The sequence below is a fragment of the Novosphingobium sp. BL-S-34 genome, assembly GCF_056857015.1.
On record NZ_CM166473.1, the window covers coordinates 1819222 to 1934564 of the forward strand.

86 protein-coding genes (2 of these 86 only partly in view) are annotated in these 115343 nt (G+C 67.4%); 41 read left to right on the top strand and 45 right to left on the bottom strand.

Annotated elements, in window-relative coordinates; translation table 11 throughout:
- The 4 genes from pyrC to AC1VV3_RS21835 all read right to left on the bottom strand — a co-directional run.
- Window positions 1-750: the 5' portion of a dihydroorotase gene (pyrC, locus tag AC1VV3_RS21820; protein ID WP_482962476.1), read on the bottom strand. It extends 288 nt beyond the left edge of the window; 750 of the gene's 1038 nt are visible here — the first part of the coding sequence; the start codon lies at window positions 748-750; the stop codon falls past the left edge of the window.
- Between the two features lie 112 nt (window positions 751-862).
- Window positions 863-1291 carry a nuclear transport factor 2 family protein gene (locus tag AC1VV3_RS21825; RefSeq protein WP_134093394.1) on the bottom strand — a complete coding sequence of 143 codons (429 nt, stop codon included), beginning with the start codon at window positions 1289-1291 and terminating at the stop codon, window positions 863-865.
- 76 nt (window positions 1292-1367) lie between these two features.
- A complete protein-coding gene (locus AC1VV3_RS21830; protein ID WP_132267585.1) occupies window positions 1368-1718 on the bottom strand; it encodes a Rieske (2Fe-2S) protein in 351 nt (116 codons plus the stop codon).
- Window positions 1719-1722: 4 nt separating this feature from the next.
- Window positions 1723-2730 carry an NADP-dependent oxidoreductase gene (locus AC1VV3_RS21835; RefSeq protein WP_482962477.1) on the bottom strand — a complete coding sequence of 336 codons (1008 nt, stop codon included), beginning with the start codon at window positions 2728-2730 and terminating at the stop codon, window positions 1723-1725.
- Window positions 2731-2849: 119 nt separating this feature from the next.
- On the opposite strand from AC1VV3_RS21835, the gene AC1VV3_RS21840 reads away from it, so the two are divergent.
- Together AC1VV3_RS21840 and AC1VV3_RS21845 are read left to right on the top strand one after the other, a co-directional pair.
- The gene (locus tag AC1VV3_RS21840) at window positions 2850-3260 is read left to right on the top strand and encodes a nuclear transport factor 2 family protein (protein ID WP_482962478.1); all 411 of its coding nucleotides are present in this window, start codon (window positions 2850-2852) and stop codon (window positions 3258-3260) included.
- Window positions 3261-3557: 297 nt separating this feature from the next.
- Window positions 3558-3869 carry a hypothetical protein gene (locus tag AC1VV3_RS21845; RefSeq protein ID WP_442045351.1) on the top strand — a complete coding sequence of 104 codons (312 nt, stop codon included), beginning with the start codon at window positions 3558-3560 and terminating at the stop codon, window positions 3867-3869.
- Window positions 3870-3921: 52 nt separating this feature from the next.
- Here the strand turns inward: AC1VV3_RS21845 and AC1VV3_RS21850 are convergent, their stop codons facing one another.
- Window positions 3922-4650, bottom strand: a complete 729-nt coding sequence (locus AC1VV3_RS21850) for a murein L,D-transpeptidase catalytic domain family protein (protein WP_132267589.1) — start codon at window positions 4648-4650, stop codon at window positions 3922-3924.
- Window positions 4651-4847: 197 nt separating this feature from the next.
- Here AC1VV3_RS21850 and AC1VV3_RS21855 point away from each other — a divergent pair, with 197 nt between their 5' ends.
- Together AC1VV3_RS21855 and AC1VV3_RS21860 are read left to right on the top strand one after the other, a co-directional pair.
- The gene (locus AC1VV3_RS21855) at window positions 4848-5216 is read left to right on the top strand and encodes a hypothetical protein (RefSeq protein WP_482962479.1); all 369 of its coding nucleotides are present in this window, start codon (window positions 4848-4850) and stop codon (window positions 5214-5216) included.
- Between the two features lie 153 nt (window positions 5217-5369).
- A complete protein-coding gene (locus AC1VV3_RS21860; protein ID WP_482962480.1) occupies window positions 5370-6749 on the top strand; it encodes a tetratricopeptide repeat protein in 1380 nt (459 codons plus the stop codon).
- Window positions 6750-7100: 351 nt separating this feature from the next.
- Here the strand turns inward: AC1VV3_RS21860 and AC1VV3_RS21865 are convergent, their stop codons facing one another.
- Window positions 7101-7508, bottom strand: a complete 408-nt coding sequence (locus tag AC1VV3_RS21865) for a MerC domain-containing protein (RefSeq protein ID WP_166675182.1) — start codon at window positions 7506-7508, stop codon at window positions 7101-7103.
- Between the two features lie 105 nt (window positions 7509-7613).
- Here AC1VV3_RS21865 and AC1VV3_RS21870 point away from each other — a divergent pair, with 105 nt between their 5' ends.
- The 3 genes from AC1VV3_RS21870 to AC1VV3_RS21880 all read left to right on the top strand — a co-directional run bounded on the left by AC1VV3_RS21870 (window position 7614) and on the right by AC1VV3_RS21880 (window position 11092).
- Window positions 7614-8207 carry a DUF1826 domain-containing protein gene (locus AC1VV3_RS21870; RefSeq protein WP_482962481.1) on the top strand — a complete coding sequence of 198 codons (594 nt, stop codon included), beginning with the start codon at window positions 7614-7616 and terminating at the stop codon, window positions 8205-8207.
- Between the two features lie 112 nt (window positions 8208-8319).
- The gene (locus AC1VV3_RS21875; protein WP_132267597.1) at window positions 8320-8835 is read left to right on the top strand and encodes a CHAP domain-containing protein; all 516 of its coding nucleotides are present in this window, start codon (window positions 8320-8322) and stop codon (window positions 8833-8835) included.
- A gap of 130 nt (window positions 8836-8965) precedes the next feature.
- The gene (locus tag AC1VV3_RS21880) at window positions 8966-11092 is read left to right on the top strand and encodes a TonB-dependent receptor domain-containing protein (RefSeq protein WP_482962482.1); all 2127 of its coding nucleotides are present in this window, start codon (window positions 8966-8968) and stop codon (window positions 11090-11092) included.
- A gap of 198 nt (window positions 11093-11290) precedes the next feature.
- Here AC1VV3_RS21880 and AC1VV3_RS21885 read toward each other — a convergent pair whose 3' ends face one another.
- On the bottom strand, window positions 11291-14464 hold the full coding sequence (locus tag AC1VV3_RS21885) for a TonB-dependent receptor (protein ID WP_482962483.1): 3174 nt from the start codon (window positions 14462-14464) through the stop codon (window positions 11291-11293).
- Window positions 14465-14618: 154 nt separating this feature from the next.
- Here AC1VV3_RS21885 and AC1VV3_RS21890 point away from each other — a divergent pair, with 154 nt between their 5' ends.
- From AC1VV3_RS21890 to AC1VV3_RS21900, 3 genes are all read left to right on the top strand, one after another.
- Entirely contained in the window at window positions 14619-16532 is a 1914-nt protein-coding gene (locus AC1VV3_RS21890) for a rhamnogalacturonan lyase (RefSeq protein ID WP_482962484.1), read from the top strand.
- A gap of 271 nt (window positions 16533-16803) precedes the next feature.
- Complete coding sequence (locus AC1VV3_RS21895; RefSeq protein ID WP_482962485.1) at window positions 16804-19578, top strand: exo-rhamnogalacturonan lyase family protein; 2775 nt, start codon at window positions 16804-16806, stop codon at window positions 19576-19578.
- Window positions 19575-20270 (top strand): DUF6250 domain-containing protein, encoded by a 696-nt coding sequence (locus AC1VV3_RS21900; RefSeq protein ID WP_482962486.1) that lies wholly within the window; start codon window positions 19575-19577, stop codon window positions 20268-20270. The genes AC1VV3_RS21895 and AC1VV3_RS21900 overlap by 4 nt, the downstream gene beginning before the upstream one ends.
- 176 nt (window positions 20271-20446) lie before the next feature.
- Here the strand turns inward: AC1VV3_RS21900 and AC1VV3_RS21905 are convergent, their stop codons facing one another.
- A complete protein-coding gene (locus AC1VV3_RS21905; protein ID WP_482962487.1) occupies window positions 20447-21439 on the bottom strand; it encodes an alpha/beta hydrolase in 993 nt (330 codons plus the stop codon).
- A gap of 83 nt (window positions 21440-21522) precedes the next feature.
- On the opposite strand from AC1VV3_RS21905, the gene AC1VV3_RS21910 reads away from it, so the two are divergent.
- Window positions 21523-22515, top strand: coding sequence for a family 43 glycosylhydrolase (locus AC1VV3_RS21910; protein WP_482962488.1), 993 nt, complete (start codon window positions 21523-21525; stop codon window positions 22513-22515).
- Window positions 22512-23468 (top strand): glycoside hydrolase family 43 protein, encoded by a 957-nt coding sequence (locus AC1VV3_RS21915; RefSeq protein ID WP_482962489.1) that lies wholly within the window; start codon window positions 22512-22514, stop codon window positions 23466-23468. Before AC1VV3_RS21910 ends, AC1VV3_RS21915 begins: the two co-directional genes overlap by 4 nt.
- Before the next feature lie 74 nt (window positions 23469-23542).
- Here AC1VV3_RS21915 and AC1VV3_RS21920 read toward each other — a convergent pair whose 3' ends face one another.
- On the bottom strand, window positions 23543-26545 hold the full coding sequence (locus tag AC1VV3_RS21920; RefSeq protein ID WP_482962490.1) for a TonB-dependent receptor: 3003 nt from the start codon (window positions 26543-26545) through the stop codon (window positions 23543-23545).
- Between the two features lie 274 nt (window positions 26546-26819).
- Between AC1VV3_RS21920 and AC1VV3_RS21925 the strand changes: the two genes are divergently transcribed.
- The 8 genes from AC1VV3_RS21925 to AC1VV3_RS21960 all read left to right on the top strand — a co-directional run bounded on the left by AC1VV3_RS21925 (window position 26820) and on the right by AC1VV3_RS21960 (window position 40458).
- The gene (locus AC1VV3_RS21925) at window positions 26820-28052 is read left to right on the top strand and encodes a rhamnogalacturonan acetylesterase (RefSeq protein WP_482962491.1); all 1233 of its coding nucleotides are present in this window, start codon (window positions 26820-26822) and stop codon (window positions 28050-28052) included.
- Between the two features lie 139 nt (window positions 28053-28191).
- A complete protein-coding gene (locus tag AC1VV3_RS21930; protein ID WP_132267612.1) occupies window positions 28192-28485 on the top strand; it encodes an L-rhamnose mutarotase in 294 nt (97 codons plus the stop codon).
- 4 nt (window positions 28486-28489) lie between these two features.
- Window positions 28490-31504: a glycoside hydrolase family 35 protein gene (locus AC1VV3_RS21935; protein ID WP_482962492.1), complete on the top strand. Its 3015-nt coding sequence runs from the start codon at window positions 28490-28492 to the stop codon at window positions 31502-31504.
- The gene (locus AC1VV3_RS21940) at window positions 31501-32721 is read left to right on the top strand and encodes a glycosyl hydrolase 53 family protein (RefSeq protein WP_482962493.1); all 1221 of its coding nucleotides are present in this window, start codon (window positions 31501-31503) and stop codon (window positions 32719-32721) included. Before AC1VV3_RS21935 ends, AC1VV3_RS21940 begins: the two co-directional genes overlap by 4 nt.
- A gap of 44 nt (window positions 32722-32765) precedes the next feature.
- On the top strand, window positions 32766-33881 hold the full coding sequence (bglB, locus tag AC1VV3_RS21945) for a beta-galactosidase BglB (protein WP_134093377.1): 1116 nt from the start codon (window positions 32766-32768) through the stop codon (window positions 33879-33881).
- 2 nt (window positions 33882-33883) lie between these two features.
- Window positions 33884-36376, top strand: coding sequence for a glycosyl hydrolase 115 family protein (locus AC1VV3_RS21950; protein WP_482962494.1), 2493 nt, complete (start codon window positions 33884-33886; stop codon window positions 36374-36376).
- Between the two features lie 52 nt (window positions 36377-36428).
- The gene (locus tag AC1VV3_RS21955) at window positions 36429-38003 is read left to right on the top strand and encodes an MFS transporter (RefSeq protein WP_482962495.1); all 1575 of its coding nucleotides are present in this window, start codon (window positions 36429-36431) and stop codon (window positions 38001-38003) included.
- Window positions 37990-40458, top strand: a complete 2469-nt coding sequence (locus tag AC1VV3_RS21960; protein ID WP_482962496.1) for a beta-galactosidase — start codon at window positions 37990-37992, stop codon at window positions 40456-40458. Before AC1VV3_RS21955 ends, AC1VV3_RS21960 begins: the two co-directional genes overlap by 14 nt.
- Window positions 40459-40474: 16 nt before the next feature.
- Here the strand turns inward: AC1VV3_RS21960 and AC1VV3_RS21965 are convergent, their stop codons facing one another.
- From AC1VV3_RS21965 to AC1VV3_RS21985, 5 genes are all read right to left on the bottom strand, one after another.
- Entirely contained in the window at window positions 40475-41257 is a 783-nt protein-coding gene (locus AC1VV3_RS21965; protein ID WP_132267623.1) for an IclR family transcriptional regulator, read from the bottom strand.
- Window positions 41258-41496: 239 nt separating this feature from the next.
- On the bottom strand, window positions 41497-42771 hold the full coding sequence (locus tag AC1VV3_RS21970) for an MFS transporter (protein ID WP_132267624.1): 1275 nt from the start codon (window positions 42769-42771) through the stop codon (window positions 41497-41499).
- A 170-nt stretch (window positions 42772-42941) separates the two neighbouring features.
- Complete coding sequence (locus tag AC1VV3_RS21975) at window positions 42942-43616, bottom strand: CDP-alcohol phosphatidyltransferase family protein (protein WP_243654319.1); 675 nt, start codon at window positions 43614-43616, stop codon at window positions 42942-42944.
- A gap of 280 nt (window positions 43617-43896) precedes the next feature.
- Entirely contained in the window at window positions 43897-44685 is a 789-nt protein-coding gene (locus AC1VV3_RS21980) for a sulfite exporter TauE/SafE family protein (RefSeq protein WP_132267626.1), read from the bottom strand.
- Complete coding sequence (locus AC1VV3_RS21985) at window positions 44682-46058, bottom strand: ATP-grasp domain-containing protein (RefSeq protein ID WP_132267628.1); 1377 nt, start codon at window positions 46056-46058, stop codon at window positions 44682-44684. Before AC1VV3_RS21985 ends, AC1VV3_RS21980 begins: the two co-directional genes overlap by 4 nt.
- Before the next feature lie 342 nt (window positions 46059-46400).
- Here AC1VV3_RS21985 and AC1VV3_RS21990 point away from each other — a divergent pair, with 342 nt between their 5' ends.
- Window positions 46401-48461, top strand: a complete 2061-nt coding sequence (locus AC1VV3_RS21990) for a carbon starvation CstA family protein (protein WP_132267630.1) — start codon at window positions 46401-46403, stop codon at window positions 48459-48461.
- Window positions 48458-48643, top strand: coding sequence for a YbdD/YjiX family protein (locus tag AC1VV3_RS21995; RefSeq protein WP_132267631.1), 186 nt, complete (start codon window positions 48458-48460; stop codon window positions 48641-48643). Before AC1VV3_RS21990 ends, AC1VV3_RS21995 begins: the two co-directional genes overlap by 4 nt.
- Window positions 48644-48670: 27 nt before the next feature.
- On the opposite strand, the gene AC1VV3_RS22000 is transcribed toward AC1VV3_RS21995, so the two are convergent.
- Together AC1VV3_RS22000 and AC1VV3_RS22005 are read right to left on the bottom strand one after the other, a co-directional pair.
- Window positions 48671-48880 (bottom strand): hypothetical protein, encoded by a 210-nt coding sequence (locus tag AC1VV3_RS22000; protein WP_132267633.1) that lies wholly within the window; start codon window positions 48878-48880, stop codon window positions 48671-48673.
- Window positions 48881-48934: 54 nt separating this feature from the next.
- A complete protein-coding gene (locus AC1VV3_RS22005; RefSeq protein WP_314467349.1) occupies window positions 48935-49843 on the bottom strand; it encodes a LysR substrate-binding domain-containing protein in 909 nt (302 codons plus the stop codon).
- Between the two features lie 105 nt (window positions 49844-49948).
- Here AC1VV3_RS22005 and AC1VV3_RS22010 point away from each other — a divergent pair, with 105 nt between their 5' ends.
- The 3 genes from AC1VV3_RS22010 to AC1VV3_RS22020 all read left to right on the top strand — a co-directional run bounded on the left by AC1VV3_RS22010 (window position 49949) and on the right by AC1VV3_RS22020 (window position 53638).
- Window positions 49949-51220 carry an MFS transporter gene (locus tag AC1VV3_RS22010; protein ID WP_132267636.1) on the top strand — a complete coding sequence of 424 codons (1272 nt, stop codon included), beginning with the start codon at window positions 49949-49951 and terminating at the stop codon, window positions 51218-51220.
- A 137-nt stretch (window positions 51221-51357) separates the two neighbouring features.
- Window positions 51358-52419: a glycoside hydrolase family 43 protein gene (locus AC1VV3_RS22015; protein WP_482962497.1), complete on the top strand. Its 1062-nt coding sequence runs from the start codon at window positions 51358-51360 to the stop codon at window positions 52417-52419.
- A gap of 292 nt (window positions 52420-52711) precedes the next feature.
- On the top strand, window positions 52712-53638 hold the full coding sequence (locus AC1VV3_RS22020; RefSeq protein ID WP_482962498.1) for a polysaccharide deacetylase family protein: 927 nt from the start codon (window positions 52712-52714) through the stop codon (window positions 53636-53638).
- Window positions 53639-53688: 50 nt separating this feature from the next.
- On the opposite strand, the gene AC1VV3_RS22025 is transcribed toward AC1VV3_RS22020, so the two are convergent.
- From AC1VV3_RS22025 to AC1VV3_RS22060, 8 genes are all read right to left on the bottom strand, one after another.
- Complete coding sequence (locus AC1VV3_RS22025) at window positions 53689-54894, bottom strand: SGNH/GDSL hydrolase family protein (protein ID WP_482963175.1); 1206 nt, start codon at window positions 54892-54894, stop codon at window positions 53689-53691.
- A 179-nt stretch (window positions 54895-55073) separates the two neighbouring features.
- A complete protein-coding gene (locus AC1VV3_RS22030) occupies window positions 55074-57989 on the bottom strand; it encodes a TonB-dependent receptor (RefSeq protein ID WP_482962499.1) in 2916 nt (971 codons plus the stop codon).
- A 134-nt stretch (window positions 57990-58123) separates the two neighbouring features.
- Window positions 58124-59803 carry a GH35 family beta-galactosidase gene (locus tag AC1VV3_RS22035; RefSeq protein WP_482962500.1) on the bottom strand — a complete coding sequence of 560 codons (1680 nt, stop codon included), beginning with the start codon at window positions 59801-59803 and terminating at the stop codon, window positions 58124-58126.
- Window positions 59800-61260, bottom strand: coding sequence for a mannitol dehydrogenase family protein (locus AC1VV3_RS22040; RefSeq protein ID WP_482962501.1), 1461 nt, complete (start codon window positions 61258-61260; stop codon window positions 59800-59802). The genes AC1VV3_RS22035 and AC1VV3_RS22040 overlap by 4 nt, the downstream gene beginning before the upstream one ends.
- Entirely contained in the window at window positions 61257-62669 is a 1413-nt protein-coding gene (gene uxaC, locus AC1VV3_RS22045) for a glucuronate isomerase (RefSeq protein WP_482962502.1), read from the bottom strand. The genes AC1VV3_RS22040 and uxaC overlap by 4 nt, the downstream gene beginning before the upstream one ends.
- On the bottom strand, window positions 62666-63967 hold the full coding sequence (locus AC1VV3_RS22050) for an MFS transporter (RefSeq protein ID WP_482962503.1): 1302 nt from the start codon (window positions 63965-63967) through the stop codon (window positions 62666-62668). Before AC1VV3_RS22050 ends, uxaC begins: the two co-directional genes overlap by 4 nt.
- A gap of 14 nt (window positions 63968-63981) precedes the next feature.
- Window positions 63982-65193, bottom strand: coding sequence for a D-mannonate dehydratase ManD (gene manD / locus AC1VV3_RS22055; RefSeq protein WP_132267648.1), 1212 nt, complete (start codon window positions 65191-65193; stop codon window positions 63982-63984).
- 11 nt (window positions 65194-65204) lie between these two features.
- A complete protein-coding gene (locus AC1VV3_RS22060) occupies window positions 65205-67601 on the bottom strand; it encodes a glycoside hydrolase family 3 N-terminal domain-containing protein (protein ID WP_482962505.1) in 2397 nt (798 codons plus the stop codon).
- Between the two features lie 245 nt (window positions 67602-67846).
- Here AC1VV3_RS22060 and AC1VV3_RS22065 point away from each other — a divergent pair, with 245 nt between their 5' ends.
- Window positions 67847-69949, top strand: coding sequence for an alpha-glucuronidase family glycosyl hydrolase (locus tag AC1VV3_RS22065; RefSeq protein WP_482962506.1), 2103 nt, complete (start codon window positions 67847-67849; stop codon window positions 69947-69949).
- 121 nt (window positions 69950-70070) lie between these two features.
- Entirely contained in the window at window positions 70071-71141 is a 1071-nt protein-coding gene (locus AC1VV3_RS22070) for a LacI family DNA-binding transcriptional regulator (RefSeq protein WP_482962507.1), read from the top strand.
- Between the two features lie 287 nt (window positions 71142-71428).
- On the opposite strand, the gene AC1VV3_RS22075 is transcribed toward AC1VV3_RS22070, so the two are convergent.
- From AC1VV3_RS22075 to AC1VV3_RS22090, 4 genes are read right to left on the bottom strand one after another with little or no spacing between them, the layout of a single operon-like run.
- A complete protein-coding gene (locus AC1VV3_RS22075; protein ID WP_279388331.1) occupies window positions 71429-72892 on the bottom strand; it encodes a sugar porter family MFS transporter in 1464 nt (487 codons plus the stop codon).
- A 51-nt stretch (window positions 72893-72943) separates the two neighbouring features.
- Entirely contained in the window at window positions 72944-73822 is an 879-nt protein-coding gene (locus AC1VV3_RS22080) for an SMP-30/gluconolactonase/LRE family protein (RefSeq protein WP_482962508.1), read from the bottom strand.
- Window positions 73806-74558, bottom strand: coding sequence for a D-xylose 1-dehydrogenase (gene xylB / locus AC1VV3_RS22085; protein WP_132267658.1), 753 nt, complete (start codon window positions 74556-74558; stop codon window positions 73806-73808). The genes AC1VV3_RS22080 and xylB overlap by 17 nt, the downstream gene beginning before the upstream one ends.
- 11 nt (window positions 74559-74569) lie before the next feature.
- Window positions 74570-75688 carry a fumarylacetoacetate hydrolase family protein gene (locus AC1VV3_RS22090; RefSeq protein ID WP_482962509.1) on the bottom strand — a complete coding sequence of 373 codons (1119 nt, stop codon included), beginning with the start codon at window positions 75686-75688 and terminating at the stop codon, window positions 74570-74572.
- A gap of 215 nt (window positions 75689-75903) precedes the next feature.
- On the opposite strand from AC1VV3_RS22090, the gene AC1VV3_RS22095 reads away from it, so the two are divergent.
- The 3 genes from AC1VV3_RS22095 (at window position 75904) to AC1VV3_RS22105 (ending at window position 78801) form a co-directional block, all read left to right on the top strand.
- Window positions 75904-77013 carry a DUF3182 family protein gene (locus AC1VV3_RS22095; RefSeq protein ID WP_482962510.1) on the top strand — a complete coding sequence of 370 codons (1110 nt, stop codon included), beginning with the start codon at window positions 75904-75906 and terminating at the stop codon, window positions 77011-77013.
- Between the two features lie 52 nt (window positions 77014-77065).
- Window positions 77066-77806 (top strand): alpha/beta hydrolase family protein, encoded by a 741-nt coding sequence (locus tag AC1VV3_RS22100; RefSeq protein WP_134093355.1) that lies wholly within the window; start codon window positions 77066-77068, stop codon window positions 77804-77806.
- A gap of 143 nt (window positions 77807-77949) precedes the next feature.
- Window positions 77950-78801 (top strand): SDR family oxidoreductase, encoded by an 852-nt coding sequence (locus tag AC1VV3_RS22105; protein WP_482962511.1) that lies wholly within the window; start codon window positions 77950-77952, stop codon window positions 78799-78801.
- A 58-nt stretch (window positions 78802-78859) separates the two neighbouring features.
- Here the strand turns inward: AC1VV3_RS22105 and treY are convergent, their stop codons facing one another.
- From treY to AC1VV3_RS22130, 5 genes are all read right to left on the bottom strand, one after another.
- Entirely contained in the window at window positions 78860-81031 is a 2172-nt protein-coding gene (treY, locus tag AC1VV3_RS22110; RefSeq protein WP_482962512.1) for a malto-oligosyltrehalose synthase, read from the bottom strand.
- Window positions 81028-82773, bottom strand: coding sequence for a malto-oligosyltrehalose trehalohydrolase (gene treZ, locus AC1VV3_RS22115; protein WP_482962513.1), 1746 nt, complete (start codon window positions 82771-82773; stop codon window positions 81028-81030). The genes treY and treZ overlap by 4 nt, the downstream gene beginning before the upstream one ends.
- Window positions 82774-82778: 5 nt before the next feature.
- Window positions 82779-84902 carry a glycogen debranching protein GlgX gene (glgX, locus tag AC1VV3_RS22120; RefSeq protein WP_482962514.1) on the bottom strand — a complete coding sequence of 708 codons (2124 nt, stop codon included), beginning with the start codon at window positions 84900-84902 and terminating at the stop codon, window positions 82779-82781.
- Window positions 84903-84913: 11 nt separating this feature from the next.
- Window positions 84914-86143: a sugar phosphate nucleotidyltransferase gene (locus AC1VV3_RS22125; protein WP_134093350.1), complete on the bottom strand. Its 1230-nt coding sequence runs from the start codon at window positions 86141-86143 to the stop codon at window positions 84914-84916.
- Window positions 86144-86229: 86 nt separating this feature from the next.
- Window positions 86230-87372, bottom strand: a complete 1143-nt coding sequence (locus tag AC1VV3_RS22130; RefSeq protein WP_482962515.1) for a glycoside hydrolase family 130 protein — start codon at window positions 87370-87372, stop codon at window positions 86230-86232.
- Between the two features lie 352 nt (window positions 87373-87724).
- On the opposite strand from AC1VV3_RS22130, the gene AC1VV3_RS22135 reads away from it, so the two are divergent.
- Complete coding sequence (locus AC1VV3_RS22135; protein ID WP_132267674.1) at window positions 87725-88939, top strand: mechanosensitive ion channel family protein; 1215 nt, start codon at window positions 87725-87727, stop codon at window positions 88937-88939.
- A 76-nt stretch (window positions 88940-89015) separates the two neighbouring features.
- Here the strand turns inward: AC1VV3_RS22135 and AC1VV3_RS22140 are convergent, their stop codons facing one another.
- Together AC1VV3_RS22140 and AC1VV3_RS22145 are read right to left on the bottom strand one after the other, a co-directional pair.
- Entirely contained in the window at window positions 89016-90050 is a 1035-nt protein-coding gene (locus AC1VV3_RS22140; RefSeq protein WP_132267676.1) for a class 1 fructose-bisphosphatase, read from the bottom strand.
- A 391-nt stretch (window positions 90051-90441) separates the two neighbouring features.
- The gene (locus AC1VV3_RS22145; protein WP_134093348.1) at window positions 90442-90942 is read right to left on the bottom strand and encodes a MarR family winged helix-turn-helix transcriptional regulator; all 501 of its coding nucleotides are present in this window, start codon (window positions 90940-90942) and stop codon (window positions 90442-90444) included.
- A gap of 111 nt (window positions 90943-91053) precedes the next feature.
- Here AC1VV3_RS22145 and AC1VV3_RS22150 point away from each other — a divergent pair, with 111 nt between their 5' ends.
- Genes AC1VV3_RS22150 through AC1VV3_RS22160 form a run of 3 tightly spaced genes read left to right on the top strand, consistent with a single transcriptional unit; the run spans window position 91054 to window position 95293 of the window.
- Entirely contained in the window at window positions 91054-92250 is a 1197-nt protein-coding gene (locus AC1VV3_RS22150) for an HlyD family secretion protein (protein WP_482962516.1), read from the top strand.
- Window positions 92247-93821, top strand: coding sequence for an MDR family MFS transporter (locus AC1VV3_RS22155; RefSeq protein ID WP_132267681.1), 1575 nt, complete (start codon window positions 92247-92249; stop codon window positions 93819-93821). Before AC1VV3_RS22150 ends, AC1VV3_RS22155 begins: the two co-directional genes overlap by 4 nt.
- A gap of 8 nt (window positions 93822-93829) precedes the next feature.
- Window positions 93830-95293: an efflux transporter outer membrane subunit gene (locus AC1VV3_RS22160; protein WP_482962517.1), complete on the top strand. Its 1464-nt coding sequence runs from the start codon at window positions 93830-93832 to the stop codon at window positions 95291-95293.
- 115 nt (window positions 95294-95408) lie between these two features.
- Here AC1VV3_RS22160 and AC1VV3_RS22165 read toward each other — a convergent pair whose 3' ends face one another.
- The 7 genes from AC1VV3_RS22165 to AC1VV3_RS22195 all read right to left on the bottom strand — a co-directional run bounded on the left by AC1VV3_RS22165 (window position 95409) and on the right by AC1VV3_RS22195 (window position 102443).
- On the bottom strand, window positions 95409-96713 hold the full coding sequence (locus tag AC1VV3_RS22165; RefSeq protein WP_482962518.1) for a methyl-accepting chemotaxis protein: 1305 nt from the start codon (window positions 96711-96713) through the stop codon (window positions 95409-95411).
- 254 nt (window positions 96714-96967) lie between these two features.
- The gene (locus AC1VV3_RS22170; RefSeq protein ID WP_482962519.1) at window positions 96968-97942 is read right to left on the bottom strand and encodes a fumarylacetoacetate hydrolase family protein; all 975 of its coding nucleotides are present in this window, start codon (window positions 97940-97942) and stop codon (window positions 96968-96970) included.
- A 2-nt stretch (window positions 97943-97944) separates the two neighbouring features.
- Window positions 97945-98736 (bottom strand): cyclase family protein, encoded by a 792-nt coding sequence (locus AC1VV3_RS22175; protein ID WP_482962520.1) that lies wholly within the window; start codon window positions 98734-98736, stop codon window positions 97945-97947.
- The gene (locus tag AC1VV3_RS22180; protein ID WP_482962521.1) at window positions 98733-99890 is read right to left on the bottom strand and encodes an alpha/beta hydrolase family protein; all 1158 of its coding nucleotides are present in this window, start codon (window positions 99888-99890) and stop codon (window positions 98733-98735) included. The genes AC1VV3_RS22175 and AC1VV3_RS22180 overlap by 4 nt, the downstream gene beginning before the upstream one ends.
- A gap of 15 nt (window positions 99891-99905) precedes the next feature.
- Window positions 99906-100355 (bottom strand): nuclear transport factor 2 family protein, encoded by a 450-nt coding sequence (locus AC1VV3_RS22185; protein WP_482962522.1) that lies wholly within the window; start codon window positions 100353-100355, stop codon window positions 99906-99908.
- Window positions 100355-101257: a VOC family protein gene (locus AC1VV3_RS22190; RefSeq protein WP_482962523.1), complete on the bottom strand. Its 903-nt coding sequence runs from the start codon at window positions 101255-101257 to the stop codon at window positions 100355-100357. Before AC1VV3_RS22190 ends, AC1VV3_RS22185 begins: the two co-directional genes overlap by 1 nt.
- 25 nt (window positions 101258-101282) lie before the next feature.
- Window positions 101283-102443: an FAD-dependent oxidoreductase gene (locus tag AC1VV3_RS22195; RefSeq protein ID WP_482962524.1), complete on the bottom strand. Its 1161-nt coding sequence runs from the start codon at window positions 102441-102443 to the stop codon at window positions 101283-101285.
- Between the two features lie 337 nt (window positions 102444-102780).
- On the opposite strand from AC1VV3_RS22195, the gene AC1VV3_RS22200 reads away from it, so the two are divergent.
- From AC1VV3_RS22200 to AC1VV3_RS22215, 4 genes are all read left to right on the top strand, one after another.
- A complete protein-coding gene (locus AC1VV3_RS22200; protein WP_132267697.1) occupies window positions 102781-104136 on the top strand; it encodes an amino acid permease in 1356 nt (451 codons plus the stop codon).
- Window positions 104137-104210: 74 nt separating this feature from the next.
- The gene (locus tag AC1VV3_RS22205; RefSeq protein ID WP_132267699.1) at window positions 104211-105128 is read left to right on the top strand and encodes a LysR family transcriptional regulator; all 918 of its coding nucleotides are present in this window, start codon (window positions 104211-104213) and stop codon (window positions 105126-105128) included.
- 174 nt (window positions 105129-105302) lie between these two features.
- A complete protein-coding gene (locus tag AC1VV3_RS22210; protein WP_132267701.1) occupies window positions 105303-106652 on the top strand; it encodes an MFS transporter in 1350 nt (449 codons plus the stop codon).
- An 87-nt stretch (window positions 106653-106739) separates the two neighbouring features.
- On the top strand, window positions 106740-107651 hold the full coding sequence (locus AC1VV3_RS22215) for a shikimate dehydrogenase (protein WP_482962525.1): 912 nt from the start codon (window positions 106740-106742) through the stop codon (window positions 107649-107651).
- A 111-nt stretch (window positions 107652-107762) separates the two neighbouring features.
- Here the strand turns inward: AC1VV3_RS22215 and AC1VV3_RS22220 are convergent, their stop codons facing one another.
- Both AC1VV3_RS22220 and AC1VV3_RS22225 read right to left on the bottom strand, forming a co-directional pair.
- Window positions 107763-109661: a bifunctional sugar phosphate isomerase/epimerase/4-hydroxyphenylpyruvate dioxygenase family protein gene (locus AC1VV3_RS22220; protein WP_482963176.1), complete on the bottom strand. Its 1899-nt coding sequence runs from the start codon at window positions 109659-109661 to the stop codon at window positions 107763-107765.
- Between the two features lie 163 nt (window positions 109662-109824).
- On the bottom strand, window positions 109825-110232 hold the full coding sequence (locus AC1VV3_RS22225) for a low affinity iron permease family protein (protein WP_132267706.1): 408 nt from the start codon (window positions 110230-110232) through the stop codon (window positions 109825-109827).
- A gap of 185 nt (window positions 110233-110417) precedes the next feature.
- Between AC1VV3_RS22225 and AC1VV3_RS22230 the strand changes: the two genes are divergently transcribed.
- Together AC1VV3_RS22230 and AC1VV3_RS22235 are read left to right on the top strand one after the other, a co-directional pair.
- A complete protein-coding gene (locus tag AC1VV3_RS22230) occupies window positions 110418-112235 on the top strand; it encodes a diguanylate cyclase (protein ID WP_132267708.1) in 1818 nt (605 codons plus the stop codon).
- 116 nt (window positions 112236-112351) lie between these two features.
- Complete coding sequence (locus AC1VV3_RS22235; RefSeq protein WP_482962526.1) at window positions 112352-113653, top strand: NAD(P)/FAD-dependent oxidoreductase; 1302 nt, start codon at window positions 112352-112354, stop codon at window positions 113651-113653.
- A gap of 14 nt (window positions 113654-113667) precedes the next feature.
- Here AC1VV3_RS22235 and AC1VV3_RS22240 read toward each other — a convergent pair whose 3' ends face one another.
- Window positions 113668-114687 (bottom strand): pyridoxamine 5'-phosphate oxidase family protein, encoded by a 1020-nt coding sequence (locus tag AC1VV3_RS22240; protein ID WP_482962527.1) that lies wholly within the window; start codon window positions 114685-114687, stop codon window positions 113668-113670.
- 114 nt (window positions 114688-114801) lie between these two features.
- Between AC1VV3_RS22240 and AC1VV3_RS22245 the strand changes: the two genes are divergently transcribed.
- Window positions 114802-115343, top strand: partial view of a class I SAM-dependent methyltransferase gene (locus tag AC1VV3_RS22245; RefSeq protein ID WP_482962528.1) — the 5' portion only. The gene runs 352 nt beyond the window's last position; 542 of the gene's 894 nt are visible here — the first part of the coding sequence; it begins with the start codon at window positions 114802-114804; the stop codon falls past the right edge of the window.

The following is a 115343-nucleotide window of genomic DNA, read 5'->3' on the forward strand; positions in this document are numbered from 1 at the left end:
CGCGCTGTCAGTGCCCAGGAAGAACTTGGGCGAACCCGAGACCGCCGCCTTGCGCACCGCCAGCCGGTGCCGTTCGCGCTTGGCCACGGGCAGGCAATAGGCATGGGGGCGAATGCCGCCGTCGAAGATGGCGTTGCGGTTGATGATGAGGTGCTGCGGCGTGATCGTCGCGCCGATCTGCGGCCCGCTGCCGGCCACGAACTCGGCCGCCTCGGCCGTGGTGATGTGTTCCAGCACGATCTTCAGCGCCGGGAAGTCGCGCACCAGCGGCGTCAGAACGCGCTCGATGAACACGGCCTCGCGGTCGAAGATGTCGATATCGCGGTCCGTCACTTCGCCATGGATCAGCAGCGGCATGCCGATCCGCTGCATGGTTTCCAGCAGGCCGGTGAGCTTGCGGATATCGGTGACGCCGTGAGCGGAATTGGTGGTGGCATGGGCGGGGTAGAGCTTGCAGGCGGCGAACACGCCCTGCTCGTAGCCGCGGGCGATTTCGGCCGGATCGGCGTCATCGGTGAGATAGCAGACCATCAGCGGCGTGAAGTCCGCACCGGCGGGCAGCGCATCCAGGATACGCCCGCGATAGGCCTCTGCCGCGGCGACGGTGATGACCGGCGGCGTGAGGTTGGGCATCACGATGGCGCGTGCGAACTGGCGCGCGGTATAGCCGACGACGGCTTCCAGCATCTCGCCATCGCGGAGATGCACATGCCAGTCGTCGGGGCGGCGGATCGTTATCTGCGAGGTCATGCCTGCGCTCTACGCGCTTGGATGCGCGGCGTCGATTCCGGATTTGGCGCAATCCGCAGCCGGGGCCGACGCCAGTATCGGCCCAAGGATCGTCATGGCAGCCCTGCCGTCCTCAGCAGCCCTTCGGCCCATGCTGGCGGTGGACATTGCGGAAAGAGCGGCTGCTGAACAGCCAGCGCCCGTCCACTTTCACGCAGCGGTCCTCGTAGACGCCGCGGTCGCGCTTGGTCACGCCGTCGTGGTCATAGACTTCCGCCGTGTAGCTGCGCATCGTCGCGCTGTCGCCGGAGACTTCGATGGAGCCGGGCCAGGCCTGGAACAGGATGCCGGGATAGGCCTTCATCGCCTCGGTCCACATGGCGACGATGGCCGGGCGGCCCCGCGTCGTGCCCAGTTCGGGATAGTCCGGCAGCGACCATTCGGCATCCTCGGCCCAGGTCGCGCCCCAGTCCTCCGCATCGCGGCGCGTCACCGCATCGGCATAAGTCTCCAGCAGCTCCCGAATGGCGAGGCGGTCCTCGAACGGTCCGGTGTAGGGCATCGTCGTCTCCTGTTCTGGTTCTCGCAAATCGGTCCGCCCATGCCTGCCGGGCACATCGTGGCGGCACCGGCGCTTTTCAGGTTTCCACCGGGCGCTCGTCTGGGCCGGGCGGGGTATCGGGCACGGCCACCGCGATCATGCCGTCCGCGATCCGCAGCTCGAACCTTCGCAAGTCCGCATAGGCACCGCCGATGCAGCGGCCGGTCGCCGCCTCGAACCGCGCGCCGTGCAGTGGGCACATGATCGCGCCGCGCCGCACTTTCCCGCCGGAGAGCAGCGCCGCCTGGTGGGTGCAGCGATCGTTGACGGCATTGAAGCCTTCCTCGGTGCGCAGCACCAGCACGCTCCACCCGGCCACGCGCGCCGCCAGCTTGCCTTCTTCGGGGAAATCGGCCTCGGCAAGCAGGGGATGCCAGGTTTCGCTCATGGTCTCAGATCCGGACAAGAGTCTTTCCTATGGTGCGGCCCGACATCAGGTCGATGAAGGCCTGGGGGAGCGTCTCGAACCCGTCGCGCACATTGGCGAGCGGCTTCAGCTTGCCTTCCGCCACCCAGGCGTCCAGCTCGGCCTGCGCCTGCCCCAGCACCTGCGGGTAGTCGTAAGTGATGAAGCCCTGCATGCGGATGCGGTTGACGACGAGCTGCCAGAGCGTGCGCACACCGTGGGGATGGTCGGCATCGTTGTATTGGCCGACCATGCCGCAGACGGCGACGCGGCCATGAAGACGCATCAGCGGCAGAACCGCCTCCAGCACTTCGCCGCCGACATTGTCGAAATAGACGTCCACGCCCTCGGGCGCGGCCCTGGCGATTTCGGCGGCGATGTCCGGAGTGGCGCGATAGTCGATGGCGGCGTCGAAGCCGAGGTCGCGGATCACTTGCGCCTTCTCGGGCGAACCGACGATGCCGATCACCTTGCAGCCCCGCGCCCGGGCGATCTGGCCGACGGTGGACCCGGTCGCGCCCGCGGCGGCGCTGACCACCACGGTTTCGCCCGGCTTCGCCTCGCCCACGGCGAACAGGCCGACCCACGCCGTCAGCCCCACCGGGCCGAGCGCGCCCATGTAGTGATGCAGTTCGGTATCGGTCTGCCGGTTGACCTTTTCCAACCCCCAGGCCTCGCCGGAAAGAACGTAGTGGTCAGACCAGCTCGCGAAAGCGCGCACGAAAGTGCCCACCGGATAGTCCGCGTGCCGGGATGCCACGACCTCGCCCAGCGACATGCCCTTGATCGGTGCGCCCAGCGCCACCGGCTCGACGTAGCTGGGCCGGTCGTCAAGGAAGCCCCGGATCGCGGGATCGACCGAGCCCACCCGCATCGCCACCAGGAACTCGCCCGGTCCGGGCGGTGCCAATTCGGTTTCCGTAAGGCGGAAATCCTCCCCCACGGGCACGCCTTGCGGCCGCCTCGCCAGGACTATCTGTCTGACCTTTCCCATCCGCGCAGCTTAGACGCCGCCCGGCCGCGGGGACTGCTAGTCGAAACGCTAGGTTCGGGAAATTCCGGCCTTTGTCACAGTCCCGGCCACAAGCAGAGCGCGGGAAGAGGAGCATTGCCATGACCATGAGTCCCGAACAGATTATCGATTTCGTCGACCGCCTCTATGCCGCCACCGGCGCGGGCGACTGGGACACGGCATCGGCCATGCTCACCGAGGATTTCGTGGCTCACGAGGCGGACAGCCTGCCGATGGCCGGCGAATATCGTGGCCGCAACGGGTTGCGCGAACTCTACGCCAAAGTCATGGGCCTGTGCGACGTGGTCGCGCTTGACCGGATCGAAACCACGGCCGGCAAGGACTATGCGGTGACGATCCTGTCGCTGCGCTTCGCCGATCCCGCCCTGCCGCCCGCCGAGATCTGCGAGCGTTTCCGCTTTCGCGACGGAAAGTGCTGCGAGATCAAGCCGTTCTACTACGACGCCGCTCCCTTCGTGGCAGCCAGTCGCGCCAAGACGGCCCAGGCCTGAGAAGCAGGCCGGGATGCCCTCCGGGTCGCACCGGGGCTCCGGCGACAACAGCGCCAACGATTGCGGCACACGATTGCGGCAAAGATGCCACAGCGGGGTGCGCCGCAGCGAAAATCTCGTCTGAATTCAGCGCGAAAACACCCCGACTCGGCCGATGAAACCAGGGCGAGAAGCGTCAGGAACGGCGGAAAACCGTCCCCTACTCCAAAAGAAATGCACAGAAAGGTTCGCCGGAACGTTCTTTATCGGCGCTGAAATGTTATGCTCGCACTGGCAGCAATCAGCATGGGACCACGAATGCCGAAGGACGCAACGGTTTACTCGATCGATTCCACGAACCCCCGGACCGGCTCGTCCAGACCGTCATTGAACGAACAGCTTTCCGCCATCCTGGGTGACCTGCGCGAGCGGATTGCCGAGGCGGACGACGTGACGCTGGAATTCAAGGGCAAGCTCCACGTCCATCTCGACGTCAAGCGGGGTGAGGATCTGCCGCTGGTGGAAGCCAAGCTGGCCGATCTGGGTGCGGGCATGTTCTCGCAGATCAGCCGGGGATCGACGCCCAATCATCCCTTCTCGCACCGGGTGAGCGCGCTGGTGACGATCTGAAGCTGCCGCGCCGCCGGGATTTCTCGGCGGCCGCAAGGCAGCGGCGAGCCGGTCAGGCCATCTTGGCCGCGTAGATCATCCGGCCCTCGCCGAGGTGGTCGAAGGCGCGGCCCAGGAGGCTGTCCCCCACCGCGAGGCAGCCCTGGCTGCGGCCGAGCTTGCCATGGGCCCCGATCATGTTCGGCTCCGCATACCAGGCCCCGTGGATGACGATCGCCCGTTCCAGCGCGTTGCTGTTGGTATCGTCCAGGCCGACAAGCCGCTGCGAACGGCCGTGGCCGCCGTAGTAATAGTCGGCGGTGAGATAGGCGCCTTCGCTGCTGGCGTTGGAGCCGGGACGGTTCGAGAACCGCTGCAACCAGCCGGTATGGCCGGGATCGGAACCGCTGCCGTGGGCCACGGGCAGCGACGTGATCTTGCGATTGTCCAGGTCCACCAGATGGAAGCGCGGCTGCGAGGACGAGGCCGAGAAATCCACCACGCCGATCCGGTCGCGCTTCACGCGCCGATCGTGGCGGTCCAGCGCCTTCATCGCCGCATCGAACAGCTCGGCGCGGATACCCTCGGGCTGGAACGGCGCGGGCACCGGCGGCAAGGCTGCCGGGGACACCGGCGCGATCGAGCCCGCGTTCGGCCCGGTCTTGGACCCAACGTTGGGGAGGACAAGCGAAGCACCACGCCCCCGCTCCGGCAATGCGGACGAGATGGCGCGGGCTGCAGAGGACGATGTCGCTGCGAACGCGGTGGCTGCAACGATCAGATTGCGACGGCTGAACTTCATATCCTCGGTGCCATATAGCGATTCCGTCGACAAAGTCTTGGCCAGATTCGTCTCCTTCGCCACAAGCTCTTGTCCCCGCATCGAAAGACGTGAAAGGTTCATACACCATGACGACAGGCCGATCCGCTAGACTTTCGAGTGAGGACTACCGCCTGGCGGTCGCTTCGATAATCCGTAACCTCCAGAAGAACGGGGATTTGTCCGACGCCCAGCTGGCTACCCGACTGGGCTGCTCCACCGGGACGATCCGCAATGCGCGCGGCCGGGCGACGAGCCTCGATCCGCTGATTCTCGCGCGAATCGAACAGGAGTTCGGACCGGGCGCGATCGACCCCTTCCTGGCTCTTGGCAAAGTGCGCGCCGTGCCGCTGGCCGATGCCACCCTGCCGATGGACCCCGTCCTCGCCATCGTCGAAGCCCTGCACCGAATCGTCGAGGTCCAGTCCGTGGACAGCGAAGGCGGCTCGCGGATCACCGTGGCGGAGCTGCGTAAGATCATCGAGGAACTGCGCCACGGCCGCACGGCGCTCGACGCGCTGATTGCTCGCGCCGAGGCGATACGCTGACGGCAACCGTCCGGAAATGGGACGCGGCGGGACCCGCGTGCCCGGAAAGCCGCCATTCCGCCCTGCCTGCCCGATTCGCCTCGCTTGCGTGCCGGCTTGAGCGCCTCGCCCTGAGTAGCTAGGCTGGCGCCAGGCACAGGGTCGCGAAACTGCATGACTTCAGACGAACGCCGGTTGGATGGCTGGAAAGCGATAGCGGCCTATTTCGGCAGGGACCGCACCACGGTCGCGCGGTGGGCGCGCGAACGGGGACTGCCGATCCACCAGCTTCCCGGCGGCAAGCAGAAAACCGTCTTCGCCTATCGGCACGAACTGGCGGAATGGGAAAGCCGCAATCCCGGCGTGGAAGAAGGCGCTGCCGGACCTGCCGCCGAAGCCGCGCCATCCCCGCCCGCATCGACATCCCTACCCCTGCCGCCCCTGCCTCTCGCCGCGCCCATTCCGGCCCGCAAGCGCTGGTCCTGGCCCATGGCGCTGGCTATTGCGCTGCCGCTTCTGCTGGCGGCGGGACTGCTGGCCTGGCCGAAAAACCGGCATGAGCAGCTTCCCCGCGATCCGGCGGCCGCGCGCGATTTCATCGCTGCGCGGGACGCCTGGGCCCATCGCCGCCCCAAGGACCTGGAGGCGGCGATCCAGCTCTACGGCGCGGTGATCGCGCGCGAGCCGGACTATGCCCCCGCGCGCGCCGGACTGGCCGAAACCTGGCTGATCTACCGTGAATATGGCGATGTCAGCGACGCGGAAGCCTTCGGCAAGGCCAGGATCGCCGCGGCCAAGGCACTCGAACTCGATTCGGGCCTCGCCAGCGCACACCGCGCCGAGGGGTTCATCGACTACTGGTGGGACAACGACCCCGCCGCCGCGCTCAAGGCCTTCGCCGACGCCCTGCATGATGACGACAACGACGGGCTGACGTACTTCTGGCTGGCCAACATCCTTTCCGACCTTGGAGAGAGCGACCGGGCGGAGCGCTATTACCAGCGCGCCGTGGCGCTCCTGCCCGGATCCCAGCCGATCGCGGTGGAGCACGCCTGGGCCGGATGGCAGGCCGGCCATGATGCGCAGGCGCTGGCCGCTCTGCTCGATCTCAAGCGCACCTATCCGCAGGACGCCACGGTCAGCAGCTGCCTATCGTGGATCTATCTTGGCCAGGGCGACATCCACGGCTTCGCAAGGGAATTCGCGGACTTCGCCCGCCTGCGCCACGATCCCGCCACCGAACGACTCTCCGCCCGGATGACCCGCGCCGTCGCCGACGATCCCGCCCATGCCCACCGCCTGATGATTGCCGATGCCCTTTCCGAAATCGCGCAGGGCGGGCGGCGCATTCGCCAGACACCGGCCTTCTACGCCGCGTCGATGAAAGACCGTGAGCAACTGGTGGAATTGATGCACGAGGCCGTCATGCTGGGCGAGCACTGGTACTCGCGCCCGGTCACCCGCCGGATCGAAGCAGGGTGGAAGGACGACCGCGAGGTCATGGACCTGCTGAAGCAACTGGTGCCGCCAGTGCCCAGGCAGGCCCTTCCCTGAGAGGAAAATCGGGTCAGGCGGCGTGCCTTGAAAGGCCGGGTTTTCGATCTGTGTTCATGCGCACGTTCGGCAGGGATGCCATGCCCCTATCTTTCTGACTTTCTGATGCAATTCAGCGCTCTTCCGCAATTTGCAGCAATTTGCATCATCATAGAATCACGCGTTTCGTTGTATGACGTGTGCATGGGCGCCGGGGGCGGCAACTTCCAACGAAGTTGCGGGGATCGGGGGATCTGACCGGCCGGCGCTTGCAGAAAGCGACCCATAAACTGGCCCCGTCGGGTGTAGGACCCGCGGGGCCTACTTTTTGCGTCCAGAGCCTGCTTTTCACACCTGCAGGTTGCGCGGCGATCAGACCACCCGTTTGCGCCAGTTCCAGCCATGGCCCGCGACCAGCAGCAGGCTGCCGATCACCGTCAGCGCCGTCTCACCCAGAAGGGCATGGTCGCTGTTCAGGATCGCCAGCACGAGACAGGCGATCCCGCCCACGCCCAGGATCGCCGGCCCAGCAGCGCCGTGCCGGCGATAGCCCAGCAGGAAAGCTGCCAGCGCCGCCGGGGCCACCAGCCCCAGCGCGGCAATATGGAACAGTTCGGACTGGAAGAACGCGCCCAGCAGCCCCGGCAGCAGGAACAGCAAGAGCGGCAGCGCCAGGCAGTGGATCATGCAGAGCGTCGAGGCCGAGATCGCCGTCGATTCCACAATGTCCGCCAGGAGCCGCCCCCGGACATGGTCCCGGCTTTCGCAACGCTCGCTCATCGAATTCGGCTCCTGCTTGATCAAGTTATGATACAACATTACATTCTGGCTGTTATTTGGCGATGCGATCTCCGTTGAAAAGGGCCTGCCGTGAAAAAAACTGCCATGAAGAAAGAACGGGAGCGCCCGGACGCATCCACGGCCCTGTCCGTGGGACCGGACGCCGAGGCGCTTCACGACATCGCGTGCGGCGACGTGGACCTGGCAATCTGGACCCGCGCGCTGGACACCTCCCTGGCGCAAGAGGTGGAGACGCTCGATCTCGACCACGCCGACGACCTGCTGCTGACGTGCCTTGCAGACCAGGCCGCGGCGGCGCTCGCCCCGCGCCTGATTGAAAGCGGCCATGCGCCCTGCCCGGCCCTGCTGGCCGATGTGGCGCTGCTGGCCCGCCTCCACGCCGGGGTTGCCGGAAAGCCGGGGGTGACGATCCGCCTCGAAGTGGTCGAGACCGACGCCTGCCGCAAGTTCCACGCCGACTATGTCACGCTCCGCACGATCACCACTTATCGCGGGATCGGCACGCAGTGGAAACGCGTGGACCATGAACGCATCCATGCGCTGAAAGCGGGAGAAGTGGGCGTGTTCAAAGGCAGGCTGCTGCGCGAACAACCGTCCATCCTGCACCGGTCACCGCCCATCGCAGACTCCGGTGAAACCCGCCTGGTGCTGGTTATCGATTCGAACCCGAGCCGCTAAGCGCTGCTCCACCGATTCGGTTCCCCGCAGAGCGACGAACGGTGCGCCCCGTGCGATCATCTCGCCGGGGCCGGACTACCTTCCAAAATCAGAGACGTTATAACGTCCCCTCATGAAGAAGGTCTCCCTGGTCGCTGCCGCCCTCCTTTCCCTTGCCGCTCAAGCCTTTGCCAGCCCGGCTCTGGCGCAGCACCTGCAATGCGTGCCTTATGCCCGCGCGCAGTCGGGGATCGGCATCCATGGCAATGCGGCCACCTGGTGGGAACAGGCCCAGGGCAGCTACAAGCGCGGCCACTTGCCGCAGACCGGCTCCGTCCTCGTGTTCAAGTCCACTTCGGCCATGCCTTATGGCCATGTCGCGATGATCCGCGAAGTCGTGGACGCCCGCCATGTCCTGCTCGATCATGCCAACTGGTCCGGCCCCGGCGTGATCGAACACAGCGCGCTGGCCGAGGACGTTTCCGAGGCGGGCGACTGGAGCAACGTGCGCGTCTGGTACGGCCCCAGCCACGCCCTCGGTTCGCGTGAGAACCCCACCTTCGGCTTCATCTATGGCAGCAGCGGCACCGGCTCCGCCACCGAACTCGCCACGGCCAGGGATGACGACGAGGCCAGCAGCGCCGGCTGAGTTCCGCGAACCGGCGTCACTGCAAGATGTCTCATTTGTAACATATTGATAACACGCTCGATCGCGTATTGAGTAATGTTATTACATCACATTAGACGAAGCCTCCTAGCCGATCCCAGGGGGTTTTTTCTTGTCCGTTCGCATTCTGCACCGATCCGCCGTCTCGCTTCTTGCGCTGGTTCCCGCCGCCGCCCTTGCCGAGGAAGCGGCGCCTTCCGCCCCGCGTGAGATCCTGGTCACTTCCGCGCCGCTGCAGGAAAGCGCCGACGAAACCGCGACACCGGTGATCACGCTGACCGGCGACGAACTCGCCCACCGCCGCCAGGGCACGCTGGGCGAGACGCTGGCGGGCCAGCCCGGCATCCACTTCGACAACTTCGGCGGCGGCGCCAGCCGTCCGGTCATCCGCGGGCAGACCTCGCCGCGCGTGCAGGTCCTGTCGGACAGCACCAATGTGCAGGACGCTTCGGGCATCTCGGCCGACCACGCCATTACCGGCGAGCCGCTGCTCCTGCGCGGCATCGAAGTGCTGCGCGGCCCATCGGCCCTGCTTTACGGCGGCGGCGCGATCGGCGGGGCCGTGAATCTGCTGGATACCAAGATCCCCACCGAAGTGCCGGTGGGCGGCTTCACCGGCTCTGCCGAAGCGCGGCTGGGTACGGGCGATGACGAGCGCTCGGCCGTCGGCGGCGTGACCGTGGGAACCGGCTCGCTGGCCCTGCGCGTCGAAGGCGCTCACCGCGAGACCGACGACTACCGGGTGCCGCGCACCTTCGGCGAAAGCCGCGTGCCCGGATCCTGGAGCGAAAGCTCCACGTTCACGGCGGGCGGCGCCTGGATCGGTCCCGACGGCTATCTCGGCGCCAGCTATACGCGCGTGCGCAGCGAATACGGCTTGCCGGGCCACAGCCACGAATACGAAGGCTGCCACACCCACGGCATCAGCCTCCACTGCGGGTCGCACGATCATTCGGAAGAGGGGCATGACGAAGAGGGCCATGACCACGACGACGGCCACGATCATGACCACGAGGACGAAAGCATCTTCGTCAAGCTGCGCAGCGAGCGCTTCGACATTCGCAGCGACTATCGCGATCCGCTGCCCGGTTTCGAACGCGTCCGCGTCCGCATGGCCCACACGACCTACCGCCATGACGAGATCGAGCACGACGAGATCGCCACGACTTATCGCAACAAGGCCTTCGACCTCCGCTTCGAACTGACTCACAAGCCGCTGGCGGGCTTCCGCGGCGTCTTCGGCGTCCAGCACGCGGACAGCACTTTCAGCGGCATCCACGCCGTGACCGAGAACGACGTCAAGACCTATACCCCGTTCGACATCGACAACACCGCACTGTTCCTGCACGAAAGCCGCGACTTCGGCCCGGTCCGCATCGAGGCCGCCCTGCGCCAGGAATGGCAGCGCATCCGCCCGCAGACCGCGCTGTCCGCCTTCATGCCGGCCACTGCGCACGATCCCTTCTCGGTTTCGGCATCGGCGCTCTGGAAAGTGACGGAGGGCTACTCGCTGGCGCTGTCGCTCGCCCGCTCGCAGCGCGCGCCGAACGTGCAGGAGCTTTATGCCTTCGGTCCGCACTTCGCGTCGAACACTTACGAGATCGGCATGGTCACCGGCCGCACCTTCAACGGCATGGCCTCCACCGAAAACCGGCTGGAAACGGGCAAGTCGATCAACCTGACTTTCCGCAAGACCAGCGGCGCCACCACCTTCACCCTGGGCGCCTACCATCAGAAGGTGGACAACTACATCTACGGCCAGACCCTCGACCAGTATGAGGACTTCCGCCTGATCCACTATGTCGCGGCCGATGCCACCTTCACCGGGGTCGACGGCGAAGTGCGGCACCAGGTCATGCCCGAGGTGGGCGTGGCCGTGTTCGGCGACTATGTTCGCGCCAAGCTGACGGACGATCGCGGCAACCTGCCGCGCATCCCGCCCGGCCGCCTCGGCACGCGGGTGGACGCCGCGACCGGGCCTTTCACCGCCAATGCCGAATACTACCGCACGTTCAAGCAGGACCGCATCGCCGACTTCGAGACCGAAAGCCCCGGCTACGACATGCTGAACCTCACCCTTGCCTACAAGCTGGACCTTGGTGCCGGGCGCTGGGCCGAAGTCTTCGCGCGGGGCAGCAACCTCACGAATTCCTTCGCGCTCAACCATGCTTCCTTCGTGAAGGACGCCTCGCCCTTGCGCGGACGCAACGTGGTGTTCGGCCTGCGCACCGGGTTCTAGAAGATCACCGCTCCAGGGGCCTTTGGCTGGTCGCAAACGCGAAGACCCGGGCAGATGCGGCTGGAGGGCGCTGCATCTGCCCGGGTCCGTTTCCTGCCGCGCCGTTCGCCGGGTCCCGTGGCGAGCGGCACGGCAGGATGAAGGGGAGAGTTCCCGCTCTCCCCTGCAATCGGGCCTGGAACCGGGCCTGCAACCGGTTCAGAGCTTGGCCTGCATACCCACGAAGATACGCTGGCCGGGGTAGTACAGCTCCACCGGCATGTCCTTGTTGATATAGGTCTTCGAATATTCCTTGGTGATGTTCTGCATCTCGAAGAAGACGTCGAAGTGATACTTCGGGAAGCGCAGCGTGATCTTGCCGTCGAGGTAGCCTTCGCCCTTGCGGTAGATCGGGTTGTTGCCGTTATTGGCATCCAGCGCGTTATCCAGCCACTTCGAGCGATAGTTGTAGCTCATGCGGAAGTTGAGCCAGTCCTTGTCGTAGAAGAAGCTCGCATTGTAGGTGTAGGACGAAAGGCCCGGATATTCCTTGAGCGGCTCGTTGGTCGCGGCATTGGTCAGGTTGGTGCGAATGGCGCGGGCATAAGTGAAGTTGCCCGAGGCGCCGAAGCCGTCCAGCGGCTTGGGCAGGAAAGTGAACACCGTCTGCGCGCTCGCCTCGATACCGTCGAGCAGGGCGCCCTGGCCGTTGACCGGCTGGCGAACCGTGTACGTGATGCCGTCCTGGAACAGGTCCACCCCGTTGCGCACGGTGTTGCCGATCACGAAGCTCGATTCGTACTTCTTGTAGTAGCCCAGGCTCAGCATCGTATCCGCATTGGGATACCAGGCCAGGTTCAGTTCCCACTGGTCCGCGCGGTAGGGCTTCAGTTCCGGGTTGCCGGCCGTGCAGATGTCGTCGGTGCCGGAGATGGTCTGGTCGTCCACGCAGTTGATGTTCGGCACCAGATCGAGCGGCCTCGGCCGGGCCAGGTTCTTGGCATAGTTGGCGCGCAGGTAGAGGTTGGGCTGGAGTTCGAGGTTGGCGTTGAACGCCGGCAGGAAATCGGTGTAGCTGTTGGACAGCGACAACTGCTGCGCGGCGATGACCACGGTTTCGGTGCCGCCGGTCGCGTTGAAGCGCGTCACCCGGCTGATATTGGTGCCAAGCCCCTTGTCCTCGGTATGGGTGAAGCGCAGGCCGGCATTGCCGGTGAGCCGCATGCCCAGGATCTCGGTATCGACATCCATCATCGCATAGCCCGAGAACACCTTCTCGGTGATCTGGGCGCTCGGGATCTGCGGATAGCCGTCAGCGAAGCGCACGAGGTCGTGATCGAAGCCGGAGAGATCGTAGATCTGCGACAGCACGTCGGAATTGAAATTGGGGAAGGCCAGGCGGCTGGGAATGCCCGAAGGCGCGTTCTTGAGGCCGGTGTAGAGCGGCGCGCCGCCCGTCACCCCGCCAATCGACGAGATCAGCGAGCCGTACTGCGCCGGCGTGATGAAATAAGTGTTGCCGTTGCGCGCTACGGCCGGATTGTTCTGGATCGTCGTGGTGTAGGACACGTTGGCGCTTGACTGGTAGGTCATGGTGGCCGGATCGATCAGGATCGAGCCGCCGCCCAGGTAGTTCAGGAACTTCTGCCGACGCGCCTGGGCACCGAATTCGAACTTGCTGATGATCGGGTGATCGATCTCCCAGTCCAGGTCCAGCTTCAACTGGTCTTCGGTGTTGTTATATTCGGCAGGACGGTATTGCACGGTCGGGCCGTAGACCGGAAGCACCTGGCCATTGGCGCCCGTGCGCGTGAAGTCCGAATAGACGCCCGGATCGGAAGGGTCGAAGTTCGACGGGAACTGGAAGACCGGGATACCCTGCGCGTTGTTGCGGTCGATCACGATGCCCGACACGCTCGTGCCCAGCGAGATCAGGTTCGTCTGGGAATCGGTATGCGCCTTGGCGTGCGACCCCATGAAGTCGATGTGAACCCGGTCGAAGTCCCAGCGGAAACCGCCCGAGAAGTACTTCGAGTCCTGATCGTAGGAGAAATCGCGGCGCTGCACACCGATGATGTTCGCGGCGCCGTTCCAGTTCGGGGCCGCTGCCGTGCCCAGATTCACGGCGTTGAGCGCCGTGGTCACGCCGGTGACGACATGGTTCTCGTTCACCGTCGAGCTGCCCAGCGCCACCTGCTGGCGCGAAGTGCCGCCACCCGCGCCTGCGGCCAGCTGCGGATCGAGATTGAAGCGCTGGATCGCGCCCAGATCGACCGAATAGTTGACGTCCTGCAGGTTCTGGTTGCGCTTGTTGACCTGCACGTTGGCATAAGCGCGGAAGTTGGGCGCCACCTGGTATTGCAGCGTCAGGTCACCCGAGATGCGCTTGTCGTTGCGCACGAGGTGGCGGTAGCGCGGCACTTTGGGCGCCCAGTCGAAAAACTGCGTCTCGCAGGCCAGGCGGTTCGCGGTGGCCTTGGCGGTCGTGGAGCCACCCACGCCGGCGCAGCTTTCGTAAGTGTTGTAGGCATCGTAGAGCGGATCGGCGACGGTCTTTTCGGTCGAATGATCGAAGTCGGCGATACGGCCCCAGTTCGTGTTGCTGATGTAGTCCTGGCGCGTGTTCACGTCGCTGTAGGTACCGTTGAACAGGATACCCAGGCCGTCGATCAGGAACTTCGGCGTTCCGGCAAAGAACGACACGCGCGGACGCCAGGTCTCGGTGGTGTCGAGGTGCTGGCCCGATACGGTTGCCGAAAGGATCGGCTTCAGCAGATCGAGCGGCTTGCGCGTTTCCACGCGCACCGTGCCGCCGATGCCGCCTTCGGTCAGGTCCACGGCATAGCCCTTGTAGACGTCGATCGACTTGACCAGTTCCGTCGCCAGTTCGCGGAAGTCGCCGGAGCGCTCACCGAGGGCGCTGACCTGGCTGACGCCGTTGATTTCCACGCGGTTGAGGTCAGGCTCGACGCCGCGGATGGAAACTTTCACGCCCTCGCCGAAGTCGCGGCTGAGCTGGACGCCGGTAATGCGGGCCAGCGAGTCGCCGATGTTCTTGTCCGGGAAACTGGCGATGTCGTCGGCAACGATCGAGTCGACGACGGTATTCGCCTGCTTCTTGCGGTTGATGGCCGATTGCAGCGAGGCGCGGGTACCGACGACGACGATGTCGTTGGCAGTCGTAATGACTTTTTCGGCAGTCTTGTCGTCGATCCGTCGCGGCGCGTCCTGCGCCGCTTCCGGAGCCGGCGTTTCGGAATTAGTCTGAGCATATGCAGGGAAGGAAACCGCCAGAGATCCGGCGAGAGCCAGGCCCGATACCCCTCTAAAGGCATGGCGACCGAGCTTCGTTGCTTGCGAATTCCTCGTATTTCCACCGGTATGCTTGCGCATATCCTATCCCCTCTTTTAGCCCTGTCGATCTTGTTTCGACGCTTTTGCATCGTTCGATCGAATCAGTTTCTAGACGGACACTTATTGAACCGATATGTGGGATGCAATGCTATAATTTGGACCAGAGTGGTTCCATAACCGGAGGATGTTGCAAATGGCGGCCCAAATCCGCGCGCTGGCCCTGATCCTGGGCCTCGTTTCATCCACTCCCGCTTTCGCCGCGACTCCGCCCTCACGACCGGCCGCGGAGCGGCTCGGCCGCGGGGCCGTGGCACTGCCGGCCAGGGACGGCGGAATCCTCGTGACCTGGCGGTTTCTGGCGGACGATCCGCAGAATGCGCGCTTCCGCGTGCTGCGCGGCGGCAAGCCGGTGCACGTCACCCGGACGGGCGAGGCGACGGCCTTCGTCGACACATCGGGAACCACCGAAAGCAGCTATGCGGTGGAACGCATCGGCGACCGCGCCGGTCCGCAGCGTGCCATGATGTGGGACAAGGGCTATCTCCCGATCCCGCTCTCCCCACCCGCGGACGGCGTGACGCCCGCCGGGGAGGCCTATTCCTACACGGCCAACGATGCCAGCCTGGGCGATCTCGACGGAGACGGGCAGTACGAGATCGTGCTGAAGTGGGATCCGAGCAACAGCCACGACAATGCCCATACCGGCTATACCGGCAACGTCTTCCTCGATGCCTACCGCCTCGACGGCACTCGGCTCTGGCGCATCGACCTTGGCCGCAACGTCCGCGCCGGGGCGCACTACACGCAGTTCCTGGTCTTCGACTTCGATGGCGACGGCCGCGCCGAAGTGGCGCTGAAGACGGGCGACGGCACGGTCGACGGCACCGGCAAGGTCATCGGCGATGCGAATGCCGACTGGCGCAGCAGCGGCGGGGAAGTGCCGCAGCAGGATCGCACCGGCGCGAACGTGCTGGCGGACGGCACCAAGGTGGCGCCGATGCAGGGCCGCATCGTCAAGGGGCCGGAATACCTCACCGTGTTCGAAGGGCTGACCGGCAAGGCGCTGGCCACCGCGCCTTACGATCCGCCGCGCTATCCCGGCGGCAATCCCACGCCCGAGCAGCTCGCCGCGGCCTGGGGTGACGGCTATGCCAATCGCTCCGATCGCTTCCTGGCCGGGGTCGCCTATCTCGACGGGCATATGCCCAGCATGGTCTTCGGCCGCGGCTACTACGCGCGCACCGCGCTGGCCGCCTGGGACTGGCGCGGCGGCAAACTGACGCAGCGCTGGCTGTTCGACAGCTCCGCCACCGGCAACGAGGACTATGCCGGGCGCGGCAACCACCAGCTTTCCGTCGCGGATGTCGATGGCGACGGGCGCGACGAGGTGATCTACGGCTCCATGGCGGTGGACGACGACGGCAAGGGACTCTGGACCAAGCCGCTGTTCCACGGCGACACCATGCACGTCAGCGACCTCGATCCGGCGCGGCCGGGCCTCGAAAAGTTCGGCGTGTTCGAGGACATTCGCCGCAACGGCGGGCTGGGCTCGGCGCTGCTCGATGCGCGCACGGGCGAAGTGCTCTGGACCACGCCTGCCGAGCAGGACACCGGCCGCGGTGTTGCCGCCGATATCGACCCGCGCCACTACGGCGCCGAGTTCTGGGGCTCCAATTCCGATCGCCTCTACGATACCAAGGGCCAGCCGATCGGGGCCCGCCCGCGCCAGATGAACTTCGCGATCTGGTGGGACGGAGACCTCCTGCGCGAACTGCTGGACGGCACCACGATCTCCAAATGGAACTGGGAGCAGGGCACGTCCGACACGCTGCTTGCCCCCGAGGGGCTTGCCTCCAACAACGGCACCAAGGCCAATCCCGCGCTCCAGGCCGATCTCATCGGTGACTGGCGCGAGGAAGTGATCTGGCGCCGCGCCGACAACCGCGAACTGCGCATCTACACCACGCCTTTCGCCACGCCGCACCGCTTCGTCACGCTGATGCAGGACCCGGTCTACCGCCTGGGCGTCGCCTGGCAGAACACCGCTTACAACCAGCCGCCGCATACCGGGTTCTATCTGGGCGCGGGGCCGAAGGGCGAGCGATAGGGAGAGGCGGATAGCGGCATTCTTCGGCCGCCCGCTGCTGACTTTCCCCTTCGTCATTGCGAGCGTAGCGAAGCAATCCAGGGCAGTTCTGCGCGGCTCTGAATTGCCGCGTCGGCTTCGCCTCCTCGCGGGTGACTAAGGGGTGGGGGAAGACAGGCGGGAGGGCCGAGCAAGCACAAATACCGCCGCACCCTGTTGACGATTCGATCCACATAATGAAATATCATCCCACATAAGGCGCTTGCAAAGCGCCACATCCAAGGGAGAGACGATGAGCAAGCTGGTCTGGAGCCGCCGTGAGATGCTGGCCCAAAGCCTGGCCACTACCGCGGTCGCCGGTTCGATGGCACTGATGGCGGGCCGCGCGGATGCGGCCGCGACGGGGCCGGTGGAGCCGCTCGGCTCTGGCATCGCGCCGGGTGACGACGTGGTCTGGCTCGACGGCGGTGCTCCCCCCGCCCACGAAGGTCAATCGTGGGGTCAGCCCTGGCCGCGCGGCACGCGGTTCGACAAGCGCGGTTATGTACTCGAAGGCGCGGGCGGCACGCGTGAAGCGGTGCAGACCTGGCCGATGGCCTGGTGGCCGGACGGCTCGATCAAGTGGACCGGCCATGCGACCGGGGCGAACGGTGGGCGCGCCAATAGCCTGCGCGTGGTCGCCGGCAGCGCCAAGCCCGCGCAGACCCTCTCCGTACGCGAGGCTGCCGATGCCATTACCGTCACCGTCGGCCAGACCGTCTGGACCCTGGGCCGCTCGGGCGAGGCGCTGATTCGCTCCGCGCGCGTCGGCAATGCCGAAGTGCTGCAATCGGTGCGCCTGCTCGCCAGCGCACAGGACCGGGCCGACGACGAGGACGGCGCGCCCAATCTCGCCCGCTGGACCGGCACGATCGAAAGCGCCACGGTCGAACAGAGCGGCCCGATCCGCGCCGTCGTCAAGCTCGACGGCCGCCATCGCGGAACCGAAGGCGACTGGATGCCTTTCTCGGTCCGCCTCTATTTCCACGCCGGGTCGGACAGCGTGCGGCTGGTCCATTCGATGATCTTCGACGGCGATCCCGCCAAGCGCTTCCTTCGCGGCCTGGGCCTCGAAGGCGCGGTGCCGATGCGCGACAAGCTGCACGACCGCCACGTCCGCTTCGCGGGCGAGAATGGCGGCCTCTGGGGCGAGGCCGTGCGCCCGCTGACGGGCCTGCGCCGCGATCCCGGCAAGGCCTTCCGCGACGCGCAAGTCGCGGGCGCGGCCACGCCCCCGCTCGACCAGATGGGCGCGGCAGTGCGCCAGAACCTGGAATATATCCCCGCCTGGGGCGACTTCCGCTTGCGCCAGCCCAATGCGGACGGTTTCTCGATCGTCAAGCGCACCAAGCCGGGCTTCGGCTGGATCGACGTCGATACCGCCGGCCGCGCGCCGGGCCTGGGCTATATCGGCGGTCCGTCGGGCGGCATCGCTTTCGGCATGCACGACTTCTGGCAGCGCTGCCCGGTCGGCCTGGACGTGTCCGACGCGGCCAGCGACACCGCGCGCTTCACGGTCTGGTATCACGCCCCCGATGCCCCGGCGATGGACCTGCGCTTCTATCACGACGTCATGGGCATGGAGAGCTACGAGGCGCAGAATCTGGGCCTCGACGTCACTTACGAGGACTACGAGCCGGGCTGGGGCGATGCCTCGGGGATCGCCCGCACCACCGAGTTTCGCATCTGGGCCCTGCCCGCCACGCCCCCGCGCGAGCGGCTGGCCGCGATGGGCACGGGACTGGCCACGCCGCCGCGCATGGTCGCCAATGTCGCGCGGGTCCATGCGGCCGGGCTGTTCGGCCCGTGGAGCCCGATCGCCTCGGGCGGCCCCTTGCGCGGCAAGATCGAGACGCGCGCCAAGCAGGAACTCGATTTCTACATCGGGCAGGTCGACCAGCGCCGCTGGTACGGGTTCTGGAACTACGGCGATGTCATGCACAGCTATGACAACGACCGGCACGTCTGGCGCTACGACATCGGCGGTTTCGCGTGGGACAACAGCGAACTCTCCACTGACTTGTGGCTCTGGTACGGCTTCCTGCGCAGCGGCCGGGCCGACGTGTTCCGCCTGGCCGAGGCGATGACGCGCCATACCGGCGAAGTGGACGTCTACCACTCCGGCCGGTTCAAGGGCCTCGGCACCCGCCATGGCGTCCAACACTGGGCGGACAGTTCGAAGCAGCAGCGCATTTCCAACGCCGCCTATCGCCGCTTCTACTACTACCTCACCACCGACGAACGCTGCGGAGACCTGATGCGCGCGCTGGTGGGCAGCGACTATGCGCTGAAGACGGTCGATATCGGCCGCAAGGTCATGCACCGCGCCGACGCCAGCAAGCCGCCTGCCGGAACCGGCGCGGTAGTGGCCGAACAGCCGCTGCCCGACGGCCAGATCTTCATGCAGTTCGGCACCGTCTGGGGATCGATGCTGGGCGCCTGGCTGACCGAATGGGAACGCACGCGCGACACCCGCTGGCGCGACCGGATCGTTGCGGGCATGCGCTCCATCGCCGCCCTGCCCAAGGGCTGGCTAGCGGGCGGCGCGGCTTTCGACCTTGCCTCCGGGCGCTTCGTGGGGCCGGGTAACGAGGTGAACATGAGCCACCTCAACGGTGTGTTCGGCGTGTTCGAGATCACCGCCGAACTGCTCGAACTGATCGACGAACCGGGTTTCCGCAAAGTCTGGCTGGACTACTGCGAACTCCACAACGCGCCCGAGGCGGAGTTCCGCGCCCGCACCGGCGCATCGGGCAAGGGCCGTGCGCTGACGCAGGCCCACTCGCGCTACACCGCCTATGCGGGGGTGCAGCTGCGCAAGCCGGACCTCATCAAGCGCGCCTGGGGCGAATTCTTCGGCGCGGGCGACCGCGAAGGCCGCGACCAGACGCGCGGCGCGCATAAGGTGACAGGCGCCGCCGTGCTCAAGCCGGTGGACGAGATCGCGGAAGTCTCCACCAACGATGCCGCGCAGTGGGGCATCGCCGCCACCGTGAACCTGACGTTGATCGGGGACGTGCTGGAATGAAGCGCTTCGCCGCCGCCTTGCTGCTCATGCTGCTTTCGGCGGCGGCGAACCCGCCGACGGACGACTTTCGCCATGGCCTCTCGCACTGGCGGGTCGAGGCCGAAGCGCCTTCGCGCGTTAGCGCCCAGGACGGCGTCCTGGACATCGACGCGCCGAAGGGCATTTCGCTCTGGTGGACCGCCGAACTGACCGGCCCCATTGCCGTCGAATACGAGGTCATGGCTGTTTCGGAAGGCGGGCCGAACGATGCGGTGAGCGACGTCAACGCCTTCTGGATGGCTAGCGACCCCGCCGCTCCGGATGGATCGCCGCTCGCCCATCCGCGCAGCGGGGCTTTCGCGGAATACGATACGCTGAAGACTTACTACGTGGGCATCGGCGGCAACCGCAACACCACCACCCGGATGCGGCGCTATGTGGGCGAACCGGGCAACCGCCCGCTCCTGCCCGGGCACGACCGCTCGGATCCCGCGGCCATGCTGACACCGAACCGCTGGACGCCCATGCGCGTCGCCGCTGAAGGCGGACGGATCACGGTGGATTTCGGCGGCAAGCGGCTCTTCGCCATGGACGACCCCGCGCCTTACGCCCGAGGCTGGTTCGCCTTGCGCACGACCAAGAGCCACCTGCGCATCCGCAATTTCCGGATCGTGCCCCTGGGCGCGCAGAAACGCAGCGGCGCCGCCCCGTGATGGCCGCCCCCACCGAGAGTGCATCCCACCCGCGCTTTCGAAGGTTGAGCTGCACGCGAACGCGCTGCGCATTTGTGCTTTTGTGCAAAGCGAACCCGCGCCGTTCCGCAACATCATCCCGTCGTCCCCGCGCATGCGCAGGGACGACGGAGCGCTTCAGAAGCAGCCGAAAAGCCTCACGCCCCTTCGGAGGGAATCCGCAGGCCATGCCGCGCAGCAAAGCGGGCGAACCGGGTGAGCCACAATCCCGCGCGGCCGTCCGGTTCGAACAGCGGCGCGCCGTGACCGCCCTTCTCGATCACGTAAAGCTCGCTGGGAATCTTCGCCGCCCGGCACCCCTCGAACATCGCCAGGCTGTTGCCGCAATCGACCACCGTATCGTCCGCCGCATGGCCAAGCAGGATCGGCGGCGTGGTCGCAGGAACCTCGACGTTGACCGAGTAGCGCCGGGACAGCGCCTCGCTGGGGTTCGCGCCCAACAGCTCGCTGCGCGATTGCGCATGGGCGAGCGGCGGTACCATGCTGACCACGGGGAAGAACATCCCCGCCACCAGCGGCCGCGCGTCCAGCGCATCGGCGGCGTCGACCGGATCGTAGACTTTCGCGGCAAACCGCGTGGCGATGCTGCCGCACAAGTGTCCACCTGCCGAGAAGCCGATGGTCGCCACATTGGCAGGATCGACGCCCCACTTCGCGGCACGGGCGCGGATCACCCGCATGGCGCGCTGGGCGTCCTGCAAGGGCGTGTCCGGGCCGCCGGTCCAGCCGTCGTGCGGCAGGCGGTAGAGCAGTTCGAAGGCCGTCACGCCCTGGCTGGCGAACCAGCGCGAGGTGGCGGAGGGCCTGGTGCCCATCGCCACGCGCGCATAGCCGCCGCCGGGGAATGTCAGCACCGCCGCGCCGGTGGGCTTGGCGGCGGGGCAGACCGTCAGCATCGGCGTGGCGACATGCGGCCAGGCGAAATCGTCCGGGTTGCCCTTGTTGGTGCGCAGCACGCGCTCCTCCTTCACGCCGCCCGAAGGCAGCCCCGGCGGCGAGCCCGGCCAGATCGGAAACCGCTCGAAAGCAGGCGTATTCTCGCCGCTTTGCGCCAAGGCGCGGCCGGACAACAAGGGCGCAGCAGCCAGCGCGCTCAGCGAACCCAGGAATTTACGGCGATCACTCGACATATTGCACTCTCCCCGAAAGGTCATTCTATGCATCGGAACATGTTGAAAATCATTCGGACTTTGTCGCAGCGGGAGCCATCGGTATGATCGGCGCCTCGCTTCTCCTGCTCGCCGCCGCGACGGCTTCGGCCCCCGACGTGGCGCCCAAGCCGCTGTTCCGCGACCCGGTGCATGACGGCGCCGCCGATCCCAGCACGGTCTACGATCCGGCCGCCCGCGAATGGGTGATGTTCTATACGAACCGCCGCGCCGACCTGCCGATGGAGGACGAGAAGGACGTGCGCTGGGTCCACGGCACGGCGATCGGCACGGCGCGCTCGAGGGACGGCGTGCACTGGCGCTACGGCGGCACGGCGGCGATCCCGGAAAGCTGCACCGGCGCGACACTCTGGGCGCCCGATATCGAGCGCTTCAACGGCCAGTGGCACATGTGGCTGACGGTGGTGCCCGGCATCTACCGCGACTGGAACGCGCCGCGCTTCATCGTCCACCTCACCAGCAAGGACCTGAAGTCGTGGACCTGCGGTGACAAGCTCGATCTCGGTTCCGACCGGGTGATCGATGCCAGCGTCGTCGCGCTGCCGAAGGGCGGCTACCGCCTGTTCTTCAACGACGAGCGCATGGGCAAGGCGATCCGCACGGCGGACAGCACCGACCTCACGCACTGGACGTTGAAGGACCGCCTGACCACCACGCCCGGCGAAGGCCCCAAGGCCTTCCGCTGGAAGGGTCGCTGGTGGCTGATTTCGGATGCGTGGAAGGGCCTGCTGGTCATGCGCAGCGATGACGGTGACCATTGGACCACCCAGCCCGGCCATATCCTGGCCACGCCCGGACAAGCGCCGACCGACCGCGCCAAGGGGCAGCACCCCGACGTGATCGTCTCCGGCGACCGGGCCTATATCGTCTACTTCGTGCATCAGAGCGGCGAGGACGAGGCCAAGGCCAACCCCGACTGGCACCGCCGCAGCGTGCTCCAGATCGCGGAACTGAAGGAGAAGGACGGCGTGATCTCCGTGGACCGCGACAGCCCCGCCCATGTTCGGCTTACCGCGCCAAAGGAGGCACGGCGATGATCGACCGCCGCAGCCTTTGCCTCGGCGCCACGGCTCTCGCGGGCTGCGCCACCACCCGCATCGCGCCCGCGGAACCGGAAGGCCCGCTGCTCTTCGCCTATTTCAGCGCGGGTAAGGGCGAGGCAGACGGGTTGAAACTGGCCGTCAGCGAGGATGGCTTCGCCTTCCGCACGCTCGGCGGCGGCAGGCCGTTCCTGGTGCCGCAAGTGGGCGAGAAGAAGCTGCTGCGCGACCCCTTCCTGTGGCGCGGCGAGGGGGTGGACGCCCCGTGGCACTGCGTCTGGACCACCGCCTGGGAAGGCGTGACCATCGGCCATGCCACCACGCGCGACTTCGTGAACTGGACGCTCCAGCGCGCGATCCCGGTCATGGCCTCGGTGCCGGGCACCCGCAATTGCTGGGCGCCGGAAGCGATCTTCGATCCCGCCACGCGGCGCACGGTCATCTTTTGGTCCAGCACCGTGACCGGCCGCTTCGCCGAGACGGCCGGAACCTCGGAAGGCGGCTACAACCACCGCCTCTGGTACACGACCACCACCGATTTCGAGAGCTTCGCCCCGCCGCAAGTCCTCTACAATCCCGGCTTCAGCGTGATCGACGGCACGTTCGCCCCGGCCCCGGACGGCGGGCTCTGGCTGGTCGTGAAGGACGAGACGGTCGAACCTCCGCGCAAGTGGCTGCGCGCGGCCTCCGCGCGGAGCCCGATCGGCCCGTTCGCATCGCTGGGCGAACCGTTCACCGCCTCCTGGGTGGAAGGCCCGATGACCGCGCGGATCGGCGAGGACCTGGTCTGCTATTACGACGTCTATCGCGACGGCCGCTGGGGCGCGAAGTCCACGCGCGACATGGCGACCTGGCAGGACGTGAGCGACCGTCTGGCGATGCCGCAAGGCGCGCGGCACGGCTCGCTGGTGCGGATCGACCGAAAAATGCTGGGGGCGCTGGAGGCCTGAAAAAGCGGCTCCCGGATGGAGGATCCGGGAGCCGATAGTTCCGGCGTGGGAGGGCCCCGCCGTATTCTTCAAGATCAGAACTTCACGTTGACGCCTGCCGAGATCGTGCGACCCACGCGGGTCTGGAACAGCGTGTCCTGGCGCTGGCTGTCGGTGTAGAGGCTGTTCTGCTCGTCGGTGAGGTTGGTGCCCTCGACGATCAGCTTGATCGCATCCGAGATGTTGTACGAGGCCGAGGCATCGACATAGGTGGTCGCGCGGTTGCCCACCAGGTCGCTGCCGGGCGAGGCGGGGATGCCGCGGATGAACGGTCCGCGATAATTGATCGTGCCGCGGATCGAGAACTTGTCGTTCTCCCAGAACAGCGTGCCTGAAGCCGTGTCCTTGGACAGGCCGACCAGATCGTCCTTCACGGTAACGGTGCAGACGCCGCCCGAGCTGGAGAGGCAGTAATTGATCTTCGACATGACGTGCGTGTAGTTCGCCAGCACGCCGAAGTGGCTGATGAAGCCCGACGCGAAGTTGAACGGGATCTGCGCGTTCAGCTCGATCCCCTTGAGCGGGCCGCCCGGCGTATTGGTAGGCGTGGCGATGTTGAACAGCTCGTCCGGGGTGGTGTTGCTGCCGGTCAGCAGTTCGTTCGGCAGGCCCAGCGAGCTGAACGGAACCAGCGCGTTCACGCTCTGCACGTAAGTCTTGATGTCCTTGTAGAAGAACGCTGCCGACAGCAGCGAGCCGGGACGGAAGTACCATTCCACCGCCGCATCGAACGTGTTGGCGCGGATCGGTTCGAGCAGGGGATTGCCCAGCGACCCCGAGCGCGTGGTCGCATTGATAGCCACGGTCGGCACCAGCTGCGTAAGCGCCGGGCGCGAGAGGACCTTGGCGGCGGAAAGGCGCACGAGCAGGTTCTGCACCGGCTCGATCACGAGGTTGGCGGAAGGCAGCCAGTCGTCATAGCTGCGCGCAACGGCGCGGTACTGGCCGCTGAGGCCGGTGGGCGAAGTGGGGTCGGACAAGTTGATGAAGCCCGAGGAACGCTGCCAGGTATGGATGTAGCGCAGGCCCACATCGCCGCGCAGGCCGAAGCCCACCGCATCGCTGAAGTCGAACGTGCCCATCATGAAGGCGCTGCTCTGTTCTTCCTTCACGCCCGGATTGGTCTCGCCGCAGCCGGTGCAGGTGCGGGCGTCGAAGAGGTTGTAGGTATCGGCCAGCTTCTGCCAGTCCAGGCTGGCCCAGCTCGACGGTGCGCCGTGGCCCCAGAGGCTGTCCACGCCGGTGATCTGCGTCGTCAGGTCAGCCAGTGAGGTCCCGGCCGGCAAGGCCTGAACCAGCGTATCGGCGGTGTAATAAGTGGTGAAGCGCTGCTGGAACTCGCTGGAGCGGAACTGGCCGCCGAAGTGCAGCTTGAACGCATCGGAGAACTCGTAATGCGCGTTGACTTCGCCCAGCGTACCCTTGGTGGTGTTGCTGGCCGGCTTGCCCTGGAGGCTGAAGCCGCCGGTGACGACGCCGGCGCCCGGCGTCGGGCCGTAGAGGAAGTTGGACGGATCGGACACGTCGAAACCGAAGCCCAGCACGGGCGTCTGCCCGCCGCCGGTATAGTCGATCGCGAAGTTGTCGGTATCCAGCGCATCCATGAAGTACTGCATGCGGACCTTGTCTTTCCACACGGACTCGTTGAGGCCGAACTTGGCGTCAACGGTCAACCGGTCGTTGAACCGGTGCATGAAATTGAGGTTCGCCTGCTTGAACGTGGTCGAATACTTCGAGTGCAGCCCTTCCGAGCGCACGTCCACGCCGTCCAGCAGGGCATATTCCACCGAGCCGAGGTCGGAAAGCTGCACGTCCTTCAGCGACATCATCGGATAGCCCTGGTTCGATGCCGAGCGGCCGAACGAAATCGCCTCGATGTAGTTGTCGTCACGGGTCACGTTGAAGCGTGAGTAGAGCAGGTCCAGCGAGATGTCGGTATCGTCGTCGGGCTTGTACTGCAGGGTCAGCGTGCCGCCGATGCGTTCCTGCGTCTGCTCGGAATTCAGGTAGCGCGGGATGCGCGGGAAGAAGGCGCCGCTACCGGGGGTGTTCGGCATGTCGTCTCGGCGGGCGTCGTAGACGGTCTGGTAGGCCGCAGCGTCGCTGGTGCGCGGGTTGCCGGTGGAGCAATTGGTGGCGCTGGCGCCGGACGCGGCGCTGTTGCCGGGGTTCTGCGGGGTGAAGCCGAGCGGCGAGCAGAACATGCCGTTCTGGTTGGCCGAAAGGATGTCCACCGCCGAATAGCCCACTTCGCGCGTGTGGCGCTTCTGATAGGCGAGCGAGCCGAGCACGCCGAAGCCGCTGTCTCCGAACTGCTTGGACACGAGCACCGACGCGCGCGGATCAACTTTCTTCGACAGTTCGTTCCAGACGCCGCGTCCCGTGGCGGAGAGCACGAAGTCCTTCGCCTGGTCCATCGGCTTGGGCGCGCTGAGGTCCACCGTGGCGCCCAGCGAGCCTTCCTCGACATCCGCCGAGGGCGTCTTGCGCACGGTCAGCGCCGAGAAGATTTCGGTCGGGAAAACGTTGAAGTCGAAGCTGCGGCCATTGTTGCCGGCCCCGTAGATGTCCGAGCCGCCGGTCTGCGCGGCGGCTTCCATGCCGTTGATGCGCACGCGGGTGAAGTCGGCGCCGAGGCCGCGGACCGAGATGTTCTTGCCTTCGCCGCCGTCACCGCGCTGAAGCGCCACGCCGGGGATGCGCTGCATCGATTCCGCCAGGTTGGAATCGGGGAACTTGCCCAGATCCTCGGCCTTGATGGTGTCGATCGCCGCCGTTTCCATGCGCTTGTCGGCCAGGGCCGCGTTCAGCGAGGCCCGGAAGCCGGTGACGATGATCTCGGAAGGGCTGGGCGTGTTGCCGGCGGCGGCCGACTGGGCGCCGGTCGCTGCGGCGCTCTGCGCGTCGTCCTGCACGGCGGCATCGGATGCGCCGTCCTGCGCGGCGGCCATGTGCGGCGCGGCGAAGAGGAAGGCGGCCACCAGGGCCGGAGCCGAGGCGCGGCTGCGCATGACGGATTTCGAGAAAGCCCTTCTCATTTCCTCACTCCCAAATCTTGTTCTTGCTTCGAACATTGCCCACTATGTGGGATTGAGTTACACAATATATGACATTTTCGCTCAGTTCCAGTCAAAATCGCTTCCCACCGGTTCCTCATCCGTAATTCCACGCATGGAAGCACCGCTTCGTCGTGAGTGAAGTGACCGGGAGTGATTGACTCTGATCGTTCCCGATATATGCCCTTGCGAACCGTCATGTGGGATAACGCGCCGGAACGAATCTGGCCAGAGACCAAAGAGAGGATCATCCGAAATGTCCCTGAGTTCGGCTCTCGCCCTGGCCCTGGCCGCCGGCACTTCCGCCCCGCCGCCCGCGATCGACATCGACCTGGCCGGCAAGACCCCCGCGCAGATGCCCGACTACCGCCCGGGCCAGGCCGAAGTCGGCCGGAGCGGCATCGAACGCCGCGATGCTTCGGGCGGGTTCCTCTATTCGGTGGCGCTGCCCCAGGGCACTTACCGCGTGACGCTGACCCTGGGAGACCGGCGCAGCGCGGGGCTCACCACGGTGAAGGCCGAAAGCCGCCGCCTGTTCCTGCGCGACGTCGCCACCCGGCGCGGACAGACGGTGACGCGCAGCTTCCTGGTCGACGTGCGCGACGCCCGCCTGCCCGCCCAGCCCGCAGGCGCGCCGCGCTTCGGCCAGTCCGTGCTGCTGGACGAGCGCGACCTTGCCAGCTTCAGCTGGGACGACAAGCTGACGTTCGAATTCCTCGGCCAGCCGCGCGTCTCCGCCATCCATATCGAGCCCGCCGACGCCCCGCGCCTGTTCCTGGCCGGCGATTCGACCGTGGCTGACCAGTATACCGAGCCTTTCACCAGTTGGGGCCAGATGCTGCCCGCGATGCTGGACGATCGCATTGCCGTGGCCAACCACGCCAAGTCCGGCGCGACGCTGAAATCCTTCATCGCCCAGCTCCGCTTTTCCAAGGTGCTCACGCAGGTCCGCAAGGGCGACTGGCTGTTCATCCAGTTCGGCCACAACGACCAGAAGGCCGAATGGCCGATGACCTACCTCGATCCCGAGCTGACTTATCCCGCCTACTTGCGCAGCTATATCGCCGAGGCCCGCCGGCGCGGCGTCCATCCGGTGCTGGTCACTTCGCCCGAGCGCCGCAATTTCGACGAGGCGGGAAAGATCAAGGACACGCTGGGCGCCTATGCCGCCGCCGTGCGCAAGGTGGCGGCCGAGGAGAACGTGCCGCTGATCGACCTCAACCGCGACAGCATCGCCATCATGCAGGCCCTGGGGCCAGAAGTATCGCCCCGCGCCTTTGCCGAGAACGGCAAGGACAGGACTCATAACGACAACTACGGCGCCTGGCTGTTCGCCGCGGCCATCGCCCGTCAGGTGCGCGAAAAAATCCCCGAACTGGCGTCCCACGTCCTGCTGAAGGACTTCGATCCCGCCCATCCGCCGCTGCCCGAGGATCTGCCGATCGCACCCAGCATCGCGCAGGAGGAAAACAAGCCGGAGGGAAGCTGACCCGGCATTCGCCGCCAGAATGGCAATTGACGGACGCCTGTGGACGAGTTACCAAATATCGGTATTGGTATCCACATAATGGAACTGATGGGAGAGTGATGTGCCGGATACTGGGACGGGGTCGATCCACGCTTTCAGGATGCAGTTGAAGCCCGGCACGGTCGAGGAATATCGCCGCCGTCACGACGCGATCTGGCCAGAACTCTCCGCCCTGCTGACCGAGGCCGGCATCCGCGACTATTCGATCTTCCTCGACGAGGATAGCCTGTCGCTCTTCGCCGTCCTGCGCGTGACGCCGGACAACAGCCGCGAAACCCTGCCCGACCATCCGGTGATGCGCCGCTGGTGGGACTACATGGCGCCGCTGATGGAAGTGGAACCGGGCAACCGTCCGGTCGAATGGCCGCTCCCCCTGCTGTTCCACATGGATTGAGCTCATGAAGCGCGCGTTCCTCACCGCTCTGCTGCTTACGGCCCTGCCGCTTCCTGCATTTGCGCAAGAGGCGAAGCCCACGGCCGATCTTTCCGCGCCGGTCCAGACGTTCGGCCGCGTCTCCTTCGATGCGCGCTCGCTGATGATCGACGGCAAGCGCCAGGTGATCTGGTCGGGCGAATTCCATCCCTTCCGCCTGCCCAGCCCGGACCTCTGGCGCGACGTGCTGCAGAAGATGAAGGCCAGCGGGTTCAACACCGTCGCGCTCTATTTCGACTGGGGCTACCACTCGCCGAAACAGGGCGTCTACGACTTCAGCGGCATCCGCGATCTCGACCGGCTGCTGACCATGGCGGAGGAGGAAGGCCTGCTGGTCATGACCCGCGCCGGGCCTTACGTGAACGCGGAAGTGTCGCGCGGCGGATTTCCGGGCTGGCTGGTCAACCAGAAGGGCCGCGCCCGCACCGACGATCCCGAATACATGGCCGCCGCCGATGAATGGCTGACGCAGATCAACGCCATCATCGCGCGCCACCAGATCAACGGCGACGGCAAGGGCCACAAGGGCTCCGTCATCCTCCACCAGATCGAGAACGAACTGGCGCTGACCACCCCGGCCCAGCGCCGCTACATGGATCATATCTACGCCAAGGCCCGCGCCGACGGCATCACCGTGCCGATCTTCCACAACGACCAGGGCCGCAACGGCTACTGGGTGCCGGAAGGTTCTTCCGTCGACAAAGTCGTCCACGGCCCCAACGACATGTACGCCTTCGACGGCTATCCCGGCGGCACTTGCACCGTGGAAGGCAAGCCGACCCGCAGCGTGGCCGCGCCGGACTGGGGCTTCTACGGAACCGGCGGCGCGAAAGGCGGCGCTTCCGCTTCACCGAAGACGCCCGGCTTCCTGGCGGAATTCGGCGGCGGCTGGTTCGATTACTGGGGCTCCAACGGCAGCTACGAGTGCAACGCGGTCCAGCGCGGCAAGCGGTTCCAGCGGGTGTTCTACGGCACCAACCTGGCCAACGGCATCGGCATCCAGAGCTTCTACATGGTCTATGGCGGCACCAGCTGGGGCTGGCTGCCCGCCCCGGTGGTGTTCACCAGCTACGACTACGGCGCGGCCATTTCCGAAGCGCGAGAGCTTCGCGAAAAGGCGCTGGAGATGAAGCAGCTGGGCGGTCTGATCGCCTCCGTACCCGACCTTGCGGGCATGATCCCGGCGGGCACGCCCGAGATCTCCTCACCCAACATCCAGGTCTATCACAACAAGAGCCCGGAAACCGACGCGCGCTTCCTGATGGTGACGCACAAGCCGTCGAACGGCCAGACCGACGACAGCTTCACCGTGACCGCCGCGCTGCCCGATGGCCGCTATACCTTCCCGATGCGGCTCAACGGCTTCGACGCCAAGTGGCTGGTCGCGGGCGTCAGTCTGGGCGGGCAGCGGCTGGTCTATTCGACCTCCGAACTGCAATCGGCGTCCAAGGCCGGAAACGCCGACCTGCTGCTGCTCTACGGCCGCGCGGGCGAGGCTGGCGAGACCGTGCTGCGCTATGCCTCGGCCCCGAAAGTCGAGGTTGTGGAAGGCGCCGCGGCCACCGCTTTCGATGCCGCAAAGGGCGACCTTAAAGTCACTTACACCCACACCGGCCGCACTGTCCTGCGGGTGACCGGCGGCGGACGCGGCGACCTTGTGCTGATCCTTGCCGACGAGGCTGAAGGCAGTCGCTATACCCGCGCCGACACCGCGAGCGGTCCCGTTCTGGTGCGCGGTCCGCAGCTCGTCCGTCACGCTTCGCTGAGGTCCGGCGCACTCACGCTGACCGGCGACACCGACGCAGCGGGTGCCATCGAAATCTGGGCGCCCGGTGCGCTGCGCTCGCTCTCGTGGAACGGCGCGCGTATCGCCGCCAAGCCTTCCGCCATCGGCAGCCTTGCCTCCACCGCCCCCCTGCCCGGCCCCGCGCCGGTAGTGCTTCCCGCGCTCACCGGCTGGCGCATGGCCAAGGGCTCGCCCGAGGCCGATCCGCAGTTCGACGACAGCGCATGGCAAGCGGTCGGCGGCAACCGTCCCAACGCCAGCATAACCCAGCGCCCCGACGGCCAGCCGAACCTCGCCATGGACGCCTATGGCTTCCATGAAGGCGACGTCTGGTATCGCGGCCGCTTCGAGGGCAATCCCGGCGCGAAAACCGTCTCGCTGTTCTACGGCGCGGGCGGATCGGGCCTCGTGCAGGCATGGCTCGACGGCAAGTTCATCGGCCAGGCCGAGACCCCCAGCGGCCTCCCCCGCCCGATCACCACCGGCACCGTCACGCTGGACCTTCCGCCCGAAGCGCAAGCGGACGGCGGCCACGTCCTCTCGGTCATGGTGCGCAACAACGGCCATAACTGGGACCTCGACGCCGACGACTTCCACAAGGAAGCGCGCGGGCTGATTTCCGCCTCGATCTCGCAGCCCGGCGGGCGCAGCTTTGCCGTGCCGATCGCGTGGAAGATCCAGGGCAAGCGCGGCGGCGAGGATCTGGCCGATCCCGTGCGCGGCCCTGCCAACAACGGCGGCCTCTATGGCGAGCGCATGGGCTGGCACCTGCCTGCCTTCGACGACCGCCAGTGGACCGCCGCCCAGGTCCCCGCGAGTAGCGCCACACCCGGCACGACATGGCTGCGCACCGCCTTCGACCTTGCCGTGCCCAAGGGACAGGACGCCACGATCGGGCTTGCCTTCGGAGACCCCGAAAGCCCGCGCTCGGCCGCGAAATACCGCGTGCTGATCTTCGTCAACGGCTGGAACATGGGTCAGTTCATCGCCCATGTCGGCCCGCAGCGCGTGTTCCCGATCCCCGAGGGAATCCTCAACCACCACGGCACCAACCACGTCGCCCTCGCCGTTACCAGCGACGGTGCGCCCGGCGATGCGCTGGAGGCGGTCAAGCTCGTCACCCTCCGCAACGTTCGCGGCGGCGTGCCGGTGCAGATGGTCCCCGCGCCGACGCGCCCGGATCAGTTGAAATGACCGGCGCCGCACTCACTCGCCGCCAGCTGGGCGTTGCAGGCGCAGGCGCGCTCTGCCTTGCCGCCCTGCCGGGCGCGGTGCGTGCTGCGCCCAAAAAAGGCGCGCGCCCGTGGCCCTACCTGATCGGCGCGGACGTCTCCTGGATTCCCGAGGACGAAGCCGCAGGCGCCACCTATTACGAGGACGGCCAGCAAAAGGACGTGCTCGCGATCTTCCGCGATGCCGGGTTCAACGCGATCAAGCTGCGCCTCTTCGTCGATCCCGCAAAGGGCTATTCGAAAGACAAGCCCGGCGGCCCGTGGTGCGACCTGCCGCGCACCATTGCGTTCGCGCAGCGGATCAAGGCGGCGGGTCTTCACCTCTCGCTGACCCTCCACTATTCCGACACCTGGGCCGACCCGCAACATCAGGACAAGCCCGCTGCATGGGCCGACTTGCCCTTCCCCAAGCTGGTAGACGCCGTCCACCGCCATACCGACGAGACATTCGCGGCGATGAAAGCGGCTGGCGTCGCGCCCGATCTGGCGATCCTCGGCAACGAAACGACCTTCGGCATGCTCTGGCCCGACGGCCGCGTGCCTCTGACCATTCCCACCGGCAACCCGGTGACCGACCAAGTGCACATGAACGTGCCCGGCGCGGGCGGCTACGACAAGTTCGCGCTGCTGCTCAAGGCCGGGATCGCCGCCACCCGCGCTCAGCTTCCCGGAACGCCGATCGCGCTGCATAACCACCTTGGCCGCCACTGGCCGATCGTCCAGCACTGGACCGACAGCCTGATCGCGCGCGGCGTCGATTTCGATGCGCTGGGCTTCTCCTGCTACCAGCAGGCAGCGCAAGGCGACTGGGAGCGGACTTTCACCGAATTCGGCCGCCGCTATCCGGACAAGGGCTTCTTCGCGATCGAGTATTCGTCGCGCAAGCGCTACCTGAACGACCTGGTCCATGCCCATCCGAACGGCTGGGGCAGCTTCATCTGGGAACCGACCCGCCATCAGGAAGCGATCTTCCAGAAGGACGGCAAGAACGCCGGCGAAGGCCCGCGCCCCGACTTGCTCTCGCAAGGCCTGAACGCGGCGGAAGCGCCCGGCGCCACGCCCGCATTGGCATCCGACATGCCGAAACAACCCGAAAACCATGGCGGCCGGTACGACACCGATCCCGCCTTCCTGCAACTCTACCGCTGGATGGCGCGCGATTACGGAGTCCTGAAATGACCCATCTCGCCCCCCGCCGCAGCATCGCCCACAGGAGAACTTGAGTGGCCGCCCTAACCCATGACATCCCCCGCCAGCAGGTCACCGCGGCGATCGACCTGCTCATGCACAACCTCGTCAACATCAAGGACGAAACCGGCGAATTCCTGCTCCGCCTCGAAGACGGCCGGGTGATCGACACCAAGGGCTGGGCCGGCTGGGAATGGACCCACGGCGTCGGCCTGTTCGGCATGTGGCGCTATTTCGAGCAGACCGGCGACGAGAAGGCGCTGGAGATCATCCGCCAGTGGTTCGAGGACCGCTTCGCGGAAGGCACGCCCACCAAGAACATCAACACGGTGGCCCCCTTCATCACGCTGGCCTACCTCTACGAACTGGACGGCGATCCCAGCTACATCCCCTATCTCGATACCTGGGCCGAATGGCTGATGGCGCCCGACGGCCTGCCCAAGACCGAGGAAGGCGGCTTCCAGCACATCGTGTACAACGACGAGAACCCCGGCGAACTCTGGGACGACACGCTGATGATGAGCGTGCTGCCGCTGGCCAAGATCGGCCTGCTGCTGGACCGCCCGCAGTATATCGAAGAAGCCAAGCGCCAGTTCCTGGTCCATATCAAGTATCTGGCCGACAAGAAGACCGGCCTGTGGTTCCACGGCTGGGACTTCACCGGCCGCCACAACTTCGCCGAAGCGCTCTGGGCGCGCGGCAACTGCTGGGTGACGATCGCGATCCCGGAGATCATCGAACTGCTCGATCTCGAACCGGGCGATGCCTTTCGCATGTTCCTGATCGACACGCTGGCCGCACAGGTCCGCACGCTTGCCGCCACGCAGGACGCGGAAACCGGCCTGTGGCACACGCTGATCGACGATCCCACCAGCTACCTTGAGGCCTCGGCCACGGCAGGCTTCGCCTATGGCATCCTGAAGGCGGTGCGCAAGGGCTACCTGCCGCGCGAATACGAGGCGGTGGGCATCAAGGCGGTGCGCGGCGTGCTCGCCAATATCGACGATGCCGGAGAGCTTCAGCAAGTCAGCTTCGGCACCGCGATGGGCGACACGCTGCAGTTCTACAAGGACATCGCGCTCACCTCGATGCCCTATGGCCAGAGCCTTGCCATCTGCGCACTGGCCGAGTTCCTGCGGACCTACATCTGACGATGCGCGGGGCGGCCTTTCTTGCGGTGGCGGCGGGGCTGGCCCTCGCCCATCCGGCGCAGGCGGCCGCTCCGGAGTTCGTGCATTTCACGCCCGCGCGCGGCGACTTCGCGCTGGCGCAGGACGGACATGTCGCCCAAGTCGTGACCTCGGCCGGGGACCACGAACTGGTCCGCATCGCCGCTGAGGATTTGCGCGGAGACCTGGCCACCGTGACCGGCGCGAACGCCGCTTCGGACGTGCAGGTCTGGATCGGCACGCTGGGGCGCAATCCCGCGATCGACCGGCTTGTGGCGGCGGGCCGGGTCGATGCCGCGAAGCTGCGCGGGGCCTGGGAAAGCTTCCTGATCGTGCCGGTTTCCAACCCCGCACCCGGCGTGAAGCAGGCATTGGTGATCGTGGGCAGCGACCGGCGCGGCACCGCCTACGGCGCCTACGAGATCTCCCGCGCGATCGGCGTCTCGCCCTGGCACTGGTGGGCGGATGTGCCACCCCAGCATCACGGCAGCCTCTACGTCTCCGCCAAGGCCCGGCGCTTCGGCCCGCCTTCGGTGCAGTATCGCGGCATCTTCATCAATGACGAGGACTGGGGCCTCGTTCCCTGGGCCGAGGGCGCCGAACCCGATGAACCCGCTCCCGGCCCGAAGACATATGCCAAAGTCTTCGACCTGCTGCTGCGGCTACGGGCCAACACGCTCTGGCCCGCCATGCACAAGGCCAGCCGCGCCTTCAACGCCGATCCCGCCAATGCCGCCCTGGCCGAGCGCTACGGCGTGATCATGGGCACCAGTCATGCCGAACCGATGCTGCGCAACAACGTGGGCGAATGGACCGGCAAGGCGGAAGACTTCAACTACCTGACGAACCGCGATGCCATGCGCGACTACTGGCGCGCGCGGGTGAAGAGCAACGCCGCCGACGAGACGATCTGGACCCTTGGCCTGCGCGGCATCCATGACAGCGGCATGATCGGCCCCACGACGGACCCGGAGCGCCGCGCGGTGCTGGAGCAGGTCTTCACCGACCAGCGCGAACTCCTGCGCGAGGCGGGGATTTCCGGCGCCCCGCAAGTCTTCACGCCCTACAAGGAAGTCCTCGACATCTACCGGGCCGGGCTGAAAGTGCCGGACGATGTCACCCTGATGTGGACGGACGACAACTTCGGCTACATCCGCCATCTCCCCGATGCCGCCGAGCGGGCGCGGAGCGGCGGCAACGGCGTCTACTACCACCTCTCCTACCTCGGCGCGCCGCTCTCCTATCTCTGGCTCTCGACCACGCCGCCTGCGCTGATCCGCGAGGAAATGGGACGCGCGTGGGACAACGGCGCGCGCAAGATGTGGATCGTCAATGTCGGGGACATCAAGCCAGCCGAACTGGGCGTCGACTACTTCCTCAGCCTTGCATGGGACATCGAGAGGACAAGAACCCAGCCTGTCGAGACATGGATGGGACATTGGCTCGCAGACATCCTCGGAACCGGACAGGGACGCGGCGCGGAAGCGGGCACGGACCCGCAGGCCGCCGCCGTCATGAGTGACTACTACCGCCTCAACTTCGCGCGCCGGCCCGAGCATCTGCAATGGTATCTGCCGGGGCAGAAACCCCATGCCAGCCCGCTGACCACGGCCGAGGCCGACGCCCGGCTCGCCGGTTTCGCGGCGATGGAGCAGCGCCTTGCCGCCCTGCGCCGGCAGGTCCCGGCCGAGCGCGCCGATGCCTTCTTCGAACTTGTGGACTACCCGGTATCGGCATCCGCCGCCGCCAACCGCCGCTTCTTCGCCGCCGAGGCCCACGACGCGCTGCGTGATACCGCCCCCGCCGAAAGCTGGCGCCGCGCCCGCATCGCCGCCGAGGCCGACGCGGCGCTGACGGCCCTGACGCGCCGCTACAACCGCGACACCGCGGGCGGCAAATGGCGCGGGATCATGAATGTCGAGCCCGCGGATGGGCAGTGGCGCAGCTTTCGGCAGACCCCGCCGGTTGTGCCCGCGTTCGCTGCCTTGCCGGATATCGCAGCCCCGGCGCCGGAGCCGGAGCCGGAGCCGCGATCCGCGCTTCCCCTGCTCCGGCCCGAACAGTTCACGCGCCGCCCCTCCCCGAACGGCTCAGCCTGGCGGCTGGTGGAAGGCCTCGGCCGGTACGGTGCGTTGCTCGGCGCCGGTGCGGCGTCCGCCTCCGCGCAGGCCGCGATCACCCTGCCGGCGGGTCGCTGGCAGGCCGTGGTCGATCTGCTGCCTGCCTATCCCTCCGACAATGGCGAGGCGCTGCGCCTGACCATCCGCATCGACGGCAAGCCGCAGGTCCTCGAAATCCCGCGCCGCACCGGTGACCGCGACTGGGCCGATGCCGTGCTCGACAACCGCATTTCCCTGCCGCTTTCCGCTCTTCTGGAAGCCGGCCAGCACAAGGTAACGATTGAATCCGGCGATCCCGCCGTGATGATCGAAGCCGTTCGCTTCATGCCTGCTGACAAGTCCATTACTCCGACATAATAACAGACCCAATCGTTCCGCCCACGAAGGCGGGCCAGACAAGAACAATACGGTGAAGGATCCTGTAGTGCCCCAAAGCCAGTCCGTGGCCGCGCGTCCGGTGCGCCTGAGAAACTACCTTGCCTATGGCTCCAACGACGTGCTCGGGGCCGGGTCGATGGCGGTGATCTCGGGCTGGGTGCTGATCTTCTACACCCAGTTCTGCGGGCTTTCGGCCGGTCAGGCGGCGACGATCTTCGCGGTGGCGCGGGTGCTGGACGCCTTCGCCTCGCCGATGATCGGCTATATTTCCGACCACTTCGGCACGACCGCGCTGGGCCGCCGGTTCGGGCGGCGGCGCTTCTTCATCCTGGCCGCCATTCCCCTGCTGCCCAGTTTCGCGCTGATGTGGCTGCCGGGGCAGAGCTTCTGGTACTACCTCGTCAGCTACGTGCTGTTCGAACTGGTCTATGCGATGGAGATCATCCCGTTCGAGACGCTCGCCGCCGAGATGTCGAGCGACTATCGCACCAAGGCCAAGTTCGCGGGCTTCCGCATCCTGTTCGGCCAGGCCGCGGCGATCCTGGCGGGCTTCCTGCCGCTCTGGCTGATCGAGGCGCTGGGCCGCGACAGCGCGGACACCTTCTTCTACATGGGCCTGATCTTCGCCGCGCTGTTCATGGTGACGGCGGCCATGCTCTACCTGTTCAGCTGGGAGCGTCACGGGCCCGGAGGCGTGCCGCTGCCCCCCGAGCAACGCAATTCCGCCGGCCCGCTGGAGGCGCTGAAGGCGCTTTACCGCAACTTGTTCTCGACCATGCGGATCCGCGCCTTCCGCCTGCACTTGGGCATGTACCTGGGCGGCTATATCAGCCAGGACGTGTTCAACGCGGCCTTCACGTTCTTCGTGATCTTCGCGCTGGCGGGGACCACGGCGGTCGCCTCCGGGCTGCTGGGCACGATGTACATCGTGCAGTTCGTGGCCGTCATCATCGCCATCAACATGGCCCTGCGCGCCTCGCCCAGCCGTGCCTACCAGATCGCCGCCGCCAGCTTCGCGGCGGGCGCCCTGACGCTGATCGGGCTCTGGTCCATGGGCATCACGGCCACCAGCGCCATGATCTGGCTGCCCATCGCGCTGGCAGGCCTGGGCCGCGGCGCGCTCAACTACATTCCCTGGGCGACCTACAACTACATGGCCGACGTGGACGAGATCGTCACCGGCCGCCGCCGCGAGGGCGCTTTCGCGGGCGTCATGACCTTCGTGCGCAAGGCCACGCAGGCGGCGGCCGTAGCCGGCGTGGGCTTCGTGATGCAGGCGGGCGGCTTCGTTTCCGGCGCGGCGCAGCAATCGTACGGCGCCATCCTCACGATCGCGCTGCTGCTGGGGCTGGGGACCGTGGCCATGCTGGTATTCGGCGTGATCGTCTCGCTGCGCTTCCGCCTTTCCCCCGCGACTCATGCCGTGCTGATGCGCGAGATCGAGCATCTGCGCAGCGGTGCCCGCACCCCGACCAGCCCCGAGGCGCAGGCGGTGGTGGAGGACCTCTCCGGCTGGCGCTACGATCAGCTCTGGGGCCGCAACCCGCTCGTCGAGCAGGACAGTGCGAACGGCGATCTGGGCAAGCCCGTCAATGCCGGGCATTGACCGCCGCGGCCTGCTTCGGGCCGGCAGCGCAGCCGCCCTCGCCGCGGCCCTGCCCGTCCGAAGCCTTGCCGACGCCGCGCAGGCCGCGCCTCTGGAACTCGACGCTTCCCGCCCCGGTCGCCCGCTGAAATCCGGCCATTTGCGCATGGGCACGGGCGAGGGGCCGGGTGGCACACTGGGCATCGACAACCTCACCCTCACCCGCGACGGCAAGCCGTGGCTGCCGATCATGGGCGAATTTCACTTCACCCGCTTCCCGGCCGAATACTGGGACGAGGAACTGGCGAAGATGAAGGCCGCCGGGATCGGGGTGATCGCCAGCTACGTGATCTGGAACCATATCGAACTGGAGCCGAGCCGCCTCGACTGGACCGGCACCCGCGACTTGCGGCGCTTCGTCACGCTCTGCGCGCGCCACGGGCTGCTGTTCTTCCTGCGCCCCGGTCCCTGGTGCCATGCCGAAGTGCGCTTCGGCGGTATACCCGACTGGGTCGTCTCCGCCACGCACCCGCGCTCCAACGATCCTGCCTACATGACCGAAGTCTCCCGCTTCTGGCGCGCGATGGCCGGGCAGATCGACGGCCTGCTGTGGAAGCAGGGCGGGCCGGTGATCGGCATGCAGGTGGAGAACGAATACAACCTCTCCGGCCCCGGCCAGGGCCGTGCCCATATCGCGGCGCTGAAAGGACTGGCGCGCGAAATCGGGATCGACGTGCCGCTCTACACCGTCACCGGCTGGGACCGCACGGTCTATCCCAGGGGCGAGGTGGTGCCCGTTCATGGCGGCTATCCGGATGAGCCGTGGTCCGCCAGCACGGAACGCCTGCCGCCCAAGGAAAACTACCTCTTCCGCTTCGACAGCCGCGTGAGCGGAGACCTGGGCGCGCAGACCCGGGCCAAGGGCCGCGGCGATGCCGACGACGACATGGAAGACACGCCTTTCCTCGGCGCCGAATATGGCGCCGGGGTGCCGGTCATGTACCGCCGCCGCCCGCTGATCGCCCCGGCCGACATCGCGGCGGCAGTGCTGACGCAATTGGGCTCGGGCGTGAACCTGCTCGGCTACTACATGTTCCATGGCGGCTCCAACCCGCTCGCCCATGGCCGCGCGCTGGAGGAAACGCAGCGTTCTGGCGGCTACAACGACGTGCCGGTGATCGGTTACGACTTCCAGGCGCCGATCGGGCAATACGGCCTGCCCGGCCCCGCCCATGCCGCCCTGCGCCCGCTCCACTACCTGATCGACAGCCACGGCGCCGCACTTTCGCCCATGCAGGTCCATGCCCCGGCCGTGCAGCCGCGCGACAAGGCAGACCTCGCCACCTTGCGCTGGTCAGTGCGCAGCGCGGGCGGCAGCGGCTTCCTCTTCGTCAACATCCACGTCCGCCAATATCCGACGCCGGGCCATCCCGGCACCCAGTTCACCGTGCGCCTCCCCGGCGGCCCGGTGACGCTGCCCTCCGCGCCGGTCACGATCCCGAGCGGCGCCAGCTTCGCCTGGCCCATCGGCCTCGACCTCGACGGCCTGCGCCTCGCCTGGGCCACCGCGCAGCCGGTGACGCGGCTGGAGGACGGTGAAGGCCCGATCCATGTCCTGGCCGCGACGATTGCCGACGATGTGGAACTCGCCATCGATGGCGCGAGCCTCCAGAGACCGCCGGCGGGCTTCCGCCGCGACGGTGCGGGGCGCTGGATCGGGCAGGTCCGGGCCGGACCGGAACGCCTGCTGCGCTTCGTCACCGCGCAAGGGGCGGCAGTGCGGCTGCTGGTGCTCGATCGCGCCTCGGCCGGGCAGACATGGGTAGGCGCATTCGGTGGTAAACGACGGCTCATCCTGACGGACGCCGACGTGATGTTCGCGGGCGGCGAGCTGGAACTGCGTCAGCGCGGCAACCGGGACTTCGCTTTCGCCATGATCCCCCCGGAGCCCGGGATGACAGCGGACGCCGCCCTGACCCGGCACGGCGGCCACCATGCCGCGCGCGTTCCCGGCCCCCTCGCGGCATCCGTCGAGGCCCGGCAGATCCGCCCGGCGGGCGAAGCGCCGGCGCCCGTGATCGGCGGCCCGGCGAAGACGGTGCTCCAACCGCTGCCGGAAACCTGGAAAGCCGCCGCGACATGGGAATTCACGCTCTCACCCGCGCTGCTGCCCGAAGGCGGAGACGCCTTCCTGGAGATCGCCTGCAAGGGCGACATCCTGCGCCTGCACGATGGCATGGACTTGCTGGACGACACTTTCTGGGACGGCCAGCTATGGCGCATCGGCCTCAAGCGCTTTGCCGGGCGGCTCGGACGGCCCTGGCGCCTCTCGATCATGCCGCTGCGCGTCGATGCGCCGATCTACCTGGACGACAAGGCGCGGGCCGCGCTGCCCGCTGCCGGGCAGGTCGCGACACTGGATTGGCTGCGCGTGGTGCCGGAGCACCGCCTAAGGGTGCGGCCGCCCCGGCCATGACCCGGCGGTTCGCGGGCTAGCCCCGCGGCGCGCGGTAGCCCACGGCCTCGCCGACTTGCCCCGCGGTGGCGACGATGGCCGCCACCAGATCGTCGACGATGTCGTCCGTCAGGTAATGGGCCGCGCTGGCGATCGAGATGGCGATGCAGATCTCGCGGCGCGCATCGCGGATCGGCACTGCGATCGAGCGCACGCCGTCGCCCAGCTCGCTGTCGTGCAGCACGTAGCCATGCGCCTTGTGCTCCCGCATCAGCGCCACGTATTCCTTCACCGCCTTGGCCGAGACCTTGCCGCCATTGGCTTCACGGTAGAGGTCTTCCCAGACCTTCTCGTCCTCGTCCAGCAGCAGCGCCTTGCCCAGGCCGGTTTCGGCGATGGGGCGGCGGTCTCCCGGCGCGGTCGCCACGCGAAGACGCTGGCGCCCGGTCACGCGGTCGAGGTGGCGGGACCAGTCCCCCTCGCGCTTGCCCACGAAAACGCAGAAACCCGTCTTTTCCGAGAGCTTTTCCATGAACGGCCGGGCCACCCGCACATAGTCGATCTGCTCGGTGGCCATGACGCCCAGTTCCAGCAGCTTGGGACCAAGACCGAAGCCGTCGCTCGTTACCGAGAGATAGCCGCGGGACTTCAGCGCCTGCACCAGGCGGTGCGCGGTGGTCTTGCTCATGCCCAGCTTCCGGGCGAGATCGGCGGCGCGGATCGGGCCGCCGATCACTTCGTCCATGATGTCGAGCGCACGCATCAACGTTTGCGTGCCCTTGACCTCGACTTCGGGCTTGTCGTCGCGAAGTGCCGTCATCGTTCGTGTCTTTCTCCGGATCGGTCCACTTTGCGGGACGCGAATCCATTTGTTCCACCTGCTCTATACCCTCGGGCGCGGCGGTCAATGGGAGAAGACGGAGACGGAGGCGGAGGCGCCCGCAGGACGGGCGGGTCTGGAGCGGATCCGATCCTGCTGCGGCGGCTCGACCGCTTTCGGGTTTCTGGCTTACCGCGTTTTCCGGGTCATCAGGCGATTCCACCCGATGGGAAGACGTTCTAGGCGGTGAAGCTCCGCTCGGTGTTGCGCCGGATCGACAGCAGGCCGATCAGGCTGAGGATCGCCGCCGCCGAGATATACGTGCCCACATATAGCACGCCGCCCTTGTCGGCCAGCGTCTGGGCGATAGCGGGCGCGAAGCCGCCGCCGAAGATGCCGCCGACGTTGAAGGCGATGGACGATCCCGTGTAGCGGACCCGCGCGTCGAAGAGCTGCGGCAGGAGCGAGGCGACCGGACCGTAGACGAAGCCCATCGTGAACAGGCCCAGGCACAGGAAGGCGGCGATGGCCGAGAGCGATCCGGCCGCGAACATCGGCCCCATCAGCAGGCCCACCCCGATGGCGCCAAGGCAACCGGCGATCAGCACGCCGCGCGAACTCCAGCGGTCCGCCGCATAGCCGGCCAGGACGATGCCCAGCGCCATGAACAGGATCGCGAACAATTGCACGCCCAGGAAGCTGCGGCGATCGTAGCCCAGCGTCTCGGTGCCATAGCCCAGCGCGAAGGTCGTGGTGAGGTAGTAGAGCGCGAAGCAGGCGATCACCGCGAAAGTGCCGGCCAGGGTCTGGCGCAAGTGCGTGCGGAACAGCTCGACGATCGGGATCGACTTGGGCGGGGTTTCCTCCAGTACGGCTTCGAAGGCCGGGGTTTCCGTCAGCTTCAGGCGGATCCACAGGCCCAGGCCGACCAGCACCGAACTCAGCAGGAAGGGAATGCGCCAGCCCCAGGCGAGGAAGTCCGCGTCGCTCAGGGTCATGCTGAAGACCAGGAACAGCCCGTTGGCGGCGATGAAGCCCACCGGCGCGCCGAGCTGGGGAAACATGCCGAAGCGCGCGCGGTAGCCGGGCGGAGCGTTCTCCACCGCCAGCAGGGCGGCACCGCCCCACTCGCCGCCGAGGCCCAGTCCCTGCGAGAAGCGCATGAGGCACAGCAGCAGCGGCGCGAACCAGCCGATGCTCTCGTAAGTGGGCAGGAGGCCGATAATCACCGTGGCGCCGCCCATCAGCAGCAGCGAGGCGACCAGCGTGGACTTGCGCCCTACCCTGTCGCCGAAGTGGCCGAACAGCGTGGCGCCCACCGGCCGGGCGATGAAAGCGATCGCGAAGCTGGCATAGGCGGCCAGCCGCTGCACCGAGGGCGATTCCCCCGGAAAGAACAGCGGGCCGAACACCAGCGCCGCAGCGGTGGCGTAGATGTAGAAGTCGTAGAATTCGACGGCGGTACCGACCAGGCTGGCGGCCAGGACGCGGGAATTGCTGCGATAGACGTTCATCGCCGCGGCTCCGCGCTCGTGCCGCACCATCCGATCACACCCGACTCTTCAACCGACACTTTGGCGCCCCTGCAAGGCTCCGCCCTGGGAGCCGCTTCGTTTCAAGCGGCCCGCCTTAGAGCAAGCCTCGCCGGTTTACAGCCGAAATGCGCGCAACAATATTACGCGGATCAGCTCGCCGCGGCGAGGCGCTTGCCGGTGACCAGCGTCTGCACCACGAAGAGCACCATCAGGATCGCGCCGACCGAGCCCACGAACAGGTCGAAGCCCGAAACCATGCCGAACAGGCCGCGTCCCGTGCCCAGCAGCATCATCATCGCGGTCAGGCCGATCAGCATGAAGCGCAGTTCGGTGGGGCCGGCCTGGAGATACGAGAGCTTGAATTCGCCAAGGACCCGCGCGGCGAGATAGGCGTGGATCGACAGCAGCAGGTAACCCACGAGCGCCACCATCGCCACGTCCATCGTGACGTAAGGGCTGGTGCCGATGCCCCAGACGATCAGCGCGGTGGTCAGGCCGTCGCAGCTATGGTCGATGAAATAGCCGTAGGAGGGACGCTCGATCTTGCGGAAGCGGGCGAGGCTGCCGTCCATGGAATCGCCGAACCACTGCACCACGTACCCGGCCATGGCCAGCCAGAGCCAGCCCGGGGAAAGATTGCTGGCCGTATAGCCCGCAAAAGTCATGAACGCGCCCAGCAGGCCCCCGGCGGTCAGCAGGTCCGGCGTCACCCAGCGGGGCATGCGGGCGCAGAGCCATTGCAGGAGCTGCCGCTCGCGCCGTGCCAGCAGGTTTTCCTGGATGCGGGTCGGCGGGGCGGGATGGGCGGTGGTCTTGGCGTTCATGCGGATCTTCTCGATTATCGGGGGGCGAAGTTGCTGGAGGTCGAAGCCATGTCGATCAGGACAGGGCACAGCCAGCCGCTTCCCGCGTGCGCGGCGCGCGAGAGTTGAATCCTCAGGATTTTACAGAGTTCCATGAGCGGCTCCTTTATGCGGGAGCTCGTTGGTCTCTCAGTCGCCGGCGCGCAAATTCCAGTCGGCGATCCGGCCTCCATAGCCGACGATGCGCCGATTGGCCAGTTTTGGGGCCCTTGGCGATCCCGCCACGCCCACCGCTCGCCGATTAAAGCCGCGAAAACAGCGGGATCGGAGAGAACATCATGGAGATCAATCCGCCCAGGCTCAGCGCCACGAGCGTCGCGCCGGTCAGTTCCATCAGCCGGCGCGGGGAAATGCGCCGGGTGAGCAGGGCGCCGAACGGTGCGGCCACCACGCCGCCGATCAGCAGGCCGCTGGCGGCGATCGTCAGCGATTCCACGCCCAGCCTGCCGATGAAGGCCGTGAGCACGGTGACGGTGACGAAGAACTCGGCGGCATTGGCCGTGCCGATCGCCATGCGCGGGGTCATGCCCTGCGCCATGAGGTTGCCCGTCACCATCGGTCCCCAGCCCCCGCCCGAGGCATCGAGGAAGCCCGCGATGAGGCCGAGCGGACCGACCAGCTTCATCCGCCGGTACGACTGCGGCCGCCGCGGCCCCCGCCAGATCAGGTAGAGCCCCACGGCTGCGAGGTAGACCAGCACGGCAGGGCGCAGGATCGCCATGCTGACGCTGGTAAGCACCCAGACGCCCAGCAGCCCCCCGGCGATGCCCGGCACGACCAGCCGCGCGAACAGCGGCCAGTCCACATTGCGCTGCAAGGCATGGGCGATGCCCGATGCGCCGCTGGTAAAGCTCTCCACCCGGTGCGTCACGGCCGAGGCCGCCCCCGGCGGCACCCCGAGCAGCATCAGCAGCGAGTTGGACAGGACGCCGAAGCCCATGCCCAGCCCGCCGTCGACCAATTGGGCGAGGAAGCCGGCAATGATGAACGGGGCGAGCGCGGCCCAGGGAATGGTCGCCGGATCGATCATCCGCCGGTCCTTCGGCGCAGCGAGGAAGCGGACCTGCCGAACCGTCCCGTCGGCGCGGTGGTCATGAACAGCACGGGGAAGCACAAGGCGATCACCGAAAGCACGGCACCGGGAACCACGTCCGCGCCCGCCAGCCAGGGCAGGACCGCCGCCCAGATCGCCGCCACCAGCACGATCATCAGCGTCCTTTCCTGTTCGGTGTCGTTGAGCGCCGAGAGATCGGCGTTGACCCGGCCGTCGAACAGGGTGCGCAGGCCGGTGCCGACCCGGCTCTTGCGGTCGACCAGCATCGGCGGGAGGCTGGCATGGGCCAGGCAGCCCAGCCCGGCGCCGACCATGCGCAGGCCGACGGCGCTGGCGAAGCGGCGATATTCCGGGTTGCGGTCGCTGAGGACGCGCAGGCCCGCGCGCCCCCCGAAAGCGAGTTCGGCCAGGGCATTGCTTTCCGCCGCCGGGGCCGTGACAGGCTCCGCCGCGTCCTGGGTGGAGATCACCCATTCGAGGATCGCCGAGGGCACGTCGTAGCTGGTGGCGCGCTCCAGCCCCTGGAAGCCCGGCGCCGAGTTCGCCTCGCAGATCCGGTAGCCTTCCTCGTCGAAGAGGATGTCGATCCCGGTCACGTCCAGCCCCAGCACGTCAGCCGCCTGGACCGCCAGTTCGGCCATTTCCGGCGGCGGATTATAAGCGATCCCCACGCCGCCGAGCGAGACGTTGGACTTGAAGCCCCCGGTCAGCGAGCGCCGCTCCATCGCCGCCACCACGCGGCCGCCCACCACCAGCACGCGCACATCGCGGCCATGGCTGGCGCGGACGTAATGCTGGAGGATGAAGTCGGCCTGGGCATCGGCGCTTTCCAGCAGCCCGGCCAGATCCTCGAACTGGTTGCGATCCTCGCACTTGAGCACACCGGCCCCGCGCGTGCCCTTCAGCGTCTTGACGATCACGGGAAAGCCCAGTTCGCGCTCCACGAGGTCGACGTCGATGGGGAAAGTGCCCAGGATCGTGCGCGGGATCGGCAGACCGGCGCGGTTGAGCGTCTGCAGGGTGTGCAGCTTGTCCGCCACCTGCTCGATCGTCGCCGGGCCGTTGACCAGCCGCACGCCGCGCCGCTCCAGATGGCGCAGCAGGGCCAGGGTGAAATAGTCCGTCTCCGCACCGGTGCGGCAGATCACGAAATCCGGCCGCTCCACCAGCCGCCCCTGGTAAGTCGTGCTCCAGCCTTCCTCGGAGCCGACCACCAGGTCGAACTTGTGGGGATGGAGCACTTGCAGCTCGATGCCCATGGCGCTGGCCGCTTCCTGGAAGCGCAGCACCTCGGGCACTTCCGAGTTCGCGGGATCAAGCTCGCGATGAAACAGTATCCAGCCACGCAAGGCTTCATTTCCCCCAAGGATAGACGGCGGCGGACCGATCCGCCGTGCCCAGTACGGCGTGCCAAGTGCGGCGTGCCAATGCATTAGAAACTAAGCAGATTAGGCCGGAACGCGTCGGCGGCGCCGTGGTGCCACGCAATTCAACGCCCGCCAATCTTCTTTGGTTGCCTGTCACACATTGCCACGGAACGCCAGCCGCCGCCCAAGGTCCGGTCGCTGTCGGCGAACGGGTCTCCGATGACATCCCGGCCGACGAATTGCGATTTCCCGGTTCCCTCGTCGGCCCAAGGCTTTATGCACGGGGAGATCGGCGCGGGGAGACGGCGCCAGAAGGAGAGCACCATGATCCGCCACTTGCCCTGGCTCCTCACCGGCCTTGTCGGCGCCATTTCGCTCGCCGTCGTTGCGGTTTCGCGCGGAGAGGCGGTGAACGCGCTGTGGATCGTGGTGGCCGCCGTCTGCTGCTTCCTCGTCGCCTATCGCTACTATGCGCTGTTCATCGCCCGTCACGTCATGAAACTGGACCCGTCGCGGCCGACGCCCGCCCTGCGCCGCGCCGACGGGCTGGACTATGTCGCGACCGACCGCACCGTGCTGTTCGGGCACCATTTCGCCGCGATCGCCGGGGCCGGACCGCTGGTCGGGCCGGTGCTGGCGGCGCAGATGGGCTACCTGCCGGGCACGCTCTGGATCATCGGCGGCGTCGTGCTGGCAGGGGCGGTGCAGGACTTCATGGTCCTGTTCATCTCGATGCGGCGCGACGGGCGCTCGCTGGGCGAGCTGATCCGCATGGAAATGGGGCAGGTGGCCGGGACCATCGCGCTGTTCGGCGCCTTCATGATCATGGTCATCATCCTGGCCGTGCTGGCGCTGATCGTCGTGAAGGCCCTGGCGGAGAGCCCCTGGGGCATGTTCACCGTGGCCGCCACCGTGCCGCTGGCCATGCTGATGGGCGCTTATACCCGCTGGATCCGGCCCGGCCGGATCGGGGAAGTCTCCATCCTCGGCCTCGTCGGGCTGCTGGCCGCCATCGTCTATGGCCAAGCGATCGCCCAGTCGCCGGTGTGGGGACCCCTGTTCACGTTCACGCCGGTGCAGCTCTGCTGGATCCTGATCGGTTACGGCGCGGTCGCTTCGGTCCTGCCTGTCTGGCTGCTGCTGGCCCCGCGCGACTACCTTTCCACTTTCCTCAAGATCGGCGCCATCGCCGCGCTCGCCATCGGCATCGTCATCATGGCGCCGCCGCTGCGGATGCCCGCGCTCACCGCCTTTGCCTCTGGCGGCGGGCCGGTCTTCTCGGGCGGGCTGTTCCCCTTCCTGTTCATCACCATCGCCTGCGGCGCGGTCTCCGGCTTCCACGCCCTGATCGCCAGCGGCACCACGCCCAAGCTGATCGCCAGCGAGAGCGATGCCCCGCTGATCGGCTACGGCGCCATGCTGATGGAGGCCTTCGTGGCGATCATGGCGCTGGTGGGCGCCTCGATCCTCGATCCGGGGATCTACTTCACCATGAACAGCCCCGCCGCGCTGATCGGCACCGACGCCGCCAGCGCCGCCCACGCGGTGACGGCCATGGGCTTCGCGATCTCCCCCGAGACCATCGCCCAGACCGCCCGGGACGTGGGTGAGCACACCATCATTTCCCGCGCGGGCGGCGCGCCGACCCTGGCCGTGGCCATGGCGGAGATATTCTCCCACGTCGTCGGCGGGCCGGCGATGAAGGCCTTCTGGTACCATTTCGCGATCCTGTTCGAGGCCCTGTTCATCCTCACCGCCGTGGACGCGGGCACCCGCGCCGGACGCTTCATGCTGCAAGACCTGATGGCGCTGGCCGTGCCCCGCCTCGGCGAGAGCAGGAGCCAGGTCCCCGGCCTCGTCGCCACGGCGCTCTGCGTGGCGGCCTGGGGGTTCTTCCTCTATCAGGGCGTCACCGATCCGCTGGGCGGGGTGAACACGCTCTGGCCGGTGTTCGGCATTTCGAACCAGATGCTCGCCGCCATCGCCCTCATGCTGGCGACCGCCGTGCTGTTCCGCATGAAGCGTGACCGCTACGCCTGGGTCACCGTGCTGCCGACCGCGTGGCTGCTGATCTGCACGCTTTCGGCGGGCTGGCTGAAGCTGTTCTCCGCCGATCCCGCCGTCGGTTTCCTGGCGCACGGCGCCAGGTTCTCCGCCGCGCTGGAGCGGGGCGAACTGCTGAACCCCGCCAAGTCCCTGGAACAGATGGAGCGCATCGTCTTCAACGACCGGGTCGACGCCGCGCTGGTGGCGGTGTTCCTGGCCGTGGTACTCTCCCTGATGGTCTTCACCTGGCGCACCTGCATGGCCTCGCGCCGCAGCCCGGTGCCGACCGTGAACGAGATCCCCGCCCATGAGGCCTCCCCGCGGCCGGTGCCGGCATGAGCGGCCTGATCCAGACCCTGCGCCGCACGGCCCGGCTCATGGTGGGCCTGCCGGACTACGACGATTACGTCCGGCACATGGCCGCGCATCACCCGGACCGCCCGGTGATGGACCGCAAGGCGTTCTTCCGGGACCGTCAGGAGGCGCGATACGGCGGCAAGAACGGCGGACGGTGCTGCTGAGGGCCTGACGCGGCGCAAGCCGCGCCGTCAGTGCCGGCGAATCACCAGCTTGGTCTCGCCGCATAGGCTGCATTCGTCCTTGCTCCGCACGAAACCGTTGGTTCCAACGAGTTCGCGGGTCTGGACATCCGCATGGTGAAGCACGCTCAGGCCCAGCCTTTGCGTGATGCAATCGTCGCAGACCGGCTCTGGTGCGAGCCGGACGACGAGTTTCTCGATATCTTGCAAGATGGTCATTCGCATTGCCCTCGACCTGCCCGTGCCAGCTTGGCGCGGTCCCGGCAATGGCAATTACGGGTGTTGGAGTTTCGCTCCGGTAAACTCACCATCAAGGCGATGCTTCAGCCACGCCGCGAAGGCCAGCACCGCCGCGGTCCTGGCCGGAGGGCTGCCGGGATGGCGGACGAAATGATAGGCGCCTTCAAAGGGATGCTCGACCGCGGAGAGACGGACCAGCCGCCCGGCGGCGATGGCGTCCTGCGCGATCACCTTGCGCACGAGCGCCACGCCGTGCCCGGCCGCGGTCGCTTCCAGCAGCAGCCCGGCATCGTCGTAGGGCTGCGAATCGGCAGGCTCCGGCAGCGCCAGCCCGGCGCGCTGGAACCACGGCGTCCAAGGCTGCCAGGAGTTGCGCAGGAACCGGCAGCGGCCGAGGTCCTGCTCGCTCTCGATCCCCATCCGCTCGCGATAGGCGGGCGAGCAGGCGGGGAACACGGTGTCCTGCATCAGCCGTTCGACCACCAGCCCCGGCCACTCGCCGCTGCCATAGCGGATGGCGGCGTCCAGCCCCTGCGGGCCGACCGGGCTGAGGTCCATGCGCGGATCGAGCGCGATGGCGATGCCGGGATGGGATTCGTGGAACTCCGCCAGCCGCGGCACCAGCCAGTGCGAGGCGAATGACGGGAGCACCGCCACTTTCAGCACCACATGCCCCGCCGCGGGCGGTTCCGGGAATACGCTGGCGATCAGTTCCAGCGACTGCCGCACGGTGGGCAGGATGCGCAGCGCCGCCAGGGTCGGCTGCATGGAATTGCCCTGCCGCTCGAACATCGGCTCTCCCAGCCGCTCCTCCACTTCGCGGACCCGATGGCTGATCGCGCCGTGCGTAACGCCCAGTTCCTCGGCCGCCCGCGTGAAACTGCGGTGCCGGGCAGCGGCGACCAGCGCACGCAGCGTGTTGAGCGAGGGCGGGCGGTACATGCCCGGGTTGTTACTGGAATTCACAACCCGCGCCAATCTTTCTCGTTCGGATCGCGGCGGGACTCCCGCTATCTCTCCGCTTCGACCTTTTCGGGAAACCTGCCCATGCCCCTTGCCCTCCGCCGCCCGCACCCCGCCTGGATCGTCGTGGCCGTGACGTTCTTCGCCCTGCTGTTCTCGGCCGGTCTGCGATCGGCGCCGGGCGTGATGATGCTGCCCCTGGAACTGCACTTCGGCTGGGACCGGGCGACGATCTCGTTCTCCGCGGCCATCGGCATCCTGCTCTACGGCCTCGTCGGCCCCTTCGCCGCGGCGCTGATGATGAGCGTGGGCATCAAGCGCACCATGCTGGCAGGCCTCGTGCTCATGGCGCTGTCCACTTTCGCCAGCCGCTGGATGACGGCGCCCTGGCATTTCGTGCTGAGCTGGGGCGTGCTGTCGGGCATCGGTTCGGGTGCCGTCGCCTCGGTGCTGGGCGCGGCCGTGGTCAACCGCTGGTTCGCCTCGCGGCAGGGGCTGGTCATGGGCATGCTGAGCGCCAGCACGGCCACCGGCGCGCTCGTGTTCCTGCCCTTCCTGGCCTGGCTGTCGGAAGGCGGCGCCTGGCGGCCGGTGGCACTGGCCGTCAGCCTGGGCTGCGCCGCGCTTATCCCCGTGGTGGCCCTGTTCGTCCCCGAACGTCCCGAGACGCGCGGCGTGCGGCGCTTCGGCGAAGAGGAAGGCACTGCCCCCGCGCCGCCGATGAAGCAGGCGGCGACGCCCTGGCTCGCCATCGAGGCGCTCGTCCGCGCCGCCCGCCAGCCGGTGTTCTGGCTGCTGGCGGGAAGCTTCTTCGTCTGCGGCCTCACCACCAACGGCCTGGTCGGCACGCATATGATCGCCTTCTGCGGAGACCACGGCATCGCCCCGGTCGCGGCCGCCGGGCTGCTTTCGCTGATGGGCTTCTTCGACCTGATCGGCACGACCGCGTCGGGCTGGCTGTCCGATCGCCACGACCCGCGCCGCCTCCTGGCCGTCTATTACGGCCTGCGCGGACTGTCGCTGCTGGCCCTGCCCTTCATCGATTTCGGCACGGTCAGCCTGACCATCTTCGCGGTGTTCTACGGGCTGGACTGGATCGCCACGGTGCCGCCGACGCTCAAGCTCGCCAACCTTTCCTTTGGAGAGCGCGACGCGCCGATCGTGTTCGGCTGGGTGATGGTGGCGCACCAGATGGGCGCCGCGCTGGCCGCTTTCGGCGCCGGCGTGATCCGCGAGCTGACCGGCTCCTACACGCCCGCCTTCGCCCTGGCCGGCGCGTTCGCCGTGGTTGCCGCGCTCGTTTTCGTGGCGGGCATCGGCAAGGTTCGCGCCGTTCGGCGGCCGGAATTCGCCTGATCGGGGGGCGAGAATATCCCGGTTGCCCCTGACGGATGTTAGCGCTATCTTTCGGATAGAAGATTTAAACCGACCGGGAGATAGATGTGTCGAGGCGAATTTACGCAGCCCTTGCGGCAACCGCTTTCTGCGGCCTGATGGCCGCCTGCAATGGTACCGGAGGCGCGCCTGACGCCGCGGCATCGGCCGATGCCACCGAAGCCGGCGCCGCTTCGGGCAAGAAGTACCTTTCGCAGCCGCTGGTCAGCGAGATGTATACCGCCGATCCTTCCGCCCATGTCTGGAACGGCAAGTTCTACATCTACAACAGCCACGACGTGGACGGCCCGACGCCGGAAGACGATCTCGGCGGCCACTTCGAAATGCGCGACTACCACGTCCTGTCGATGGACAAGGTGGGCGACAAGGTCACCATCGGTCCCCTCGCTCTGGACGTGAAGCAGGTGCCCTGGGCCTCGAAGCAGATGTGGGCGCCCGACGCAGCCTTCAAGAACGGCACGTACTACCTCTACTTCCCGGCCAAGGACAAGCAGGGCGCCTTCCGCATCGGCGTCGCCACCTCGAAGGACCCGATGGGCCCGTTCAAGGCGGAACCGCAGCCGATCAAGGGCAGCTACTCGATGGACCCCGCCGTCTTCACTGACGACGACGGCCAGAGCTACATGTACTTCGGCGGCATCTGGGGCGGCCAGCTCCAGCGCAACGTGAACGGCAAGTACGATCCGAACGGTTCGAAGACCGACCTCCAGGCCGACGACAAGCCCGCCCTGCTCCCGCGCGTGGCGCGCATGACCGGCGACATGCTGGAATTCGCCGAGGCACCGCGTGAAGTGAAGATCGTGGACGAGAAGGGCAAGCTCCTGCTCGGCGGCGACCATGACCGCCGGTTCTTCGAAGCCTCGTGGATGCACAAGTACAAGGGCAAGTACTACTTCAGCTACTCGACCGGCGACACGCACTACATCGCTTACGGTATCGGCGATAACCCCTACGGTCCCTTCACCTACAAGGGCCGCATCCTGAACCCGGTCGAAGGCTGGACCTCGCACCACTCGATCGTCGAGAAGGACGGCAAGTGGTGGCTGTTCTATGCCGACAGCCAACTCTCCGGCCAGACGCGCCTGCGCAACGTCAAGGTCACCGAACTGCACTACAATGAAGACGGCACGATCAAGACGATCGATCCCTTCATTCACTGATACGGCGAAGGGATGGCGAACCAGACGCTGGTTCGCCATCCCTTTGGGCGCTCCTGCGGGAGGTGCGGGTATGCGAGATCGCCCAAGGGGCGCGCAGTCTCTTGAACCACGCGCACAGCCGACAGACGGAAACACAGACATCCGACACCCGACACACCTCGTCATTGCGAGCGTAGCGAAGCAATCCAGGGCGGCTCTGCGCGACTCTGGATTGCTTCGCTACGTTCGCAATGACGAAATAAGGGATGGGCAGTGCGGAGGGACGGTTCAGGAAAAGGTGGGGGAAGAGGGCGTGCACGCGGAAGTAACGACGCAAGTCGCAACGGCGACCAGGGCGCCAGCCGCAAAATCCACGCGCCTGCTGAGCGCCGCGCTGCCCCTGATCCTGGCGCTCGCCCCGCATCCCGCGCTTGCCGCCCCCGCGCCGCAGATCGCGCTCACGTTCGACGACCTGCCCCTGCACACGCCTTACCCCGGCGGCGATACCCCGCTCTCGGTGACGGACGCCATCCTGGCCGCCCTGAAACAGGCCCGCGCCCCGGCTTTCGGCTTCGTCAATGCCGGCAAGGGCGAGGCTGGCGATCTCGATACCGTGCTGGACCATTGGCGCGCCGCCGGGCTGCCTTTCGGCAATCACGGCTTCCGGCATCTCAATTTGGACAAAGTGGGCGCGGCGGAATTCGTGGCCGAGCTGGACCGCAACCAGACCGCCCTTGCACCACGCGGCATGAAGCCCTGGCTACGCTACCCCTTCCTTGCCGAGGGCAGGGACCCGGCCGTGCGCGACGCCGTGCGGGCGGCGCTGGCGCAGCGGCACTATCGTATCGCCGGGGTCAGCCTCTCCTTCGACGACTGGGCGTGGAACGCGCCTTATGCCCGCTGCGCCGCTCAGGGGAACACCGCCGCGATCGCCGATCTCGAAGCGCGCTTCCTGTCCGCCGCCCGCGCCGATGCCGAGGCCGCGCGGGCCGCTTCGCAGGCCCGGTTCCGCCGCGATGTGCCTTATGTGCTGCTGCTCCACGTCGGCGCCTTCGATGCGCGGATGATGCCGCGGCTCCTGGCGCTCTACCGGGACATGGGCTTTCGGTTCGTCACTCTGGAACAGGCCCAGCGCGACCCGTTCTATGCCGCCACCGATCCGGCCAGACCCGGCCCGACGCCTGCCCTGCTGCGCACGACACCGCTGCCGCGCCCCGGAGACGACGTCTGCCCGGCCTGAGATCGTCATCCCGGACCTGATCCGGGAGACGCACCTCTCCTCGTTCTTTCCTAGCGCAGCAAGTCCAGCGGGATCGCCTCGCCCATGGCCTTGTAGCCGGCCGGGTTGGGATGGATCGCGTCGCCCACGTCATAGGCGGGATTGAGCCGGTCCGGCCGCGCGGGATCGCGCATCACCTTGTCGAAATCGATCACCGCATCGAAGTTGCCCGGTGCCCGGATCCAGGCGTTGATCGCCTGGCGGTCGGCCTCGTTGACGGCGCCCGGATGGTAGTAGTCCATGCCCATGAACGGCAGCAATGTCGCGCCGTAGACCTTGATCTCCTTCGCATGGGCGCGGGCAACGATCTGGCCGTAGGTGCCGGTGATCTGCTCCACCATGGCGGCGTGTTCCGCAGCGCTCGCCGGGTGGTCGCGCGTGAGGACGCCGAGGTCGTTGATGCCTTCCAGGACGATGAGGTGAGTGACGCCGGGCAGCGCCAGCACGTCGCGGTCGAGCCGGGCCATGGCATTGGGGCCGAGCCCGTCAAGCAGCACGCGGTTGCCGCCGATACCCTGGTTGATCACCGCGCGCCTGCCTGCCGCAACCCCCGCCGAACTGCCCGCCAGCCGCCGGGCGAGCACGTCGGTCCAGCGGTCGTTGCCATTGGTGGTGGAGCCGCGCCCGTCGGTTATCGAATCGCCCAGCGCCACCACTGCGCCCGCCCCGCAGGCCCGCGCCTCGATTCCCGAGAGGAGATACCAGTGGTCGATCGGCTTGGCCGCGGCCAGTTCGGCATCGGCAACATGGTCGCCCGCGATCCAGTACGAAGTCGCGCGCGAGCCGGGATGCGCGGTCTGGCGCTGGGGCATGGCCTGGACGTGGAGCGAGACGGCCAGGTCCTCGAAAGCGCGGACGGGCAGGTCCAGGGGGTCGGAAAGCCAGTCCGCGCCCGGCGGGATCACCACGCGGGCCTTGCCGGAGAAGCGCAGCGGCGTGAGCGAACGGGCGTCGATCCCTGCCTTGTCCGCCGCCCGGGCGCGGGCCAGGGTGGCGGCCTCGATCACCAGCGGCGTGTCGCCGAAAGCATTGGACAAGCGCACGCGCAGTCCGGTGCCGCCGATCGAGGGCCGCACGATCTGCCGCAGCGTCACATCGCGCGTGGCCTCGGCCGGAAGGGCATTGTCGGCATCGGGAAGCATCTGCGAGGATCCCCAGGCCGAAACCCAGGGGCAGGCCGCCGCCAGCGCAGGCGCCGAGACGCCCAGCCCGGCCATCACAAGAGCGGCCGGGATCAGCGCGCGCCTGAACGGGCGGCCCGTGACCATCCGGGCGGTGAGGGCAAGGTGACGGAACTTCGGCAGCATCGCGGACCCCATAAAAGAAATGAGCCGGCATCCAGGGAATGGACGCCGGCTCGGAGTTTTCAGGGAGGAGGAGTTCCCTGCAAGAACAATCAGAAGTTGGCGCGCAGACCCAGCAGGACCTGACGGCCCGGATAGTAAACCGAGTAAGCGGCGTTGTCGTATTCGAAGGTGGTGCGGATCGGCTCGTTGGTGATGTTCAGCACATCGAGCGTCAGGCGCACCGCGTTGTTCAGGAAGGGCAGCTGGTAGCCGGCCGACATGTCGAGCTGGCCGCGGGCGTCCGAGCGCAAGGCGGCGTTCTGGATGCCGTTCTGCGGACCGTTCACGGCGATCGATGCGTCGTTCCAGACGTAGTTCACGCTGACCGACAGGCCGTTGTTCTCGTAGAAACCCTGGAGGTTGTACGAGTAGGGCGAAACACCGGTGGCAACGAGGCCCGAGGACGAGGACTGCTTCAGGTAAGTGCCGTTGGCCGAGAAGCCCAGGCCCTGCACCAGGAAGTCGAGCGGCTGCACCCAGGTGGCCTCGATGCCCTTGATCTTCAGATCGCTGAGGTTGATCGGGCGGGTCACCGTGATCGGCAGGTTCGCGATCGGCACGCCGGTCTGGAGCGAACGGTCGCTGAGGGCGTTCTGCTGGGTCGAGATCAGGCTGTCGTACGGAATGTTGAGCGAACCGAAGGGCACTTCCGAGGACGTGGTGACGGTGAAGCCGGCGATGTTCTTCTGGAAGGCCGACACACCGACATAACCGATGCCGCCGGTGTAGAATTCACCGCCGATATCGAAGTTGTCCGAAGTGTAGGGCTTCAGATCAGGATTGCCCGCGCTGGCCGTGAGGGCCGAGGGATCCGAGAACGTGATGCCCGGCAGGATCTGGTCGGCATTCGGACGCGTCATCGTGCGCGAGGCCGAGAAGCGCAGCTTCAGGTTGTCCAGCACATCGTACGTGAAGTTCACCGAGGGCAGGAAGTTGTCGTAGTTCGAGCGCGAGGTGATGTCGATGATGGCGGTGCCGACCTGGCTCGGGCCGACGACGATCTGCTTGGTATGGGCATAGCGCATGCCGCCGTTCATGTGCAGTTCGCGGCCGAACAGTTCGGTGGTGCCGTTCAGTTCGAAGTAGGCGCCCAGCACCGTCTCGTCGATGTCGCCCGTGGCGCCACCGGTTACCGCGCCGCGCGTTTCCGGCGCGCTGTCACGGTAGCTGGCGTAGTTGGTGGCCTGCTTGATGGCATCGAAGTCGGGGATGACGAAGGCATTGTAGCCCACGCTGCCGCTGGCGAGATGGCCGAAGTTGCTGACCGGGAACTGGGTCAGATACTGCGGGATCTGGCCAGTGGTGATCGAGCCGGTATCGCCGGTGCAGCCGGCGCCGCAGACGGAAAGCTGGTAGGCCGGGCTGTTGTCGTAAGCGCGGATCGAACGCTGGGCCCGGTCATAGGCGCCGCCGAACTTCACGCTGAAGTCGCTGTCGCCGATGGTGGTGTCGAGGTGGGCACCGCGCGTCTCGGTATCGCGGCGAACCAGCGACACGTTCTGGCGGTACCATTCCCAGCCCATGTTCGGATCGTTGAGATCGACATTGGTGGTGATGATCGGCTGGTTGCCGCCGCTGTTGTCGTAGTAGACGTCCACGCCCGAACCCGGGGTGGTCTGGAAGGCCCAGGTCGGCTGTTCGCGGAAGAACTTGCTCTTCGACCAGTTGGCATTGGCTTCCACCTTCACGCGGTCGGAAGGCTGCCAGGTGACGCTCGGCGCGATGTTCCAGAACTTGGTGGTCTGCTTGAACTGGCTCGCTTCGAGGAAGAACGAGGAGTTGGCGAAGGTGCCGCTGGTGACCACGCCGTTGTCGTCGACCGCAAGGTCGATCGGGATCATGCCGCCGGTCGACTGCGCGCTGGTGCCCGGGCCCGAGTTACGGACCTGCCAGTTCATGTTGACCTTGTAGTAGTCGCGCTTGGACTTGGCCCAGATACCGTCGATCGCGAAGTGCAGCTCGTCGCTGGGGCGCCATTCGAGCGATGCCAGCGCGGAGATGCGCGAACGGTCGCCGTTGGTCAGGCTGTTGCGGCCGAGGCGCGGGATCAGCGCGGTGCTGAGCTGGTCGCGAGTGAGACCCGAAGTGGCGACCACGTCCACCGGCTGGCCGGCAACGAGGCCGTGGCCGGTATTGGTCGGAACCACCGAGGCCCAGGAGAAGTTGTTGCCGCCCGGATCGCCGGCGCCAAGGTTGCCGTCGGTCCAGCCCACGGATTCGAAGCCATCGACGCGGGTCTTGGTCTTCACGCCGGCCACGCCGACGAGAATGCCGAAGGTATCCGTGGTGTGGCTGGCGACGACCGCGCCGCGCGGGCTGATCTTGCCGTTGCTATCGGTATACTGGCCCTGGCCGACGACGGTGAAGTGCGTGCCTTCCTTGTCGAAGGGGCGCGCGTTGTGCAGGTTGACGGTGCCGGCGATACCGCCTTCGAGCGTCGAGGGCGAAGGGCTCTTGGCAAGGTCGAGACGGGTGAAGAGTTCGGACGGGAAGAAGTCGAGATCGACTTCGCGGTTGGCGCTGCCGCCGTTGGTGCCGCCGTCGGACGCGACCTGGAGCTGCGAACCGTTCAGCAGCACGCGGGTGAAGCTGGGGCCAAGGCCGCGGATGGCGACCTGGGTGCCTTCGCCGTTGATGTCGCGGTTGAGGCGCACGCCGGGCATGCGGTTCAGCGTTTCGGCCAGGTTGGTGGCGGGCAGCTTGCCGATGTCTTCGGCGAAGATCGAATCGCCGAAGGTCACGGCGTCGCGCTTGGCATTGGTCGCGCTCTGCAGCGAGGCGCGGATGCCGGTGACGATGATGTCGCCCGCGGAAGGCGTATCGTCCTGAGGGGCGGCGGTCGTATCGGCGGTGTCGGCGGCCGTGGTGCCCGCAGCGTCCTGCGCAAAGGCGGCAGGCGCGGAAAGGCCCGAGAGCGCGGCGGCGCTCAGGAGAACGGCACGAACGGAAATACGGTTGGATCGCATTGGATATCCCCTCCCATTTAAATCACGTCCGCTTCCGAGCGGATCGTGGGTTGCGCCAACACTGGTAGCGCTATCATTGAAGCCTTAATATGCCCAGTGCCGGCGCGCGTCAACAGTTATGTTAGCGGTATCTTTCAATCGTAATCATAGAGTTTTACCCGCTGAATCTGCCACTTTCCGGACTCCAGGCGGATGTGGCGGCCCTGGTGAGTCTGGTCGCCGTTGAGCAGGCGGCCGGGCACCCATTTGCCGGTCGAATCGAATTCGCCCTCGAACGCCGAATCGATCCCGGCCAGCGCAGCCTTGCCGGTCCTGGGCTTGAACGTCACGGTAATGCCCTGCCCGGCGATCAGATACTCTTCCGGTCCGATCTGGATGATCATGCCGCCTGCCGCCGCGATCGCCGCAGTGGTGCCCGGTACCGAGGCGTCGGCGCCGGGATTGGCCACCGGCCGCTGGATATCGGCATAGGCGATGGTGAAGCGATAGGGGCCGACATCGCGGGTTTCCGGCTCGTAGACCAGCGTTTCGTCATAGAGCTGGCGCGGCTTGAAGCCGACCATGCGATCGGTGCCCTGCGCATCGAGAATGTAGGGCTTGAGCTGCTGGAGCACGCCGTAGGCATCCTTGAGCGCGCCGGGATCCTCGTCCACCGAGTCGATGGAGAAGGGGCCGAAGCCGATCGCGTCGAGCTGGCCGATGGCGTAGAACGCATTGGCGGGCGCCACCGGATTGGTGGAATTGTGCGCCTCGGGAATGAACAGCACGTTGTCCGGGCGCTTGTAGCCGTTCACGATGTCCACGAAGCTGGAAAAGTAGATGTCCGGCGCCAGGAAATCGAGGTGCGGCCCTCCGGCCTTCCAGACGTCGAGCAAGTGCGGCAGCGGGCCGCCGCTCGGGTATTCGCCGGGGATGCGGCCCGGGCGGTTGAGCGCGACGTTGACGTACATCGGGATCGGATAGGCCGCCTTGCCCGCCGCGGCGAGCTGGTCGGCGAAGCGGGCATAGTGCCACGCCGCGAAGACTTCCGCCGCGGCATCGCCGCCGCCGAACAGCTCGTCCCACGAACCGCTGGTACGCGCGCCGCGTTCGAGCCACATCCGGCGCATGCCCGGAACCAGCGAATCCTTGTGAGCGACGAGGTAGTTGACCAGTTCGGCCGGAACCGGCTCGCGGTAGGCGGCATTGGCGGCGGCGCTGTAGTCGCGCGCGACCGGCAACATGCCGATCTCGTTCTCCACTTGCACCATGACGACGGTATTCTGCGTGGAATCCACCGCCTTGAGGTGCGCCATGAGCGCGGCATAGGCGCGCTCGTCGGCCTTCAGCGTCTCGGCCCCGAACGTCGAGAGGATCTCCACGCCCTGACCATTGGGAAGCTGCGCGCGCGGGAAACGCTGCTGGTCGCGCTTGACCCAGGCCGGGATGTACGTGGACATGGAGTTCTTCCACGCCCCGAACCACAGCACCACCAGCTTGAGGTTGTTGGCGCGCGCCGCCTTGATCTGGGAATCGACCGAGGACCATTCGAACGTGCCCTCGGTGGGTTCGATCAGTTCCCACGACACCGGCGTCAGCACGGTATCGAGGTTCATCTCCTTCAGCCGCTTCCAGTGCGGCGCCATATAGGCGGCGCTGGAGGAAGCCGAATTGCTCAGCTCGCCCGCGATCATCAGCATCGGCTTGCCGTTCACGATCAGCTGCTTCGTATCGCCCTTGGTCTCCAGACGCGGCGCATCGGCCAGGGCGGGAGCGGCGAGGCTCAGGCTGGCCGCAAGGGCCGAGACCGCCAGCAGGGCAGTGCGGAGGGTCATGCGTTCTCTCCCAGGAATGCAGTGATGACGGCGCGGGCGCCGGAAGTTTCGAGATGGCCGAGATGGGCGGCCACGGCGTCGAGCACGGCGGCATCGGGCACATGGCCCAGCACGCCGAGGGCTGCGGTGACCCGGGCGCGCGGCGTGGCCGCAAGGCGCAGTGCATCGGCAAGGGCGGCAGCGGCGGGATCGTCGATGGCGAAGCTCTCGCCCGCGTCGCTCGTGCCCGCCTGCCAGCGTACCCATGCGGCAACGGCCAGCGTGATGGCCGCGAAGGAACCGCCCTGCTCCGCCACGGCGGCCAGCGGCGCGAGCAGGCGCTGCGGCAGCTTCTGCGATCCGTCCATGGCGATCTGGCGGGTGCGGTGCTGGAGCGCGCTGTTGGCGAAGCGGGCCATCAGTTCCTGCCGGTAGGCCGGCACGTCGAGCCCGGCGGGCGGGTTCAGCGTGGGCACCACTTCGTCCCACAGCCGCTCGACGAAAGCACGGCCCTGCGCGGTGCCGACGAACTCGTGGACGAACGCGTCGCCTGCCAGCCCGCCGAGATAGGCGATGGCCGAATGCGCGCCGTTGAGCAGGCGCAGCTTCGCTTCCTCCCACGGGGCGACCGCATCGGTCAGCTGGACGCCGAGCGCGGCGAAATCAGGCCGCTCGCCTGCGAAGCTGTCCTCGATCACCCATTGCAGGAAGGGTTCGGCTTTCACCATGGCCCGGTCTTCCACGCCGGTCAGCGCGGCGAGACCGGCGATGTCCTCGTCCGTGGTGGCGGGCACGATGCGGTCGACCATGGTGGCCGGGAACGTGCAGCCCTGCGCGATCCAGGCGGCGAGCGCGGGATCGTGCGCCTCGGCCATGGCGAGCACCGCGCCTTTCAGCAGCGCGCCGTTGTGGGGTAGGTTGTCGCAGGAGAGGATCGAAAGCGGAGCGAGGCCCTCCGCCCGCCGGCGCGCAAGCGCCGCGACGAGGAAGCCCGCCGCCGTGCGCGGACGCTCCAGCCCGGCAAGATCGGCGGCGACATCGGCGTCCTCGGCCATGAGCCTGCCGGTCTTGCGATCGAGGCAATAGCCTTTCTCGGTCACGGTCAGCGTGACGAGGTGCGTGCCCGGCGAGGCCAGCGCGGCCACCACCGCCTCCGGCTCTTCCGGGGCGACCAGCACATGCTGCACGGCGCCGATGATCTGCGGGGTCTGCACCGCGCCTTCGCGCACCAGCAGGGTGTAGAGGCCGTCTTGCGGGTTCATCTGGTCCCGCACCGAAGCCGAGCGCAGCGAGACGCCGACCACGCCCCAGCGCAAGTCGCCCGAAGCCAGCGCCGCCTCGAACACGGCGGCCTGATGCGCGCGGTGGAAGGCACCGATGCCGAGGTGGACGACCCCCGCCTTGACCGCAGCGCGGTCATAGGCGGGACGGGCGACGGAGGTCGGAACCTGGCCGAGGGTCTCTTCGGAAAGTCTCACAGCTTGTACGCCGCCTTGACGAGATCGTAAGCGAGGGCGCGGGCGACTTCGTGCGCCTCATCCTCGGGCAGGCGGTGTTCGGCCACGAGCTGCGCCAGCCAGGCGCAGTCCATGCGGCGGGCCACGTCGTGCCGCGCGGGGATCGAGAGGAAGGCACGCGTATCGTCGTTGAAGCCGACGGTGTTGTAGAAGCCCGATGTCTCGGTCGTGCGCTCGCGGAAGCGGCGCATGCCTTCGGGGGAATCGTGGAACCACCAGGGCGGGCCAAGGCGCAGCGAGGGATAGTGCCCGGCGAGCGGCGCCAGTTCGCGCGAATAGACGTCCTCGTCCAGCGTGAAGAGGATCAGGGTCAGGCGCGGGTCGTTGCCATGGCGGTCGAGCAGGGGCTTCAGCGCCTGCACGAATTCGCCGGGCAGCGGGATATCGCCGCCCTTGTCACGGCCGAAGCGGTCGAGCACGGCCTGGTTGTGGCTGCGATGGACTGCGGGGTGAAGCTGCATGACCATGCCGTCTTCCACGCTCATCCCGGCCATTTCGGTGAGGAGCTGGGCGCGGAACAGTTCGGCGTCATCCTTGCCCGGTGCCGACAGGACACGCTGGTAGAGCGCCTCGCAATCCTCTGGCGAGAGATCGGCGGTGCGGGCGCTGGGATGGCCGTGATCGGTCGAGGTGGCTCCGGCTTCGCGGAAGCGGGCGCGGTGGAAGCGGTGCGCGGCCAGATAGCCCGCGTAAGTCGAGACATCCTCACCCGCCATCTCGCCGAACTTCGCCACTTTGGCGGCGAAGCCCGGCGTTTCGGGATCGACCACCGGGTCGGGGCGATAGGCGGTGACGACGCGGCCGTTCCAGCCGCTTTCCCGGATCGCGCGGTGATGCGCCAGCGGGTCGAGCGGGCCTTCGGTGGTGGCGATCAGTTCGATGTTGAAGGCCTCGAACAGCGCGCGGGGGCGGAACGCCTCGGTCTTCAGCGCGGCGTCGATCACCTCGTAGTAGTGGTCCGCCGTGCTCTCATCCAGCAGCACATCGAGGCCGAACACTTCCGCGAAGACCCAGTCCAGCCACATGCGCGAAGGGGTGCCGCGGAACAGGTGATAGTGCTGCGCGAAGATCGCCCAGATCTTGCGCGGGTCCTGCTCCACCGGGCTGCCGTCCACGCTGGGCACGCCCAGCGATTCCAGCGCCACGCCCTGCGAATAGAGCATGCGGAACACGTAGTGGTCCGGCACGATCAGCAGCGAGGCAGGGTCGGTGAACGGCTGGTCATAGGCGAACCAGGACGGGTCGGTATGGCCATGCGGGCTGACGATCGGCAGGTCCTTCACGCCTTCGTAGAGCGCGCGCGCGATGGCGCGGGTGCCCGGATCGGCGGGGAACAGGCGGTCTGGGTGGGGAACGAGGGGACGAGTCATGCGGGAACTTTCTCGCCGTCGGGATCGGCGACCTGGTAGCGGGGAAGGATCAGGTGAATGACGCCGAGCGCCACGAGATAGGCGCAGGAGGCCACGACGAAGATCGGCTCGTAGCTGCCCACGCTTTCAAGGATGGCGCCGGCGAACTTGGCCATGAGCATGCCGCCCAGCGCCCCGGAAAGACCGCCGAGGCCGACGACCGATCCGGTCATCCAGCGCGGCATGGTATCGCCGGGAAGCGCGTAGAGGTTGGCGGAGAAGCCCTGGTGTCCCGCGCAGGCGAGGCCCACCAGCGCCACGGCCGTCCACAGGCCCGGCGCATTCGGCGCCATGGCGATCGGCACGGCGCAAAGCGCGGCCATGAACATCGCCGTCTTGCGCGAACGGTTGACGCTCCAGCCGCGGCCGATGAAGCGCGAGGAAGCCCAGCCGCCCAGCACCGAACCGATGTCGGCCAGGATATAGACCGCGATCAGCGGCGGGCCGAAGTCCAGCATCTTCACGCCGAACTGCTTGTTGAAGAAATCCGGCAGCCAGAACAGGAAGGTCCACCAGACCGGATCGATCAGGAAGCGGCCCATCATGTAGGCCCAGGTCTGGCGATAGCCGAACAGCGCGCGCCACTTGACCGGGCGCGGCTTCTCCACCGGATCGGCCTCGATCCAGGCCAGTTCTTCGGCGCTGAGGTTCTTCTTGTCGCGCGGGCGGCGGTAGAAGCCGAGCCAGGCCGCCAGCCACACCACCGTCAGCAGGCCGGTGAGGATGAAGGCCCAGCGCCAGCCGAGCGTCAGCGCGATCACCGGCACCACCAGCGGCGTCAGGATCGCGCCCACGTTGGAACCGGCGTTGAAGATGCCGATGGCGAAAGCGCGCTCGCGCTTGGGGAACCATTCGTTGGTGGCGGCGATGGCGGCGGGGAATGTCCCCGCCTCGCCGATGGCGAGCGGGATGCGCGCCAGGAGCATGCCGCTGGTGGACGTGAACAGCGCGTGCGCCATGTGGCCCACCGTCCAGAGCGTCACGGCCAGGGCATAGCCCGCCCGCGCGCCCAGCCGGTCGATCAGCCTGCCGAACACGACATAGGCAATGCCGTAGCCCGCCTGGAACCAGATCGCGAGGTCGGCATAGCCGCTCTCGCTCCAGCCGTAGCGGGCCTGAAGCTCGGGCTTGAGCGTGGGCAGGACCAGCCTGTCCACATAGCTCAGCACCACCGCCGCGAACAGCAGCGCGCAGACGATCCAGCGGATCCGGCCCGCGGGTTTCCCCGGGCCGGTCGCCGCGGCCTTGAGTGGCGTCACGCCGTTCACCACGCTCACCAGTTGTACATCGTGCCGTCTTCGAGGCGGTTCACCGGCAGGAAGGCGCGGCTGTATTCGTAGCCGGCGGCCAGTTCCTCATCGATGTCCACGCCCAGGCCCGGCGCTTCGCCCGGGTGCATCATGCCGTTCTCGAACGTATAGGCATGGGGGAAGACCGCGTCGGTCTCGGGCGTGTGGCGCATGTATTCCTGCACGCCGAAGTTCGGCACCGAAAGGTCGAAGTGCAGCGCGGCGGCCATGCAGACCGGCGAGAGGTCGGTGGCGCCGTGGCAGCCGGTGCGGATCTGGTAGAGATCGGCCAGGGCGGCGATGCGGCGAAGGTGCGTGATGCCGCCCGCATGGACCACGGTGGCGCGGATGTAGTCGATCAACTGGTTCTGGATCAGGTCCTTGCAGTCCCAGATCGAGTTGAAGATCTCGCCCACGGCCAGGGGCGCGGTGGTGTGCTGGCGGATGAGCTTGAACGCTTCCTGGTTCTCGGCAGGCGTCGCGTCTTCCAGCCAGAACGGGCGGTAGGGCTCCAGATCCTTGCCGAGGCGGCCGGCCTCGATCGGGGTCAGGCGGTGATGGATGTCATGCAGCAGGTGCACGTCCCAGCCCAGCGCCTCGCGCGCGGCCTTGAACAGTTCGGGCACGACACGCAGGTACTTCGCGGTGTTCCAGACGTTCTCGGTCGGCAGATCGGCGTCGGCGGGCTCGTAGAAGTACTTGTCCTTGGAGACGCCGTAAGTCGAAGCCATGCCGGGCACGCCGCACTGGAGGCGGATCGCCTTGTAGCCCTGCTTCTGATAGTCGAGCGCCACGTTGATCGTGTCCTCGATCGTGGTGCCGTTGGCGTGGCCGTAGACCATCACCCCTTCACGGCTCGCGCCGCCCAGCAGCTGGTAGACCGGCAGGCCGGCGATCTTGCCCTTGATGTCCCACAGCGCCATGTCGACGGCGGCGATGGCGGTCATCGTCACCGGGCCGCGGCGCCAGTAGGCGCCCTTGTAGAGGTACTGCCAGACGTCCTCGATGCGGTGCGCGTCGCGGCCGATCAGGCAGGGGATGACGTGGTCGGTCAGGTAGCTGGCCACCGACAGCTCGCGGCCGTTGAGGGTCGCGTCTCCGACGCCGGTGGTGCCGTCGTCGCAAGTGATCTTCAGCGTGACGAAGTTGCGACCCGGGCAGGTGATGATGACTTTGGCATCGACGATCTTGGGCATGGGGAGGATCCTCAGGCGATTTCGAGAGTGGTGGTCTTGAGATCGGCGCTGCTGGCGCCGACCAGGATATCGAACAGGCCGGGTTCGACGACTTCGCGCATGTCCTCGTTCCAGAGGCTGAAGTCGTCCGGGCCGAGGGTGAATTCGATCCTGCGCGTCTCGCCGGGCTTCAGCGTGACACGGCGGAAACCGCGCAGTTCCATGACCGGGCGGGTTACGCTCGCGGCCTGATCGTGGACATAGAGCTGCACCACTTCATCGCCGGCGCGCTGGCCGGTGTTGGTCACGTCGACAGACACGGTGACATTGCCGGAAAGGCCGATGCGCGGCGCCGAAAGGCTGGGCGCGCCCACGGTGAAGGTGGTGTAGCTGAGGCCGAAGCCGAACGGATAGAGCGGCGCCGTCTCAGTGAAGAGATAGCCGCGCTTGGCGGAGGGCTTGTGGTTGTAGAAGAAGGGCACCTGCCCGACGTCCTTGACCACGGTGACCGGCAGCTTGGCACCGGGATTGACGTCTCCGAACAGCGCCTCGGCCATGGCGGTGCCGCCTTCCTGGCCGAGATACCAGCATTCGAGGATCGCGTCGGCCTGCTCGGCCACGGTCGGCCACGAAGGCGGGCGGCCGTTGAGCGCGACGACGATCACCGGCTTGCCGGTCGCCTTGAGGGCGCGGAACAGTTCGTTCTGCTCCCCCACGAGGTCGAGGTCGGTACGGTCGCCGAGGTGGTTCTTCGCGTAACCTTCGCGGCTGGTCTGCTCGGTATCGCCGATGGCCAGCACGATCACGTCGCTGGCTTTCGCGACTTCGGCCGCCTCTGCAATCAGGGCGCGGTTCTTCGCAGGGTCCGCCAGCAGCACTTCGTTTGCCGAGCGGTCCTCGCTTTTCGTGATGAACACGCCCTGCGCGAAGACCACTTCGGCTTTGCCAGCAACGCGCGCCTTGATGCCTTCGACAAGGTTCACGCTGGAACGCGGCTCGGACGAATAGCCGCCGAGGCGCGTGACATTGGCGTTCGGCCCGATCACGGCGATGCGCTTCTGCGCGCCTGCCGTCAGCGGCAGCACGCCCCCGTTTGGTCCTTGGGCATTCTTGAGCAGGCAGATCGACTTGCGCGCCGCTTCCAGCGCCAGGGCGCGGGCTTCGGCATTGGCGGTGAGCTTTGTGGACGCCTTGGGATCGACCGGCCCGGCTTCGAACATGCCGGCGCGGAACTTCAGCGTCAGCATGTGGCGGCAGGCGGTATCGACGGCGGCAAGCGGCACCAGCCCCTTGCGGACCTGATCGGCCAGGGTGCGATAGGCCTCGCCGTCGGGCAGGTCGCAATCGACGCCCGCGTGGAGGGCAAGGCGCGCCGCGCCCTGGATATCGGCGGCAAGGTGGTGGAAGCTCGCCAGTTCGCCGATCGCGGCATAGTCGCTGACGATGGCGCCGTCGAAGCCCCATTCGCCGCGCAGCACGTCGTTCAGCAGCCAGCGGTTGGCGTGGCTGGGGATGCCGTCGATCTCGTTGTAGGAAGGCATGACCGCGGCGATGCCGGTGCGGCGCACCACTTCGCGGAACGGCGGGAAGAAGCTGTCGTAAAGCTCGCGCTTGCCGAGCGGGGCCGGGGCGACGTTGTTGCCGGCCTCGGGCTGGCCGTGGCCGGTCATGTGCTTGAGCGTGGCGAAGACTTTGCCCTCGGCCAGTTCCTTGCCTTCACCCTGAAGGCCGCGCACGGCGGCAACGCCCATTTCTCCGCAGAGATAGGGGTCTTCCCCGAAGGTTTCCTCGATACGGCCCCAGCGCGGGTCGCGGGCGATGTCCACCACCGGCGACAGCGCCAGGGTGGAGCCGTGGGCGCGCACTTCGCGGCCGATCACCGACTGCACGCGCTCCACCAGATCGGTGTCGAAGCTGCCGGCCATGGCGATGGCCTGCGGGAAGCTGGTGGCCTCCGGCGCCATGTAGCCGTGGAGCGATTCCTCGTGGAACAGCACGGGGATGCCGAGGCGGGTCTGCTCGCGCGCCCACTTCTGGGTGGCATTGACGAAAGCGATGGTATCGGCGGGCTTGCGCCAGCGGCCGGTGACGTCGGTGCCGGTATTGTTGGCAGTGGCCGCGCCGCCCCGGTCAGACGGGCGGGCGATCTGGCCGATGCCCTCGGGATGGTTCTTGCTGGCGAGCGCCGGATCGAAAGCGCGCGATTCGTCCATGATCTCGCGCTTGCGGGTGGAGAGGGTGACGAGCTGGGCCACCTTCTCGTCCAGCGTCATGCGGGCCATCAGGTCCTTGACGCGCAGGTCCACCGGGACCTTGGGATCCTTGTAAAGCGGAGTCGCGGCGCGCGCGGCAACCGGCAGGAAGGCCAGCATCGAGGCACCCGCGCCCCAGCGCAGCAGTTCGCGGCGTTTCACCTGGGCAGCGATCATGATACCGCAACCACGCGCAAACGGCGCGTTTGCGCATGCGTCAGACAAACCGGAAAAATCATATTTCTCCCCTGCATCCCCTTGAACCGCGTTGGGTTCATTTCCCAATCGGACGGCAAACACTGTTGCCTGCCCTGAACTTTGTGTGTTAGCGGTATCATGCGCGACAATGAACGAGCTTGTCAATGGCATCGCGGCGCTAATTAATCCGGCCACAGGGCCATGATTTTGGGACACAGGGGAGGATGATGAAGAAGCGGCTTCTGACGATTGGCGTATGCCTTGCGGCGCTGGGCTTCGCTGGCACGCCTGCCTTTGCAAACGATGGCTACGACCTCTGGCTGGCCCCTGCGGCCAATCCGGCATCGCAAGCGAGCGAAATCCGCGTGATCGGCCAGTCCGAAACGCTGGACCGCGCCGCCGGCGAACTGCGCCGCGACCTGACCGCCGCGCCGCTTCCCGTGGTCCTGGCCAAGGCCGACGATCCCGCCCTTTCCGCTCTGCGCCTGCCCACGGCGGCCCTGGGCGAGGAAGGCTATCTGGTGCGCGCCGCCACGCTCGATGGCCGCAAGTCACTGGTCGTCACCGGAAAGACCGACCGCGCCGTGCTCTATGGCGCCTTCGCGCTGATCCGCGCGCAGAAGACCGGCGCCGATCTGGCCGCGATCGACCTCCAGTCCGCCCCGAAGATCGGGCTGCGCGTGCTCAATCACTGGGACAATCTCGACGGCTCGGTGGAGCGCGGCTACGCGGGCCAGTCGCTGTGGGACTGGTGGACCCTGCCGGACTTCAAGGATCCCCGCTATACCGACTATGCCCGCGCCAACGCGGCGCTCGGCATCAACGGTGTGGTCCTCAACAACGTCAACGCCAAGCCCGAAAGCCTGACCGCGCCTTATATCGGCAAGGCCGCCGCGCTGGCCGAGGTGTTCCGGCCCTGGGGCATCAAGGTCTATCTCTCGGCCCGCTTCTCCGCGCCGATCGAGATCGGCCATCTCAAGAGCGCCGACCCGCTCGACCCCGAAGTCCAGGCCTGGTGGAAGGCCAAGACCGACGAGATCTATGCCGCGATCCCCGATTTCGGCGGTTTCCTGGTCAAGGCCAACAGCGAAGGCCAGCCCGGCCCGCGCGACTATCACCGCAGCCATGCCGAAGGCGCCAACATGCTGGCCGCCGCCGTCGCCCCGCATAACGGCATCGTCATGTGGCGCGCCTTCGTCTATGCCGAAACCGACCCGGACGACCGCGCCAAGCAGGCCTATACCGAATTCAAGCCGCTCGATGGCAAGTTCGCGGACAACGTGCTGGTGCAGGTCAAGAACGGCGCCATCGACTTCCAGCCGCGCGAACCGTTCCATCCGCTGTTCGGCGCCATGCCGAAGACGCCGATGATGCTGGAACTCCAGATCACCAAGGAATACCTCGGCTTCGCCACCCACCTCGCCTATCTCGGCCCCTTGTTCGAGGAAGTGCTGGAGGCCGACACCCGTGCGAAGGGTAAGGGATCGACCGTGGCCAAAGTGGTCGACGGTTCGCTCTACGGCCACCGCTTGAGCGGCATTGCCGGCGTCGCCAATGTCGGGCGCGACCGGGACTGGTCGGGCTCCACCTTCAACCAGGCCAACTGGTACGCTTTCGGCCGCCTCGCCTGGGATCCGACGCTTTCGGCGGACACGATCGCCCGCGAATGGGCACAGCAGACCTTCGGCAACGATCCGCGCGTGGTCGATACGGCAGTGAAGATGATGATGGCCTCGCGCGAGGCGGTGGTCGATTATACCGGCCCGCTCGGGCTCGCGCACGTCATGGGCACCGGCCACCACTACGGCCCCGGCCCTTGGATCAACAACCTCGCCCGGCCCGAATGGAACCCGGTCTACTACCACAAGGCCGACAAGAACGGCATCGGCTTCGATCGCACGAAGACCGGCAGCAACGCGGTTGCGCAGTACGAGCCGGCCGTGGCGAAGCTGCTGGCCGATCCGCGCACGACACCGGAAAGCGAACTGCTGTGGTTCCACCACTTGCCGTGGGACTGGAAGATGAAGTCCGGCCGCACGCTGTGGAACGAGATGGTGGCGCACTACGATCGCGGCGTGGCCACCGTCGCGCAGATGGAAGCGGACTGGCAGGGCGTGAAGGGCCAGGTCGATGCCGAGCGCTGGCAGAAGACCGCCAGCTACCTCAAGATCCAGCACAACGAGGCCAAGTGGTGGCGCGATGCCAGCCTGGCCTACTGGATGTCGATCAACGGACTGGCCCTGCCGGCCGGATCCCCGGCGCCCGAACACGACCTGGCCTGGTACGAGGCGCAGGACTTCCCGCTCGCCCCCGGGCATCCTCACTGAGCCGGACGCTGGACAAGGCATCGATTTTACGCTCGATGGTTGCGCTACCAACGTAACTTGTGGTGTTAGCGAACATTCCCCGGCGCTCTTCGTGAGCGCCGGGGCTCCGCCAGGGAACCAGATGAGCAGCACCACCCGAGGTCCGCGCAAGCAGCGCACCAGCGCCAAGATCGACGACGTCGCGCGACTGGCCGGCGTCTCGCCGATGACGGTCAGCCGCGTGATCAACAAGGGCGCCAACGTCCGCGAGGAAACCCGCCGCAAGGTGGAGGCCGCCATCGCGGAGCTGAACTATGCCCCCAGCACGGCCGCGCGCGCGCTGGCGGGGGGCGAGGACTTGCGGATCGGCCTGCTCCATTCCAACCCGAGCTTCGCCTATCTCAGCGAATTCCTGGTCGGCGCCCTCGAGGAGACCAGCGCCGCCCATGCCCAGCTTCTGGTCAAGCCCTGCAACGAGGAAGGCGGCGAGGGCGGCGGTGAGGCGAAGGCCGTGGCGCAATTGCTGCGCACCCGCATCGACGGCGTGATCCTGCCGCCGCCGCTCAGCGATTCCCCGGCCGTGCTGGAAGCGCTCAAGGATGCCGACGTGCCGGTCGTGGCAGTCGCCACGGGCCGGGCGCCGGAATGGGCGCTCTCGGTCAGCATCGACGACCGCGAGGCGGCCTTCACGATGACGCATCACCTGGCCGCGCTGGGGCATCGCCGGATCGGCTTCGTCACCGGCCACCCGAACCAGACCGCCAGCGCCGAGCGCCTCGACGGCTACCGCGAGGCGCTTTCCGCGCTCAACCTGCCCTTCGATCCCGCGCTGGTGGCGCAGGGCTACTTCACCTATCGCTCGGGGCTGGAAGCGGCAGGGCGGTTGCTGGACCTCGACAGTCCGCCCACCGCGATCTTCGCCTCCAATGACGACATGGCCGCCGCCGCCATCACCGTGGCCCATCGCCGCGGGCTGGACGTGCCGCGCCAGCTCACCGTCTGCGGCTACGACGATACCGCGCTGGCCGTCTCGGTCTGGCCCGAACTGACCACGATCCGCCAGCCCACCACCGAGATGGCGCGCCGCGCCGTGCGGCTGCTGATCGGCGAAATCCGCGCGCGAAGCGCGGGCACACCCACCGTGGAGCATCCCCATGTGGTGGCGGAGTTCAAGCTGATCCGCCGGGATTCCGACGCCAGCCCTGGCGCCTGAGCCCGCCTGGCGTGCCTTGCCCGGCGCGCCTTGCCGGCGTGCCTTGCGACGCGTCGAACCTTCCCTTTGTCTTCACCCCACCCCTTCGTCATTGCGAGCGTAGCGAAGCAATCCAGGGCGGCTCTGCGCGACTCTGGATTGCTTCGCTACGCTCGCAATGACGAAGTTTGGGAGGTGAGGTGAGGTGACGCGCGGTGAAGTGAAGCGGTAGAGGCCGCCGCTTGAGCCCGTGAGCGCCTTCCGTGAGGACGGGGGGCAAGGGCTATCCAGCCCCTGCCCCCGATCCGTCAGCCTTCCATTTCTTCCAGTTCGCGGCCCTTGGTCTCGTTGACCATGGCGCGGACGAAGAAGAACGACACGGCCGCGAAGAAGGCATAGCCGGTGTAGGTTACGGCCAGGCCCGGGCTGACGGCCAGCGCCGGGAAGCTCACCGAGACGGCCGCATTGGCGATCCACTGCGCGAAGCCCGCCACGGCCAGGCCGGAGCCGCGGATCTGGTTGGGGAACATTTCGCCCAGCATGACCCACATGATCGGGCCCCAGCTCATATTGAAGAAGATCACGTAGAGGTTGGCGGCGACCAGCGCGATCACGCCGTTGTTGCCGGGCAGCGAGACCGCGCCGTCCGCGCCGGTGACGGCGGTGGAGAAGGCATAGGCCACGGTGGCGAGCGTCACTGCCATGCCGGCCGAGCCGATCAGCAGCAGTGGCTTGCGGCCGATGCGGTCCACCAGCGCGATCGTGGCGAGGCAGGCGCCGATCGAGAGCACGCCGGAAAGGATGTTGGTCTGGAGCGCATAGTCTTCCGAGAAGCCGACAGCCTCCCACAAGGTGGCGCCGTAGTAGAACACCACGTTGATGCCGACGAGCTGCTGGAACACGGCCAGGCCGATGCCTGCCCAGACGATGGGGCGCACGCGGCCGCTGGCCTTGTCGATCAGGTCGGAGAGCTTGGGCTTGTGGTGGTCCGCGGCCAAGCTGGCGCGAATCTCGGCCACCTTGCGGTCCGCCTCGGCCGTGCCGAACAGCTTGGTCAGCACGGCATGGGCGCGGGGCTCCTGGCCCTTGACCACCAGATAGCGCGGGCTCTCGGGGATGATGAGCAGCGCGAAGAAGTAGATCGCGGCGGGGATCGACTGCAGCCAGAACATCCAGCGCCAGGCCGGAAGGTCGAGCCAGAGCGATTCCGTGGAACCGCCCGCATAGCGCGCGAGCGCGAAGTTGGCGACGAAGGCGCCGGTGAGACCGGAGATGATCATCACCTGCTGCACGCTCGACAGACGGCCGCGAATGGCGGCGGGCGTCACTTCCGAGATATAGACCGGCGAAATGACGCTGGCCGCGCCGACGCCGAGGCCCCCGACGATGCGCGCGAGGATGAAGATGACCGAGGAACCGGCCGCGCCGGCTACCAGGGCGCTGATGAAGAACAGTACGGCGGCGAGCATCATCACGCCGCGACGGCCGATGATGTCGGCCATGCGGCCGGCGGCGAAAGCACCGATCGACGAACCGACGAGGATCGCGCCGACATTGAAGCCGATGCCCAGCTTGCCAAGGTCGAAGGCGGCTTCAAGCCCCTTCTGGGTGCCGTTGATAACGCCGGAATCGTAGCCGAACATGAAACCGCCGATCGTGGCGACGGCCACGATAGCGATGATGAACGCCATGTTGATCCGGCTTTCCGAACCAATCGCTGGCCCAGTCTGCGCCGCAGTCATTCCTCTTTCCCCTTCATCGTGATGCGCGATGTTATTTTTGGCGCCCGAAAAATGTTGCCGGGACTTTGCTGTTGGCGGGACTTAGCTGTTGGCGGGGCAAACCGGCAAGCCGGAAACGCCCGGATCGAAGGCAAAAACGTTGCCTGCAAACGGCTGTTGTTCCAGTTCGGCGGGGGACAGGCCCTTGCGTGCCGTGGTGGCATAGGCAGTGCGCAGGTCCGGGCCTCCGAACGCGATCTTGGTGATGTTGGCGACCGGGAATTTCACGGTGGCCATCAGCTTGCCCGCGGGGTCGTAGCGCCGCACGCCCCAGCCGCCGAACAGGCCGGTCCAGAGGCAGCCCTCGGCATCGATCACGCAGCCGTCGGGCCAGCCTGCGCCGTCCTCGATGGTGACGAACGGTTCGGCCTGGCCAAGCGCGCCGTCTTCATCGACGGCGACGCGCCAGATCGTCTTGCCCAGCGTATCGGTGTGCCAGAGCGTGCGCCCGTCCGCGCTGATCGCAGGGCCGTTGGTGATGACCACTTCCGGCAGGCCGGCATGGACGCAGTGCCCCCGGTCGAGCCGGTAGAGCGCGCCCGAAGCCTCGGTCTCCGCGTCATGCATCGACCCCAGCCAGATGCGCCCGGCCGGATCGGTGGCGGCATCGTTGAGCCGGTTGTCCGGGCGGCTAGGCTCGGGATCGTGAAGCAGCGTGAAGGCGCCGGTGTCCGGGCTGAAACGGTGCAGCCCGGTCTTGACCCCGGCGATCATGTCGCCCCGCTCCGTCGGCAGCGCCCAGCCGATCTGGTCGGGCGCATGCCACATGTCGAGCATGCCGGTGGCGGGATCGTGCCGGTAGAGCCGGTGTTCCTTGATATCGACGAACCACAGGCGGTCGCCGGTCCAGACCGGCCCCTCGCCCAGCGTGGCGCCGATGGAGAGGACGGATTCCGGCGTCACGTCAGCGCCACCCGGCATCGACGAAGTAGTCGTGCCCGGTGCACATGGCGCCGTCGTCCGAGGCCAGGAACAGGCAGAGCGCGGCGACGTCGGCAGGCTGGATGCGCGCCTTCAGGCACTGCGCGGCCATGATCTCGGCCTCGCCCTCGGGCGTGTACCACTGCTTCTGGCGCGGGGTGTCGACATTGCCCGGCACGATCGTGTTGACGCGGATATTGTCCGCGCCCAGATCGCGCGCCATGGCGCGGGTCATGCCTTCCACGGCCGCCTTGGCGGTCTGGTAAAGCACCAGGTCGGGCAGGCCGAGGTGCCAGCTGATCGAACCGAAGTTCAGGATCACGCCGCCGCCTTGCGCCTTCATGCCCGGAACCACCGCCTGCGCCGCGAAGAACTGGTGGCGCAGATTGGTGGCCATGCGCTCGTCCCAGTAAGCGGGCGTCACGTCGTCGATCGTGTGGCGATCGTCGTTGGCGGCATTGTTGAGCAGCACGTCCACGCCGCCCAGCAGGCCCGAAAGCTCGGCCACGGTGGCGGCGGTGGCATCCAGGTCGCGAAGGTCGCAAGTGCGGAAATGCGTGCCCGGCAGCGAGGCAGAGAGCGCCTCGCCGGCTGCGGCATTGATGTCCACGAAGGCGACCTGGGCGCCCTGGGCCACGAATGCCTCGACCAGGCCGGCGCCGATGCCGGTGCCGCCCCCGGTGATGAGGACGCGCTTGCCCTTGAGGCTGGGATAGATGGCGGAGTGGTTTGTCATGGTTCGGGTCTTCAAGCCTTGAGCGATCCGGCGGTCAGGAGGCCGCGCGCGAGCAGGTTGGCGTAGAGCGCCGCAATGCCGCTGCGCCAGGGCGCGGCATCGCGCGAGGTGACGACGCGGTTCTGGAGCTGGCCCAGCTTGTCGCTCTCGATGGTGACGACGTCGCCGACCTTGTGGGTGAAGCCGCGGCCTTCCTCATCGCGGTCCTGCACGGGCGCGAAGAGCGTGCCCAGGAACAGCACGAAGCCGTCCGGGTACTGGTGCTCGCTCAGCGTCTGGCGCACGAGGTCCAGCGGATCGCGGCTGATTTCCGCCATGTTGCTGGTGCCGCGCAGCACGAACTGGTCCTCACCGGTGATCGAGAGGCGCACTTCGGCGACGCGCACGTCATCGATGGTGAAGCTCTCGTCGAAAATGCGGACGAGCGGGCCGAGCGAGCAGGAGGCGTTGTTGTCCTTCGCCTTGCCCAGCAGCAGGGCCGAGCGGCCCTCGAAATCGCGCAAGTTGACGTCGTTGCCCAGCGTGGCGCCCACGGCCTGGCCGTCGCTGCCGACGAGCAGGGCGATCTCGGGCTCGGGGTTGTTCCAGCTGGAGTCCGAACGCACGCCGATCTCGGCGCCGACGCCCATGGTGGAGAGCACCGGCGACTTGGTGAAGACTTCGGCATCGGGACCGATGGCGACTTCGAGGTACTGCGACCAGAGGCCGTCCTCGATCAGCGCGGCCTTCAATTGCGCGGCGCTTTCCGAACCGGGCACGACCGAGCGGATCTGGCCGCCGATGCGCGATTCCAGACGCTCGCGAATGGCGGCGGCAGCGCTCCAGTCACCGCGCGCGCGTTCTTCGATCACGCGCTCGATGGCGGAAGTGGCGAAAGTGACGCCGCAGGCCTTCACGCACTGGAGGTCGACCGGGGAGAGCAGGTTCACCGCCTCTGCGTCGAACGCGCCGAGGTTCTTGCCGCCCTGACCGGAGAAATCGCCGGCCTCGACGAGCGCCGATACGGTGGGGGCCACGGCGGACATGTCGATCAGTTCGCCGCGAACGACGAGGATCGGGCTCGGCCCTTCGCCGAAATCGGCACGGCCCAGGAAGGTACCGGCAGTCCAGTCGGCAGGCATCAACGACATGCAGTATCGGGATTCGTCACGATTTCCCCCTCCCATGTTTCTTACAGTGATAGCGCTACCAATTGGCAGATCGGCAGGCGTTGTCAAGACCGATTGCGCGCGGGGCCGGGTGCGCCGAAGCCGCTCTGGGCCCTGCGGGGCGGGGGCAGGCTGCATCCTCGGGCCGGGCTCGGGCGTTCAACCGTTCTGGAACGCTGATGCGAGGATGGTGCGACGTGACGGAAATTCGCTCTGGAGCCGGGATCCTGGCCACGCCGCCGCCCGACGAACCTTTCGCCAACGAACACGATCAGGCGACATGGCTGGAGGCGGCGCGGCGCATCGCCGCCGTTGCCGAGGCCGATCTCTCGGACCAGCCCGGCTGGATGACGCTGCGGGGCAGCGGCGAGCGCTTCTTCGTGCCGCGCGACACTCTGCTGGTGCCAGAGGCGCACGCCTTGGGCATTACCCGCGATTCGCAGTTCTTCGGCGGCGCCGTGCCCGCCCGCTTCGTGGCCACCAAGGCGATCAGTCATGGGCTGGTCTCTCCCGATGCCCGCGCGCCGGAAGGCTGGTGCGCGGCGCTGGCGGCCAGCCTGGGAGACGCGGTGCTGCGCGGCTATACCGCCTTTGCCGTGGAAGACGCCCGCCGCGCCGGGCGCCTGATGCTGCCAGAGGGCGCGGTGCGGCTCAAGGAAGTGGAGGCCACCAGCGGGCAGGGCCAGACGGTCGTGTCCACCCCGGCGGAACTGGACGCGGCACTGGCGGAAATCGATCCGGCGCGGCTGGAAAGCGACGGACTGGTGATCGAGGAGAACCTGGCCGATGTCGAGACCTTCAGCGTCGGCGTGGTGGCGCTGCCCGGTGGCTCGCTCGCCTATTGGGGCATGCAGCGGCTGACACGCAACAATACCGGGGACGTCGCCTATGGCGGATCGCAGCTCCATGTGGTGCGGGGCGGGTTCGCGGACCTGGGCCGCGAACTTCTCCGCCATGACCGGGCCGAGGCCGTGGCCAAGGCCCATGCCTACGACGAGGCCGTGTTCGCGGCCTATCCCGGCCTCTTCGCCTCGCGCCGCAATTACGACGTCGCCGAAGGGCGGGCCGCCGACGGCACCACCCGCATCGGCGTGCTGGAGCAAAGCTGGCGGATCGGCGGCGCGACCGGCGCGGAAATCGCCGCTTTCGAATATCTGCAGGCCCATCCCGAACGCGCCGGGGTGACGTGTGCCACCGTCGAGATCTACGGAGCGGTCGACGCCGCCCCGCCCGGCGCGGCGGTATACTACAGCGGCGTGGACCCGGTGGCCGGTCCGCTGACCAAGTACGCCGAAATCCTCGACTGATCCCGCTGAACGGCCCTACCCAACGAGAGGGTGCCCAACGAATGGTGAACGCATGAAATCCGCCCGTCCCGTCACCCTGACCGTCGCCGACGAAACCATCGACGGCACGGTCCTCACCCCGGCCAAGCTCACCCCCGGGGTGCTGTTCATCCACGGCTGGGGCGGCTGCCAGGAGCAGGATCTCGTCCGCGCCGAGGAGATCGCCCAGCTCGGCTGCATCTGCTTCACCTTCGACTTGCGCGGCCATGCCCGCCACGACGACCAGCGGGACAGCGTCACCCGTTCGGACGGGCTGGCCGACGTGCTGGCCGCCTACGATTTCCTGGCCCGGCAGGAGGGGATCGACGCGTCCGCCATCGCCGTGGTCGGCACCAGCTATGGCGGCTACCTCGCCACCCTGCTCACCGCCGAGCGGCCGGTGTCCTGGCTGGCGCTGCGGGTGCCCGCGCTCTACCCGGACAGCCACTGGGACGTGCCCAAGGCCCTGCTCGACCGCGCCGAGATCGACCGTTACCGCAGCCATTTCCGCACCGGCCATCAGGACCGCGCCCTCGCCGCCTGCGAGCGCTTCGCCGGCGACGTGCTGATCGTGGAATCGGAATTCGACGACTACGTCCCGCACCCGGCGATCAGCTCCTACATGGCGGCGTTCCGCAACAGCCGCTCGCTGAGCTACCGCGTGCTCAAGGGCGCAGACCATGCGCTGAAGGACGAGAGCCAGCGCAAGGGCTACAACAACCTGCTGATCGCCTGGATCGAGGAAATGGTGCGCGGCGTGCGGCGTCCGACATGACCTGACCAACATGGATCAAGCGCCGCCGCATCTGGCCCGGCCCGCCGAACGGTACGTCGCACACCGCCCTGCCCCTGAAACCGCAGGCTGCCTGCCACGTTGGCTCAGGACGGACGGGACATGACAAGACGAGGAGCGAGCCGATGGCCGACATCGAGGAAATGATCCATGAAGACGCCCTGCCCGGCCATGAGAGCCAGCTCGAACCCAAGCCCGAGTGGCAGCCCCGCTATCCCGGTTCGGACCGGCTGAAAGACAAGGTGGCCGTCGTCACCGGCGCTGACAGCGGCATCGGCCGCGCGGTGGCCGCGCTCTTTGCGCGCGAGGGCGCGAACGTGGCGATCGTCTACCTGCTGGAGGACGACGATGCCGCCGAAACCAAGCGGATCGTCGAGGCGGAGGGCCGCCGCGCCATCACCATCCGTGCCGACGTGGGCTCTCCCGATGCCTGCGAACTGGCGATCCGCCAGACGGTCGAGACCCTCGGCCGGATCGACGTCCTGGTGAACAATGCGGGCGAGCAGCACCCCGACAAGGACATCACCGACATTTCCGAAGACCAGCTTCGCCGCACGTTCCAGACCAACATTTTCGGCATGTTCTTCATGACCCAGGCCGCCCGGCCGCATCTGGAACCCGGCGCCAGCATCATCAACTGCACCAGCGTGACGATGTACAAGGGCAGCAAGGAACTGCTCGACTACAGCGCCACCAAGGGCGCGATCACCGCCTTCACCCGCTCGCTGTCCGAGAACCTCGTGGCCGAGGGCATTCGCGTCAACGCCGTGGCGCCCGGCCCGATCTGGACCCCGCTCAACCCCTGCGGCGGCGCCAGCCCGGAAAAGGTCGAGCATTTCGGCGAGGATACGCCCATGGGCCGCCCCGGCCAGCCCAATGAAGTGGCGCCCTCGTTCCTGTTCCTGGCCTGCGAGGATGCCAGCTACATGAGCGGGCAGGTGCTGCACCCCAATGGCGGGATCATCGTCGGCAGTTGAGATCGGCAGGAAGGAGCGCGGGTGCCGCCCGCCCTCCTTCCGCTCCTGCCGGCCGCTGCTAGAACGCGATGTCGAAAGTGAACCGCCGGTCCTCCAGCGCGCGCGTTACCGTCCAGCCTTGCGCGGTTTCGCTCAGCGCATAGCTGCCCCGCGCGAAAAGTTCGGGATCGGCCTTGCGCTCTGGCAGCAATTGCCGGGTGAGAGCGAGCTTGCGCGCGGAAAGGTCGTCCCGGGTTCCGCCACCACCGCCGCCGTCCCAGCCTATCGCACGGCGATTGTCGGGATCGGTGAGCGCCACCGCGGTCCACTCGGTGCCCTGATAGATGTCGGGAATACCCGGCGCCGTCAGCTGGAATGCCGCCTGAGCCAGAATCGCGCGCTCCCGCGCCGCACGATAGGCGGGTTCGGCGGTCTCGGGCCAGTAAGCGGGGTTCTCCAGATCCCGCAGCAACGCGGTGCAGAGCGCGGCGGCCCGGCTTTCGGCGTCTTCGTCAGGCGCTTCGTGACGGGAGAGGTCCTTCGCCTCGCGCAGGGCCTTGGCCATGTGATCGGTGATGCGGCGCTCGGCATCGGGCACCCCGCGCATGGCCAGCGCCGTCTGCACCGCATAGATGCCCCAGACTTCCGGCAGTCCGGCCTGCGCCGCCCGGCTCCGCGCGTCCTCGTAGAAGGTGCGCGCAAGATCGGGAAAGCGGGCCAGGGCGATGACAGCCGCGCGCGCATCGGCGGAGCGTTTGGTGTCGTGGGTGGAAAGGGCATCGAGAGCCAGCGGCGTCCGCTCGGCACGGGCCTGCATGCGCCGGGCGAACGTAGCGGTGCCGATCGGCGCGAGGTCCGGTTCTCCACCCACTTCGCAGAACGGCAGGTAGGATACGGCGCGGAAGAACACCGTGTCTTCCTCCGACTTGGCCGTGAGCGCGCCGGTCAGCTGCTCGAACCGGGCCGCGAAGTTGCGGGCGGCATCGCTGCCGTTCGCCGCACCCAGCAAGTCCAGCAGAGGCCCGGTCAGATCGTCCCGCAGCGCCTCCAGCGCCGGATCGAGCGGCAGGCCGTCAGCGCTGTAGGAGCGGTAGACCGGCCAGACGAGCGCCAGGCCCGCCACGGCCCCGGCCAGCCTGGAACCCTGGCTGCGCGGCGCGGCAAGGGCGCTCATCGCCGCCTCGGTGACGCGGCGCAGTTCGGGCGAGAGCGCGCCGGACAGCAATTCGCTGCGGACGGCGCGCACTTCGGCCAGAGTATCGGCCGGCACGGCGCCCGCGGCCGCCTCGCGCATGGCGGACAGGCCGGGAGCGGAAGTAAGGAGCTGCGTCACCGGCGCCATGAATTCGTAGCCGCTCATGCCCTCTATCGGCCAGGCAGCGGGGATTTCCTCGTGCTCCTTGACGATCTTCTCCACCCAGACGGGCACGCTGCCCACGGCATCGCGCAGGCGGCGCAGATAGCCGCCGGGGCGGGCCAGCCCGTCTATATGGTCGACCCGCAGGCCCTGGATGCGCCCGGCGCGTACTTGCTCGGTGATCCAGCGGTGCGTGAGGCTGAACACCCCGGCATCCTCCTGGAGCACGCCGATCAGGCTGGTGATGTTGAAGAACCGGCGGTGGATGATCGCCTCGGCCGTCTCGCGCCAGTCTCCCACCGACCACCACTGCTCCGAGAGCAGGGCCGCCAGGGTCGGCGCATCCAGGCCGCCTTCCTCGACCAGACGCCGGGCCAGCGGCGTCTCGCGCAAGGGATAGGGCTGGCCGTAGATCGCCAGCGCCGGGTCCTGCACGGTGCCCGTCACGGCGATCTCGCCGGCATCGAGAACGTCCTCGACCATGCCGTCCAGCACCGGGAAGTGCAGCGGGCCCTTGTCCCAGTCGATGTCGAACACCCGCGCGAACTGGCTGCCCCGGCCGTGGCGCATGATGTCCGCGATCCAGGGGTTTTCCGGCGTGAAGGCCATGTGGTTGGGCACGATGTCCAGCACCACGCCGATGCCCGCCGCGCGCGCGGCGTCGCAGAGCGCCACGAAGGCCGCCTCGCCGCCGAGCACGGGATCCACGGCATTGGGATCGATCACGTCGTAGCCGTGGGTGGAGCCGGAGGCCGCCCGGAACAGAGGCGAGAGGTAGAGGTGGCTCACGCCCAGCTCCACCAGCCACGGCAGCAGCGCGCGCGCCTGCTCCAACCCCACGCCGCCGCGCAGTTGCAGGCGGTAGGTGGCGATCCATGCGGGCGGGAAGCTCATGTATGTCGATCCGGAAGAAGAGCGGCGGAAAAGGCGAAGGGGCTGTCAGGGCCGGTCAAAACCAGCAAGGGATCGCCGTGCGGCGTGAACGGTGCATCACCCAGGCAGGCACGCAGCGAGAGATGTGCCTCGCCGAAGTTCCAGACGGCTTCGATCGCCGCGCCCTCGCGCCGGACGGCGGCGATGGGCGCCGGGTTCGCCGCCAACAGCGGCATCACATGAGCGCGGCGCAGGGAGAGCAGTTCGCTCAGGAACCGTTCGTGCTCCCGCTGCTCCTGGCGCCGCGGACGGCCGATCCGGGAGGCCGCGAACGTCTCGGGCGAGATCGGGTCGGGCACTTCGCCGCCGAACGCCTTGAACTGCGCGAATTCCGCGGCACGGCCCTTGCGCACGGCTTCGGCAAGGTCGCCGGTGAAGTCCGCGAAGAACAGGAAAGGCGCATCGGTCAGGAACTCGTCGCCCATGAAGATCATCGGCACGAAGGGCGCGAGCAGGGTCAGCGCACTCGCCACGCGCAGCGCCGTGCGGTCCGCCACCAGTTGGTGCAGCCGCTCGCCCCGCGCGCGGTTGCCGACCTGGTCGTGATTGCCCAGGAAGTTCACGAAAGCCGTGCGCGGCAGCGCGCCGGAAGGCTCTCCGCGCCGCGCCTTGGCAGCCGGGCGCTGCTGGCCCTGTTCGACATAGCCGTCACACAGCGCCGTCTCGATATCGGCCAGCGGATCGACCGCGAAAGGCGCGTAATAGGCCTCGTCCTCGCCGGTCAGAAGGCAATGGACGGCATGGTGCCAGTCGTCGTTCCAGGTCGCGTCGAAAGGTGCATCCGGCGCGAAATAACGCGCCAGGTTGCGCTCGTCCTCGGTAACGAGGTGGATCGGCCGCCCCCAATCCGCGGCGCGCACCCGCTCTCCCAGTTCGTCGAGGAAGTGCCGGTCGGAATGGTCCTCGATGGCATGGACCGCATCGAGCCGCAGCCCGTCGAGCCGATATTCGGTCAGCCAGTAAAGCGCGTTCTCCAGGAAATAGTCGCGCACCGCCGGGGTCTCATAGGCAATGCCCTGCCCCCAGGGCGAGTTGCGCTCGGCATGGAAGAACGAGGGGCACCAGGCTGACAGGTAATTCCCCGAGGGGCCGAGGTGGTTGTAGACCACGTCCAGCAGCACGCCCATGCCCAGCCCATGCGCCGCATCCACGAAGCGCCGGAAATCGTCGGGCGATCCATAGGCATTGTGCGGTGCATAAGGCAGCACCCCGTCGTAGCCCCAGCCGTGCCGCCCGTCGAACTGCGCCACCGGCAGCAATTCCACCAGGGTCACGCCCAGATCGCGCAGGCGCGGCAGCGCTTTGGCGGCGGCGGCGAAAGTGCCTTCCTCGGTGAACGTGCCCAGATGCAGTTCGTAGACCGCCGCTTCGCTCCACGGCAGGCCGTCCCAGTCGTTCTGCCAGTCGAATTCCTGCGGATCGACCAGCAGCGAAGGCCCATGCACATCGCCTTCCTGCGCCCGCGCCGCCGGGTCGGGATAAGCCGTGCCGTCGACATGGAAGCGATAGCTTTCGCCCGGCGCCGCGGCGGCCTCTATGCTCCACCAGCCGTCCGCCTCATTCTCCAGCGGGATCAGGCCCGCCGCCAGCGCCACCGAGACGCCTTGCGCATCGGGCGCCCAGAGGCTGAAGCACCAGCGGCCGTCGTGAAGCGGCTCCGCGCCCCAGGACTTCGCGAAACGGGCCGAAGCCGGCAGCGGCATGGCGGTCACTCCGGCGCGAAGACGCAGACACTATGGGCGGGAACGATGGCGGCCTCGCCTTCCACCGGCTCGGGCTCGAACGCATCGGGCCGCGCGGTATCGAGCACGCGCTGCCACCGGGCGATGCCATTGTGGTCCGGCAGGGTGAACGTCACCTCGTCGCCCGCATTGAGCACGATGAACAGCGGCCGCTCACCTTCCACGAAGGCTTCCTGCGCCGAATAGGTCAGGAAGAAGCCCAGGACGCGCAGTTCCGCCTGCTCCCACAGCTCGGCGTCCATCTCGCGGCCGTCGGGCTGGTGCCAGGCGATCTCGACGCGGCCGTCCTCGGCCGGTTCGCCGTTCAGGAAATTGTCCTGCGAAAGCACGGGATGGTCGCGGCGGAAGCCCACCATGCGGGCCGTGAACGCCAGCAGCGCGTCGTCCTTGCCCGCCCAGTCGATCCACGCGGTCTCGTTGTCCTGGCAGTAGACGTTGTTGTTGCCGTTCTGGCTGTTGCCGAATTCGTCCCCGGCCAGGATCATCGGCACGCCCTGGCTCAGCAGCAGGGTCGCCAGCATGGCGCGGCGACGCGCGGCGCGCGCGGCGTTGATGCCCTCGTCCTCGGTCGGCCCTTCGGCGCCCATGTCATCGGACAAGTTGTTGTCGTGGCCGTCGGCCCCACCCTCGCCGTTCGCCTCGTTGTGGCGGTCGTTGTAGGAAACGGTGTCCAGCAACGTGAACCCGTCATGCGCGGCCAGGAAGTTGACCGAGGAGGTCGCCCCGCGATCGGAGTGGTTGAACTGTTCGGGCGAGCCGATCAGGTGGTTGGCAAGATCGCCCACCAGCGCCGGATCGCCGCGCCAGAACCCGCGCGCGGTGTCGCGGAACTTGTCGTTCCACTCGCGGAAGGGATAAGGGAAGCCGCCGACCTGGTAGCCGCCGCTGCCCACGTCCCACGGCTCGGCGATCAGCTTGACGCCCGAGAGGATGGGGTCCTGCCGGATCGCGTCGAAGAAGCCGCCTTCGCGGTCGAAGCCCAGGGCCTCGCGCCCCAGCGTGGAGGCCAGGTCGAAGCGGAAACCGTCGACGTGCATGGCCTGCACCCAGTAGCGCAGCGAATCGAGCACCATGCGGATGACCATCGGATTGGCCACGCTCAGCGTATTGCCGGTGCCGGTCTGGTCGAAGCTGTAGCGCGGGTTTTCGGGCGAGAGGGCGTAGTAGCTGGCGTTGTCCAGCCCGCGGAAGCAGAGCGTGGGTCCGCGCTCCGAACCTTCGGCGGTGTGGTTGTAGACCACGTCCATGATGACTTCGATGCCGACCTGGTGGAAACGCTTCACCATGGCCTTGAACTGGCGGATCGCCACGGAACCGCCACCGGGCTTGCCGCGGATCGGGCCGAGATAGCGCGGCTCGGGCGCGAAGTAGCCCAGCGTCTGGTAGCCCCAGTAGTTCGACAGGCCCTTGTCCAGTAGGATGCGGTCGTCGAGGAAGAACTGGCAGGGCAGCAGCTCGATCGCCGAAACGCCCAGCTTCTGCAGGTGGTCGAGGATCGGCGCGCTGACCATGCCGGCATAAGTGCCGCGCAGTTCCTCCGGCACGTCCGGGTGGCTCATGGTCAGGCCGCGGACATGCGCCTCGTAGACCAGCGTTTCGCCCCAGGGGCGGCGGATCGAGTTGTCGCCCTCCCAGTCGAAGTCGGGATCCTGCACCACGCCCTTGACCATGAACGGCGCGGAATCGCGGCCATCGAACGTCAGGTCGTCCCCGGTCGAGAGGTCGTAGCCCCAGAGCGCATCGTCCCATTGCAGGCTGCCGGCGATCTCGCGCGCATAAGGATCGAGAAGCAGCTTGTTGGGATTGAAGCGGTGGCCCTGCTCCGGCTCGTAGCGCCCGTGGGCGCGGTAGCCGTAAAGCTGGCCGGGCTTCACGTCCGGAAGGTAGCCCGAGAAGATCGAGCCTTCCCGGCTGGGCATTTCCAGCCGGGCGACTTCCTCTTCGCCATCCTCGGAGAAGAGGCAAAGCTCCATGGCTTCGGCGTTCTCCGAGAAGATCGCGAAATGCGTGCCTTCCCCGGTGAAATCCGCGCCCAGTTCGTGCTGCTGCCGCTCCGGCTTGGCGAAGGCGAAAGGCGTCTCGGCGGACATGGAAGTCCCTTTCAGAAGAAGGAGACGGGCATGGCTTCGGCCATGCGGGGACGCTGATCCGGTTTCTGGCCGGTCATCTGGCCCGGCTGCTGGATGGCCTTGATCGGGGCCACCTCATTGGCGCGCCGCCGCCGCGAGGCGAGCCGCTGCAGCGCCCTGGCGGAAATCACGCGGATGCCGCCTTCCGAGATGGTGCACCACTTGCCGCTCTCGGCCAGTTCGGCATCGAGATCGAAACCGTCCGGGATCACCGCGTCGGCCAGCACGATGGCGTTCGAGATCGTCACCGCCCGCCCGATCCGCGCGCCGGGCAGCAGCACGACATTGCGCAAGGTGGACCCGAAGCCGATCGCGCGGCGGTCTCCCACGCCGTGATGGACGGGATGCTCCACCGGCCAGGCGGGGTCGAGCGCCAGAGACCCGTCCAGCAGGTGGCGCTGCACCGCGTGGTACGCGTCCAGCGTGCCGAGGTCCTGCCACAAGGGCTCGCGCCCCTGCCTTCCGGGCAGGGCATAGGCATAGGCGGTGCCGCAGGAAACGAGCGCGGGAATGATGTGCTTGCCGAAGTCGAGATCGGCCACGGTGCCCTCGATCTCCTTCAGCAGGTCGCGCAGCAGCGACCATTCGAAGACGTAGATCCCCATGGAGGCCAGCGCGTGGTCCGGCCGGTCCGGCGCGGCAGGGGCGATCACGGGCTTTTCGACGAAGGCGGTGATCCGGTGATCGGCATCCGCCTCCAGCACGCCGAAGCCCGAGGCCTGGTCGCGCGGGACATGGACCACGCCCACGGTGACTTCGGCCCTGGCGGCGATGTGGCGTTCCACGAAGGGGCGATAGTCCATCTGGTAGAGATGGTCTCCCGCCAGGATCACGACATGGCGCGGCGCGACCAGGTCGATCTCGTCGGCGATGCAGGCCACGGCGGCCGCCGTGCCCTCGTAAGGACCGAAATCGGCGCCATCGAGGATCGAGATGGCCGGCTGCGCGGTTTCGGCCTGCCAGCTGTCCAGAAGGTGGCGGTGAAGCGTATCGGGCTGGTACTGGGTCAGCACCATCGTCTCTCCCAACCGGGAATTGACGACATTGGCCAGGGTATAGTCGATCAGGCGCCCGTGCGGCCCGATCGGCAGGGCCGGTTTCGCCTCGTGATCGGTCAGGTCGTGGAGACGGCTGCCCCGGCCCCCCGCCAGGATGATCGACAGCACCGTACCGGCATGACCTTCGATGTTCGCGCTAACCATTCGCCCCTCTTCATCGGAACCGTTCTGCGCTGCCTAAACCGCGAAAAGAGGGCCGGTTCCGCCGCGCGGCGCTCCGTTCGTCGCATTCATCCCGCCCGGAAACGCGACTTGGGAACATGGGTGATGCGGCAGGCGAGATCGGCCTCGCCCGAGGCGACGACATAGTGATCGCCCGCGTCCGCGATTCCCGTCGTGAAAACAACGTCGCGCAGGTACATCTGGGCTTCCAGCGGGTAAGTCAGGTCCGGGTTCGCTTCGATCAGCGGCCGGTCGTCCGTCCGTAATACGCGGGAGGGATCCTCCCGGTCGAGAATCGACCAGTACGTGCGATAGATGCCGACGATCTCCTTGGGCTCGACCCCGTGCCAGAGCGTCAGCCAGCCCTCGTCGGTCAGGACCGGCGGCGCGCCGCCCCCCATGCGCGCAGTGGCGACCGTGGCGGCATGGGGGCGAATGCCAGGGCGGCGGCAGGGCTTCCAGAACAGCCCGTCCGGCGAATGGGCCAGGTTGATCGACGGTCCCGCGCGCCATTCGCTGCCGGGCGGATACGCGAAGTAGAGATCGCCCAGCGGCCGCGTCTGCGCCCAGTAATGCCCGCCGATCAGCCCCTCGAAGATCAGCATGTCCTTGTTCTGGTGGTCCAGCACGATATCCTCGAACTGCCAGTCCAGCCCGTTTTCCGAACTGTAGAGCGTGGTGGAGTGGCGCTCCGGGCTGACCGAGCACGTGGTCATGAGCCAGCCCTCGCCCACCTTGCTGATCCGCGCGTCCTCCACGCCGTAGCACTGGAGGCTGCTGCGCGGCGCCACGGCGCGGTCGTAATGGACGGCCACCACTTCCAACCCCGCGGCGTCCAGTTCCACCGGCAGGAGCCAGGACAGCGAGGTCAGGGCCATGACCTTCCAGCCCCCGCCCCGCAGCATGAACTTGCGCGGATCGGCGGTGTCGGCGTGTTCGAGCGGCCAGGCATCCAGCACATAGCGGCCCGGTTCGCCTTCCTCGCCCTCCCAGCGGATGGCGTGGACTTGGCCGTCCCGGATAGGATCGCGCAGCGCCTCGGCCACGCGGACCATCATCAGCAGGTTGCCGCCCGGCAGCCGGGTGAGGCCCGGATTGAAGGCGCCCAGCACGTAAGTCTCGGCATCGAGATGGCCCGCCAGCGGCGAGCGAGAGAGGTCGACATCGTCGGGAACGAAGACGAGACGATCTTCGGGAAACGGCTCTGGCATCGGCGCGGCCTCCTTGAGGAAAGATCCCCCTTCGCCGCCAACGCGCGAGCGGGCGCCGGGTGCCCGCCGGGCCGGCTCACGGCGGCGGGGCGGGCGGAGCGGGCGACGGGGGCCGATGGCGGAGGGCGGCGCTGCCCCCTCCCCCTCGCCCCCCGCGGTTGACGCAGCCCGCCGCACCTCACTACTCGGGGCGTCGCGCGGCCGGGAACAATCCCGCCGGCACGATCATTGAACCATCCTGCGCCGAGCCTGCGCCGCACAGGACGCAGGGCGTCGTGGGTCGCCTGGTCGGCCGGATCGCCCCGTCACGCGGAGCGGCCCGCCGATGCGCTCAGCAGAACGAAGAGTATTGATGGCTGCAAGCACCCCCACCCCCGCCGCCTCCACGTCCACGGCCGCTTCGGCTCGGCATGCTCCCCCTGACGTGCAGGCACAGATCCACGATCTGACCAATGCCACGGTAAACTGGTTCCAGACCTACTGGCTGCAGATCATCATCGCCGGTGCCATCGCCATCGGCATCGTCACGGCGCTCTACGCGCTGCGGCGGCTGGGCAACCGCCTCTGCCGCCCCGGCCAGTCGCGCGGCGCCTGGCTGACGGTGGTCGGCCGGGTGGTGACCAAGACCACCAACTACTTCATCGTCATGACCGCCATCAAGGTGGTCGACAACTATGCCCAGACCCCGCCCGCGCTCGACCGGCTGGTGACATTCCTGTTCACCATCGCCGCCGTTCTGCAGGGCGCGATATGGGCGCGCGAGTTCATTCTCGGCACGATCGAGCACAAGACCGCCAGCGAGCACTTCCAGGGCGAGACGATCATCAATGCCATGGGCCTGATCCGGCTGTTGGTGAGCGTGGTGGTCTTCGCGGTCGCCACGGTGGTCCTGCTGGACAATCTGGGCGTCAACGTGACCGGCCTCGTCGCGGGTCTCGGTGTCGGCGGCATCGCCATCGGCCTGGCGGCGCAGGGCATCTTCGCGGATCTGTTCGCGGCGCTGGCGATCATCTTCGACCGGCCCTTCAGCAAGGGCGACCAGATCAGCTTCGGCAGCAGCACCGGCGTGATCGAGGCGATCGGCCTCAAGTCCACCCGCATCCGCGCCTATACCGGCGAGCTGCGCATCATCTCCAACAAGAACCTGCTGGACACGGAGATCCTCAACGTCACCAAGCGGGATCACATCCGCCTGCCCTTCACCATCGGCGTCGCTTACGAGACCCCGGCGGAGACGCTGGAACGGATCCCCGGCATCCTGAGGGAACTGGTGGAGGAAGTCGGCGGCAAGCCCGCGCGCGCCGGGTTCGAGACGTTCGGCCCCAGCTCGCTCGATTTCGCGCTGCTGGTCGACGTGCCCGGCGCGGACTGGTCGGTGGCGCATCCGCTGCGCGACCGCCTGCTGGTCTCCATCATGAAGCGTTTCGCGGCCGAGGGCATCTCCATCCCCTATCCGACGCAGACGACTTATACCGCGGCGCCGGACGGACGGCTCATCATGCCTTACGCCGATGACCGGGCGCAGGTGCCCCAGCGCGCCGAACGCCAGATGAGCCAGCGCGGATAACCACCCGCTGTCCCCGCCACGAAAAAGGCCCCGGCCGCTGCTGCGACCGGGGCCTTTTTCATGCCTTTGGCGGATTTCAGGTGACCGGGGCTGCCTGAAGATCCATTTCCAGCGACAGTTCGCGGACTTTCGCCACTTCCTCGGGATCGCCCAGGACCACGCCGATGCGCTGGTGCAGGCCCACGGCCTCGGCATCCAGGATACGCTCGCGTCCATCGGTGGCCGCACCGCCGGCCTGCTCGATCAGCATGGCCATCGGGTTGGCTTCATAGAGCAGGCGCAGGCGCGCCTTGCCTGGCTTGGCGTAGTCCGAGGGGTAGAGGAACACGCCGCCCCGCTTGAGGATGCGGTGGACGTCGGCCACCATCGAGCCGGTCCAGCGCATGTTGTACTGCCCGGCCAGCGGACCGTCGATGCAGCCCACGCGTTCGTCCACGTAGCGCGAGATGCCGGGCGACCACTGGCTGCGGCGCGCCATGTTGATCGCCACTTCGGGGTTGCCCGGGGTGATCCGGAGTGGACCGTCGGTCATACGCCAGGCGCCCACTTCGCGGTCGAGCGTGAATTCGTAGACGCCGTTGCCGATGGTCAGGACCAGCATGGTCTGCGGGCCGTAGATGGCATAGCCGGCGGCAACCTGCTCGCGGCCGTACTGGAGGAAATCCTCCTCGGTCACCTCGCGGCCCGAAGCACCCTCGGGCGCCTTGAACACGGAAAAGATCGTGCCCACCGAGAGATCGACGTCGATGTTGCTGGAACCGTCGATGGGATCGTAGAGCAACAGGTATTCGCCCTTAGGGTACCGGCCCGGGATGCGGTGGATCGTCTCCATTTCCTCGGAGGCCAGGGCCGCCAGGTGGCCGCCCCACTCGTTCGCGTCGACCAGGAGGTCATTGGCGATCACGTCCAGCTTCTTCTGCACTTCGCCCTGGACGTTCTCGGAACCGAGGCTGCCGAGCACGTCGCCCAGGGCACCCTTGGAGATCGCCTGGGCAATCACCTTGCAGGCGCGGGCCACGGTCTCGATCAGGAGGCGCAGTTCGGCGGGACAGGCGGAATTGGGCTCCCGTTGCTGTTCTATCAGAAAGCGGGTGAGCGTAGTCGGCTTCATGGTCGGTTCCCTGCCTAGGCGGTCGAAAGGAGGCGATGAGGCCGGGGTCGGCCTGAAATCATGTGGCGCGGCGGCCATGCAGCCTCCGGTCCGGCATCCTTAGCCCAAGCGGCCCCGCGCGGCCATCGTCAAACGCTGGAATGAAGGATTAGAAAGGCGGGACTTTTCGCGCAGGCGATAAACCCATATTTCGTGCAGGTAATCATCGCCGCAGAACGATGTTCTCTTCCTCCCCGGACGCCGAAGTGGTATCCTGCGCGCAACCGCCAAAGAGCGGTACCGATAGGAGAGCGATATGGAGCGTCTGGAATCCGTATTTTGCGTCTGCGAGTTCAAGGTATTGTGCGCTGCGGTGTGCTGTTCCGGTAGTCTCGCACTCGTGACGATACTGCTATTGACCTGACTGGCCTGAACCTTCCGGAGATCCCCGGTTGTCCAGCGCGCCGTTATCGAGCGTACTGGGCGCGCCCATCTCGATCATCCGGTCGTTCAAGGTTCTCAGGATAGACAGGAACGTGTTCAGGTCCTCATCGCCCAGGACCTCGAAAAACTGCGCTGCGAAGGCATCCCGGTGCGGTTCCACCTCGCGAATGACCGCGCGCCCCGCTTCCGTCAGATTGATCCGCTTCGCCCGCCGGTCACTGGGATCGGGGCTCCGCGCCACAAGCCCATCCCGCTCCAGCCCGTCGATCGCCTCGGTTACCGTGCGCGGCGCCTGACCCAGCGCGTCGGCAATGTCGGTCGAACGCATCGCGCCGCATCTTTCCATCAGCAACAGCAGCTTGAGCTGCGCCAGCGACGCCCCATGCGCCCGCATCCGGTCATTGAAGAGCCGGTGCATGCGCAGATGCAGATCGCGCATCTGTTCGAGGACTTCCTGCTGGATGCTCATGTCGAGAAATAGTGTGGGACCATATCAAATGCCATTGCCATATGCTCCGCGCGGGTGCAAGTGCATGTCCATCACTGCTGCGATGCAGCAATAAGGCATGAGTAACGATTGATGGCAAACGATGTGAGCGGGTCGCACGAAGGTCCCCAGAATGCCCCCGACAGCGAATCCGGCGCCTCCCCGGCAGCCGAAACCGCGAATCGGCCTTCCGCGCTCAAGCGCCCGGGCGTGCGCCGCGCGCTGTTCGTCGGGGTGCTGGTGGTGATCGTCGCGGGCGGCGCCTGGCTGCTTCACTACGAAACGCGGGGCAAGTACCTTCAGGACACCAACGACGCCTATATCCAGGCGGACGCGGTCACCATCTCGCCCAAGATCTCCGGCTATGTCGAGGACGTGCTCGTCGGCGACAACCAGGACGTGAAGGCCGGCCAGCCGCTCGTCCGCATCGACCCGCGCGACTACAATGCCCAGGCGGAGCAGTACCAGGCGCAGATCGACGTCGCCAAGGCCAATGCCGATAACGTGCGCGCCGGCATCGGCGAGCAGGAAGCCGGCATCGCCCAGGCCCGCGCCCAGCTGGCCTCGGCCGAGGAGGACGCCCGCTACGCCGAGCGCGAGGCCGCTCGCTATGCCCCGCTGGCCGCCAGCGGCGCCGAGACGAAGCAGCAGCTCGCCTCCTTGCGCAACCAGGCCGCCAAGGCCCGCGCCGCCGCCGATGCGCAGCGCGCCGCCGTGCTTTCGGCCGAGCGCCGGATCGGTTCGCTCAACGCCCAGATCCGCCAGGCCGAGGCCCAGGGCGAAGCCGCTCGCGCCCAGCTGGCCGCCGCCCATGTCAATGTCGGCTCCACCGTGCTCAAGGCCAGCATCGACGGCCGCATCGGCGACCGTACCGTGCGCACCGGGCAGTTCGTGCAGGCCGGCACCCGCCTGATGTCGGTGGTGCCGCTGACCAAGCTCTACGTCACCGCCAACTTCAAGGAAACGCAGATCGGCCTGATGCACGCCGGCCAGCCCGCGACCATCCAGGTGGACGCGCTGGACGGCACCAAGATCCGCGGCCACGTCGAATCCATCTCGCCGGGCACGGGCGCGCAGTTCTCCCTGCTGCCGCCCCAGAACGCGACCGGCAACTTCACCAAGATCGTCCAGCGCGTGCCCGTGCGCATCGCCATCGACGCCGGACCCGAGGCGCGCCGCGTCCTCGTGCCCGGCCTTTCGGTCACCGTCACGGTCGACACCCTGGCCGCCAAGGGCACCCAGGGCGCCGTGGCCAAGCAGGAAAAGGCACGCCGGGACGATAACCGGTGAGCCGATCCGCTTCCGTTTCGTCCCCGGCCCGGTCGCCGGCCGAACCGCCGGCGCCGCCGGAAACCGAGCAGCGCGCCGATGCCGCCGCCTGGCTGGCCGTGGCCGCGGGCACGCTGGGCGCGCTGATGGCGACGCTGGACGTCTCCATCGTCAACAGCTCGCTGCCCACGATCCAGGGCGAGATCGGCGCCAGCGGCACCGAAGGCACCTGGATCGCCACGGCCTATCTCGTGGCCGAAATCGTCATCATTCCGCTGTCCGGCTGGCTTGAACGCCTGCTGGGCCTTCGCACCCTGCTGCTCGTCGCCTCGGCGCTGTTCACCCTGTTCTCGATCATGTGCGGCCTTTCGACCACGCTGCCGATGATGATCGTCGGCCGCGTGGGCCAGGGCTTCACGGGCGGCGCGCTGATCCCCACCGCCATGACCATCGTGGCGACACGATTGCCCCGCGCCCAGCAGCCGATCGGCAATGCCCTGTTCGGCGCGACCGCGCTGCTCGGGCCGGTGGTCGGCCCCGTGCTGGGCGGCTGGCTGACGGAGAACGTCAGCTGGCACTACGCCTTCTTCCTCAACCTGCCGGTCGGCATCGCGCTGGCGACGCTGCTGCTGGTGGCCATCCCGCACCAGAAATCCAACCTCGGCCTCATCCGCGAGGCGGACTGGATGGGCATTCTCGGCCTGGCCCTCGGCCTGGGCGGACTGACCGTGGTGCTGGAGGAAGGTGAGCGCGAGCAGTGGTTCTCCTCCGGCCTCATCATCTCGCTGACGGCGGTATCGGTGTTCGGGATGGTGCTGATCGCGCTGGGCCAGATTTTCGCGCGCAAGCCGGTGATCCAGCTCAAGCTCCTGCTGAACCGGCAATTCGGCAGCGTCGTCGCCATGGTCACCGTGGTGGGCATGGTGATCTACGGCACGTCCTATGTGATCCCGCAGTTCCTTTCGACGATCGCCGGATACAATTCGCTGCAATCGGGGCAGGTGGTGATGCTTTCGGGCATCCCGGTCATGCTGATGATGCCGATAACGCCCTGGCTGATCCGCAACGTCGACATTCGCCTCTCCGTCGGCTTCGGCCTCTCCGTACTGGCGCTGAGCGCCCTGCTGGAGACCGGCCTGACGCCGCTTTCCGATGGCGCGGACTTCGTGGAATCCCAGCTCATGCGCGGCATGGGCACGGTGTTCTGCATGATGTTCCTGAACCAGGCGGCGATCCGCTCGGTGCCCAGGGAAGAGGCGGGCGATGCCTCGGGCCTCTACAACGCCGCGCGCAACCTGGGCGGTTCCTTCGCCCTGGCCGGCATCGCGGTGATCCAGGACCAGCGCCTCTGGCTCCACGCCCGGCGCCTGGAGGAAACGCTCAACGCCAATTCGGTCTCCGTGCAGGACTATGTCGCCGCGCAGGGACCGGGCGTGCTGCGATCGCTGGAATCGACCATCCAGATCCAGGCGCTGACGATGACTTATGCCGACATGTTCTGGATGATGTCGGTGGGCATCGTCTTCGTCATTCCGCTCGTTCTGTTCCTTCGCCCGCTGCCCAAGAATGCGCCGCTGGCGACCGGACATTGAGGAAAACCATGCGTTTCATCCTTCTGCTGCCCCTGATGACCGGGGCTCTGACGGTCACTCTCGCCGGCTGTACGGTCGGTCCCGACTATGCCGGCCCGCCCAGGGCCGCCTCCGATGGCGCCACGGCCGCCGCCTTCGTGCGCGCCGATGCCGGTGCGGTCACGGCCGCACCGCCGGTCGCCGACTGGTGGAAGCCGCTTGGCGATCCCCTGCTCGACGATCTGATCGCCCGCGCCCTGGCCGGCAATACCGACGTCAAGGCCGGCGAGGCGCGCCTGCGCCAGGCCCGCGCCGCCTTGGGCGAGGAGCGCGCCAACCTCGCGCCCAAGGTCAGCGCTTCGGCCATGTACGCTCATGCCCATGTCCCCGGCGTGGCTTTCGGCAGCAGTGACGGCAGCGACAGCAGCGGAGGCAGCGACAGCAGCGGGGGCAGCAGCGGCACCGACCTCAACCTCTACAACCTGGGCTTCAACGCCAGCTGGGAAGTCGACCTGTTCGGCGGCCAGCGCCGTGCGGTGGAAGCCGCGCGCGCCGGCATCGAGGGCGCCGAGGCCAGCCTGGCCGACGTGCAGGTGAGCATCGCCGCCAATGTCGCCAAGTCCTACCTCGACTTGCGCGACCGTCAGCAGCGCATCGCGCTCGGCCAGCAGTCGATCGCCTGGCAGGAAGAGGCGCTCACCCTCACGCGCCAGCGGCTCGAACGCGGCACCGCAACCGCGATGGAAGTGGCCCAGGCCGAGGGCCAGCTCGCCTCCGCCCGCGCCCAGATCGCCCCGCTCGCCGCCGAGCGCGACACCTACATGAACGCGCTGGCGGTGCTGACCGCGCAGGAACCCGGCGCGCTCGACGCTGCCCTGGCCGCCGCCGGGGAGATCCCGCTGCCGCCCGCGACAGTGCCCGTGGGCGACCCCGCGCGGCTGATCGCCAACCGTCCCGACATCCGCGCGGCCGAGCGTGAGCTTGCCGCCGATACCGCCAAGATCGGCCAGGCCGAAGCCGCGCGCTTCCCGCGCCTCTCGTTCATGGGCCTGATCGGCATCGGCGGCACGAAGATCAGCGACCTTGGCAAGCTGGACGACTTCACCGCCCTTGCCGCCCCGCAACTGAGCTGGAGCTTCCTCGATTTCGGCCGCAGCAAGGCCAAGGTCCACCAGTCCGAAGCCGTGCGCGACGAGGCCGAGGCCCGCTACCGCGGCACCGTGCTGACCGCTTTGCGCGATGCCGAGGATTCGCTGGCGCGCTACCGCGAAGGCCGCATCACCGTGGCCGCGCTGGCCCGCGCGCGCGACAAGGCGGCGATGGCGGAGAGCCTCACCGACCAGCGCTTCCAGTCCGGCACCGCCACCCGCGTCGCCGTGCTCAACGCCCGCCGCGACCGCAGCAGCGCCGAGCAGAACCTGGTGACGGCCCGCGCCGCGCTCACATCGGATTACGTGGCCATCCAGAAGGCGATCGGCTTGGCCTGGCGCTGATAGGGCCTGGCGCTGATAGGGGCCTGTCCCTGATCTGACGCTGATACGGCGCTGACGAAAAAGGCTCCCCGGTCGCACCGACCGGGGAGCCTTCGCGTATCCGCGGTGGAACCGCTCAGCCGTGGCGCGCGATCAGCCGCAGGCCCGGGGTCGCCGGTCCCATCCGGAAACGATCGGCCTCGGCCGCCAGTGCGGCGATTTCCGAGGTCAGATTGCGAGCAGCGGCGGAGGTTTCCTCGACCATCGCCGCATTCTGCTGGGTGGCGTGGTCCATGGCCCCCACTGCCGTATTGATTTCACCGATCGCCGCGGCCTGCGCGTCGTTGTCGGCGGCGATCTGGCCCGCAAGCCGGGTCACTTCCTCGCCAGAGGAGGAGATGACGCCGAACGCGGAGTCCACTTTCTCCACGGCATCGACCGCCGCCTCGATGTCGGTCTGGGTCACGCCCAGCTGGTCGCGGGCACGCTTCGATTCCTCTTCGGCGCGCATGGCGAGGGCCGAGACGAGGTCCGCCACCACCGCGAAACCGCGCCCGGCATCGCCGGCCCGGCCGGCCTCCACCGCCGCATTCATGGCGAGCACGCGGGTCTGGAAGGCAATCTTGTCGAGACCCTCGATCACGCCGTCGATGCCCTTGGCGCTGTCGCTCACGCGGTTCATCGCCTGGACCGCGGCGTCCGTGCGCGCCCGGCCTTCCAGCACCGCGCCCATCGCCTGTTCCGACGTGGAGAGCGAGCGCGAGGCGGCCTGCGCCGTGGCGCGCAGGCGGTCGTCGATCTGCTGGATCGCCGCAGCCGTCTGCTCCAGGCTGGCGGCATTGCCTTCGGTGCGGCGGGCCAGGTCCTCGGAGGCCTGAGCGATCTCGCGCGATCCGGTGAGGCTGTTCTGGGTGCTGGCCTTCACCGAGCCGAGCAGGCCGCGCAGGCTGGCCAGGGCTTCGTTGAAGCTGGCCTTGAGCGCGGCGTATTCGGCCGGGTAGTCCTCTACGATATCGCAGGAAAGGTCGCCTTCGGACAAGCGGCGGAAGTTCTCGGCCATGCCCTGCACGACGACGGAATTGCGCTGCGCCTCGCCGTTCGAGGCGATTTCCGCCTGCGCGGTCGCGCGGAACTGGAACATCGCCTGGGTCAGGCGGCCGACGCAGTCGCGGTAGTGCGTGAATTCGATCGGGCTATCGAGATCGCCCGAAGCCAGGCCCTCCATGCGCACCACGGTGGTGACGTAAGGCCCGGCGATCGCCTCGCGGTAGCCCACGGCCAGGACCACCGCCAGCGCGGTCGCGCCCAGCGCCACCCAGTGCGCGGCACTTTCGCCCACCAGCAGCCCAGCGCCTCCCGACAGTCCGACGAGGATGACGAAGCTACTGAAAGCGATAAGTAATTTCAGTCTGATCGGCGCGTTGGCCTTGAACCATTCCATTCGGATTCCCCCACCCCTGAGTTGTCGCCCGAGCGGCGGGAATTCCAGCCGGACGAGATATCCATCAGGCTTTATAGAGTGGAAGAAAGGCGTCAGTTTCGGACTCGGCGGAATTACAACCGAAGAGGTTCTTTTGCAGGACTGTTCTTGCAGGAGCCGTGAAAGCGGAAAACGATTGCCAAATGAACGTACGGATTCTTGCGCTTTTTAGGTAATGGTTTGCAAGCGGCAAGAATACCGCCGCCGACCGCCTCTCAGCCCGGCCGGCTTCCCTTCAGGACCACGGCCTGGTCGATGACGCCGAACGGCATCCAGCCGGTGCTGTCGCAGGCTGCCATGCGGACCCGGTCACCGTGGACCATGAACGGGGTGGCGGGCTTGCCGTCGCGGATGATCTCGATGGCGCGGACTTCGGAGATGCAGCTCGATCCCACTTGCGCGTAATCGGCGTTGGACACGGTGCCCGACCCGATCACCGTGCCTGCGACCAGATCGCGGGTCAGGGCGGCATGGGCAATGAGATCGTGGAAACCGAAGTCCATCGCGGCGCCGCTTGCCGCGCCGAAGCGCCGGCCGTTGAGGTCGACCAGCAGGTCCATGCAGACCCGGCCGTCCCGCCAAGCCGCGCCCAGTGCCCCGGGCGTCACCGCGAAAGGCGCCATGGCGCAAGCGGGCTTGGCCTGGACCCAGCCGAAGCCGGTCTTCATCTCGACCGGCGCGATCGTGCGCAGCGACCAGTCGTTGATCTGGACGACGAGCCGGACGTGCTTCAGCGCGTCGGCGGCTGGCGTCCCCATCGGCACGTGATCGACGACCACGCCGAACTCGCCCTCGAAATCGATGCCGTGGTCGGGGTCTGCGAAAGGTACCGGGTCGTGGGGGCCGTGGAAGCGGTCCGACATCCCCTGGTACATCAGCGGCCGGTCGCTATCGACGGGAGGCAGCCCGAAGGCGATCTGCATGAGTTCGCCGTGCGTGCCGAAGGCCGATCCGTCCAGCCACTGCCAGGACCGCGGCAACGGCGCGCGAAGGCGGCCGGGGTCAAGCGTCCCGCCGCCGCCTGCCTCCAGCATGTCCGCAAGCTTGCGCAAGGCAGGCTCGGCGGCGGCCCAGTCCTCCATCGCGGAGAGCAGGGTCAGCCCCGGCGTCGCCAGCCAGCGCGCGCCGTCGCGCGACACGACGATCAGCGCACCATCGGGGCGCCCGTTTTCCACCGTGGCAAGACGCATGGTCAGTCCTCGAAGATCGCGACGGCGCGCGTCCAGCCAGCCGAAGCGCCCTTGATCTTGTGCGGGAAGCACGAGACGGTGAAGCCGTGCCCCGGCAGCACTTCCAGGTTGTGCAGCTTTTCGAGGTGGCAGTAGCCGATGTCGCGGCCTGCCTTGTGGCCTTCCCAGATGAGCGAAGTATCGCCGGTTTCCTTCACCTTTTCGGCCGTATAGCTGAACGGCGCATCCCACGACCAGGCATCGGTGCCGGTCACGCGCACGCCGCGTTCGGTTAGGTACATCGTCGCCTCGTAACCCATGCCGCAGCCGCGATTGACGTAGTTGGGTTCCCCCAACGCCTTGCCGGCAGCGGTGTTGACGAGGACGATGTCGAGCGGCTGCAACGCGTGCCCGATGCGCGAGAGTTCGTCCTCGACGTCCTTGGCGGTGACCACATAGCCATCGGGGAAATGGCGGAAGTCCAGCTTCACGCCGGACTGGAAACACCATTCCAGCGGCACTTCGTCGATGGTGATCGAACGCTCGGGCTCTCCATCCTTGCCATTCATGGTCGGGTGGAAGTGATAGGGCGCATCGAGGTGCGTGCCGCTGTGGGTGGTCAGCTTCACCCATTCGGACGCGGCAAAACCGGCGCCGTCGGGCGTGTCCTCGGCGGTGACGCCGGGGAAGAACATGTCCAGCTCCGGCGCGGTGTCCATGTGGGTCTGGTACGTGATCTCCGGCTTCAGGAACGGCGGATCGCTGACCACGTCGTTGCAGAGCGAGATCGAGAGGTCGACAAAGCGGCGGGTCATGCGGTTTCTCCTCCGAGCGTCTCGGCGAACCAGTCCGAAATCAGGTCGCGCCCGTAAGCCATGTTGTCGGCACCGACGTGTTCGACACCGCCTTCGCGGGGCGTGAAAATCACCTTCTCTCGGCGCGGCGAGTTGACGAGCTGGTCGTGGAGGTCATCGGCATAATCCACGCTGATCTGGCGGTCCTTGGCGCCGTGCGTGACGAGGAACGGCACCTTGATGCGGTCCATATGGCCATTGAGGTTCATCGCTTCGGACTTCGCCAGGAAATCGTCCTGATCCTCGGCTCCAAAGGCCCAGTGGACGTGCGCCCAGTAATGCGGCACCGGATTCTCGCCCTCACGCGCCATGCGCTTGTCCTGCACTTCGCGCCAGTTGTGGTTGGCACCCCAGACCGCGCCCGAGGCGAAGCGCGGCTCGTAGGCCACCGCGCGCGGCGCGAAATGGCCGCCAAGCGAGATGCCGGTCATGCCGATGCGCGCCGGATCGACATCCGCCTGCTGCTCCAGCCAGTCCACCGCCTTGCTTGCCCAGCTTTCCGAATGCGGATCGACAGGCAGGTCCTGCAGGCGCAGCGCCTCGCCCGAACCGGGCTGGTCGACGCAGAGGGTGGAGATGCCGCGCCGCGCCAGTTCCTGCGGCAGGCGCGTCCAGTAGAGCAGTTCCTTGCAGCTATCGAGGCCGTTGCAGAACACCACCACCGGCTTGCGGCCTGCTCCCGGCGCGCGGGTGAACAGCGCCGGCATCTTGCCTGCCTCCAGCGGGATCTCCACGCGTTCGCGGTTGATCTTGCCAAGCGCGGTCGAGCGGTCGAACGCCGCGCGCGCCCGGGCATAGGTTTCCTTGCGTCCGGGATGGCCGTGGCCCTGCATCCGCTCTGCGGTGATGAGGTAGAGCGAGGCGCGCTCCAGCTTGTTCGAGGCCGAGAACTTGCGGCCCTTCGCCTCGTCCTCGGCGGCGAGTTCCAGCAGCTTGTCGCCCATCGCCGCCCAGGCCTTCATGAACTGCGGCGTGCCGGCATCGGCGCCGCTCGCCGCCGCGTCGCGGATCGGCTGGCACATGTCGATGATCTCACCGAGCTGCGCGCCCGATTCCATCGCGATCGAGACCGAGAGATTCCAGATGTAGTTCGGAAAGTATTCGAAGAGGGCCAAAGGGGGCTCCTGTAATCAGAAATAGGGGTGCGGATTGACGGTCTGCGTCTGGATCGGCTGCAGCACGTCCCAGTGCTCGACGATCCGGCCGTCCTTCAGGCGGTAGATGTCGGCCACCGCGCCGCCGGGATTGTCCGGCGAGGGGCGGCCGCGAAGGTGGATCATCGCCATGTCGCCATCGACGAGGATCCGCTTCACATCGAACGCGGCGCCGGGCGCGGAGAACTTCGGCTCCAGCATGGCGATCGCCGCCTCGCGCCCGTCAAGAATGCCGGGGTTGTGCTGGATATAGTCCGCCGCGACATAGCGCTCGAAGGCCGCGCGTACCTTGCGCTCGGTGTAGAAGAGGCGGGCGAAATCGGTCACGACCGCACGGTTGCGCGTCGTCAGCGTCTCCGGCGCGCGGGCCGAGACCAGCGCGAGAGCGCAGGCCACAAGGGCCGCGACCGACAGGCCCCGCTTCATCAGGCGTCCGCCGCCTGGAACAGGCGCGCGTCGGGCGCGGGATGCGGCATCGTCTGCGGACCGCCGACGCCGATGCCCCACTGGTCCATGACCTGCGGGCCGGGGATATGCACCTTGTGCTGGTGCGTCTCGAAATCGACCTCTTCCAGCTCCGAGGTGTACTCGACCGCGAAGCCGGCCGGCGTCGTGAAGTAGCTGAACGTATTGTTGCCCGCCGTGTGGCGACCCGGGCCCCAACGCAAGTCCGTGCCCCGCTGCTTCAGGCGATGCACGCCCCGCATCATGTCGTCCACCGAGAGCATGTCATAGGCGACGTGGTTCAGGCACGGCGGCCCGGGCAGGATGGCCACGCGGTGATGGGCTTCGTTGCAGCGCAGGAAGCACATGAAATCACCCAGCCAGTCGCTCACCTTGAAGCCCAGCACATCGGTGAAGAAACCCACCAGCGCCTGATGATCGGGCGAGTGCATGACGATGTGGCTGATCTTCACCGGCATGCCTTCCCAGCGCTCCATCGCCCGCTTGCCCAGCGTCTCGACCCCGGCCGAAATCTCGAACGGCAGACCATCGGGCGAGAAGAAGCGGAAGGCATAGCCGCCGCCCGGCGCATCGATTTCGCGCGGGGCGAAGATCACCTTGCAGCCGGCCGCCACGACCTTGTCGTGCAGGGCATTCACGTCTTCGCGCGTGTCGGCGGCGAAAGCGATCACTTCCACATGGTTGGCATCCGACTTGTGGAGGCGCACGACGTGATGCTCGTCATGCCCGTGCGTCTTGAACCACGCGAAGTCCTCGTTCGCGCCGACTTCCACCAGGCCCCAGTCCTCGGTGTAGAATGTGCGTTCGGCGTCGAAGTCCTCGACGCCATATCCGACGTAGCGGATTTCGGTCACTCGGCTCATGGCTGCAATTCCCTGCATGAAATGGTCAAATGGGCTGGCTGACCACCGCGAACATCTCCGCGGTGGCCTTGTGATTGTCGACAGGCGGCCCCTTGCCGATCTGGCCGTGGCAGATCGCCAGCGAGGCCTCGACGATGTAGCGGCAGCGGTCGTAGCGGCGGGCGCGATAGGCCTCGAAAGCCTTTTCGGGCCTGTCTCCTGCATCATGGGCAGCGGAGAGTTCCTCTGCCAGCACGATCGCATCCTCGATCGCCATGCCCGCGCCCTGCCCCAGGTGCGGCGTGGTGGCGTGGACGGCATCGCCCAGCAGGACGACGCGTCCGGCGTGCCAGGGCCCATGGACCATCATGCCTTCCAGCGGGCGATAGACGACCTCGGCATCCTCGGTGATCGCCTCGGCCAGCGCGCGGATCGCCGGTGCGGTCTGCCCCAGCTTCGCGCGCATCGTCGCGGCCAGACCCTCGACCGGATAGCGCGGATTGTCCGGCTCCGGCGTCGTCGCGTACATATACATGGTCTCGGCCGACATCGGCACCAGCCCCACCCCGGTCGGGCCGTTGTAAACGTGGAGAGCGTCGAGCCCCTCGGGCCGCGGGAAGTTGTAGCGCCAGACCGACTGCCCGGTGAATTCGGGGCTTTCCGCCTCGGGCAGGACCATGCGGCGGGTCTGCGAATAGACGCCGTCCGCGCCGATCACGACATCGTAGCGCGCCTCTCCGCCGTCGGAAAAGCGCACCGATACGCCGGTCTCGTCCTGATCGAGCGTCTCGGCCGTTACGCCAGGACGGATTTCGGCGCCCAGCGCCCTCACGCTGTCTCCCAGCACTTTCTGCAAGGCGCGGCGGCCGATGCCGACGTTGGCAGGCTTGCCCTCGACCAGGGTGGGCGTGGGAATGCGGGCGACGCGGCTGCCGTCCGGAATGTAGATCTCCACCGCGTCGAAGCCGCAGGCGGCGTCCAGAAAGGCATCGAGCACGCCGAGCTGGTCCATGGCGCGCACCACGTTGGACTGCTGGATGATGCCCACCCCGTAGACCGACCAGGTGGGATCGCGCTCGATCACGGTGACGCGGTGTCCCTTGCGGCGCAGCGCGATGGCCGCGGAAAGGCCGCCGATGCCGCCGCCGATCACCAGGACGTTCAGGTCCGGAACGAGCGGGGCTGCGGGTGTCGTCCTGCCGGACATGCTCAGAAACTCCTCGGTCAAGGCCGGAGAGGATCGGGTGGCGGCAGGAGCGTCGATGCAACGGGGCAAGTCCGCGGGATCGCCCCGCCGGCTTGCATCAGGCCGTGTCCGGCCTTTCGGTCATCGCTCTCACCCGGATTCGTGCAGCCCGATCTTCTCTTCTCGAACCCGCCTCTCGCACATCGGTGAGCATCGCTGAAATGAATTGATTTGATCTATTTGCATCGACATTATCGATGATAGAGCCTCTGCCGCGGATAGGCCGGAAGCGAGCGAACTTGCGCGTGCGCCTGCGAGTGCTAGATCGAACCACGACCCGAGAAGGACAAAGACTGCCATGACTGCTCCCGCCACGGCGCCGGCTGCCCTCCCCAAGACACTGTCATGGCCGCACCTGCTTGCGCTGGGGGTCGGCTCCATCGTCGGCACCGGCATCTTGACGCTGATCGGCGTGGGGGCGGACCGCGCGGGACCGGCGGTGCTGCTGTCCTTCGCCATTGCCGGCGCCATCTGCGCCTGCGCCGCGCTCGCCTATGCCGAACTGTCGACGATGATGCCCACCGCCGGCAGCGCCTACAGCTACAGCCACAAGGTGCTGGGCGGTACGGTGGGCTGGATCGTGGGCTGGAGCCTGATCCTGGAATATTCGCTGGTGGTCTCCACCGTGGCGGTCGGCTGGTCGGGCTATGCCGCGCCGCTGCTGCAGGGCGTGGGCTTCCCCAAGGCGCTTACCCAGGGGCCGGAGCTGGGCGGGCTGGTCAACCTGCCTGCCATCGTCATCATCGCCGTGGTTGCGGGCCTGCTGGCGTTCGGCACGAAGGAAAGCGCGCGGGTGAACACCGTGCTGGTGGTCATCAAGATCCTGACGCTCAGCCTGTTCGTGGCCGTGGCGCTGCCCGCCTTCGACGCGGCGAACCTTCAACCCTTCATGCCCTTCGGCTTCGGCAAGTCGATGAGCCCGGACGGTGTCGAGCGCGGGGTCATGGCTGCCGCCGCGATCATCTTCTTCGCCTTCTACGGCTTCGACGCCATCTCCACCGCCGCCGAGGAGACGCGCAATCCCAGCCGCGACCTGGTGATCGGCATCATCGGATCGCTGGCGATCTGCACGCTCGTCTACGTCCTCGTCGCGGCCGCCGCGATCGGCGCCATGCCCTTCACCCGCTTTGCCGACAGCCCGGAGCCGCTGGCGCTGATCCTGCGCGAAATGGGCCGCGCGCCGGTGGCGCATATCGTCGCGGTGGCCGCCGTGATCGCGCTGCCGACCGTGCTGCTGGGCTTCCTCTACGGCCAGAGCCGCATCTTCCTGGCCATGGCGCGCGACGGTTTCCTGCCCGCCTCGCTGGCGAAGCTCTCCTCGCGCGGGACACCGCTGAGAGTGACGACGATGACGGCGGTGATCGTGGCGATCCTGGCCGGCGTGCTGCCGATCTCGGAAATCGCGGCGCTGGCCAATGCCGGCACGCTGATCGCCTTCGCTGCCGTGGGTACCTGCCTGATCGTCCTGCGCAAGCGCGAGCCGGACGCGCCCCGCCCCTTCCGCGTGCCTGCCGGCATCGTGGTGGGCGGCGCGACCATCCTCGGCTGCCTCTATCTCTTCGCCAGCCTGCCCACCAAGACCCTGCTGGCCTGCCTGTGCTGGAACCTGCTGGGCGGCGCGCTCTATCTCGTTCGCGGGCGCCGCAGGCCCTGACAGGCCGGGGCCGCCGCTGACCGGCAGCCCATGACGCCGGTTGGCGCGGGCTCCGGCGCGTGCTAGCCGGAACCATGCTGACCATCAGGCAGATCGAGATCTTCCGCGCGGTGATGATCACCAAGACGGTGAGCGGCGCCGCGCGCATGCTGGGCACGTCGCAGCCCGGCCTCAGCCGCATGCTGGGTCATATGGAGGACAAGCTCCACTTCCGCCTGTTCGACCGGACGCGCGGCCGGCTGGTGCCCACGTCCGAAGCCCGCGTGCTGTTCGAGGAGATCGAGCAGATCTACAAGGGCTTCAACGACCTGGAGCATGTCGTGCGCCGCCTGGCCAAGGGCGAGGATCGCACCTTCCGCCTGGGCGCCTCTCCCTCGCTGGGCCATTCGGTGGTGCCGCAGATGCTCTCGCGCCTGACCACCAATTACCCCGGCCTCACCATCCAGTTCGACATCCTCTCGGTGGAACAGGCGGACGACTGGCTGGCGCTCCAGCGCGGCGACTATGCGCTGACGGTGTTTCCCATCGATCACCCCAATGTCCTGTCCAGCCGCATCGGCAACGGCCGCATGGTCTGCGCCGTGCCGGCCGGCCATCGCCTGGCCGACCGCGAGCGGATCACCGTGGCGGACCTGGGCGGAGAGCCGATCCAGTCGTTCCGGGAAGATACGCCGCATGGCCGCATCATCGCCAGGATGTACGAGGAAGCCGGCGAGCAGCTGGAAGTCTCCACTTATATCCGCTTTGCAGAAACGGCCGTGGCTTTCGTCGCTCACGGCATGGGCATCGCGCTGGTGGACAGCTTCACCGCCATGCAGCCCCATGCCGAGACCGTGCGCTTCCTGGAGTTCGAGTCGCCGGGCCTGCTGCCGGTCTATGTCAGCCGCAACCTGGACGTGGCGCGAACCCTGGTGGGCGAAACCTTCGAGGAGATCGCCCGCAACATGCTGATGAACCTCCCAAGAGGCATCTCCCATAACATAACGCTATAAGTCACAGTCTCGCAATGTCTGGCAAAGCGCCCCCGGATCAAACACCGTGATCCCGCTCGCAAAGGTTTGGACCGCCAGGTTCCGGCCCGAAAGGTTCACGAATGTCCCGGCGCCGGGCCGCCGGACGACAACAGGCGCGATGCAAGCGCCGCTGAGGATGGGAAAGGCGTTACCATGGCCAGCTATTCCGCCGCCGGATCGGTGTCCGTGCGTCCTTACGTGACTGTCGGCGAATCCGCCTCGCAGAACGTCGACGGCTGGACGCCGCGGCAAGTGCTCGTGGTCGCCATCTGCTTCCTGCTGAACATGCTGGACGGCATGGACGTGCTCATCCTCTCCTACGTCGCCCCCGCCCTTTCCGCCGACTGGAAAGTCAGCCCGGAAAGCCTGGGCGTGGTGTTCAGCTCCAGCCTGGCCGGCATGGCCGCGGGCGGGCTGCTGATCGCGCCGCTGGCCGACAGGTTCGGCCGCCGCAAGCTGATCATCGCCTCGCTGGTGATGATGACGGTGGCCATGTTCGGATCGGCCCTGGCGGCCTCGATCGCCGAACTCATCCTCTCGCGCTTCGTGGTGGGCATCGGCATCGGCACGGTGCTGGCCAGCATGGCCGCGCTGACGGCCGAATATGCCCCGGCCCGCCACCGCACGTTCGCCGTGGGCTTCCTCCAGGCCGGATATCCGGTCGGCGCCACCATCACCGGTTTCATCGTCGCTCACCAGATCGACGCTCACGGCTGGCAGGCCATGCTGCTCGGCGCGGCGACGCTCTGCCTGCTGGCCCTGCCGCTGGTCTGGACGCTGCTGCCCGAATCGGTGGACTTCCTGCTGGCCCACCAGCCCAGGGGCGCGCTGGCCAAGGCCAACCGCCTGCTCGCCTCGCTCGGCCGCCCGACGCTGGAGGCCCTGCCCGAGCGCCGCCAGGCCGAAGCCCATTCGGTGGGCCTGCGCGGCGTGCTGGGCGAAGGACGCACTTCGGGCACGATCCTGCTGTGGACCGCCACGATCTTCGGCTTCATGACGCTCTACTTCGTCATCAGCTGGATCCCCAAGCTCGCCGTGGAGGCCGGGCTTCCCGCCACCCAGGCGATCTACGCGGGCGCGGTCTACAACATCGGCGCCTTCATCGGCATCACCTCGATCGGCCTGATCGCCAGCCGCATCGACTTGCGCCGCCTGATCCTGCTCTACATGGTGCTCGCCGCGGCCGCCCTCGTCGTGTTCGGTGCGGTGTCCATGACCATCGCCGCCACCCTGCTCACCGCCTTCTTCATCGGTGCCTTCATCCAGGGCGGCTTCAACGGCTGCTATCCGCTGGCCACCAGCTTCTACCCGCCTCAAGTCCGCAGCACCGGGCTGGGCTGGGCGATGGGCATCGGCCGCATCGGCGCGGTGATCGGCCCGATGCTGGGCGGCGTGCTGCTGGCGGAGAAAGTGCCGCTTTCGGCGATCTTCGCGATCTTCGCCGTCCCGGCGGTGCTGGCCGGCCTTGCCGTCACCCTGATCCGCATGCCCGGCCAGCCCTGAGCCAAGCTCTCACGCCGCGCTCTCACGCCGCGATCCCTGCCGTTCCCCCCTGCCGTCCCACCCCCGCCGCTCTCAAGGACCCGCCTCATGTTCCAGTCTCCCGTGCTCCCGGCCGCCGCGCGCCCTTCGCTTCGCGCATCCGCGCCAGGAACCTCGAAGATCTGCGGCCTGATCGGCTCGGGCATCGGCGGCTCGCGCAGCCCGGCCATGCACGAGACCGAGGCCAGGGCGCTGGGCCTGCCGCTGGCCTACCGCATCCTCGACAGCGAGGTGATCGGTTTCTGCGCGGATGACCTTGGCCCGCTGCTGAACACGCTGGCCGCGCTCGGTTTCGACGGCACCAATGTCACTCACCCCTTCAAGCAGGCGGTCCTGCCGCTGATGGACGAGCTGTCGGAAGCTGCTGCCAAGCTGGGCGCGGTCAATACCGTGCTCCTGCGTGACGGGCGCCTGATCGGCGACAACACCGACTGGTCGGGCTACCGCGCCAGCTTTCTCGCCGCGCTGGGCGTACTGCCGCGCGGGCGCGTGGCGATGATCGGCGCCGGCGGCGCGGCCTCGGCCGTGGGCTATGCCCATCTCGACCTCGGCGCGGAGCGGCTGGCGATCTTCGATCCTGCCGCCGAACGCGCCGAAGCGCTTGCCAGCCGCCTCGCCGCCCTGTTCCCCGATGCCGAAGTGATCGCCGCAGGCTCCGCGGCCGAAGCGATCGCGGGGGCCGACGGCGTGGTCCAGTGCTCGCCGGTGGGCATGGAAAGCCACCCCGGCCTGCCGTTCGACCCCGCCCTGCTCACGCGCGACATGTGGGTTTCGGACGTGATCTACTTCCCACTCGAAACCGAGCTGCTCAAGGCCGCCAGGGCCATCGGCTGCGCCACGCTGAACGGCGGCGGCATGGCGGTGATGCAGGCCGCCCACGCCTTCGCGCGCTTCACCGGCCTGGAACCGGACGTGGACCGCATGCTCGCGGACTTCGCCGCGGCCAGCAAGGCGGCCTGAGGCGAAACCACCCCGCCCGTATCGGACGCGCCACCGCCGGCCACCGGCAGGGGATGGCGGGTTAGGCAAGGATGCGCGTTACACCCGCCGCCGGGGGCCGAATGCGCCTTCCTACCCGGCCGCGTCCTCCACGCCGCGGAAGCGGTTCTGCGCCGCCAGCCTGATCCCGGCATTGGGCGCGCCGTAGCCGGCATAAGTCCCGCTGCGTTCGACGAATTCGAAGAAGAACAGCTTGTCGAACGCCCGGCTGTAGAGCTGGCGATAGGCGTGGCCCGCCAGATCCTCGTCGTAAAGCATCCCGGCCACTTCCATGCGCGCGGCAACCCGGCCGTCGAAGCCGAAGCGGGCGACGAGATCGTCGTAGTAGTTCTCGGGAATATCGAGCATGGCCGCGCCGCGTGCGCGCACCGCCGCGGCCGTGGCGAGCAAGTCGTCGCTGGCCAGCGCGACATGCTGGAAGCCGCCGCCCATGCCCTGTGCCAGGAAGCGCGAGGACAGCGTCTCGCGCGCGTCAGAGGCATTGAGCGTCAGGCGGAACCCGCCATCGGGCGATTGCAGCGCCTGGCTATGGACGAGGCCCGAGGGGTCGATCACATCGTTGGCATCGCGGCCCTCCAGCCCGAACAGCGCGCGCCAGTAGAGCTGCCAGGACAGGAACTCGTCATTGTGGACCACGGCGGCAAGGTGGTCGACCGAGCGGGCGCGGGCATCGTCGGTCAGGTCCGCCACCGGCACCGCCTCGAACTCGCGGGCCCAGAGCGCTTCGGCGCTGTCGTCCTCCACGAGGTAGACCAGGCTGCCGCCGACGCCGCGCAGCGCAGGCATGGCCATGCGGCCGGGGCGCCCCTCGGGGCTATAAGCGCGGATGCCCAGCGCGGCGGCACGCTCCATCACGGCGGCCGCGTCCTTTACCCGCACGCCGATCGCGCAGATCGAGGTGCCGTGGACGATGCGGTAGGACTTGGCGAAGCCCTTGGGCTCGGCATTGATCACCAGGTTGACGTTACCCTGCCGCCAGCGCGCGACCTTTTTGGTGCGATGCGTGCCGATATGCGCGAAGCCGAGCGTGTGGAAGGTCTCGCCAAGGCGCGCCACATCCTCGCCGCTGGCCGTGAACTCGACGAATTCGGCCGCGAGCGGCGGCTGGGCGGCAGGCATGGTGGTCGGCAGGCCAAGCAGGCGCTTCGCCGCATCGCGCACATATTCCAGCGCGCGATGCCCGTCCTGCGCCACCAGGCGCGAGGAAATCGAGCGGAACCGGTCGTTGAAGATCTCCAGCGAGAGCGGCCCGTCATAGCCGGTGCGCAGGATTTCCGCGACGTAGCCCGGCAGGTCCAGCCCGCCCTGCCCCGGCAGGTTGCGGAAATGGCGGCTCCAGTAGAGCAGGTCCATGTCGAGCAGCGGCGCATCGGCGAGTTGCACGTAGACGATCTTGTCGCCCGGGATCTCGCGGATGCTGTCGCTGGGAATCCGGCGCGAGAGCGAATGGAAACTGTCGAGAATGATGCCGATGGCGGGATGGTCCACCTGCTTGACGATCGACCAGACATCGCGGTGGTCGTTGACGTGGCGCCCCCAGGCGAGGGCTTCGTAGCCCACCAGGATGCCGCGCGCGGCGGCGCGATCGCCCAGTTCGCGGAAATCGTCGACGATGCGCTGCCGCTCGCCCAGCGCATGGGGCGAGCAGTTGGAGCAGACGAGGATGCGGTCGGTGCCGAGTTCGCCCATCAGGTCGAACTTGCGCTCTGCCCGGTCCATGGCGCGGGCGCGCATCTCGCCGGGCATGCCTTCGAAATCGCGGAAGGGCTGGTAGAGCGAGCAGTGGATGCCCAGGTCGGCCATCCGGCGCCGTACTTCGGCAGGGCGCAAGGCCGAGCCGATCAGGTCGTTCTCGAAGATCTCCACGCTGTCGAAGCCCGCATCGGCGGCCGCCTGCAGCTTTTCCTCAAGCGTGCCGCGAAGCGAGACAGTGGCGATAGCGTTCGTGCCTGAATTCGTGCCTGAATCCATGGCGGCGTTCGTGGCGGCATTCGGGCGTGCGGCGGCGCTGGACATGGCGATGCTCCCGGAATTGTGATCCTCTCGATATCGCGCCGCCGCCCTTGGGATTGAAGCGGCTCCGATGCGGTCTCCCATGCCATCTTGTTATGGCAAGGCGGGAAACCGGCCGGTTTCAGTATCGACTCAGCAGACGCTCCACGCTGGCATGGGCCTTGTGGCCGTCCTTGCATTCGCCGGTCTCTTCCTCGAGCAGCTTGCGCAGCCGCTCGATCTCCTCGACGCTGAGGTGCTCGATACCGATGAAGTCGTCCCGCGCGGTTTCCAGCGCGCGCAGCAGTTCGTCGAGCTTGGCCTGGAAGGCGGCGGCATCGCGGTTCTGGCTGTTCTGGATCAGGAAGACCATCAGGAAGGTGACGATGGTGGTGCCGGTGTTGATGACCAGTTGCCAGGTGTCGGACCACTTGAACACCGGCCCGGAAATTGCCCAGACCGCCACGACCAGCAGGGCTATGATGAAAGTCTGGGCCTTGCCCGCCGCTCCGGCGACGACATTGGCGAAAGCGGTGAACGACTTGCGCATGGCATGGCTCCAGCAATGGTCGCTGGGAAACGTTCGGCGGGCACCCTCCGTTCCCTCTCGGCGCCGGGGGCGAATCATTCCCAAAGCGGTGGTTTCCCCGCTGGAAAACTTGCTGCGTCAGGCGCATGAGGAGCCACAGGCCTGTCGCCAAGATCACGCTGGCGTCAGGGGGGCAGGATTACGGCATGCGCATAGCGACGATTACCAACTGGGCCTACGGGGCCACGGTCTGCCTGACCATCGCGGCCGGCATCACCATGGTCATGGCCTCCAACGCCGACCGGGTGGAGCGCGATGCGGTGCAGCAGCGCGATCTGTTCGACCAGCTCGCCTTCGAAGTGGAGGAAGACGAGGCGCAGCTTACCGACCAGGCCCGACTGGCGGCCGTCTCGGGCGATCCCAGCCACGAAATCGCCTATAACCGCACGCTCGCCGCGATCGGCCCGGTGGAGCAGCGCATCGCGAAGCTGAAGGACAACGGCGCCAGGGAAGAGGAACTGCGCTCGCTGGAAGAAGGCCTGCGCTGGGCCGCGACCCTCCAGGACGAGCAGAAGGCCGCCATCGCCGCGATCAAGTCTGGAGACGAGATCACCGCCCACAAGATCATCTTCGGCGCCGAATACGAACGCGAACTGGAACGCGCGCATTTCCTGCTCGGCCGCTTCCGATACATGCTCGACCAGCGCTCCGACCGCGCGATAGAGGACGCCAGCCGCGCCTCCCAGCGGTTGCGCACGGTTTCGGAAGTGATGGTGGCGATCACCGCCGTGCTGTTCCTCTTCGTGCTGGGCTTCGTGCTCAAGCGGCGCATCCTCAAGCCCGTGGTCAAGCTGAGCGACGTGGTGAACCGCCTGGCGGACCAGGACTATGCGGTGGAGCCGCCCCAGCTCTCGCAGATCGACGAGATCGGCGACATGGCCCACGCCGTCCGCATCTTCCGGGAAAACGGCATCGAACGGCAAAGGCTGGAGCGCGAGCGCGATGCCGACTGGCACGTCCGCGACCTGCTCGCCCGCATGACCCAGCGCCTGCAGGGCTGCGAATCCGTGGCCGACCTGTTCGAAGTCGTGCGCCTGTTCGCCCCCCGGATCGCCCCGGACCTGGCCGGGCGCCTCTATACGCTGGATGCGCGATTGGGGATGATGGCCTGCGCTTCGGAGTGGCAATCTCCCCACGGCAGCAACGCGGCCTTCACCCCGGACGATTGCTGGGCGCTGCGGCGCGGCCAGTCGCACATGCCCGGCGGCAACCTGGTGGACGTACCCTGCAAGCATGTCCCGCCGGAAAGCGCCGACGCCACCGTCTGCGTGCCGCTCACCGCGCAGGGCGAAACCATCGGGCTGCTGGTGCTGGAAAACACGGCCGGCGCGCAAGGCCCCAGCGAGAACATCAAGGTCTATATCGAGCTGATGTCCGAGACGATCGGGCTGGCGCTGGCCAATCTCAAGCTGCGCGACGCGCTGCACGAAAAGGCCCTGTTCGATGCGCTGACCGGCCTGCGCAACCGCCACGAACTGGCGGATACCCTGCGCCGCAGCGTGGCCCAGGCCGATGCCGCGCGCACGCCGCTGAGCTGCCTCATGGTCGACATCGACCATTTCAAGCAGCTCAACGATCGCTACGGCCACGATGCCGGAGACCTGACGATCCGCTCCGTGGCCGGCGCGCTGGACAATGCGGTGCGCGAAGACGGCATCGCCTTCCGCTATGGCGGCGAGGAATTCCTGCTGCTGATCCCCGGCTGCGACGAGGAACGTGCGCTGGAGCGCGCTCACCTGATCCAGGAGCGCATTTCCGGCATGACCCTGGTGCATGACGGCACGCCGCTCGGCCCTGTCACGATCTCCATCGGCATCGGCAGCTATCCCGCCCACGGCCCCGCCCATGCCCTGATCGGCACGGCCGACGCCGCGCTGCTGCGCGCGAAGGACGATGGCCGCAACCGCATCGTCATGGCCACCGGCCGCCGCGACACCAGCGCCGCCTCTTCCGCGCTGGGCTAGAGCGTTTTTCCGGTCGGGCAGGCGAACCGGAAACCCGTAGCTTGCCCCCCGGATCGGGGAGCGATCAACCTGCCGCCCCTTCGTGCGTTGCTCCCTGCGGCATTCACGGAGTTACCATGGCGAACGGATCGATCACCCTGACCGAAACCCGGAACTTGCGCAGCGGCACCGTGCCCTGGCGCGACGCGGACTGGACCTTGCCCGCGGCCGCGCCGCTCCCGGCCGGTCCGGTGGACGTCGCCATCCCGGGATCGGGGATCATGGGCGCGATCCTGGCGGACCGGCTGGCCGCCACGGGCCGCTCGGTGGCGCTGCTGGACCGCAGGCCGCCCGGCTGCGGCAGCACCGCCGCCTCCACCGCGCAGATCATGTGGGCCATGGACGTGCCGCTGATCCGGCTGGCCGAAGACCTCGGCGAACAGGAAGCCGCCCGGCGCTGGCGGCGCGTCTTCGCGGCCGTGCAGCGCTTCGGAGAACGGCTGGACCGGCTCGGGCCCGATGCCCGCACCCCCTGCCCCACGCTCTACCTCTCCGGTGACCTGCTGGACGAGGACAGGCTGCGCGCCGAGGCCGAGGCCCACCGCCGCCACGGCCTGCCCTCGCGCTTTCTCGATGCCCAGGCCGTCGCCGAACGCTTCGGCATCGCCCCGCGCGCCGGGATCGTTTCGGAAGGGTCCTACGCCATCGATCCGGTCGCGATCTGCCACGACCTGCTGCGCGAGGCCGGCACGCACGGCGCGGTGACGGTCTACCCCGCCGATGTCGCCGGCCTGCACCCCATCCCGGCCGGGGTGGAGCTGGAGCTGGCGGATGGGCGCAGCCTCATCGCAGGCGATGTCATCCTGGCCACCGGCTACGAGCGCGCGCGGCTGTTCCTGCCGCCCGCCTTCTCCCTGCTCTCGACATTCGCCATCGCCACCCCGCCCGGCACGGCGCCGCTGTGGAAGGAAAACGCGATGATCTGGGAAGCGTCGGACCCCTATCTTTACGTCCGCACCTGCAAGGACGGGCGCGTGATCGCCGGGGGAGAGGACGTGGAACTGGCGGATGCCCTCTCGCGCGATGCCCTGCTGGCGGCGAAATCCGGCACGATCGCCGCCAAGCTGGAGGCCATGCTCGGCCATTCCGCGCCCATCGCCGTGGACCGCGCCTGGACCGCCACGTTCGGTGCCTCGCCCGATGGACTGCCCGCCATCGGCCGCTCGGCACTGATGGAGCGGGTGTGGCTCTCCGCCGGGTTCGGCGGCAACGGCATCGCTTTTGCGGCCCTCGCCGCCGAACTGCTCGACCGCGCGCTTGCAGGGGGAGAAGGCGGGAGCGGGGACGGGGTCGGGGGCGGGGGCGGGGACGGGGGCGGGGGCGGGGGCGGGGGCGATCCCGATTCCGCCTGCTTCGATCCCTACCGCTTCGGCAACTGAGCCGGGCCTGGGCGCTAGTAGAGGTTGTCCTTGTAGTCCTTGGCCAGCCCCTTCTTCATCAGGTCCGCGGCGCCCGGCACCGAGAGGCTGGCGCGGGTCAGCCGGGCGGCCATGCCCTCGGTCCGGTTGCGCTTGATGTGATTGACGAAGAGCCGCGCCGGATCGATGTCGCTGCATTGGCGCAAGGGCCAGAGATCGGCGCGTTCCAGCGCGGCGCTGGTGCGCAGGCTGACGGATTCGGCCGCGACGCGGATCGCCAGGGCCGGGACTTTGCCTTTCACCGCGAAGCGCCCGCGCTGCGCCTCGGCCGTGGACAGCACCGCCCGGCCCCGCACGATGGCAAGGCGGGTCGAGCCCGGCACCAGCAGCGCCATCGCCAGCGCGGGCTGCTCCACGATGTTGCGAAAGCTGTCGACCCGGCGGTTGCCCGGCCGATCCGCGAACCACACGGCCGCCGCCTCCCCGTCATCGAGCCGCGCCATGGCACCGGCCGGATCGCCCTTGGGGCTGAGGTCGGCCAGCCCCGTCCGGCTGACGGTCGCCAGCGCCAGGAAACGGCTCGCCGCGACGAAGTCGGAAAGCGCCTCCGGTGCCGCCACCGGCTGCGCGGACCAGAGTTCGGAGCGGATCATGGCCTTGGCGCAGTGGCCGTAGCATTCCGCCACGGCGACATGGACATGACCGCCTGCCACCGCCCGGACCCGGCCATTGACGCGCAGGGTCTCGCCTATGCCGGGCAGCAGGAACAGCGACCCGAACGGTTGACCGGGCCGGGCAAGCTCAGGATCGTCGATCGATGCCAGCGGCAGGCGCAAGTCCTGCCCCGCGCCCGAGGCAAAGCCGGCCTGCCCGCCCGCCAGCGTAATCGCCGGCCCCCGATCCCCGCCGAACGTGGCGAACATCAAAGGGGACTGCGCGATCCAGCCGAGCGCGCCGGGATCGAGATGGTCGATGTCCTTGAGATACATCTGCGGCGGCGTCTTGCCGATCACGGCCTCCAGATCGGCCAGCGTTTCGATGAAAGGCCCATCCATCCCGCGTTTCTCCTCCTGCGCCGGGAGGCTGACGGCCGCCCCGGCTACAAACCATTGCTTCTCCAGCCACGGCCTCTAAAGTATTTGCGAATGATTCGCAAATAGAGGACTGTCATGTCAGAAGCCGAAGGATCTGCCGCGCTGGCGCCGGGCAGCACGGTCTACCGGGTGTCCGAATGGAACGGCACCAGCGGCGAGCGCTGGGTGTCCAACCAGATCCGGCTCGACGCCATGCTGGCCGTGTTCGGAGAGGAAGCCCTCGCAGCCGCCGCCCCGCGGGCGGGAGAGCATGTCCTCGACATCGGCTGCGGCGCGGGTGCGACCAGTTTCGCCCTTGCCGAAAAAGTCGGTGCATCGGGCCATGTCCGCGGCGTCGATATCTCCGCTGCGCTGGTGGAGCGCGCGCGGGAGGTCGCTCCCTCCGGAGCGCCGGTGGCGTTCGATCTGGCCGACGCCGCGCGCACGCCGCTGCCCGATGCCGGGTTCGACCTGCTGTTCTCGCGCTTCGGGGTGATGTTCTTCGATGACCCCGCCGCCGCCTTCGCCCATCTGCGCGGCGCGCTGCGGCCGGGCGGGCGCCTGGCCTTCGTCTGCTGGCGCGGCGCGGCGGAGAACGACTGGGTGCGCCTGCCGATGGGCGCGATCAAGGGCATGAT

What these genes read in the sequence shown, in the direction of transcription:
- AC1VV3_RS21825 (WP_134093394.1), bottom strand. Translation starts at nt 1,291, where the DNA reads ATGCCCTACACCGGACCGTTCGAGGACCGCCTCGCCATTCGGGAGCTG.
- treZ (WP_482962513.1), bottom strand. Translation starts at nt 82,773, where the DNA reads ATGCCGCTGCCGGCTTCGGCCCGTTTCGCGAAGTCCTGGGGCGCGGAG.
- AC1VV3_RS21925 (WP_482962491.1), top strand. Translation starts at nt 26,820, where the DNA reads ATGTCCCTGAGTTCGGCTCTCGCCCTGGCCCTGGCCGCCGGCACTTCC.
- AC1VV3_RS21980 (WP_132267626.1), bottom strand. Translation starts at nt 44,685, where the DNA reads ATGATCGATCCGGCGACCATTCCCTGGGCCGCGCTCGCCCCGTTCATC.
- AC1VV3_RS21835 (WP_482962477.1), bottom strand. Translation starts at nt 2,730, where the DNA reads ATGGGAAAGGTCAGACAGATAGTCCTGGCGAGGCGGCCGCAAGGCGTG.
- uxaC (WP_482962502.1), bottom strand. Translation starts at nt 62,669, where the DNA reads ATGACTCGTCCCCTCGTTCCCCACCCAGACCGCCTGTTCCCCGCCGAT.
- AC1VV3_RS21905 (WP_482962487.1), bottom strand. Translation starts at nt 21,439, where the DNA reads ATGTCGAGTGATCGCCGTAAATTCCTGGGTTCGCTGAGCGCGCTGGCT.
- AC1VV3_RS21960 (WP_482962496.1), top strand. Translation starts at nt 37,990, where the DNA reads ATGCCGGGCATTGACCGCCGCGGCCTGCTTCGGGCCGGCAGCGCAGCC.
- AC1VV3_RS21975 (WP_243654319.1), bottom strand. Translation starts at nt 43,616, where the DNA reads ATGAACGCCAAGACCACCGCCCATCCCGCCCCGCCGACCCGCATCCAG.
- AC1VV3_RS22185 (WP_482962522.1), bottom strand. Translation starts at nt 100,355, where the DNA reads ATGAAGCGGGGCCTGTCGGTCGCGGCCCTTGTGGCCTGCGCTCTCGCG.
- AC1VV3_RS22220 (WP_482963176.1), bottom strand. Translation starts at nt 109,661, where the DNA reads ATGGATTCAGGCACGAATTCAGGCACGAACGCTATCGCCACTGTCTCG.
- AC1VV3_RS22225 (WP_132267706.1), bottom strand. Translation starts at nt 110,232, where the DNA reads ATGCGCAAGTCGTTCACCGCTTTCGCCAATGTCGTCGCCGGAGCGGCG.
- AC1VV3_RS22145 (WP_134093348.1), bottom strand. Translation starts at nt 90,942, where the DNA reads ATGAGCATCCAGCAGGAAGTCCTCGAACAGATGCGCGATCTGCATCTG.
- AC1VV3_RS22005 (WP_314467349.1), bottom strand. Translation starts at nt 49,843, where the DNA reads ATGTACCGCCCGCCCTCGCTCAACACGCTGCGTGCGCTGGTCGCCGCT.
- AC1VV3_RS22190 (WP_482962523.1), bottom strand. Translation starts at nt 101,257, where the DNA reads ATGAGCCGAGTGACCGAAATCCGCTACGTCGGATATGGCGTCGAGGAC.
- AC1VV3_RS21845 (WP_442045351.1), top strand. Translation starts at nt 3,558, where the DNA reads ATGCCGAAGGACGCAACGGTTTACTCGATCGATTCCACGAACCCCCGG.
- AC1VV3_RS22135 (WP_132267674.1), top strand. Translation starts at nt 87,725, where the DNA reads ATGGCTGCAAGCACCCCCACCCCCGCCGCCTCCACGTCCACGGCCGCT.
- AC1VV3_RS22025 (WP_482963175.1), bottom strand. Translation starts at nt 54,894, where the DNA reads ATGGCCGGGCTGGGCGTCTCGGCGCCTGCGCTGGCGGCGGCCTGCCCC.
- AC1VV3_RS21990 (WP_132267630.1), top strand. Translation starts at nt 46,401, where the DNA reads ATGATCCGCCACTTGCCCTGGCTCCTCACCGGCCTTGTCGGCGCCATT.
- AC1VV3_RS22215 (WP_482962525.1), top strand. Translation starts at nt 106,740, where the DNA reads ATGTTCCAGTCTCCCGTGCTCCCGGCCGCCGCGCGCCCTTCGCTTCGC.
- AC1VV3_RS22195 (WP_482962524.1), bottom strand. Translation starts at nt 102,443, where the DNA reads ATGTCCGGCAGGACGACACCCGCAGCCCCGCTCGTTCCGGACCTGAAC.
- AC1VV3_RS21840 (WP_482962478.1), top strand. Translation starts at nt 2,850, where the DNA reads ATGACCATGAGTCCCGAACAGATTATCGATTTCGTCGACCGCCTCTAT.
- AC1VV3_RS22080 (WP_482962508.1), bottom strand. Translation starts at nt 73,822, where the DNA reads ATGCCGGGTGGCGCTGACGTGACGCCGGAATCCGTCCTCTCCATCGGC.
- AC1VV3_RS21850 (WP_132267589.1), bottom strand. Translation starts at nt 4,650, where the DNA reads ATGAAGTTCAGCCGTCGCAATCTGATCGTTGCAGCCACCGCGTTCGCA.
- AC1VV3_RS21970 (WP_132267624.1), bottom strand. Translation starts at nt 42,771, where the DNA reads ATGAACGTCTATCGCAGCAATTCCCGCGTCCTGGCCGCCAGCCTGGTC.
- AC1VV3_RS21870 (WP_482962481.1), top strand. Translation starts at nt 7,614, where the DNA reads ATGAAGAAAGAACGGGAGCGCCCGGACGCATCCACGGCCCTGTCCGTG.
- AC1VV3_RS22125 (WP_134093350.1), bottom strand. Translation starts at nt 86,143, where the DNA reads ATGGTTAGCGCGAACATCGAAGGTCATGCCGGTACGGTGCTGTCGATC.
- glgX (WP_482962514.1), bottom strand. Translation starts at nt 84,902, where the DNA reads ATGTCCGCCGAGACGCCTTTCGCCTTCGCCAAGCCGGAGCGGCAGCAG.
- AC1VV3_RS21965 (WP_132267623.1), bottom strand. Translation starts at nt 41,257, where the DNA reads ATGACGGCACTTCGCGACGACAAGCCCGAAGTCGAGGTCAAGGGCACG.
- AC1VV3_RS22175 (WP_482962520.1), bottom strand. Translation starts at nt 98,736, where the DNA reads ATGACCCGCCGCTTTGTCGACCTCTCGATCTCGCTCTGCAACGACGTG.
- AC1VV3_RS22130 (WP_482962515.1), bottom strand. Translation starts at nt 87,372, where the DNA reads ATGCCAGAGCCGTTTCCCGAAGATCGTCTCGTCTTCGTTCCCGACGAT.
- AC1VV3_RS22010 (WP_132267636.1), top strand. Translation starts at nt 49,949, where the DNA reads ATGCCCCTTGCCCTCCGCCGCCCGCACCCCGCCTGGATCGTCGTGGCC.
- AC1VV3_RS21875 (WP_132267597.1), top strand. Translation starts at nt 8,320, where the DNA reads ATGAAGAAGGTCTCCCTGGTCGCTGCCGCCCTCCTTTCCCTTGCCGCT.
- AC1VV3_RS22015 (WP_482962497.1), top strand. Translation starts at nt 51,358, where the DNA reads ATGGCCGCCTGCAATGGTACCGGAGGCGCGCCTGACGCCGCGGCATCG.
- AC1VV3_RS22105 (WP_482962511.1), top strand. Translation starts at nt 77,950, where the DNA reads ATGGCCGACATCGAGGAAATGATCCATGAAGACGCCCTGCCCGGCCAT.
- AC1VV3_RS21915 (WP_482962489.1), top strand. Translation starts at nt 22,512, where the DNA reads ATGATCGACCGCCGCAGCCTTTGCCTCGGCGCCACGGCTCTCGCGGGC.
- AC1VV3_RS21995 (WP_132267631.1), top strand. Translation starts at nt 48,458, where the DNA reads ATGAGCGGCCTGATCCAGACCCTGCGCCGCACGGCCCGGCTCATGGTG.
- AC1VV3_RS22065 (WP_482962506.1), top strand. Translation starts at nt 67,847, where the DNA reads ATGATGAAGAAGCGGCTTCTGACGATTGGCGTATGCCTTGCGGCGCTG.
- AC1VV3_RS22210 (WP_132267701.1), top strand. Translation starts at nt 105,303, where the DNA reads ATGGCCAGCTATTCCGCCGCCGGATCGGTGTCCGTGCGTCCTTACGTG.
- AC1VV3_RS21830 (WP_132267585.1), bottom strand. Translation starts at nt 1,718, where the DNA reads ATGAGCGAAACCTGGCATCCCCTGCTTGCCGAGGCCGATTTCCCCGAA.
- AC1VV3_RS22235 (WP_482962526.1), top strand. Translation starts at nt 112,352, where the DNA reads ATGGCGAACGGATCGATCACCCTGACCGAAACCCGGAACTTGCGCAGC.
- AC1VV3_RS21900 (WP_482962486.1), top strand. Translation starts at nt 19,575, where the DNA reads ATGAAGCGCTTCGCCGCCGCCTTGCTGCTCATGCTGCTTTCGGCGGCG.
- AC1VV3_RS22230 (WP_132267708.1), top strand. Translation starts at nt 110,418, where the DNA reads ATGCGCATAGCGACGATTACCAACTGGGCCTACGGGGCCACGGTCTGC.
- AC1VV3_RS21910 (WP_482962488.1), top strand. Translation starts at nt 21,523, where the DNA reads ATGATCGGCGCCTCGCTTCTCCTGCTCGCCGCCGCGACGGCTTCGGCC.
- AC1VV3_RS21865 (WP_166675182.1), bottom strand. Translation starts at nt 7,508, where the DNA reads ATGAGCGAGCGTTGCGAAAGCCGGGACCATGTCCGGGGGCGGCTCCTG.
- AC1VV3_RS22150 (WP_482962516.1), top strand. Translation starts at nt 91,054, where the DNA reads ATGGCAAACGATGTGAGCGGGTCGCACGAAGGTCCCCAGAATGCCCCC.
- AC1VV3_RS21950 (WP_482962494.1), top strand. Translation starts at nt 33,884, where the DNA reads ATGCGCGGGGCGGCCTTTCTTGCGGTGGCGGCGGGGCTGGCCCTCGCC.
- AC1VV3_RS21860 (WP_482962480.1), top strand. Translation starts at nt 5,370, where the DNA reads ATGACTTCAGACGAACGCCGGTTGGATGGCTGGAAAGCGATAGCGGCC.
- treY (WP_482962512.1), bottom strand. Translation starts at nt 81,031, where the DNA reads ATGAGCTTCCCGCCCGCATGGATCGCCACCTACCGCCTGCAACTGCGC.
- AC1VV3_RS22200 (WP_132267697.1), top strand. Translation starts at nt 102,781, where the DNA reads ATGACTGCTCCCGCCACGGCGCCGGCTGCCCTCCCCAAGACACTGTCA.
- AC1VV3_RS22060 (WP_482962505.1), bottom strand. Translation starts at nt 67,601, where the DNA reads ATGATCGCTGCCCAGGTGAAACGCCGCGAACTGCTGCGCTGGGGCGCG.
- AC1VV3_RS22090 (WP_482962509.1), bottom strand. Translation starts at nt 75,688, where the DNA reads ATGTCGTTGATGCCTGCCGACTGGACTGCCGGTACCTTCCTGGGCCGT.
- AC1VV3_RS22205 (WP_132267699.1), top strand. Translation starts at nt 104,211, where the DNA reads ATGCTGACCATCAGGCAGATCGAGATCTTCCGCGCGGTGATGATCACC.
- AC1VV3_RS21890 (WP_482962484.1), top strand. Translation starts at nt 14,619, where the DNA reads ATGGCGGCCCAAATCCGCGCGCTGGCCCTGATCCTGGGCCTCGTTTCA.
- xylB (WP_132267658.1), bottom strand. Translation starts at nt 74,558, where the DNA reads ATGACAAACCACTCCGCCATCTATCCCAGCCTCAAGGGCAAGCGCGTC.
- manD (WP_132267648.1), bottom strand. Translation starts at nt 65,193, where the DNA reads ATGCCCAAGATCGTCGATGCCAAAGTCATCATCACCTGCCCGGGTCGC.
- AC1VV3_RS22030 (WP_482962499.1), bottom strand. Translation starts at nt 57,989, where the DNA reads ATGCGATCCAACCGTATTTCCGTTCGTGCCGTTCTCCTGAGCGCCGCC.
- AC1VV3_RS21940 (WP_482962493.1), top strand. Translation starts at nt 31,501, where the DNA reads ATGACCGGCGCCGCACTCACTCGCCGCCAGCTGGGCGTTGCAGGCGCA.
- AC1VV3_RS21930 (WP_132267612.1), top strand. Translation starts at nt 28,192, where the DNA reads ATGCAGTTGAAGCCCGGCACGGTCGAGGAATATCGCCGCCGTCACGAC.
- AC1VV3_RS21885 (WP_482962483.1), bottom strand. Translation starts at nt 14,464, where the DNA reads ATGCGCAAGCATACCGGTGGAAATACGAGGAATTCGCAAGCAACGAAG.
- AC1VV3_RS22100 (WP_134093355.1), top strand. Translation starts at nt 77,066, where the DNA reads ATGAAATCCGCCCGTCCCGTCACCCTGACCGTCGCCGACGAAACCATC.
- AC1VV3_RS22035 (WP_482962500.1), bottom strand. Translation starts at nt 59,803, where the DNA reads ATGACCCTCCGCACTGCCCTGCTGGCGGTCTCGGCCCTTGCGGCCAGC.
- AC1VV3_RS22240 (WP_482962527.1), bottom strand. Translation starts at nt 114,687, where the DNA reads ATGGATGGGCCTTTCATCGAAACGCTGGCCGATCTGGAGGCCGTGATC.
- AC1VV3_RS21920 (WP_482962490.1), bottom strand. Translation starts at nt 26,545, where the DNA reads ATGAGAAGGGCTTTCTCGAAATCCGTCATGCGCAGCCGCGCCTCGGCT.
- AC1VV3_RS22140 (WP_132267676.1), bottom strand. Translation starts at nt 90,050, where the DNA reads ATGAAGCCGACTACGCTCACCCGCTTTCTGATAGAACAGCAACGGGAG.
- AC1VV3_RS21895 (WP_482962485.1), top strand. Translation starts at nt 16,804, where the DNA reads ATGAGCAAGCTGGTCTGGAGCCGCCGTGAGATGCTGGCCCAAAGCCTG.
- AC1VV3_RS22170 (WP_482962519.1), bottom strand. Translation starts at nt 97,942, where the DNA reads ATGCGTCTTGCCACGGTGGAAAACGGGCGCCCCGATGGTGCGCTGATC.
- AC1VV3_RS22070 (WP_482962507.1), top strand. Translation starts at nt 70,071, where the DNA reads ATGAGCAGCACCACCCGAGGTCCGCGCAAGCAGCGCACCAGCGCCAAG.
- AC1VV3_RS22000 (WP_132267633.1), bottom strand. Translation starts at nt 48,880, where the DNA reads ATGACCATCTTGCAAGATATCGAGAAACTCGTCGTCCGGCTCGCACCA.
- AC1VV3_RS22160 (WP_482962517.1), top strand. Translation starts at nt 93,830, where the DNA reads ATGCGTTTCATCCTTCTGCTGCCCCTGATGACCGGGGCTCTGACGGTC.
- AC1VV3_RS22165 (WP_482962518.1), bottom strand. Translation starts at nt 96,713, where the DNA reads ATGGAATGGTTCAAGGCCAACGCGCCGATCAGACTGAAATTACTTATC.
- AC1VV3_RS21935 (WP_482962492.1), top strand. Translation starts at nt 28,490, where the DNA reads ATGAAGCGCGCGTTCCTCACCGCTCTGCTGCTTACGGCCCTGCCGCTT.